Here is a 115343-nt window from a genome sequence, read left to right as displayed (position 1 = left end):
TAGTGAAGCAATACCGAGCACGGAATATGCCGCGAAGCTTTTTCCGATTTGCTTATACCCTAAATATACGAACGGTATATTCAGAACCGCAATGAGAAGTCCCAAAGGCAACCCGAATAGCTTCGACCCTACGATGCTAAGGCCCGTCACGCCGCCATCGGATACGTTGTTCGGAATTAATACTGCCTCAAGGCCATAGGCCGTAATAAAAGCGCCGATGACAACAATGAGTCCGCGCAACACCTTGTTCCATACTGCAGTCTGTTTATTCTCTGTCTTCATTCTAAACCTCATTTCCTAGTTTCGTTTCTTCACGCTCACTAAACGTAAATATTTTGCACATTAAAATTCTAGATATCTATTAGCCAAAAGTCAATTAATTCTTTCGTATAGTTCCCCTAAACGTTCATTAAATATAGATCAAAAAATATAGATCAAAAAAACCCTTGATTCCCAAGGGTTTAAAAGTTTGAGTATGGATAAGCACGCTATTTTAAACGAAAATTTACATCATTGATTATTTTGAGCTTACAACTATGTCACCGCTTCATATTATACGTACTTGACAATTTGTGATGTGCCTAGCTCTCGAGCTAAGTGAATGGCTTGTTGCATGTCTTCATGTTGGCTTGACCAATGCCAGCTTCCATACCTCCCGATACTATATACATCATGATCCTTGAGATAGTCTCGGATTATAGAAGTTACGTCGGGGTCCGGTAAACAATAATTTTGGTCCAAATAGATAGGGTTTAAGGTTATGATATCTTCCTTCCGACGTATAAAGCCCAGTTCAATTAGTTCATTTATGATCGTAGGAATCAGTGAAATAGCTTCATCCTTATTTGAGAAGAACAAAGGTGAGCATTCGACATACATAGCATCGTAACCTTCAGGAGCTAACAATGGCTGTACATTGCTGTAAAATCCTATTCGGTAAAAATGAAAGTCCAAGTTAGGAATATAAACCCAATCCACATCTTGATGAATAGCCGTTTTTTTGATTCCCAAATTAAGAATGAAACCTTTGCTGGCATGCAACTGATGAGATAACTTCAATATAGCTGGATCTACATCTGAAACCATTTTTACTAAAGCAGGCAATGGAATTGTTGATATAAGATTCTCCCAATGCATGGTTTTGTTAAGAATTCTCATGGTTCTATTTTTAAAATTAATCGATTGTACAGAAGCATCCAATGTTATAGAAAGATCTTTTGATAGATGCAATGGGATTCCTATGGCGCCTCTATTATCAGATGGATAATAAAATTCATTGTTATAACCGTACTTATTGTGTATCGGAACATTTCGAACCGCGTCATACTGCCCAACCCTTATCTTTGATAAATCAGTTAATCCGTACATTTTTTTATTATAATCGCGAAAAAAGGTCTCATATAATGTTTTACCGTAAGTACGAAGCAATAAATCCTCATAATTATGAACAATGCCTTTCCAACTTTGGTTTTGTAATAGCTCATAGTTAACGCGCTTGACAAATGCGAGGTCTGGTATAGCTTTGTAGCTTCTTTGAATCGGAAAGTCATAGAGGCAACCATTTATTAATACAAATGCCCTCCGCACATGTTTTTTCATAGGCAAGCCATTTAAAAGCTTAAGAACCTCAGGCGAATTCTGTTGATGAAACCAATGACCACCCGTATCAAACACAAATGGCCCGACATCAGTATCTACTGTAACGGATCCAGCTTTCCCCCCAACAGCTGATGCCGCTTCGAACACCTCAGTATCTCCAAAAACTTTGGCGAATGTTAATCCTGTAACACCAGCACCAATCACCAAAACACTCATATGTCATGTACCTCCTCTCGTTTTTCCCTATTAACACACAGAGATCATATTCCCATGGCTTCTTTAATCCTATGATTCACTTTCTCTACATCATATTTTTCCACAGCGATTTCCCGGCTCATTATCCCCATCTTCTTAGCAAGTCCCTTATTATAGATAAATGGTTCCATCGCATTCGCTAAAGAGGTTACATCTCGAGGCGGTACTAAAAAACCGTTCATCCCTTGTATAACAGTCTCTCGGCAACCAGGAGCATCTGTCGTAATAATAGGAAGGCCCATAGCCATTGCTTCTAAAACGCTTTTTGGCGTCCCTTCCCGATAGGACGGCAGCACAAAGACCGTCGCCTGCCTGAGATAAGGACGGACATCATCCGTCTCACCTAAATACTCAATGTAGCCACTATTCTCCCATCCCCTTATCGTATCTTCTGCTATCGCGGAAGGATTGCGGTCAAACGGGCCAAGAAGTTGAAAAACAGTCTCTGGATACTTTGCTTTGATCACTTTTGCTGCCTCAACAAATTCAACAATTCCTTTGTCTTTGAGCATTCGTGCTGTAAGAAGAAATACTATGGTCTGTTTTGTTGTTTGCCCGGGCTGGAAACGATGGAGGTTTACACCTGTTCCATTCACTAACACTGCTTTGTCCTTCAAAGGTTGGATTCGATTAAACAATTCAGCATCATCCTTATTTTCAAAAAACACTTTGGAGCTATGATGTAATGCAAATGAGTATAAGCATTTAATAAAAGGATAAAGGATCGTGCTTTTTATTGTTTTTGCTGTAAAGATATATCCTACTCCAGTAACGAAGAGATTTACTTGCTTCACACATGAAACCTTAGCGGCAATTGAGCCATACAGGTTAGGCTTCAAAGAATAACAACAAACAATATCAGGCCGTTCCTTCTTAAGCAAGGTAATTAACTTGTACAAACCATAAAGATCATAGAAAAGGTTTGTTCCCGTATTATTCATTAAAGTTCGTTTATAGGTAATACCTTCAATAAAAAGATTATCATGGCCGTCTGGTGCAACTGCAATTAGCTCATGGCCATCAGCCACTAATGCTTTCAGGAAATCAGCTTGAAAATGTTTATAATACTTCGAGTAAGGTACGATAAGCATAATTTTAGCCAAAGCAGTGCTCCTCCATTCAGTAAGCGCTCATATCAATTTGACTCAGTCTTAACGCTATTAGAAGAGCCCCAACGAACGATGCCCCAATGATGTATAACGCCATCGTATTGTAGAAAAGCATTAGACAAGCTAACAATCCAAGAACTAGAGCAAATAAATAAGTTAGTATTACAGTGAACTTGACGGAATAGCCTAGTTTCACTAATCGTAGCGCAAAATGGTCTTTGCTCCCCTTAAAAGGAGAACGTTTGGCCTTTAGTCTAAGTATCGAAACAAAGATCGTCTCAAACAGTGGAATGCCTAAAATGAGAATAGGAATGAATAAACGATGGTCGAAGTTTTCATTTATACTCCATTTCAATGCCGAGCAGGCTAAAAGATACCCGAGGAGTTGACTTCCCGCATCGCCAAGATAGATACGGGCTGGATTAAAATTAAAAAGCAAAAAGCCTAGACAAGCAGCTGCTACTCCTAATAGGATCGAGCTAAAGAAAAACTCACCCTTGGCGAGTAGTAAAATACATAAGAATACGGAAGAAATTGCTGCAACTCCCGCTGCCAACCCATCCATGATATCTATCAGATTAATAGCATTTATGACCCCGAGCAGCCAGATAAGCGTCAGCATACCATCCATAATGGACCATTCAAAAAAATTCGTATGAAACCCATAGCTAAATAAACTTATTCCAGCTGCTGCTTGAAATACTAGTTTCGTAACTGGCCGAAGTGCATATCTGTCATCGATTAATCCTCCTATAATAATAATCACCGCCCCTACTAAAAAAACGAAATTTTCGGAAGCATAGAGAGCTTGTCCTTGTAAAACCATTAGCGGGATTATCATAGAGATAAACATCACCAGGCCGCCCAGATTAGGAATTGGCTTTTGATGTGTTTTTAATAAGTGATTTGGATGATCGACGATATTAAATTTATTTGAGAGCTTTATAGCTGCGGGAGTTAATAGCGTAGTTAATAAGAACACAAAAATGATTACTATCAATAAATCCCCCCCTCACTTCATAATCCTTAATATAGCACAACAAATGTTCTTTATAAAGAATATTATGATGTTCTACTTAATCATTATAATCCGCAGCAAGTGCCGAAATAACCGTACCTACCGCTTGAGTCCAGCTCCCAATAGCATTCACACGTATTCCTTCTTCTGTATTAGGATTTGCATAGACCTGAAGTGTATTTCCAATGACTTGAATCACATTCCCAACATTGTCTAATGATTCGCTAAAGGTTAGGTTTTCTTGTATGTTTATAGATACGCCTGCACCTAATAATTGCAGTACATTACCTATTGTTTCTAAACGTTGACCCGATTGCTCATTTTTGTCCAATATCCCTATTACAACCGTTACATTACCGGAAGACTGTAGAATATCTCCTACTATATCCATAAATATCGGCTCATTATCAGTAGTTAAGGCACTCCCTACAGCTTGTAGAACATTTCCGACTAACCTCAAATCCGTTTTAATCGTTTCGGGCATGTTTTTAAAGGGGGTATCACCAATTGCTGCCACAATATTACCTACTGCCTCAACCCAACCGCCTATAATCGCAATGGTGTTTGAGTTACTTGATTCTGTTGAACGATTGGAATCATTGGAGACGCGTAAATGTGTAGTTCTATTTTCTTTTTTTTGCTTCTTTTTCCACTTGTGGCTAGGTCGTTTATTTTTACTTTTAGAACTACTCACTCTTTTCACCTACTGACGATTAGATCGACTTATTTCAGTATATGTTCATTAATCCAATAAGTTAGATAGTGTCTAATTATGAAAGCATTTTCGTCAATTTCACGAATAATTTCTTTCATTTTTTGTGCTTCCAATCGGTTAATGACCGAATGGATGAAGAACTCCCGGTTTAATGTAGACGGACAGATATTGGGACGTGGCTTACCGCCGCAACGATTCTACACCGCAAGTAAAATCGCTATCATCCTAATTCAGTAATATCCGTTTCCCAAACACTTCTAAAACAGCAAAGAGCGCCAACCTGATTAAGGTGGCGCTCCACGAGTCAAAGCGATAAAGACAAAAAAATATTTCTTAAAGCAACGGTGATTACAACAGGTGAAAAAAATGATGGGAAGCATCTTCAGACATGCTGAAGTATCCGTTTAGTTCGATTCCATACCAAACTGCTCCACATGATCGAATGTACAATTTTCAAACTTTGCATTTTTTGCGAAGGACAAGTTACAGTTTCTAAAAATACAATTAGTAAATATAACGTTTTCGAACAAAGTCTCTATCGCAAACATTCGACTAAATTCACAATTGGTAAATGTACAATTTTTAAGTGTTTTTGGAAATCTCACATCATAGTAGTTTGTTTTTATACTATTAACATTCTCAAAAGTTTTGCACGATAAGAAGTCTACTAAACGCCACTCACACTCATTCATCTCAACGTTCTTAATGGTATTAGGCAGTTTATTCTGCGCGAAAGCTACATGATGAAAGCTACCGATCAAAACATCGCCAGACAAATCAGTCATTATTAATGATGCATTATGAATTTCTTCCTGTTGTTGCAATTGTTTTCTAAAAACCATAAACGGATTGGCTTCAAGTCCTGTATAACGCTCACGCATCTCTTGTATATCTAACAATATCTTATTAGCTGACATGTTTAAGCTCCTTCCCGAAAACCTTTAAGTACAGCAATACTTATTTCTTTTTTTGACCTAAGATGCTCCAAGCTGCTTTTGTCTTATTTGAGCGTTCCAGCTGCTCCTTCGCTGTAGTAGCTATACGAGCATCTGCTGCCGCTAATGCTGATTTTTTTGCATCATCGCTTCTTTCTTGCCGTTTCATCTGTCCTTCACTTGATATATCGAATAATTCTTCAACCAATGCGTCCACTGAATACATATAAGGTACTGCAAAATTACAAACTCCATAAGATATACATTCAATCTCTCTATTCTGTACAAAATCCAACAACATGTTATATAACTCTTCGTTCGCATTCGCACAAATGTTAGCAGCTTTCTTCAAATCCTCTGATATTAATTCCTTTTCTTCCTCTTCGCGCAGCTTGCTTGCGGGTCCGTCCGGAATATCGCTGTTATAGGGCATCAAATGATCAAAGGCAGAAATCGTATTTCTAATCAGCTCATCATGCTCATCTCTCTCAGCCTCTTCTTCGTGATATCTATTTAGATATTCACGATAGTCGTTGCCCCAATCATCGAAATCTTTATGTAAAAGCCCAACTCTTTCATTATAGGATTCCTTGATTAAAATGGCCCAATCTTTGATAAACTGACCACCCTTTGTGGCCACCATTTCTTTTGATTTATCAATAAATTTATGGACGGCATCATTCGTTACAGTTATACTTTCTTCCAGTTTTTTAATTACTTGAATAACGTCCTCATCATAGAGGGCTCCGTCGCTGAAAACAGGACTATTTAATACGGTATAATCACGTTTAGATTCATGCATAGTATTATTATTCCCCCTGAAAGTATGTAATGTCTGCTGTCCAGTTAAACTAGAATCAATAACCGATGGTTGTACTACATTGGAATTCAATTGCTCAGGTATCTCTGAATGATTATTTACTTCGCTGCTAGATTCCACTGCAGTAGGTATTGAAGGTTCATTTTCTGACAATCCGTTATCTATGGTCGTGGTAGCACTATCTGTGTCGGCTGCTGCTGCTGCTTCCCTATTAAATAAAAGGTTTTCCAGCCTGTCAGTTAGAATCTCTTTTGTAAAAGCAGCCAATGGTTGGACAGATGGAATGATGACAGAATCACCATTAGTTAATGCGGAAAGATTAGCTTCTATTTCGTTCATCATTGGTTCCGTAATGGAACGTATTTGGTTGATCCCTGGTTCCATAATGGAACGTATCTGATTGATCGCTGGTTCCGTAATGGACTGTATCTGATTGATCGCTGGTTCCGTAATGGACCGTATCTGATTGATCGCTGGTTCCGTAATGGACCTCGCTCCAATCACAACGGGTTCGATAATAGTTGCCGCTCTGCTGATCAGAGGCTCCGAAATAGATTGAACTCCCTCTAGAACCGGATCAACAAAAGGTTCTATGCTGCTAACCAATGAATCAAATATAGTTTCTGCTATTAAGCCTTTTGCTCCCGCCCCTGCGTATCTCATTACGTTTTTTTTCCAGCCATCTTTATTCATTTCATTCCAAGCCTCTTTACTTGCATTGTTCACCCTTTTCAACCAACGATCACCCGATTGTTCAGATTGACTCATTGATACTAAGAAGGTTTGCGTCCCTTTCAACGTATCTTTCGCTATTTCACCAACTGGAATAACTGGTGGTATAGCGAGTCCTGTCGTCATAGAAAAGGCAACCTTGGATGCGGCAACGACAACACCAACCCGTCTCTCTACTTTGGGATCATCTAAATCACATTGTTCAAAACGCTTACGAAATTCATTTTTCTTATCTATTATTTTTTTATGCCAGCTATGATTTATACCAGTTTCATTATTTAATTGTACGTTCCCCAGCGTTGATGGTGGCAGCATTAATTCTCACCCGTGTTTTGTTCGTCAGAATCAGATGCTTGTTCGAGCGAACTATTCGATGGACCCTTAGTATCATTTCGCACTTCTTCTACTTTTAGCTTTAGCTGTTCATTCTCATCCAATAATTCCGAATACGACCGAACATGACGAATAGCTTCATCTATGTACAATAATCGTTCTCCTTCATTGATTAAGATCGGGACATTTTCCAACATATGCGACGCTAATTCAACTGCATCATAGCCTGTATCTCTAAGAATCCTCTCATAAACTTGATGAACCCTCAATAACGGATGAGCGTATGCCCAGTATAGATGCTCAATCGTATTTATTCGTATTTGCTCTCCTGCATGTTTCAACACCCAAATTTGATCTTCATCATGAACTTCTAAATAACCCTGTGGTACAAGAGTTACAGGCATTCGCGCAGTTTCCAATATTGATTTATCCCAAGAGTATAATAGACGGGAGTCAGCGAATTTGTGCAATGTTGCCTGGACACTTGGTTCGTTTTCAGTAATTATCAATAAATCGTTATACGAGCATAATTGCTGCCGTAGAATATACCAGAATTCAGCATACTCAGAAGCATTCTCTTGATCCAGAGCAAATAAATCACGATTGCCTAACATAATTTGTCTGCGTTCCATATCAATAGATCCGATGGTGAAATAACGACTAGACTCAATATCCTTAATTTCGGTTAACGCTTGTTCTTCAAATTTGCTATCCATAGTGGCCGGATCAACAATTCGATCAACTAAATCAGAAACATAATCAATGACAATGTAATGCTGCTGAACGGCACTTAACAAACGCCTCCACATTTCGATATGAAATCGTTTCTCTTGTTCTTCATTAACGATCGCTTCTTTTCGCAGCAAATCAAAAAGCGAGTCTACATCCATCCCAATTGAAACAGCAATAAACTGGCTTAACTCCTTATCACCAATGTGATCAAAATCAATGATCGAGCGAATAAAAAATAACTTTTCCTCGCCTCGCGTTTCCCATTTAGGTTCATAAATCAACTTTTTCGAGCTTAACTGCTGTGTAACTGGTAGTTTTACTATTGCATCGTTATCATCAATAAAAAAGGACTTCCACCCTTCATATTGATCTAGAGAAAGCTGCTCGTAATGAAAAGCAGATCCTACATAATAATAGTTGGCATCGTAAGAACCAAGCTGTCCAAATGGAACATTCATCCTTTACACCTCTTCCTTATATTCAACAAACTACAATAGATCCCAGTCGATTTCATGCATTTTCTCATGTTTTAATTCCGTATCAAACCGTTTAAATGAACGCTGTATGTTTGCGTTAACAACTTTAAAGTCAAACATCGGTGACTCATCGTTTTGTTGCTTTGAATAGTCCATTCCAACGACGTTGTACACTTTTTCGATAGATGACTTACAAAACCGCAAATTTGTATAATTTTTCAAAAGTGTATCAAACGTAGTAGTATCTTGACCTGCAGTAATTGAAGTCAAAATACAAATAATATCATCCCGTTTAGCAAACAAATTTTTCAACGCATCATCAATAACTTTAATCGCAGCCTTATCCGCACTTTCAATACCACGATACCAGATGATAATAGATGGTTCTATCGAAGAACGCGTATAAAATTCTAAATTGTCTTCACCAAGCTTTAATCCTTCAATTGTATCCTGCACGTCCTGGTCACATTGAACATGATCTGGGACCGCTCCTTGAAAGGCATACACGATGCCTTCTAGAAGTTTAGTTCTCTTTAATTCTTTTATTTCATCGTTCTCCCCAGTGAATATTTCTAAATCCAATACACTGTTTGCAAATGCTTTAGGAGTCATCCGCATGACCTCATTATCGAAGGCTTTCTCTTCACCGCATATTCTCAATAAAAGCTCGTATGCCCTTTTATAGTTAATTTTGTTTTCTAACCCCAACTTCCTCTCTATATCCTTCCAATCAGAAATGATCTGTTCTGAATATCCAATGGCATTGAGTTTTTCTGACAATTCACTATGCAGATCTGGTGAAGCAGCTACTAAAGATAAGTAAGTAAGACTATTCATCAGATCGTCAATTATGGTTTGAAACATGTCCCTATCTTTCATTTTAAAAAACTCATCTATTTCAAAAAGTTCTAATAATTTCGAGCCAAAAAAAACATCTGTAAAAATGCTGTCCTGTAATCGATTTAGCTCAAGCGCAGTCGGTTGACAATCATCAACTAAATATTTCTTGTCCACATCTTCTTTTAAATCATAAACGCCTGTCAAAATCGGATTAAAATCAACGACAATATGAAAGTATGTTTGATGTGAGTTAATCAAATTTTCCAACATTAGTTTTTCGATGTAAGCTGCATTGGTTGGTGATGTTGCTGCGATAGCAATATGGCGACGTGCACCTTTCGTCAAGAAACAGGTCTGCACATCGTTTTTCTTGCGCGTATAGAGAACAGGATCCCCTAGCACTAATGATTCGAGCAGTGTAGCATCTTTCTCTATGTATGTTTTTGTAAAAGTCTTATATTGTTCATTTCGGTACTCGGCGATAATACTCTTGCTAAAATCAGATTCTATATCATCCTTATTCTGTTTCCACTGACGTACAGCATCTTCATCGAAATATTTCATCGGTTTATTATGCGGAAAGTAATTTCCAGATTGATCCTCCATCAGCCAACCTTGTCCAAGATGCGCCAAACGCGACAATGCCTCGTCGAATTCAGACAGACTTTGCCATTCCGATAACGTATCATCAATTCGAACATCATCGTCTCGCACAAGAGGCACCTTATAATAGATATTGCTATTAGCATCTCCGCCATCAAGATTAGCAATGACAACCCCTTTTCCATTTAATGCACCAGCAGCTGTATTTCCAATCAAAGATGATGAGGTACCATTGTCGCAAGGCAACGCAAAGCGTGCTTTAAAATTACTAAGTACATTACCTGACAACGTACCGCTCATCTCTTGACTTGCAAACAACAAATGCACTCCTGTAGCACGACCTAACTTTGTAATGGCTGTCAACATTTCTTGAATTCTCATCGTTTGTTTCCCGGAAGATTCCAAAAACATTTGTTGGAATTCATCAACAACAAGCAATATGCGGGGTAACACCACATTAAACTCTTTACGGAAACTTTTAATGTGTGTAATGCTTAACTTTTGGAATAATTTCTCGCGTGCTTTCATGCTTTTCACGATATGATCAAGCAAAGATAAAACATAATCAATATTACTTGTAGCTGCACAAGCAACAATGTGTGGTGCGATATGGTTAACGTTCGAAGCATAACGACTTAGCTCAACCTTTTTGAAATCCGCTAAATATAACTCAAGCTCCCATGGAGCATATTCCGTCATCAAATTGAGAATCAAATTATTTAAAAATACCGACTTACCGGAACCCGTACGACCGCCAATCAAACCATGCACAGCGACATCATTTAACGGAACTGGCGAGTAAATCCCTTTCACTTCCTTATGAGGGATAATCGCATTATCTATACTTGTCCGCGGCCTATACGTTTCTCCCGGTCTTAGATTGATTCCATCCGCCGTTGATCCACTCCAATAGTAACTCAGTGGTTGTATGGTCTCTTTTTCCATTTGTTTGCTATCATATTTACATCGTTTGAATTTTTCTTTAATCAATTGTTTTTTCTCGGGACTGACAAGACTCTGTTCATTTCTAAAATCATCTATCCACTCAACCGGCTCAGGACAAATATCGAACTCAGTTTCTGATTCAAATGAACTCGTATCTTGCAGGTCTTCAAGATAGTTTGTCAAAAATGTTTCTTCATTATCTCTTTGTAAACGAAGGTACGATAGTATACTGCTCACCGCGATATCCTCACTTTCTATGCATGGATTAATTTATATTCTCTAAGTAGTTCTGAAAACTGAGGCTCAGTTCGATTATCCGAATCCGTATCACTTTCATTATTTTTTATAATGCTATAATCTGTATCAATATTAACCGTGATGCTCGTATCCTTCACTTGAATAAGATCAAGCTCCGTATAATTTGCTGCGTCCAGCTCATATACAACTTCAGCAAAATTTTGAAGGCTATTATCTTTTTTGAGGGTCTCATACAGTGAGACATCCATAAAGGTATATAAGGCAACAGAGTCGTAAACTGTCCCTGCAGTTTCTAAGTTACTGAAATACTTGTCATCCTTAGCTTTATCCCAAACTGCGTATATAATGGAACGTTTATTTGACGTTTCTTGCAAAGCTTTTCTAAGTTTTCTTACATCACCATCACTTTCTAGAATGGCTTCATTGCTCCATTTTTTATTTTCATTTTGCAGTTTATACGAATTTTCATAATTAAATAAATAATCTGCTTTAAGGTTCACATTTTCGCGATTATGAAATTTATAAGAATAGGTCAGCTTTTTATTGTATGCTTCATATCTATCGTGGTCTTCTGATTTTTCTGGTACAAATAACGTTTGATCGATTAAATAAGCAGGAATTTCCCGCGTAAAACTATCCGCTACCATCTTAATAAATTTTTCGATAACTTTTTGAGCACCATGCGGTCTCTCCGCCAATTTCTGATTTAGCTTTGTTTTATTATAGACAAATATAATTGGTCGTTCCTTTGGTACATCGATCAACCAAAAATCATCCTTACTGCGGGGAATATCCGATTTCCGATCCTTCTTCAAACCAAGTACAAGCTTACTTGGCATTTGTCCATCATTTTTAAATGGATTCACTTCTAAATCAAACAATATTTCCAATTCTTTGAAGCACAGCTCTCTATCCATCTCCAACTGCGATTTGGTATGATCCATGGTTTCTTTATTGGACTTATACTCCATATCCAACAAACCTTTGATCTTGGCCAGACGCTCGATAGAATCAGTAATTCCCTCTTTTATTCCAGATTTAATTTCTGATTGAGCTTCATGACTCCCCTTGGCTTTAACTAATAATTGCTGACCAATTTTTATATTCATAGATTGGTTAACCGTCCGTATGTCTTCTACCAACAAATTCGCTTCATTGCTCAAAGCTGTTATTTCTTCGTTGACTTTATCAAACTCTGGCTTAATTTGATATTTTCTCACTTTTATACAATTTGCATCGAATAAAATAGCAGTTGAATAACGTGCCATGAGAGTAGCCATCTTGTCATTCCATGTCTTTTGCCCAATTTCATCCATTGTCATTTGCTGTGCTGAATCAAGCATCGGGTGCTGCTCATAATAAAATTGGACAATTTGTTTGTTAACATCATTCATACGTTCACGCAGATCATAATCGACACGCATGGCACGCAAGAACAATTCATCTTGGCAAATAGATTCAAACTTTTCATCAGCCATTTTTTTTGCTTGATAATATAGACGCTTAGACTTTGTTTTTAATAAAATAAACCAGCTAACAATGAATAGGACGATAATGGCTATTGCGATCCAAAATATTGGTGATGAGAATACCGACCCAAAAGTTAAGAAGGCCTCTTGAGCTTTATACCATGTATGATCCGCCCAATTATCAATAAGACCTGTCAAAGGCCATGAAATGCATGCGGTAACAATTCCAGCAATAGCAGCTATTTTGAGGCCTCTTCCAAAGAGCAATACTATTACAAGGATGGGGGCAATATAGAGTGCAAGCATAAGCACGTACACCAATGCAGTAAGAACGGTCCAAAAGGCACCAAATGCAATTCCTAGTAAAGCCAACACTCCTCCAATAATTAAAAACGGCTTGCCTACTTTTTTGACATCAGACCACCCTTGAGAGCTCATTTTCGTATCAACTTTATTATCGCTCATCACATTTAAAAGCTCATCTAATTGATTGATTTGTTCACTTGCATGTTGAATTATTTCATCCGATTCTATGTAATATTTCGATTCAGTAGGTACATCAGCCAGCAAATTTGGGTTCCACAGCTCCGTTACACGTTCGCCAAACTCGCTTTTCATTGCATTACATAGGTTTTGAAAACGTTCAGATATATTTGTTTTCTTAATTTTCAAATCTAATGATGCAAGAATCTGTTCTTCATGTGCATTTGAAATAATAATAGCTTTTTGGGCCTCGAATTCAGAAGCATCACCTTTGATTTGATCGAGCTGCTCGTAATAACTCTCTCCAAATTCATTTCGTTCACGATGGTCCGCCTGTTCAGATAATATTTTACTCTCTTGCTCAGATAGTGCGGTTCGTTTATTTTCCAGCTCATCCCTTTTAACCATCAAAGACTTATGTACTATGATCTTATCATTCAGATCTGTATGATCCTCTAGTTGAATATTGGTTTCTCTTAATTTATTCTCATACTGAGCTGCAATTTCATTAACCATATATGTATTTCGACCATCTTTTGAACCATGCAATGCTTGTTTCAAAGTTTCTAAAGTCGAACTTATCGTATTGTTTTGTTCCTCCCTATGTTGCAAATCCTTATATTGCTTTTTTATGTCTACTTGCTTTTTAAAAATCTTATCTTCTCTTTCTTCAAATATTTTGATCTTTTCTAAATAATAATCTAATTTTTCCACAACTGTCCCTCCAATTTTTTTCTCTTCCTAATCAGAGCATTTTGTATATTAGAACAATCAAATATTTTAATATCCTTTCACCCTGCGGATATCCCTATCAACTTACAAATTTTTTTTGACGATATCACTCTTTTCAACAATTCCGAGATAGGAATTTAGTCTCATTAATATATTATCACATTTTATAATTTAAGCACTTCATTTGTCGTAATTTAGAGTATTATCCGAAAAACAAGTGATCTATTTGCACTACAAATCACAAATATTTACTTTCTAAATTAAAAAGGATCTTCGTTTTAGGTTCAAAGATGATGGAGAATTTATCCTTATGCACATTTTAAGCGACTTACTCGTTTGCTTGGCAATATGCGGCAAAAAAAAAGCCGATCCAACAGGATCAGCTTTCTCCTAAAACTTTATGGACATGCTTTTGTGTTACTCTAGTGCTTTCCGCTTACTGTACTCCTCATTGATTTCTTCAGTAATCTTTGAATAATTAGCATCTGTTTTCAAACTCTCCACGTATTGATCCCACTCTGCTAACGTTGTTTTACCAATAATCGTCTGCACTTTCATATCAGCAATTTTTTTCGAGTAGTCAGAGCCTAGCTTGATTTCAGTCTCTGATACTAGTCCAATTGCAGGGTCACCCGTTGAAAATTTAGATTTCTCTTCAGCGATTTCCATATTACGCTGATAAATCTCCTTTGGCATACCTGCTGCGTACTGCCATAGATCAAGCACTGTAGTACTGAACATTTTCCCCCATGCTCCAGTCCCTACACTGTCCGCCACAGCTTTATCAGTAGCCATTTTCAGTCCATCTTCCTCCGTATAGTGAACATCCTCAATACCATACAGCGTCAAATTCAGTCCTTCACCACCTGAGCCATAATCAATAAATTTCAAAACAGCTTTCATTTTTTGTTCGGATACCGTTTTTGGAATGGCAAGTATTCCATTATATCCTGTGCTTTGTGTAACGTATTGCTTACCGCCAGCTTTAGGTGCCAAGGAAAGCATAGGTGTCCAATCGACTTCGGGATCTTTCTTCCATTGATCCATCGTATAACGGAAAAGTGCTTCAGGTGTTTCCGAGGTTACCCCAGCTCTGCCGCTTGTAGCAAGCTCCCAATATTGATTTTCTTTCATAACTGGGAAGTCCTCTGGAATTAAACCTTCTTTATACAGCTTGTTCAAATAAACTAGCGCATCTCTCATCTCCGGCTCCAGCGTCATATTGACCAGCTTGCCGTCAATTTCTTTCCATCTGCCTGCTGTTCCTGTAAATATTTCTTCGATCACACGCGAATCCCGCATGTTGTAACCTACCGTATCCTTTTTGCCGTCTGGCGCATTATCCTTGAAGGCCTTCAATACAACATAAAGCTCATCCATATCGGTCGGCATCTGGAGTCCAAGCTTCTCTAACCAATCCTTTCGTATGGAGACGAATCCGCCGCCGTCCATCGGACGACCAGCTGGAACGCCATACGATTTCCCATCGATTTTCGTATTGTTCCAGATCTTCGCATCCATTGCCATTAAATTCGGATAATCTCCGATATAGGGTGTTAAATCCCAGAACGCTCCCTGCTTCACCATTTGACGAAATAACGGAGTAGTAACGTTCGGAATTTTAATTAAATCAGCCATGTCACCTGCAGCCAATGCGACATTGACACGGTCTGAATAATCTCCACCAGCCACCCAAGTAATCGTTAGTTTCGTATTCGTCCTTTTCTCGAACTCCTTATGAACCAGATTATCTGGTGCAGGAGGCTGAGCAATTGTATAATCTACCATAATTTTTATATCCGTAGCCGATGCTGTACCGGTTGGAGTAGACGCAGAGCATGCAGTTATAAGCAATGATAGTACCAGTAGTGTATAAACTAACAGATACAAGCGGTTTTTGGATAACCTAGCTTTATTAAATTTCATAATAATGTCATCTCCCATTCAAATGTTAGTTGCCATAACAGCAGATGTGCCTATCGATCTGCTATACCGACCAGCCATTGTCACGAACCTTGCGATCATAGTTGCTCTCATCTATGTGTAAACCAAAGCCCGGTGTATTCGGCACCAAAACCTTGCCATCCTTAATTGTATAGCCTGATGTATCGATGCCTGGAATTTGTGCTTCATCCCACTCAACAAACATAAAGCCTTCGATAGCTGGATATACCTGCGCTGAAGCAAAGTTGCCATAGAAGCCGCCATAGTTATGTGGTGCCGCTTTCACATTGCTGCTAGCGAGCCGCTTCGCCAGCTTGAGCCAGTTCACAATACCATAATCCTTCAAATCATACTGAATCGCATCAATCAAGCCTTGCTCCGCCCATTCTACAATCGGCTGCGCAGCCCAGCCTTCACCATCAGTAATGAGAACATTAATGTTTTCCTCAGCCATCCATATTTTTAATTGACGGTACAATTGATCATCTTCATGAAATGCTTCCTCAATCCACAACAAGTTAGAGTGCTTCGTTTCCTTCAATACATGCTTAGTCAAGTTCAGATTGTATCCGTTATTGGCATCAATCGAAATATTGCAATCAGGACCTACCGCCTCACGGATACCGTTAACGATAGCAATATCCCGCTTCGTTCCTTCCATCAGGTCCATATGCATGGCGCCCCGACCTACTTTTATTTTAAATCCACGAAATCCTTTATTATAGCCCTCCATCGCTTCTTCCTGCAGCAGCTTCACCGCATCGCCCTCAGAGCTCAAATGAAGATCATCAAAATATAAAGACGTATCATAGCAAGCTGCTTGAAGTGGTGTCTGCTGTCCGCTTAACAGCTCATATACCGGAATACCTCTAACAATCGCCAGCCATTCAAACAGCGGAAATTGAATAGCTTGAAAGCGATCCTTAATCCATTGCTCCTCACAAAAGATTTCGCCAACAGGTGTACCGATCAATGCTTCTGCTGCTTCGCGAGAGATGCGGGACCAGCTGTAGCCCGAAATTCCACCAATAGTTATGCGTACTAATGGAAAGCTGACCTCCTTGCCATGCACACCTAATCTGGCATTACAGCCCGCTTGTCTAGGACGTTCCCCTTTCATTTGCACTTGCTCGATCTTTTCAATACACCATGAACGGTTTAAATCAGTAAATGTTTTCATGTTTGGTTATCTCCTCTACATTTTATAAATGACCATTATCCTTTAACTGAGCCTAACAAAACACCTTTTGCAAAATGCTTTTGTAAAAACGGATACACCATCAAAATAGGCAATGTTGAAATGACAACCGCAGCCATTTTAATCGTTTGTGTCGGCAGCTGCTTGTCGGATGACATTTCCATAGCTGACGCGCCGCCTACTGCAGTATCGGAATCAATTAGCATATTGCGCAGTACAATCTGAAGGGGCACTTTCGTGAAATCAGTAATATATAGTACTGCGCTAAAAAATGTATTCCAGTACGCCACAGCGTAAAACAAACCAAAGGCTGCCAGCGAAGCAGACGACAAGGGTAAAATAATTTTGAAAAAAATACTTAAATCATTGCCGCCATCGATCATCGCCGCCTCTTCCAGCTCAACTGGAATGCTGTCAAAGAAGCTTTTCATTAAAATGACATACCAACCGCTTGTTAGTACTGGAATGATCAACGCCCACACACTGTTAATTAATCCGACATCACGCACCAGCAAGTACGATGGAATAATACCAGGATTGAACAGAATCGTGAACAAAACCATAATCATGATTATTCTGCGACCACGCAGCCGTTTGCGTGAAAGACCGAAAGAAAAAGCAGAGGTTACTATTAAGCTCAGCATAGTGCCAACCGTTGCCAGAAAAGCGCTGATACCAGTTGCACGTATAAAGGCCGAGGTCGACATTAAATATTCGTAGGAGCCAAGGCTCCATTTTTCTGGAAATAGCACGAAGCCATTTTTTTCGATATATTCACTAGGATCTGTGAACGAAACGACAAATACATAATAAAGTGGAAACAACGTAATAAGACCGATTATAACCAATAAAATGATATTGATTATATTAAATAAGCGATCGCCCAAGCTTTCTCTCATGAGAATGACTCCTTTACGAAGATAAGATTACAAATGAACTCCGTTTAATAAACTCCTTCCTCACCAAAGCGTTTGGCCAACCAGTTCGCACCGACAACCAATGTCAAGCCAATAACCGACTTAAACAATCCGACAGCTGTTGTATAACTGAATTGACCCTGCTGAATACCATTGCGATACACATACGTTTCAAAGACGTCTGCTGCGTTCGCAACCGCACCATTGGCCATTAGAAATACTTGCTCGAAGCCGACATCCATAATGTTTCCTAGACGGAGAATTAATAAAATAATAATGACATTGCGAATGCCCGGCAGCGTTACATGCCACATTTGACGAATCCGACTAGCTCCATCAATCTTCGCGGCTTCATACAGCTGTGAATCAATACCTGTAATAGCTGCCAGAAAAATAATAGTTCCCCAGCCCGTCTCTTTCCAAATATTTTGACCAGTCAACAACCCCCAAAATAAGTTTTCACTAGTTAAAAATGCGATTTTCGGAAATCCCATAAATTCCAGCATTAAATTAATGATGCCATTCGTTTGCGACAATAGAAGAAAGGTAATTCCAGCGATAATGACCCATGATAAAAAATGCGGTAAATAAACGACTGATTGGATTACTCTCTTAAATGCTTTGCTGCTAACCTCGTTCATGGATAACGATAATATAATGGGCAATGGAAAGAAAAAAATGAGATTTAACAAGCTGATCATCATTGTGTTGCGAAACAATAAGTAAAAGCTTGGGTTCGTAAAAAATCTTACGAAATGCTCCATGCCTACCCAGCTGCTTTTCCATACCCCTAAATAAGGAGAAAAATCTTGAAAAGCAATGATGATGCCCCACATAGGGTAGTATTTGAAAATAAGGAAGTACAGAACTCCCGGCAATACGAGAAGATATAAAAATCTATCTCGCTTAAGTTCAGCCCACACCGAGGTTTTACTTTTACTCTTTACCTGAACATCCATAAACGCTTGCTCCTTTCGTCATAGTTAATCGTTTGCTGCAGTTGCGGCTAACTCATACGCTAACTTTAGACAGAATGAAATAAGAGCACAATAATAACAAATTATTGCTATCTGTTTCTAAAATTTCCGGCACTAGTCTTTTTTTGATGAGGATCAAAAAACCTGCAGTGACAAGGCTTTAGAAGGTTTTCAGATCATTGAAACACAAAAAAACCGCGATCCGATAAGGTACGCGGGTCTTTCGGTTTATCGTTTTTATGCATGCTTCTCGCGATACTGTCTCGGTGTAATTCCTTCACTTTTCTTAAACATTCGAATTAAATAAGACGGCTGATAATTAAGCAGCTCAGCGATTTCATTTATTTTCATATCTGTAGTTAACAGCAGCTCCTTGCACTTCTCAATCCGCAAGCGAATAAGCGTATCGATAAAATTACTTCCATGTATCTGTCTGAACACTTTGCTTAGCTTGGATGAATTCATCTGCAATTGATCAGCATACTTCTCCAATGAAACGTCCATAAGTATTTCCTGTTTAATTTGTACAAGCAGCTTATCAATCACTTCCCGCAAATGACCGTCATAGCTTATCGACAACGTTCTAATGAATGGACTAATCAATTCTTTGCGAAACCATTCTATGATTTGCTCAGGCTCAGATAATAACATCAATTGCTCGTAAAGATGGGTTCCTTCGTATAGCACATATAAATTCACATCATGCTTAATAATCGTGTCGTGAATCGTACCGAGCAGCTTCATCATTCCTTGATGCACCATCAACTCCGTACCATTGTTGCTTTGCAGTTCAACCATAAACATCCTAATCAAGCTTATAGCCTCATCCTCAAGCCCAATACTTACAGCATGTACGATTTCCCTTTCCAATTCAGAAGGAAATTGCTTCGGAGATGTGTTTCCTATCATAAATTGATTCATGTCCAGCATCTGATTGGACGTATGCAAATCTCTGAAACGAAGCGCTTTACGTGTTTGCTCCAACACATTTGGCATATCTACCAGCGTATCGGATACTTTGCTGGTAACGATAGTTAGCTTCATTCGCAGCATATTATTCACTGCCGCAATATAATCGTGAGCAAGCTTATTAAGAACTGTTTTAATCTCCTCATTGGTGCTCGTTCTATCCAGAACAAAAAACACTCCTAAAGACAATTTTTGAAAATTAATAACATGTACCTTATCAAACTTCTCTGAGCTAAGCTCAAGAATGATATTGGAAGCGGCAAACGTAATAAGCTGTGAATCGCGCTCAGAATACTTGCTCCCTAGCTCGGATAAACCATGAAGCTGCGTGACCATAACTGCGAATTTTTTGTTTTCCACATCCCAGCCAAGCTGTTTTATTTTTTCAATAAGCTCCGCTTCCGTATGAGTATAAAGATGGCCTTGCAAAAATTGCAACAGCATACTTTCACGCAGCATCGGGATCGATTGTTCTAACTTCACTGACAAAGCCTTCTGCGTAATCAAATGCTGATTCCACTGATTCTCAATATAGATAATCTCATTTTTCTCATCAATTTTATGATTTTTAGAGGATTCAAACATTTTTTTCAATCGATAAATCGGATCATAAATTTTGTTGGATGCAAACCATGATAGCAATAGACCAATGCTCATGCCTATTATGCTAATCCATAAAATTAATCGCGATAAGGAAGTAACCGGTGCTACAATTTGTGACAGTGGGGTCGCAGATACGAATGTCCATTTCCCGCCAAACTTTGATATTTCACCATAAGATACAGCATAGTCTTGCTGCTGCCAATTGTATTTAAATGTATTGTCATTTAAGTTTTCTTTAGTAATTCTGCTTTTTAACGCATCCTCCAAACTAAGCTCATTCTCATTTGGGCTCATCCCATCACCGCTCGGTGTCGTTAAATATTCACCTTTTTCATTAATTAAAAAAGCAACCCCTTCTCCAGAGACGAGCTTTTGCACCATATTATTGAGCTTGATTTGATCTAAATAAATAATGAATGCACCATATGAATCAAATAGCTGTCCACCTGGAAGCTTGATTACAACACCCTTATACCATTTATTCGGCACACCTGCTTTTCTTAAAGAGTAATCCCAATAAATAGAACGCTCTTTGTCCAATAACTGACTCAACAGCTTCTGGTCCTCTTTACTCTCAATCGTCTGAAATCCGGATTCATCTCCTATCAGCTTGTTCGCATCACGTAAATATAAGTCAACGCTGCCAATCAGAAAATTGGATTCCTTCATTAACGTAAGCGATTTCATTATTTCATTCGTTTTTTGAAATTCCATTATAAAATCCATCTTCTTCAAGCTTTCATCCATACTACGATCAAATGCGAGGCGCACAACCGTATGCTCTAGATTAGTTAAATAATCCTCCATATGCTCAATTGATTGCGCAAGCTGATTCTGATGAGTTTTATTTACTTCCACTTCAATTTGATCCGTTCCCATATAATATAGGACGATACTAATTAGAGCGACAGGAACACAAGTAATCAACAGCACAAGGCTTAAGTTTTTCCAGTAAATCAATCCTTTGTTCTTATTTCTTGCTTTGCTCATTTGCCCAATTCACATCCTAGTCTTGATCAGTAGATAACAATCAGAATTGATCATGTTCGATCAGCTGCGCCCGAGGCTCAGCAATTGCGAAATCGTGAGACCCACCTCTTAGACGAAGCGCCATAGCCTGGGAAGATGACATCTTTGCGGGGAAGCCGCCCCAAACTATCTACACAACGAGCATATATTCGATGTATTCATCAATCCACTTATGATGAATTTACAGTTTCTAATTATTACTTTTCATGTGTAAATATTCGCCGAAAATGATACATGTCCTTCTTCCATAGCAGCAATATAGACCTATTAAAAAACCACAAAGAGCCCAGCAGAAACTGCTCGGCAAATAAAAGAACAAAATCACCCTTACGAGTGAATAGCGTCTCTGACCTCCATTAGCTTTCGTTATCAACAGGTTCGGAGAATACATAGTTTCCTATACAATTAAAAAACTCAAGTAGAGATATGCTTGAGTTTTTTAAATTAGATAAATGTGGCTCTAAATCACAGAGTTCTCACTGTATACATAAAATAACGTTTTGCTCGCGCTGAAATGGTGGGATATTCTTAGATTATGCCCGCGTGGCTATCCGTTTATTTTGCCGGACCGACCTTTACTTGCCCCCAAAATAAGATAGCTCTTCATACAGCATCCCTTTTCCATCTGAATCATTCAAATTTTAAAATCAAATTCAAATATACTAACGTTCAAATTATAATGCCTCCATCCACCTTCTTTACAGACAACGTATCCCATATGCTCATTAGCTGCGTTATGGCAGCATCAATTGCTTCGATCGGAACACCGTCTCTGGCTTGTGAAGAAATCCCTCGAAGAAAGGTGTCAAACATGGTAACCAGCATAGAGATATCCGTAGAATCGGGCAACTCACCATCTTTTATGGCTTGTTCTATACAATCTTTCTGCCAGCTGCGGACCTTATGGCGTTCCTTGGAGAGCAACTCTTGGATGTGCTTTAGCTCTAGAGAACAGGTTGCAGCAGATAAAACCAGCAGGCAGCCGAGAGGGTGGGAGCTTTCTGTCTGCATCCGTGCTGATCGCCGTAATCCCTGCTCGATGGCTGCTCTCGGTGTCAGACTGCTATCCCTGAAGCTTTCTGAAACCTGTCCATAAGTTGAGATATACAAATTCACTGCTTCTCGGAACAGGGCTTCCTTAGATTCGAACGCCGCGTAAAAGCTCGCTGCTGATATATTTCCCATCGCAGCGCGCAGTTGTGCAAGTGAAGTGGATTCAAAGCCGTGTTCCCAAAACAATAGCATCGCGGCAACAACTGCCTCATCACGATTAAAAGCGCGAGGGCGTCCTGTACGTGGCATGAGATAACCTCCTTTATCACTTATATACTAATCGATCCAAAAGTCCTTGACAAGGATTATCATTGAATATAACATATGGAATGATCGATCCATAAATATATTTACTTAAAGGAGGAATTACGTTGTCTCAATTATCATCATCAACGGGTATAGCTCAATCGGACAACATCCCTGCCAGATTACCCTGGCTTGCACTGCTCGCTCTTGCGATGACAGGTTTTATTTGTATCTTTACAGAAACCATACCGGCTGGTTTACTACCGCATATAGCCGAAGGACTGAACATTACTAAAGGAATGGCTGGTCAACTCGTAACCTCTTATGCAATTGGTTCTATCGTGGCGGCTATTCCATTTGCCATATCTACTGGCGGATTCAGGCGTCGTCCGCTTCTACTCGCCATCATAGTAGGATTTCTCATTTTCAATTCTGTGACCGCATTGTCAAGCAGCTATGTATTAACTCTGATCGCCCGGTTTTTCGCCGGTGTAGCTGCCGGTGCTGCATGGGGGATGGTTGCCGGTTATGCACGACGTATGGTACCAGAAAGCTTAAGAGGACGAGCCTTGGCTGTAGCGATGGTCGGAACTCCGATCGCACTTACATTCGGTGTGCCGATCGGAACCCTTCTCGGTGAATTGATCGGTTGGCGTCTCGTTTTCGGACTTATGTCTCTTCTGACTCTTGTATTAATTGCATGGGTACTGTGGAAGGTACCGGATTATCCAGGGCAGCCTGCCGGTCAAAGAATGACCGTCGGTCAGGTGTTTGTTTTACCCGGTATCCGTCCAATTCTCTTGGTAGTGCTGACATGGATGCTGGCACACAATATTTTATATACGTATATTGCTCCGTTTCTTGATCATTTGGGACTCGGAGGACATGTTGGCCTTATCTTGCTGGTCTTTGGTATAATGGCTCTTTTATCCATCTGGATCGTTGGTCTGCTGGTAGACCGTCACCTACGTCTGCTAGTATTGATTAGTTTGCTCGGCTTCCTACTCGTGTCCGCAGCACTATGGACGGGCGCCACATCGGCAGCCTTCATTTATACGGCGATAGCGTTTTGGGGACTTACCTTCGGTGGTGCTGCCACGCTATTGCAAACAGCGCTTGCCGAAGCAAGCGGTGAAGAAGGGGTGGATATCGTGATGCCGATTAATACCACTGTTTGGAATCTGGCTATCGCTGGTGGAGGTATTGCGGGTGGTACCTTACTAGAGCTTGTTGGAGTCCAGTCGTTCCCGGGCGTACTGTTGATTTTGCTGCTTATTGCGTTGATTATAACGTGGAGTGCGAAGATACATGGTTTTCCCAGAAAAAATTAGATTTCGCAACCCTTAGAGTTTCTCCTCCCTAGCCTATCCACCAAATAAAAAAAGTTCACAAAATCATTTGTAGACTTGAATGGGTTATTTGAGTGGAGACTAGGGGGGATACAACTCGTTAACTTGCTAATCCATCGTGGGATGTTCGAATCTCCTATTCAAGTAATGCTGTCTCTGCCTACATGTTTCACATTGGTAATCCGCTTTCTCAATCAACGCTTTTAACGATTTAACATGCGCCACATAGTCAGTAATGGCAGGAGTATATACAAAAGAACCTGCTTTTACTTCACTAATTGCTTCAAAATATTCTTCCTCTCTCTTACCAAAATTAATCCACTCTTCATAATTATCAAACATTCTGCCAATCTCATTAAAAGCCTCTACCTTCCCAGAGGAAAGAGAGTATTCTAGCTTATTTAAGCCTTCTAACAACTCTGACCATACTTCAACTGTCAGGATAGGTACTTAGAAAGTGAATAACCCCCTGCTTATAGAAAAGTCCTCAAACCTGCAAGCCACAATTCAGGCGGAAAAAGATGTCATGTTGAAGACACTTTATTACATCTTTAACCGTAGGATTTCGTTTAAAGACACTAAAATCCATATCTGAAAGACAGGAGAAGCCGCCCTCCAACTAATTGGAGAGCGGCTTCTTAAATACGATTTTATATTTATCATTCTATGCTTCTCTTAATGTCCTGACCGACTTCAACCTTAAACTATACTTGAATGAGAGCCTTCACAACAATTTTCACGGCAGCATTAGCCGCTTCCTCGATCGAAGAGCTGTTCACAGCAACATCGATTGGCAAAAAGGCTTGACCGATTATTTCTTGCGCAATGGCTTGGTCGTTGCCGTTCGTAGTACCAGCCAATACCAATGCAATAAGTCCCGCATTGTTTAGCAATGTCGCATAACCTGCGATTTGCCGCACAGATTCTCCTAAGCTGTTATCGATTAGCATCGTATGATAGCCTCTCACTACCAGCCGTTTCTCGATTTCCTTCGCAAGAGCCGAGTTGTCCACGACTGAACCAGTAAGCCAAAGCGTTAATGGCTGCTGTCCTTTTTGCTGGGCACGAACATCTCTTGTGATTTCCGTATCGATCCGGACAGCATTGTCAGAGCTTTGAAGAGCTTCGTTAATGACGCCACAAGCGGATGTCATATTCGTTACACGATCGATGAGAATAAATCCACCGATGCTTTTATTTTTTTCAAACGTATCAAAAACAATACCATCCGATAATGAAATTTCACATTTAGCCACTTCATTCTTAACCACATGATCGGCTGAAACCGTATTGCCTGTATTAATATCGATTTTGTGATTAATTGTCGTCACAGTACCAGGAAGGACCTTTGTGCCAACCTTTACCAGAACATCTTTTCCCGGCGTCAGGACAGAATCATCCATCCAAAGAATCGTGGCGCTAAAGCTGTCAGCCTCTTGGAGCTGATTGTCCTTCGTAAACACGCAGCCCCGTGAAACGTCGACTTCCCGATCCAATTGAATCGTGACAGGCTGTCCGGCATGAGCCGAATTCCTGTCTTGGTCTGTTACAAAGATGCGTTTAACCTTCGCCTTCTCACGGCTAGGCAGAGTTGTCAGTTCATCGCCAACTGCGATGCTGCCGGCTTCAATCTGGCCTTGAAATCCGCGGAATGTGTGGTCAGGTCGGCATACCCGCTGAATCGGCATCATAAACGGCTTAACGTCATCGTTCGCATGAACATCAACACTCTCCAGATAGGGCAGCAAAGCAAGACCCTCGTACCATGGCGTATTGGGCGATTTCTTCGTAATGTTATCCCCTTCTGTTGCAGAAACAGGGATTACCTGAATGCTTTCAAACTGGAACTCCGTGGTGAGGCGAGAGAATTCTTGTTTGATTTCATCAAATATCTTCGTATCAAAACCAACCAAATCCATCTTGTTTACCGCCAAGACCAGATGCTTAATTCCCATGAGGGCGCAAATCCTTGTATGGCGCTTCGTTTGAGTAATAATCCCTTTTTTGGCGTCCACCAGAATAACGGCAAGATCCGCAAAAGATGCGCCTACGGCCATGTTGCGTGTATATTCTTCGTGTCCTGGCGTGTCCGCTACAATGAACGAACGGTGATCCGTCGTAAAATACCGGAATGCCACATCAATCGTAATTCCCTGCTCACGTTCGGCTATCAGCCCGTCAAGAAGCAAGGAGTAGTCAATTTTGCCGCCACGGCTGCCCAGCCTGCTGTCCAGCTCCAATGCTCTCTCCTGGTCAGCGAACAAAAGCTTAGCCTCATAAAGCATATGCCCAATCAAAGTGGATTTTCCGTCATCCACACTTCCACAAGTAATAAATTTAAGCAGACTCTTCATCTTAGAAATAGCCCTCCCGTTTACGTCTTTCCATGCTGCCCGACTCTTCCTGGTCGATAACCCTTGTTGTCCGTTCGGATGATACCGCACCAAGTGTTTCTTCAATAATAGCATCCAGCGTGTTCGCATCTGACTCGGCGCCGCCAGTCAGCGGGTAGCAGCCTAATGTGCGAAATCTCATCTTTATCATTTCAATCTTCTCACCCGGCTCGAGCTTCATCCGCTCATCATCCGCCATGATCATCTGTCCATCGCGATTAACGACAGGCCTTTCTTTCGCAAAATAGAGAGGCACGATATCAATGTTCTCTCTGCGAATGTATTGCCAGATATCTTTTTCCGTCCAGTTGGAGATCGGGAATACGCGAATGCTTTCACCCTTATTAATTCTTGTGTTGAAAAGCTTCCACATTTCCGGCCGCTGATTTTTCGGATCCCAGGCATGATTTTTATTTCGGAATGAGAAAATCCGCTCCTTCGCACGTGACTTTTCCTCATCACGTCTTCCACCACCAAAGGCAGCTGTAAATCCGTACTTGTCCAAGCCTTGCTTCAGAGCTTGGGTTTTCATAATATCCGTATATGCGGAACCATGATCGAATGGATTGATCCCTTGCTCAATTCCTTCCTGATTGGAGTGAACAATCATGTTGATTCCGAATTCTTTCGCCTTGCGGTCGCGGAATTCAATCATCTCTTTGAACTTCCACGTTGTGTCAATATGCATGAAAGAAAACGGCGGCTTCTCCGGATAAAATGCTTTCAGCGCCAAATGCAGCATCACGGAGCTATCCTTACCGATCGAGTACAGCATCACGGGATTTTCACATTCCGCCGCAACTTCTCGAATAATATAAATCGCTTCAGCCTCGAGTTGATCTAGATGTGTCGTTTCATCTATGGAATCAAGCATCAATTTGTCCATGAAAAAAGTGCCTCCCTTTAATCCTTACTAAATCTATAGACTATACTTTATATCCTATCAGATTTTCACTTTAATGCAAAGTGGATTAAAGTTTTTTCTTTTATTTTTTGAGGCGTTGGTTTTCATTAAAAAGGATAATTAAAATACATACAATTCACCGACTATAAGGTTTCTGCCTCTGGCATGCTACAAAAAAAGCAGTTCTCCGTATCAGAAGAACTGCTCTCTCAGCCTTAATACTGCTTTGCTTAGATTTCATCATGCTGCTCGGAAGCAAATTGCTGAATGCTCACCTCGCGGTCATCGAGTATATCCAAATTTTTGTTTGTTTTAAACAAAAGAAAAATAGCCAATGATAAGAACGATTAATTAAACTCTCGTTCGCGTCAGTACTTTCAGGCATCACGCCGCTTATTGTTTAGTTTCAAGCTCACCTGATCGTAAGCCTCTTTCAATCATTTCTTGAAATATTGCCGCAAGGTACATCTGATGTTCCCTTGTAAGGATTTCAAATTTCTCATCTTGAGGTGCAAGTTCCACCATCAAGGAGCGTCACTATCCTGTCCACAGCTGCTTCGTTCAGTGCTCACATTGTTCGTGCAAGAACGAATTTTACGCATCCGCGCCGTACTCGCTCTACTGATTTTTACTGCGTTCAGCATATTGTGGACTTCGCTGGTGCTGCTTCTCAGTGCTCCACCGCGGGCTACATGATTTTCTATTCTATTGGCAGCGCCACCGGTTCAATCGCTACAACCATTATCTACGCTTACGCTGGCTGGAACGGAGTATGCCTGTTGGGTGCTGCTGTTAGTTCTTTGGCCCTCCTATTTTGGGCATTGTCCCACCGTCCGCAGGCTGTCATATCGAAATAGAGCTCGTACCTCGAAATTATGGTGGATCGTAATTTTGCCGTCCACCCCACTGTCACAGTCTCTTTCAATTTATTCTGGACTTATCGGTTCGGAATAGTGTATATTATTTTTACGGAGGTGAGATGCGAATGGTTCGTCCACGTAACTTTGATGAAATAGATGTATTAAAGAAAGCGATGACTTTATTCTGGACTAAAGGTTATGAAATGGCATCCCTAACTGATTTGCTAAATGTTACTGGACTTAGTAAAAGTAGTTTATATGAGACTTTTGGTAACAAACATGATTTATTTGTGAGAGCATTTGATTTATATCGCAAGGAGCGTCTATTAGTATTAAATAATTATTTGAGTAATGAGAATGTATACCAGGGTATCGAATTATTTTTTATGGACCTCCTTAATGTCGTAAGCAAAGGCTGCATGACGTCAAATGAAGCTATCGAATTGGCGCCACATGATAAAGAATTTCAAAAAATGATTGAAAAAGATTTCGAAGATATTGAACATGCATTTTTAAATGCAATTGAGATTGGTAAACGCAATGGTTCTATTCAGTCTAAAATCGATTCACTAAAGCTTGCTCGATTTTTAACGGTCTCCTTACAAGGGATAAATGTGATGGTGCGAGCTCAAACAAATCAAGACAGGATTGTGGATTTCGTGTCTGTAATTTTAGGGAATTTGAGATAGATAAAAGCATACTTTTATCTATGATGGTTATGGACCGAAAGGTCCTTAATATAAAATAATTCAAAGAAAAGAGGAACAAACATGAACAACAATTACAAATCCATATTCGAGCCGTTCGAGTTTCCATCTGGAGTGCAGTTAAAAAATAGGGTGATTATGGCACCAATGACCCTGGGGGCATCAAAGTCTAACGGAGCCGTTACTGAAGAAGAATTGGCTTACTATATTGAACGGGCTCAGGGTGTAGGCGCCGTGATTACCAGCAGTGCCCTTGTTTCGCAAAACGGAAAATTGATGGAAAACGGCTTCGGCGTTGATGATGACGTTCTGCTCCCAGGCCTAAAAACATTAGCAAACACGATTCATGAGCAAGGTTCCAAAGCTTTTGTCCAGATTTTTCATGGGGGGCGTAGCAGCAATCCGGCTTTGCTGTCTGGAGGGCAACCGTTAAGTGCAAGCACAGTTGCAGCAGAGCCTGAAGGATCTGCTACTCCAAAGGCAATGACAGAAGAGGAAATTGAGGATGCTATTGAAGAATTTGCCAATGCAACCCGAAGGGTGATTGAAGCCGGATTTGACGGAGTTGAGATTCATGGCGCCAACGGCTTCTTGATTCAACAATTTTTCTCTCCGCATTCCAACAGAAGAGAAGACCAATGGGGCGGAACATTAGAAAAGAGAATGAGATTCCCTCTTGAAATCATCAAACGCGTAAAAGAAGTGGTTGCAAAATATGCAAAATCACCGTTTGTTGTTGGGTACAGATTTTCTCCAGAGGAAAGAGAAACTCCCGGCATCACAATGGAAGATACGCTTCAATTCGTGGATGTTCTGGCCTTACAGAACTTGGACTACGTCCATCTTTCCGTGGATCATTTCTGGGGTGAACCAAGGAGAGAAGAATCCAACAGCACTACGTCGCGTGTAGTAATGGTTCAGGAGCGTGTAGGTAATCTAGTGCCTGTAATCGGTGTTGGCGGCCTTTCCACACCGGATGATGTCGTTAAAGCACTGGGCACTGGAATCCCACTAGTAGCAATGGGCCATGCCTTGATCATGGAGCCTAAATGGGTTGAAAAGGTACAAAGCGGACAGGAAAAAGAAATTAGAACAACACTTCCCCGAACTGCTCAAAAAGAATTGGTAGTTCTCGATGTGATGTGGGGAATGATAACCAATATACCAGGATGGTTCCCGGTCGTGGATTAAGGAAGAATAATAAACACCTTGATGCTTTCCGTACTATTAATCTTTTTGCGTTGAGACCGACAGCTTCTAACGCAGCCATTCCTATATGGTGAGGGACAAAACTATCCAGGTGGATATGGGATAGAAGTAACGGAACGGATGAGCAAAAGGATTTTAAACACGAAGTGACAACAAATATTATAGATGTTACCTTCTCAACTTTCGCAGAGTCAAAACCGAGTTGACTCCAATCCGGTGTTAAGGTAAAGCTGGTTTAAGTAACGATCTTGCCAACATAGAAAAACACCGCTTCATTTGGTAAAGTGAGATTGTCGAGATCCACTAAACCAAAGAAGAGGTGTCCCTTCCATGATAAAGCAAAAGTCGTCCCTAGATCAACTCCCACCTGAAATGAGGCCTGCTTTTCAGGAACTCGGTGTACTGAAGCACCTGAGAAATGCAGGATTCAAAAAGACTTTTGGCTATACCTGTTCCCATCTATTTATGCTCGTTTTTGTCCTTCTCTTTCATCAGAAGAACTGGTTTCGTCTGCTCGAAAGTTCCAAAAGTGAAGCCTTTCCTGGCAAAGATGCCGTCTACCGGTTTCTTAATCACAGCGGATTTGCTTGGCGGCGTTTCTTGACTTCTCTCAGCAGTGACACCGTTCAGCGAGTCGAAACCTTGACCTCCGTCACACGAACTTCCGTGTTTATTGTCGACGATTCCATGTTTGAACGAAATCGCAGCAAAGCGGTAGAACTTCTCGCTCGGTTCAAGGATCACGCCACCGGTGCTTATTATAAGGGGTTCCGTATGCTGACTTTAGGCTGGTCGGACGGCCATACATTTCTCCCTCTGGACTTCGCCCTGCTCAGTTCTGTGAAGGCTGGACTGACCGGTATTCATCCGGGAATCGATAAGCGATCCACTGGCTACAAACGCCGGAAAGAAGCTCTGCTTTCGGCCCCGCATCTGGTTTCTGAACTGCTGGATCGGGCCATCGCCTCGGGTGTTTCTGCGTCTTACGTACTCATGGACAGTTGGTTCACTCATGCGCCCTTAATCGAGCGAGTGGTGGAACGAGGTCTTCATGTCATTGGCATGGTGAAAAACGACAACAAGCGATATCTCGTTCAGGGCAAGCGGGTCGATCTCAAAGGTCTTTACCGATCTGCAACGCAAGTCCAAGGGAAGCAACGGAATATTTTGCGTCAGATTCATACGGAACTGGTTCCCGGTATTCCAGTCGTCGTGATCTTTGTTCGCCATCGCTCCAAGAAAAACGAGTGGCTCGCGATTCTATCGACGGATCTCACACTGACGGCACCGGAAATCATTCAAATCTACGCTCTTCGCTGGGACATCGAGGTCTTTTTCAAATGCGCTAAATCCTTGCTGCGCCTGCAAAAAGAGTTCCAAGGTCGCTCCTACGATCTGCTCATTAGCCATACTACGATTGTCTTTTCCCGTTATATTCTGCTGGCTTGGCAGCATCGGCAAAGTACCGATCAACGGACGCTCGGTGGACTGTTTTATTTGCTATGCGATGAAGTCGGTTCTTTGGACTGGGCAGTGGCTTTACAGCAACTGGTGGAATTGATGAACGAAATCGCTAATCAAGTCGGCAAAAAGCTATCCACTATGATAAAAAGTCAACTACAGCTCTGGATCTCCGCTTTGCCCAATTACATCAAGGCTTACTTGCCAATTTCAGGCTGCGAAAGTTGAGTTACCTTAATAAAAAAAAAGCGACATCACTATCGTTATGCAGGCGAAGTATGCTGTAAATTTAGGGGAGCGCGTAACTGCCAGTTATGCGCTCCCCCCATTAAGCTAAGTTGCCTCCACCGCTTCACCTTATAAAACTCATGATAAAGCTTCATAAAAGCCCGCTTCTCTATCCGCGACACATAGCTCCGGCTAATGCTCAGTTCCGTCACAATCTCCCGCTGCTTCCGCTCATTCCCGCCATGCTCCAGCCAACCAACATATTTTCACTTCCAGACTAGAATTCCTCGTCATCCGGCAAGGATAGGAAATGCTGAGCTGTTTTATCGCACTAACCTTTTGGATCTATCTTCCTTTATTTTTGGAATTAGGAACATAGCGAAAGCATTACCGTTTAATAGAAAAATTCCCAAGTAGAATGTCTAGGCTGCTTAAAGCCAAATCCAATGATGTAACGCGAACATTCGTCAGACTAACAGCTCCGCCACCCGCGTTTACAAAAAAACCGAAGCTGCTGAATATTGAATACCATCTTTAAACGGTACCAATGCGTCGTATCGTTATTAATTTGGCTAGCTTTTCAACAAATTGTTTTTGAGCACGTCATTTTTTTTGTTCAGCAGCTTTGCTGTATACAGCGTATTGTTCTCGATTATGTACGCTGGGGCTCCCGTACCCGCATACAAAGTAGCAATCCCGATGGCAGATAAATTCGTTGTAATCGTATTCCCTCTAATCACGGCTTTCAGCACATCATGCGCTTCATTCCGCTTCCAAATATCGTTAATGCGGATCAATTCCGTTTTTTCGGACGTCAGCTTAGCTGCTGTAATCGTATTGTTCTCCAGAAGCAGGTTTTTGGCTGCTTGTACGCTAATGGCCTGTGTATTGCCAAGCAGCTTGAAGTTGGAGTTTTTGATCGTCAGATCCAGCTTCGGATGCTCGCCGAGCAGCAGAGTACTGAGTGCTTCCGGCGATTCAAAGGAACAGCCGTCAAACACGTATTTTCCCGCCAATGCAACACTGATCGAACCGAATTTCCCTGTTCCCGCTGCTCCCACGAACTCGCAGTTGTTATAGGTACCTGGCGGCAGCGTAACACCATACGTGGTACTGTAGCCAATGACCTTTAATCGGTCAAAAATAGAGCCCTCCGCTGCGCCTCCCGTCACAACTCGAAGCGTGCCTTCACCGTTAATCGTAATGTCCTTCAAATGAACCGGCTTGCCCCAAATCGAAAGGCCGGAATCACTCTTTTTATTGTTGTTGATCGTAATATTAGATGCGCTGATGCCAAAAGGCGTCTTAGCGCTGAGGGCAAACGTAGAATCCGTAAACGTCATATCCTCGATTTTAATATTTGGCCCCTCTAAGGTCGTATACGAATCATTCATTCGATTACCGATAAAAGTTGCATCATGCGCCGCAAAAATACGCGAGCCATCAAAATGATTATTTTTGACCAACGCGCCTTTAAACGGCTCGGATATCGCCAGGCCGATTGCTCCCTTAGAAGCAAAATGATTATCCTCTACGATCGCATCCTTGCCATCATACAAAATTACATCATAAGAGGCATTGTTGTAAAACTGATTGCCTTTGATGGTAATATTGCTATTGCGATTGCCATTCTCGCCGAATCCGCCTTCCAGATCGATTCCGGCCTGAGGCATGGCCCCCTTCATATCGTGAAGCTTGTTATTCGTGATGAGCACCTGATCCGCCCCGCCCACTGTGATGCCCTGTCTTCGGTTATAGGCAAACTCAGAGTTTTGGACTAGCACATTCGTCGTAACTTTACGGTTCCAAAATTCGATATAAGCCTGTTTCTTCGTTGCTTGATCAAATACAAGATGGAACTGGGTCGCACCCTCCGGTATTTGAATAATGTCTCTTACTCTAGCATTCGCCAGTTTCTTTATAAACATGCCATTCGACTTGTAAAAAAAGATATCGAATACTCCAGGCAGCTTGATTGCATTCGAAAATTCGAACTCGCGTTCCGTCTTGAAAATCGCGTGCGAAAAGTTCAGCGGATCCTTCGTTCTAACCTTTTTGGAATTGGATACATTTTTCCCTTTATCGTCAATTGCCCCGGAAATAAATTGGTTCTCATATAAGTCCGTGACCATCGTCCCATGCCCGCCCAATATGAGCCCGTCGCCTGTAAAGTTAGTAGCTTGAACGCCATCAATCGTTAGATTCGCAGCACCCAGCGTGATGATGCCATACCCGCCTTCATGCGTGCCTGAGCTATGCTTATTATCTTTCTTGGAATAGTCATGTGTAGCTTTATCGCCCTTGTAGGTACCGCCTCTCAGCGTCACATTATGAATCCCATATCCCAAATACATCAAATGATAGCTCTCTTTCGCATTCGTCTCCTTCTGGAGAATGGCATCCATCGGCAATTCAAAGATCATATTGCTGACCATATTAATTTGGCTATTCTTATCAATCAAATAAGTGCCAGATGGCAGCGAAGTTTTCTTTATGCCGTTTTGGGCTGCCCACTTCAAAGCATTATTAATCCCTTGGGTTGTCTCAACCGGATGTGTACCATTCTTGTGAATGCCGAATCGGCTCAATTCAATCGCATATTCGTTTTGCGGTTCTTCGTTTGTATCTCCTGCACTCGCTATCGCAGGCTCCCCGGACAGCAGCGTAAGCTGCAAGCCAAGCAGCATCGTCAACACCAGCTTTAAAATATTCACCCTATGCCTCCTATTTTGTGCCGAAATCCATCCAGGCTTGTCCAGCCTATATGGGTTATCTTGTTAAATATACCATTGATATCATTCTTAATAAAGAACGAATGGACAAATAACGTTCTTTCGGGCGGAAATAGTTCCTGGTTCCTATGTATGTAGGACTGTGTATGATGACGAAAAAAAAGAACGAGGGGCACTTCACTTTGCCTCTCATTCTGATTTTGTTGTATTTCTCTAATAATCTACTTGTCTATCGCTTTTTATTATGTCAATTCATACAAACGAATAATAACGACCTCAGCCATTTCTTGTCTTGTGATTGGCTGGTTTGGAGCAAAGGATGTGTCAGAAAATGCCTGACATGAATCCTTTTTCTTTTACAACCGCTACATAACTGTAATACCAATCCTGCTTGGCTACATCCTTAAATCCAGTATCCTCTTGGATAGGCTCCGCTCTTGAGTATTTTACGACGAGTACAGCAAATTCAGCGCGTGTTACTGGTTGTTCCAGACGATGCACTTCACCGTTACGATACTATTTCATCCGCGTCTTTAACTGCATGGGGGCTGTCCCCTTCAACTTGTAGGTAAATTCGGCTCTTAAATGCTAATTTTTCGCCAGCGACACACAGCACTCAACATCCATCATATGCGGAAACATATCAAATACAGATTTCATACTCTCTTCATGCGGAACGTAATCAGCACGAAAATTGCTTATATATTTCTACATATACTCCGACAAATATTTGAAAGCCTGTGGAAATTTTTCTCTCCTCTCCTTTAAATCGTATGGAATAAACCCTCCATCTGCAAAGCACTTATCCAAAACTTCTTCAACATATTTATTTAATTTTTCAATTTTTTCCTTATCGTGTTTATTATGTTTTCTGAATTTTTTTGAGGCTATATATATTTCAATTAAGGTATCTACTTTTAACCCATCATCACTTTCAAAAAAAGAATCATCAATTGTTGCAGAAGGTGGATTATTCATGGTAATACTAATCATATTCCCAAACTCTTTTTCCATTTTCAGTTTATTCCATATGTCCTTACTCATTTTAATTTCTCCATTTAATAATGCTACTCCGAGCTGCTTTGGAAGATAAATTCTTTTTGAATTTATTCTGAAATCGTGTATAAAACTCAATTCATAAAGCGCACTTTTCAGCAATTCATTCGAATGCGATAACGGATGATTGCAGATCATTACATATTCTAAATAAGACCATATATTAAAAGATAGTTCCTGTGAAGTTTTAGTCCAAATTTGGACAAATTTATTTGTTTTAAGCTTTTTAATATTACGAGTATAAGGAAGACAATATCCTGCTTTTGACAACACAAGTGACCCTTCTCCTATTAAGTTATCTACTCTCTGACCATCTTCATCTACTATTTTATTAGCCATTAATAATGGATGTTTGAAATGCGTTGTATCGCTGACTAATTTAGAGCTATTCGTTTTTCGCGTGATGAGCTTTGCCAACATATCTAAAATCAAGCTTTGAGACAGTTCTTTTTCAAATGGAAGTTCACCATTTCCATCCAACTTATCCCTTTTTAATTCAAGCGGCATAGCTCCCTTATAATCATACACCGCAACAGAAGGCATTTGATTCATAGATGGGTAAGACCAGTAAAAGGGATATCGGCATCTATACCCATTAGGAATGATGATTCCATTACAAAGCAAAGTCGGATTATAGAACTGCTTTGAAATGCTATCTTCATATTTCCATAAGACTTCACCAAACCTTTGAACTTTAATAACTTTCCAATCATTAATGTCAGCGGCAGTATGATACTTATTGAATCCATCTCGTCCCCAGTCATCTGGGAAATTATATTGAATATCAGGTTTATTTAATACATACCATGCAAACCATGCTGGTTCACTTCTATTGGATTGATAATCACTTTCCACTTGATTCTTTAATTCTAGTAATGATTTTTCATTGAGTTTGATTCTTATTGTAGTCCCGACCGAACGATCAATAGTATTCCTAACTTCAATCTGCACATCATCCAAACTTGCTGTAAAAGAATATCCGCGTTCCGAGTTGATACTCTTCGTAGTGACCTCAAGTTGATCACCTAATAAGAAAGCTGCTAGTATTCCTACTCCAAATCGTCCGCTCCGAGTAATCTGAGTATCTCCATCCACAGTGAATTTCATTTTCCAATCCATGTTGTTTCTATAAGATGCTCCTGCTATAAAAAAGTAATGAACGATGACTTCTGCTGACATTCCGATACCATTATCTTCAATTTGGAAAAAATAATCAGATTCAGCCTGGTAGACACCTATTTTAATTTCCGATTTGTATTCGCCTATCTCTGCCCCAGTTTTATAGAGGTATTCAAGCTCCCTACATGCATCAACTGAATTTTGGATAAGTTCTCTCACTCCGTAACTAGGTTGCCCACCGTACAAGGGCGATACCAGTAACTTGATAACCTCTGAATCACTATCGAATATTGCCTTCTTAGGTAGATATGCCAGAGAATCTATATACGATTTATTTTCAAGATTCGACCGTACTCTTCTTATAGAAATTTTCAATTTATTTAATTCTTTATACCTTCCGTATACTTCCCCAAGTATGGCCCAACTTAAATCAAATTCATTTTGAATATTATTAAACAAAGATTTTAATTTAAGAAATTCCACACTGTTACTGGGCCTTGCATTTACAAAAAGAGTCTCAGGATCTTCATGGTTCTGATTCATATCTTTAATTGTCTGATGAAGCTTCCATTCTAATATAGAAACAGGGCTGGAAAACGATGATATCTGTAAAATTCTAGCTGGGGCACGGTCGGGAGTAATATGAAGATAGTCAGAAATTCTTATAACCACCATTAGATAGATAACTTTAATATTATATGGAGTTCGACAATCATGATGCTTTTCTAATAAATAAGAGAATGTAGAACGCAAGTCCATTCCATGACTTCGGCTAATAAAGCCTATAATATCCATTATTTCAAACTCTAAATCAATCGTAAAAGGTAAATCGTTCTCATTTGCCTACCTATAATTACACCATACCTCACTAGCGTTGCATAAAATCTCTATGTCTCAGAGAAGGGAGTATCCAATAAAATAATTTTAGGGGTAAAATGAAATAGGTCATTCATACCGGTTTTGCATGGCATTGATTCCTGACTTTGCTTAGCATCGCTACTTTACAAAAAGTTATCGCTCCTACGTCTGCGGACCGGGACGCCGTCTTTATCGTTGACGATCCCATGTTCTAACGTAATCGCAGCAAAGCCGTTGAACTGCTCGGCAAGTTCATAGACCAGCTACTGTTGCTTGTTTTTTTAATAAGTATTTAGGAATTTGTATTACAATCATTCCTATAGTAAAAAAGCCATTAAAGTGGTTTGTAGAATACTACTTATAGAAGTTCAAGATGAACCTACAAACTCAAACAAAATTTAAATGAACTTTGCAAATTTATAAGCCGAACAGGTTAACTAGACCCGTTCGACTTCTTAGTTTTCATATACTATCTTCAAATATTTGACCCTTGTTACTGATAAATTCAACTACATTGCAATCTAACCTAACGCTTCGCCTTCTAAAACTCATGACAAAGCTTCATGAGCGCCCTTTTCTCAATCCGCGACACATGAGCCGCGAAGGTCGCGAGTTTCGTGGCTTTACCCGTCTGAAAGTTCTTGATCGCCTTAATGAAGCCAATTGTCCCAATGCTAATTAAGTCCTCGAGACCTTCCAGTACGGTGAGCAGGAAATCGCTGTCCCACGTGACCGTCAAGGCTAGTTCAAACCACTCGTCATTAAGAAGCACCTATCCAACGTAACGGGCATTGAGGACCAGAGTGTAGCGCTATATGCCAAGGGTGCAAGTACGCGGGATATTCACGATCATTTGGCCAATCTTTATGGCATTGGCGTCTCACCTACGCTCGTGAACAAAGCAGCGTACATGGTTATTGGCATCGATCTGGATGGAAACAAAGTCGTGCTGGGTATGTGAATCGGGGACAAATGCTGATTCAACTTTTCGTTTCTCCCGGATCGGGTGGGTCAGCACTTATGCTAAGAGACGACTTCCCCCTTGGGGAAGTCCTTATAAATGAGTTTACACAAGATTATTGACAGACCCTTTAGACTTACAGTTGTAATGAGGCTTTCTTACTGTCTACTTCATTAAGGCAAGGTCATATCAAGATGTCTTGAAAGATAGGAATATTCTTAAATCCCAAAGAACCACAACCTCCTCACGAGATTGTGGTTTTGTTTGTCTGTATTATTTATTTGCAACAATGGCAAACATGGGACGATATTTATTCAATATTTGCTCCGTTCTTGAATGTAGACCTACGTCGAAACCGTGCAGAGTATTCACTTCTCGAAAGCCGATATACGAGAGCAGTCCGATATCCCAAGCCGGCCGTTTCACATATGTAAGCGGGAGCGTCAACGCAATTTGATCACCCTCCGAGATTTCTTCCTCCGTACGATAAGGAACATAACCTGCAGCGATCGCTTCTTGCTTGGCTAACTGAAACAAGGCGGCTTCTTTGGGATCTGTAAGAAACAGGTTCCAGTTCCCGTCGAAAATGATAACTTGTCCGCTATCTTCCAGCCATGAGTGCCAACGTTCATATACCGTTACTGGGTTTGGCAAAAACCACGTTACGTTTCTGGAAATAATTAAATCAAACGAATGCATAGGAGTAAATCCCAAAATATCTGACTGAATGATTGTAATGTCACATTCGTATTTGATTGCGTTTTTATTTGCCTTGGCAATCATTTCTGGCGATGAGTCGATTGCGGTAACTTGGTGTCCCATACGCGAGAGAAGAATGCTGAAAAAGCCTGGGCCTGTACCGACATCGAGAATCTTCAACGGTGGTTTATCCTTCAGTAGTTTGCTAAGTATTGCTTCCCATTTGCCATAGGAATCGTTCATGATCTCATTGTCTATAATTCCATCATAGATGTCGGCTCCTTTATCCCAGTAATCTTGATGCTCTTTTAGCTGCTGTTTATTGATGGTCATATACACTCTCCTTGTTTAGCGATTACTTTTATAAAAGACTTGCTATTAGTAACTATTACGATTAATATTAAAACTCAGTTAGCTGCTTAAGTCAAGCTAGCCGAATATAATTATTATTTTTACATCAGGAGGATGAATCATGTTTAAACGATTTACTGGTTTACTGTTTGTGGCAATGAGCGTAGTGCTTGTTCTTTCCTCATGCTCTGCGGGGACAGAGACAGCGTCTGTGGAAAAGGAACAACCGGTGACACGGATTACTGTAGCGATTACTCAGGATCTAAAAGGGGATAAGCTAGACGCTACTACCTATAATGGAGCAAGAGCTGTTCAAACCGCAATTTATGATGCTTTGGTAGAATTCGGCGAAGGGGAAATTAAACCAAGTCTTGCCGAGAAGTGGGAAGTTTCTGATGATGGCAAGACATATACGTTTCACTTGCGAGAAGGCGTGTTATTCTCCGATGGCAGTCCTCTCACCTCGGAAGCGGTGAAGTTCTCTATTCAGCGTACGGTTGCCAACGAGGAAACGGCTTCACTTGAAATCAGCAGGAAGCTAGACAAAGTAGAAACGCCGGATGCGAGAACAGTGGTGCTTACGTTTAAAGAAATTGCGTCACAAACCCTGCTTGAGCTTAGCCAAGCAAGACCACTACGGATTATGAGCCCGAATGCTGTAACGCCAGCAGGAGATATTAATGGTGAATTTGTGAAGCCTATTGGTACAGGGCCATGGCAACTAGAAAGCTACAAGGAAGCCGCGGAGACAATACTTGCAGCTAATGTACACTATTGGAAAGAGCCGGCATCGAAGTATCAACTTGTATTCAAAGTGATAACGGATCCGCAGGCTCGTGTACTAGCGCTTCAGAACGGTGAAATTGATATCGCAGGTGGTGAGACAGGCAGCATTCCTTATGAAAACCTGTCCTTATTCGAGAACAACAATAAATTCCAAATTGAAAATCATGCTAGTACGATGTCATATTTTATGATTATTAATCAGAAAAACGAGTTTTTAGCGGATAAAAACATTAGGAAAGCGCTGAACTACGGCACCGATACGAGTAAGATGATGAGTGGTAAAGGCGCTAGTGTTGCAGGTTTGTTCCAAAGCACGGTTTCTTTCGTTACAAAGGACAACCAACCCGCTTATGTTTATAGCGTTGATCAGGCAAAGCAAGCTATAGAAACATCAGGCTTTCGTTGGAATGATAGTAGCAAGTTATACGAAAAAGATGGCAAACCAATTTCACTGAGACTCGTTATTCAAACGGAGGAATACCCGGAGTGGAAGGAAATGGCGGAGATCTTCCAGAACCAAATGAAGAACATTGGCGTACAGGTTGATATTTTAAACCAAGAGCGTGCTTCATACTATGACGCGCTATGGACGAACAAGGAGTATGATCTTCTGTTATATCGTACCTACACGGATGCTCAACTTCCTTATCGTTTCTTGACATCCTTGTTCTATCATACACAAGAGACTCCTGGAGTTGCATATCAGGATGAGATTTTAACTGATTATTTGGATACGATAGCCGGATATACCAAATCAACGGAGCAACAACCGATTTTTGACTTCATTTTCAATAGGCTTAGTGAAGAAGCAATGACCGTACCTATCTATTATACAAAACAGACCTTCATCCATAGTAGCAAAATTAAAGGGTTCACATTTGGTTCGATCGAGGATAATCCTGTTAAATGGCATCTATTGTCCATTGAGGACTAGAAATGTTTTATTATCTTATAGGACGACTGGGGATGCTAGCCTTTACTCTGTTCTTGTTAACCATGTTTGTATTTACACTTATGCATATGGCACCGGGTGATCCTGCAGCATTAATGCTGCAGGGTTTCGGCGCAACACCTGACGAAAATATGATTGCATTCTATCAGCACAAATGGGGTTTGGATCAGTCTTTTTTCATGCAGTATGTTTCATGGTTAATGGAACTCGCTAAGGGAAATTTGGGTAACTCTTATATAACAAACAAACCAGTAGTAGAAGAAATTGGTTCGCGTATAAGCATGACACTATTGCTTCTGATCAGTTCTTTCACATTGACCTTTCTCATATCGGTACCATTGGGATTGTTGGCTGGTTTACGGGAGAAAAGCTTGATCGATCGTATTTTATATGGAGTTACGGTACTGGGTTTGTCAGTCCCACTTTACTGGCTTGCCATATTACTTATGCTCTCATTTGGAGTAATATGGCCATTATTCCCGATTATCGGCGGTGGCTCCGTAAGTCATTACGTGTTGCCCGTAGCAGCGATCAGTATGGTTCAAAGCGTCTACTTTATTCGAATGATTCGCTCTTTTACAGTGGAATACAAAAAAGCACCCTACCTGGAGGCAGCCATCTCACGTGGTATCAAGCGGAGAATTCTATATCCTTCTTATTTGTTTCGCTCGATGCTAGTCCCTGTGCTAACAATTGTAGGGACGAGCTTTCCCAGTTTTTTTGGCGCAACTATTATTATTGAGAGTGTCTTCAGTTTTCCTGGGATTGGTAAGTATATGCTGGATACGATATATAATCGTGATTACCCAGTTATTCAAGGATGTAGTCTGTTATTAGCTGCTACTATATTTATTCTGAATTTCGTCACGGATATTAGTTATTATATGGCTGATCCACGTATTCATCTTGAAAAGCAGAGGTGGGAAAATTGATAGCCTTCGCATGGAATAATAAGCTTTTTACTGTGGCTTTGGCTGTCATTGTTTTGTTGGTTGCGGCTGGGATTCTTGCGCCATGGCTGCAGCCTTATGATCCCTTTCAACCGGACTATGAGTCCAAGCTACAAACACCGAGCCTTCAGCATTTGTTCGGAACAGATTATTTAGGTCGTGATATATATAGCAGAGTGTTGGCGGGTATCAAGCACTCTGTGTTTCCGGCATTTATTGTCCTCATACTAGTCGTGCTCATTAGCCTCATACTAGGTACATTAAGCGGCCATTACGGTGGGCGTTTAGATATGCTTTTGATGAGTGTAACCGATATATTTGTTGCAGTACCCAATATCCTTTTGACCATTGTTATTATTGGATTTCTCGGTTTTGGGATGGAGAACGTATATCTGGCCATATTGCTCTCATGGTGGGCGAGATACGTACGAATTATACGGGGACTCGTTCATGATGTGAAGAAAGAACCTTATATGCTCGCAAGTCGAGTGAGCGGTTCTTTTGGGATGCCTCATATGGTTCGTCATATTTTACCCAATATTATGCCGCAGGTGCTTACACTTTCTATCCTCGATGTCAGTAGAGTCATTCTAACATTGTCAGGCTTGTCCTTTCTCGGAATTGGAGCGCAGCCTCCATCGCCAGAATGGGGAGTTATGCTGCTCGATGGTAAACGCTATTTGCAAATTGCCCCATGGATGGGTTTTTTTCCAGGTTTAATGGTATTTATGACGGCTTGTGCATTCCAAATTTGCGGGGAGAAGCTGCGCAGCCGATACAAGCTAAAATAGGTGATGAGCATATGAACATAACTGCCCAAATTAAGAAACTTACCATAAAAAAAAGTAACGGCCAGTACTTGGTCAAAGATAGTTCCTTTATACTGCATGAAGGTAAGACACTTTGTTTAATAGGAGAAAGCGGGAGCGGGAAAACTTTGACAAGCAAAGCGATGCTCGGTATGTTGCCGAGTTCGATGACAATAACGGGAGAAATGATTTTTCAAGGTTTGGATTTAATGAGTATCAGCCGCCGTGGTTGGCAGAGGGTGAGGGGTAAACGAATAGGGGTAATTAACCAACATCCGGAGCAATCACTTCATCCTGCTATTCCAATTGGCAGGCAACTGATTGATTTGGTGAGAAGTCATTTGCCTTTGACGAGAGCTGAGGCAGAGCACAAGGCTAAAGCAATGCTTGCCAGAGTATCACTTCCACGTATCGATGCCATGATGTGCAGTTATCCATCTGAGTTGAGCGGCGGTATGAGTCAGCGCGTAATGATTGCAATGGCATTGTTACTTGAGCCGGAGCTCCTCATAGCAGATGAACCAACGAGTGCGCTGGATGTGATGACGCAGGCGGAAATTTTAGCGCTATTGAATGAAATTGTGAAAGAACGGAAGATGAGTATGCTGTTCATCACGCACGACTTGAATATTGCGAATTATTTGGCGGATTCAATCGCTATTATGCATCAGGGAGAGATCGTTGAATATGGCACTGTGAGTGACGTGCTAAAGCAGCCGAAGCATCCATACACAAGAGAACTCTGGTATTATCGTGATAAATTTAATATTGATTAGGGGAAGAGGTTGGCTACTATGCTCGAGATTAATCAACTATCCAAATCAGTCGGTGAAAAAATCATATTGGATAAATTGGAGATTCGCCTACCAATTGGTCGTTCGCTGGCAGTCGTTGGAGAGAGTGGAAGCGGGAAGTCTACGCTTGCTAAGATGATCATGGCGCTTGCACGTCCGACTTCGGGTTCGATTTCCTTTGATGGGGTAGTTGCACCTCAGCACAAAACCTCAGATTTCAAGGCCTGGTACAGGCAAATTCAGCTTGTATTTCAGAATACAGCTGCTTCGCTGGATCCGCGTATGACGATAATGCAAAGCATAGAGGAGCCGCTTCGATATTTCACAAAACTAGGGAAGTCAGATAGGAAGCAACTGGCAGCAGAATATGCCGATTTGGTAGGTTTGCCCTCACTGCTGCTTACCTCACTGCCGAACCAGCTCAGCGGTGGCCAGTACCAGCGGGCTTGCATTGCCAAAGCTCTTATACTAAAGCCTAAGCTTCTCGTTTGCGATGAAATTGTTTCCAATCTGGATGTTATTCATCAGCATAAAATCATTAAGTTACTTCAGAAGCTCCGAGAGGAGCAGAAACTCTCGCTGGTGTTTATCACACATGACCTTTCCTTAGTAACCAGTTTGTGTGATCAGATTATGGTTATGAAGAATGGGAGAATGGTTGAGCTGTTTAACTCAGAGACTTTACATTCCAAAGATCGTCATCCATATACACGTTCTTTACTGGAGACAGCAAGGCTGATCAGCAGGCGTAACGACGATTGATGATCTTAGATTTGCGGCAGTCTTGCAATTGCTCGGTGGAAAATATGTTTCATCCGATGATATAGGATATTATGCTTCGTGAAACATGGAGAGCCTGGAACATCTTTGCAACCCGAAATTCGAAGTGCTGTTCATAGATTAACTTGAACATGTTTACTTCAGATTTTTCGCAAAGTAGGCTGCCGCCTTATTTAGAATGTCGTTTTCTTCCTTAAGATCTGCGAGTTGCTTACGAAGCTTTGTCGAATTTCTTCCGTTGTCCCATATGAACCTCTCCATGATTTATTATAGAGGTTTTCTTCGTGTCCATCTGTTCGGGCCAACGTCATGTGGCTCTTAAATGCTAATTTCCCACCAGCGACACGTAGCTCCGGCTAATCCCAAGCTCCTTCGCAATCTCCCGCTGCGTCCGCTCATCCCCGCCATGCTCCAGCCCGAAGCGGCCAATGACAACTTCCTTCTCCTGGTCATCAAGTATATCCAAATTCTTATATATTTTCGACTTCTCAATCTTCAGCTGCACCTTATTCACGATATCATCAGCCTCAATACCGAGGATATCGATCAACGTAATCTCATTGCCTTCCTTATCCGTGCCAATCGGATCATGTAGAAAAACATCCTTCCGCGTCTTCTTCAAAGAGCGCAGATGTATAAGTATTTCATTCTCAATACAACGAGCCGACACAACCTAATGTTATTTCAACCATTATTCATTATATTAAAAATGAACCAACCTTTGTGATATCACATCGATTGGTTCATTCATCATTATCTATTTCATTATGTAATTGCTGCTCTATTGTTTTCACCCAATTAGGAATAGTCTCAGCCATATATTTTATTACACTATGGTTGAAATCAGCTTCCAATACAATCACACCTGCTAAAGTCGTTTCTATTGAAAAATCTCGTTTGTTTTTTATACACTCCCTAACCAACTTGATAGCTTCTTTACCTGCCGACACCCTATGTCTTTCAGGATTTTCGTTATCAATACGGCGTGTCAATGAATCAGGATCAATATTGACACTAATTCCAAGCCTATCGATAATTAGATTGCGAATTGTACTCTTCCCGCTACCATTATTACCAGCAAATACGAACATTTCTGCAGTTGGTTCACTCATGATCATTTTCCTGTTTCTCAATCTGTTCAATATTTCCATTGCTGTGTTCTTTCATAAACTGCCCATCTTTTGTTTTGTAGATAACGTAGGTACCATTAGCCTTAGCATCTAACTTAGCACGATCTCCCGTTAACTTTATGAGTTTTTGTAGATCCTGTATGCGCTTCACAACTTCCCTCCGGCTATTCAAAATTTATGATTAGCAATCTTATAATTGCAGTATATCACAGATCGTGTCTTAAAAAGACACAACCAGTATTAGCGTTCAAACACAAAACAGACTGCTCTAAAAGAACAGCCTGTAAAGCAATCTATTCACCGCTTCGCCTTATAAAACTCATGATAAAGCTTCATAAGCGCCCTCTTCTCAATCCGCGAAACATAGCTCCGTGAGATCCCAAGCTCCTTCGCAATCTCCCGCTGCGTCCGCTCATCCCCACCATGCTCCAGCCCGAAGCGACCAATGACAACTTCCTTCTCGCGGTCATCGAGTATATCCAAATTTTTGTATATTTTGCTCTTCTCAATCTTCAGCTGCACCTTATCCACGATATCATCAGCCTCAGTACCGAGGATATCGATCAACGTAATCTCATTGCCTTCCTTATCCGTACCAATCGGATCATGCAGCGATACATCCTTGCGCGTCTTCTTCAAAGAGCGCAGATGCATAAGTATTTCATTCTCAATACAGCGAGCCGCGAACGTCGCGAGCTTCGTGCCTTTCCCCGTTTGGAAGCTCTCGATTGCCTTAATCAAGCCAATTGTCCCAATGCTAATTAAGTCCTCGAGATCTTCCCCTGTATTGTCGAATTTTTTCACTATGTGGGCCACCAAACGCAGATTGTGCTCAATGAGCAGGTTACGGGAACGCTGATTACCTTCTGCCATTAATTGCAGATGCTTTGCTTCTTCCTCCTCCTGAAGCGGTTGAGGAAAAGCATTATTTTTGACATAAGAGACAAGAAGTGAAAGCTGTTTAATAAAAAGCGCTATCGCTGAGAATAATCCAGGCATTTACCGTACACCCCCGCGTTGTATTGCCTCAGATCGTAATTCCTCGCAAGGCTTATCGATCTGGGCGAACATTGAAGTCTGTTCTTAAGTGTATGTAGGTAAAGGCCTAGAAGTGCACGTACACATTCAAAAGAGCCTCCACAAGCGCATTTTTTCGCTTTAAAGAGGCTCTTATCTTATGATACGGTATTCTAATTCTTATCTATATGAAGCACTCTAACCGCCTTAGTCGCAAAGGAAAGGTGTCCTTTAATTTATCCCCTGTATAACGGAGCCATCCAGCAGCTTCATATAGAGCAGCTTGCCTTCACCCGGATAGTAGTAATCAGGCAAATGGCACATGAACTTAAAGCCGTTGCGATCGAACATTTTCCGTGCACTTTCATATTCAGGCAAATCACAGGTGAACGTCTCTAGATATCTGCCGCTTCTCGATTCACAGAACTGGATCAACGCATCCATTAGCTTCCATCCCAGCTTGCGGTGGCGGTAGGAACGATGTACACCGAAGTATTCAAGCCGATAACCGCCGCTCCGATGCTCATTTTCTACAAAAATAATGGCAGAAATAATCTGCCCTTCATCTTCCTCGTACCAGCAAAACACATGCTGCTCCTGCATACTCCTTATCGGCAGCCATCTAAGCTGCTCCGTCTCCCCAGGCGTAAAACGCTGATCATCGAAACAATGCTCACTAAGTAAGAAATCCGACACCCTGCCAGCTTCAGTGCCGCTCGTTACAGGCTTAATTTCAGCATAAGCATGTCCTACATGTTCCTTCCCAACTTGAAGCATAGGCTCCCCCTCTTTCACTGAAAACTAGGAAATGCGAAGTGAATGGTTCCATTCTGACGTGACACCTTTTTGAAAATAATGATCACATTCAAAAAAGTAAAGCTTAGCAGCAAGATCATAACGATTTTTCTTCACTACAGCAACAAAGCCTTCTCTCGCATCATAAAATCTTCCCGCTCGATAAGCTTCTACAGCTGCTTCAAATTGCTTCTTTGTCTCATGCTTAAGCCTGCGGATATGCTCAGGATCAGCCTCGTACCAATCGTACAGCTCAATAGGGTCATGCTCCTCATCAATTTGAAGGACGCCTAGTCTACGGTATTGCCCTAACTTGTCAGGGTTAAGTGCCTGCATCGTATCCTCTGTCAATAGAACCGTCACACCTAATTTAGCTGAAGTCTTCTCCAGATCCAGTGTTAACTCTACATGATTCGATACTACACTGCCCTCCATCCTCTGTTCTTCACCTATAATACCAAGCATCACATCACCGGAATGAATGGCTATGCCAATATCGATCGGTTCTTCCTGGTTCCTTACTCGCTCTGCATTATAGGATTCCAACGTCAAGCGCAGTTGAAGCGCCGCTTTGAGTGCCGCACTGGTCTCATTCGGGAACATGGTCAGCATTCCTGGGCCTAGGTATCGACTAGTAAAACCGGCATGTTCACGTATGATCGGACCAAACTGCTTAAGGAAGGAATTGATAAACTTAAAATTCTGCTCTGTACTTAATTTTGCAGAAAATTCATTGAACTGACGCATATTACATACCATGATCGTCATTCTGCGATTCTGCTGCTCACCAAGCTTAATTTGTGTCATATTCGTTTTCCCCAACACCTTAAGAAATTGCTGTGGGACGAAGCGGAAGTAGGAGTTGCTTAGCTTTGTCACTTCATTAATATATTGTTTAATCGAGCTTGCCATCATATTGAAGCGTTCGCCTAGCTCCTCAACCTCATCACGTGTTCGAATCTCTACCTTGACATCCCATTCACCGCTTGCAATGAGATTCACATTGGAACGAAGCGTACGTATGGAGGACAAGAGATATGCCGTCATGATTGTAATAACCATTAAAAGCACGATACCAATAAATGCGAATATTTGGAGAACCTCATATAAAATTTTCATCGTGCTTTGGTTTAATCCAATCATATCTTTACCAGTCTCGTAGATCCCGATAATATCGCCGTTCGAATTATAGAGCGGACCTAGCGCATACATCCATTCTCCACCAGAATCTTCCCATTCTCCCATTATGATTTCACCTTGCTCAAGCACTAGACGGTTCTCGTCATTGATCTCAAAAGGCTGAAACATCGTTACACTATCGTCATCATCCATGACAATATAGAGCCCACCGTCAATATAGCGATAAATGGTATTATACAAGCCATCACGATCAGCACCTGCACGAGAGAATACCTCATTTACTCGCTGTTTAATCGTGTTGTAATCCTCGCTATTATAATCCAGCGGAGAGTTTAGTTTTTCCAGGTAATCGCCATCTACCAAATATTTTCCGTTTCCAGCAAGCAGTCTCAGCTGTTTATAGGTATCATCCTTCATTTCTATGGCGAATGAGGAGTATACGGAATAGGATAATCCCACCATTGAAATAAGAACAACAGGCAGTATAACTGCTAATTGCTTCAATAATAAGAACACCTTGCGCTTCATTACATTCACATAGACAAAACGTATCGTATAAACAACCACCACTGCGAGGAGCAGCAAAAGAAGCCAATAACCGATTCGTTGTCCGATGACTAGATAGGAATAACGATAGGAATCTTGTACATCCACAATGGCACCATTACTGTTAAGCTGAATCACCCGATCAGAGCTCGAAACCATGATATGACCATTGCCGATTGAAATATGGGTAAAATCAGACCATTCCACTTCAGGTGAGAATTCATTAAGCGCATCAAGCGTCAATACCGCTTCAACCGGATTCCCTACAGCAGCGGTATTCAATCTCTTAATCGCGCTATCATGATAATCAATAAAATAAAGATTAACATCATCCGAGGTGACAATTCCTACTGGAAAATTAAACTGACCATCCCTCGAAAGAGGATACAGCTTAACGATCTCACCACTTGTTACCGCGGACAAAGTCCCTCTCTTCGAAGTGAAATAAAATTGTGATTCCCGATTTCCGGTTAATTCATTTAAATAGCGGTCCTTTGGCAGTTCAACTGTTGTTATCGTTTCAGGCGTCGCAGTTACGCTCTCATCAAGCATAAGCTTTAATAAAGTAGCTGAACCCTCTTCTTTCCGAAAAAAATACAGCTCATTGTCTTCAATGGATAATGATTGCAATTTACCAACACGAAGCAATTGATCCTGTTCTTCATAGTCTACATAATAAAGAATTCGAGACTTCGAACCATCGGCAGAAATTCGCACAATTTGCTCTCCCGATACTTTTAAACCATAGGAATCTAGGACTGTAATCAAAGCGTATGCATTACCCTGCGTATCCGCTGCGATGGAATTGAATAGCTGAACCGTATCAGATTGGGTATTGTTGCTGCTGGAGTAGGAATAAACCATCTTCCCATCTTTATTCACTTTATGGATAACCTTCTTGGAATCTGTAATGGTATATAGTGACCCGTCACTATCTGTCGTTATGCGAGAGATATTGGAGTAAGGTTCTTCTATCTTAAAAGGCTGTAATGTCCATGAATCTCTCATGGCGACCAATAGAATTACAGCAACCAGGATCAAGCTAAACAACATAATAAGCTTCGTTCTCAACATAATCTCTCCATTCGACTCACGGGTTTCATTCCTATTAAGAAATATATGGATTTTCTATATCATCATATATTTTACTATAAAAATGTCGTCTTGTGTCTTAACGCGAGATATTTATTGCCGTATTTTAGCAAGAATAGTAGAATTAAATCAAATCGTGAACGAAGGGTGATTAAAATCGGACAAATTGTCTGTGCAGGCGCGAATCTACAATGCAGCTTCGGGGCTGCACCGAGTGTATTAATGGTGCTGCCTGTGAACCGAGTAATGACCGCTATGCCCATTGCTAATATTATGGATAACAAGCCTCTTGCAAATATTCTTCCATTTGGCATGTGTAATTCAATGGCTAACCCTATGGTTGCAGCAGCTACAGCAGCTGCATTTGGTGCATTGACCCCTATGCCTTGCATACCAGTTACGTCTGCTCCATGGGTTCCTGGCTCTCCTACTGTTATGGTTGCGAATATGCCCGCCCTGAATAATGCTTCCAAATGCTTATGCAATTGGGGCGGCGTTATTCAAGTTGCTAATCCAGGTCAGATGACCATACAGGTCCCATAGTCTGCTGCTAATAGTTCTATATTTTGGGAGCTGCAGCCAGAATCAATGATCCTACAAAGGAGTCGTGTTTCTTGATAGAGAAAATCGTCAAACCTTTTATTGCACCAATTCAACGTAAAATATTAATGCCTCTCAAAAAGGCAAAAAACTGGCCAAAGCTCCTTGCAAAGTGGTTGAAGAAAAAGTTCAAAGATATTTTAGGCCAAAAAGAAATCACTAAAGCGAGCTATATTCCAATCGGAAATTATTATGTTTCGAAAAAACTCATTGTGATCATCATCTTAGTCCTGCTCATTTGTTATTTCTTTATATTCATTCGCCCTCCTAAATTCATAAATAAGCTATTTAACCGCAAACCTGCTATTTCCGTTAGTACAAATGGAACTGCTCCAAGCTACTCTGGGGCGGCAAAGCTGCTTGATGAAAATAAGGTTTTGCTCTATGAAGGGGATTTAGTGGGCGGCGTGTATGAGGGGAAAGGAAAGCTCTATCAAGCAGTTGGAGTTTTATTGTATGAAGGCGACTTTGTCGGTGGGCAATACGCGGGTAACGGCAAACTGTTCAGCAAGGAAGGAACACTGCTGTATGAAGGCGCCTTTGTCGATGGCAAATACGATGGAGCTGGCAAGCTATACACTGAGGATGGCACACTGCTTGAGCAAGGTACTTTTTTGCAAGGCGTACTCATTCAAGGAAGTCAATATCAATCGGATGGCACGCTGAAGTACACCGGTGCTTTAGCTGGTAAAGTTTACGAAGGAGAAGGCAATCTTTATTATCCGAATGGCAAAATACAATATCAAGGCGGCTTCAAAACTGGTGTTTCTCATGGACAAGGACGCTTATTTTCTGACAATGAGGAGCTCATCTATGAAGGTGGCTTTGCCAATGGCGTTTATGCCGGAGAAGGCACGCTATATAATGGTACCAATATTATTATCTATCAAGGACAATTTCTTGCCGGAAACTACAACGGTATGGGCAAGAAGCTATTTAAAAATAACTTTATCGAATACGAAGGTGAATACAGTAACGGCAAGCGTTCGGGAGCAGGAACTGAATATTTTGAATCTGGCAGCGTGAAGTATAAAGGCGAGTTCTTATCGGATCGTTATCATGGGACAGGCATTCTGTTTGACGTAAACGGCAATATGATTTACAGTGGCGGCTTTTTAAGCAGTGAATACCACGGAAATGGCGAGCGTTACAATGCTGAGGGATTACTTGAATACAAAGGCTTCTTCGTTCGTGGATTATTAAATGGTCTTGGCACCTGGTTTAAGGATGGCACTCAGCCAATTTATATTGGTTATTTCAAGTCGGGCAAGCTCGATTTCGCCTCTTATATGGAATTATCCTCAATAGGACGTGAGGAGCTCCTAGGCAAACCATCCGGTACGGAGCTAATTTTAGACCCTTTACCAGAAGTCTTTTTTGATATGGCAGATAGCGAAGCCGAAGCATTGGAAGAGGCTAGTTTAGAAGATAGCAGTACAGGAGATAGTTCCTTGAATGAAGCAACTGTAGAGGATACTGCGCCTGATTTAGAAGCCATTCCACGAAGCGGCACATTAAAGCTGCGTTATCAGGAACTAGGATTGATGTTTGTTGCCAGAATGGAAGACACCAGCTCTGAGGACGCCGAGCTAACAGAAATTCATATGAATAGCGGTAAAGTTTTAGATACACTATTCCTGCAGCTAGAAGAACAACTCTCAACTGAACCTGCAAGCATTAAAAAATTAAACAGTGGGTTAGATCGCATCTACACATGGAATAATTATGTTTATACCCTTACTGTGAATCAGAATAACGAGGTACAATCAGCAATAATTACAAGGACGGGATAGCTCCCGTCCTTGTTTTTTTATACCCTATGCTATAGTGGATGCCGCACTGTTTACTCCCGTTTCAAGCTCATCTAACGCATGCTGACCAGCTGCGCTGTCGCCAAGTGCCTTCACTGCCCACCAGCGTATGCGAATACGTATACGCTCTGTTTTTTGATTAACTCGTATACCGATCCGGAAGGTGCCCTTCTTCGAATACTGTATGAAGCCAATTGAAATATTAGGATAATTCGAAGTAAACTCACTGCCAGCGAAAACATCCTGCGCTCCTGAATAAATAGCATTGCTGCGTTTCCACATCTCTGGAACCGGAATATCGGAAGATTCCTGCTCATCGGAAATGCCTGCGGTTAAGAAAACGGCTGCGTCGCTGCCTAAACCATGCTCAATTTCTTCAGAGTAGAAGTTTTTCTGACGACGTTGATACCACTTCTTCGGCTGCTGCGGGACAATCGAAATTTCCGTAATTCCCGCTGTTACCTGCTGCTCTGGCGTTAGCGGAGCCTCGTGATCAAGTAATGATCTAAACTCCTGCTTAATATCCGGAAATGGAGAAACAGGGACGAGAACGGGTTCTTTCACTTCTGTATTTTTCGCATCAATCTTACGGCTCATATCTTCTTTCTCTGTAGCCGATAGCAGCTTATACAGCATAGTAGGATTTATGACGTAATCGTTGAAAGGCAGCGATTCTACACTATCAATGACATAGCTTGCACCCATTTGCAGCAGATTGATCTTTGCAAGATACAAGCATGGTTCAACAGGAGTTTCAATCGCACGATCCAGGGAGCGTGAATAAAAGGTGTCTAAAATCCGTTCCTGTGCAGGCTCTTCACTTACTTCAACCGTTTGCTTAATATGTGATAGTTCATAGATCAACTTATCGCCAATAACAAGTCTCGCCGTTCCCGCTTTAGCTGCAATAGAGGCATTTTGTTTAGATTCTCCCGCAGCTAGCGGCAGCGCCCGCAACCGGATTCGTTTCGTATAGCTCGTAGCTCCACCGTCCGTAGGCTCAGAGAAAATGAGCTTTTCGTCTTCCTCTACCGATTCTGCATGCAGCAATTCCAGTTCATATTCAAACGAAATATGAGGAGTCTGAAGCGTCTTCTCAATGCTAAGCTTCAGCTCGAAGCTTTGGCCCGGTTCAATATAGCGCGGCACGCTCTGCAGCACGCGTACTTGGCCATCATCGTACCAAATTGATGTATCCTCGATTAAATAATCATATTCCTGCATTGCAGGTGCGGGGGGGTGCTCACGAACGAACAAGCGATAGCTTTCCAAAATACGATTATGCTCACTAACATCCTCACTGCCGCCTAAGGCTCCAGCTACTGTATGTACCGGCTCTTTGCCTTTTTCATTATACTCCAGACATAGGTATACATTTTTGGCATAATCATTGTTCATAAAGCCATCAACGTTGGAGAGCTTAACGGTAAGTGGTGAAGGCACGATGATCTCACGACCCATTTGGTCAAGTGCCGCTCCCGTTTCGATCGAAATGGATTTATCATCAACCGCAACGACTTGCAAACCGGCAATAACACCGCTTCCGAACAACAAACGATTCGTTAACCGGCGTTTATCAGAGAAATAAGTCTGCTCTGACATAAAATCTCTAACCGTTAATAGCTTCCCATAAAAGTACCGATTGCGTTCAAATGGGATATACCTCGATCTATTCATCCAAATTTCCTCCCTTTACTCACTATTCCAAACGAGAATCCAAGCCTAGTCTCGTATGCTGGTCAATCCGATTATCTTGTCCTACATCGATGGTAATCGTATGATGCGGCATCGATGATCGACCGTCCAAATTAAGCAAGGTTGGCTCAGACAATACCGTATTCATACCGAGATAGGAGTGCAGGTCCATGTATACCCAAGGCTGTAAAATAATCAACTTACACGTAGCAAAAACGGGTTTATAAGCTTCAATCAGCTGCTGCAGCGTCACTCGTCTCATTTCTGTATCCGCATGCTCGGCCTTCACAAGTACATTAAATACATGAGGATCTGCTGCATACAGGCGATCGGCTACTTCACCGAGTTCAGGGTTTTCCTTGAGCGGCTTTACCTGCTCATACTCCAGAATGATTGGCTTCTCACCTGTATAAATCGAAATCAGCGTCTCCATCGCATATTTCGTACCACGTAAATTGTATAAGGTTGGCGCTGCCTTCAGCAGCTGTCTTAATTGCTCCTCAGACCAATAATCCTCTGCGTTAATGCCAAGCCAGCCGAGCAGCCAACGCAACGATGACCCTGAAGCATTATTGGCTTCAAGTGTACGTGTTACCTGCCCAATCTTATGATCGGTATCCTCAAGCATGGTCTGGAAGATACTCAAATACCGAGCTAAGAAATCCTTCGAGCGCTCATCCCGCTGATAAATAGACGGAAGGTATTCTAGATACGAGCTTCTTGGAAAATGGAGCTCCAAGCTTTGAATGACCGGGGCATGCTGTGCTGAACCAATTAATTCGATAAATAACCATAAAAACCGACCTTTTGCTTGAATCAACAGTGCATCCTGTGGATCCTTGAGCGGCTTAGACCATAAATGAGATAAGGCCGTAAGCTTCGTCTCTGTAGGAATTTCTTCGCTCGCAACGTACTCGTCGAGATCGACATGATCCTGATCAACAAAAATCTCGCGTTGATCCGAGGCATAATATCGGATATTGATCTGAGTATCATTCTGCTGCTCGGCTGCAAGCACCAGCTTATGCCATTCCATCTCATATACACCGCTATCCAAGCCATCGCTAAGCCATACACCCATTCGTGAACCAAATGTTTTCCATATGGCAGTTTCAGAAATAGGCTCGATCTTGAATACGCTGCGCTGTTCCGAATTCCAGATGTAAAGACACTGCTTGCCAGGAAACAATACATTCCCGCTTGCGCCGCTTGCGAAGCCGCGTTTCACAATCTCGCCGCTTGGCAGCACTGCAATTAGTGAATACCCCTCACGGATACGAAGCAAGCCCCAGAACGTATCCGAACCGCTGTAGCATAAGGAAACCAGTTCCTCCACTAATGGGTCTATTTGCAACGAGAATGGTGTGACCGTGTTCGTCAACAAATGTAAAATCATGATTCGCTGAGTCTTTTTATCGAGCAGCCAGCACTGCTGCTGGCTCCCAAGTGTCAATTGGTAGCGATGATGATCATCCACATTCTCTTCATCAGCTAGTTCCATTCCATCCCCTAATAAGGGCAGCGGTATACGTACCGTCGGAAGTCCTGCGTGGTCAAACCTGAGCAGCTGCAGCTCATGCTCTTGCCCAATTGTACCTATAACAAGCAATCCATTATCGTTATCTGCAATGACTGCTTTCGCATGGAAGCTCTCACCGTACCAATCCTTTGTTGACCACCTGATTTGCGCTCGATCTAGTGACATCGCCTGAATAACACTGCTAAGTCCTTCATGAATGACAACTACTGCATCGCCAGTAATAGTTATTAATGAAGGGTGATTCTCATCACTGCTTTCAAGCTGTATAATATCCTCCACATGCGTACTAGCTAAGTCCGTTCGCCAAATCATCCCTGCGTTATCCAGCATAAACCATCTTCCATTAGAATCGACCACAGTGTCGATAAGCTCACCAGTCATTTGTGGATGAGTGAGCTCGAAACGATTCAAATGACGATATACTTTTTCTCGTACAATGGTTAATCCATCCTTCATGCCTTCAAGCTGATAGGAAGTGCCTCGTCTCCAGTCGGGAGGCTTGCGAAATGAGAAAAATTTAGGATCACTCATATCTCATTAACCTCCTATCCATTCGAAATGATGAATTCAATATCGTGGTCGCCCGAGATGGCAAGTCCATTTGGCGGAATTCGAATATCTCCACCTTCTTCGTGATTCACATTTCTACCTTCTGCCCTAAGCCATACATCTTGTATATATTGCACACCCGGAACACGGTGGACGATATCATAAACATCACTTTTGTAAATCGATTTGCCAAACTCCCATCCCGTGCTTGCATCATCGCCATAAGGCTGCAGCCACTTGCTCAGCATCTGCCTAACATCATCCTCTCTTCCCTCATAGCGAGGGTGGACGACAATGATCGCTCTCACTGTTACTCGAATATATTCTGGCGGAATAACGTGAAGAGTGGTTGTGAGCAGGCGATAAGGCTCAAGATGTGTCCGTATGGTTTGGATCATGCCTATACTTGGGCGCGGCAAGGGCTTTCGGCTATAAGGCACAATCACTAATGAAATATGTCCAAAGGCTCGTTCCTTGGGATAGTTCTTGGTTGTAGTGTTATATCCAGGTATCGCTTTGACCCTTACAATACGAAGTCCTGGTATTTCCTTTACTCGCTTCTCGATATCCTCAGCTGTGATCCCGCACTTCGGATCTATGATGCTGAGCTTCGCTCGATGCATCGCTTCATTCAGTGTTTCTGCCTCCGCGCCGCCATATGCTGGATACAGGTTCGTCACATGAAGAGGATAATTGAAAAAGTCAAACTCATGAATCGTATTCTCTTTAACATTGCCTGCAACGCCTGTTCCAGTACGGTAACTAATAATCCTAATATTGGGACAGGGGGAAGACGGCGGGGCCACACCATGAACACCATCTGAGAAGCGAACAACGCCCTCTGCCTCATCAATGACATAATGATGGCTATCTGCGGTCGACTCATCGAAATCCCAGACTCGTTCCCAGTCATACCAGACCATAGCACTCTGATCCTCTGCCAGCCAGCCCACCTGTATTCGCAGCATGTCAGGAAGCAGCTGTTGAATAGGAAGTAGAAGCTCCTGACCAGAAATCCCTGTCCCTGTGCCCAGATAGATATGTTCTTCAAAGCCCGGTGATAAAGCAATCACCCGTATGCTTTGCTTACCGCTTGGCAGCTTAACATGAGCTGGAAACGTTAATAGCACTCGATCAGCAGCAAGCTCTACCTTATAATCAGACTCCTGCACATCGCTCCAACCACCCGCAGGGCCCGCTTGCTTGAACTGAACTGCAAGACTTCCTTGTTGAAACAACGCATGTTCAAGCTCAATATGTGGAGTTGCAGCTGCTTCAGCTTGACTGGCAGATGATACTTCCTCTATTCCATCAAAGCATTCCGTCATGCATAAGCTCTGTCCTTGTTTGGCAAATACCTCATTCCACACGAGTCGCCGAATCCGAGGTGGATCATTATATTCTCCTGCTGTAAGAACCGCTCTGATTTGGCGTACCGGCACTGCTCCTTGCGGAATGGTGAACAGGATAGGACCACTCTGATGCATACCATAGGTCTCATCACGCTCAAGCATAACTGGAATCCAGCTTCCTACCGGGCTTTCTTCTCCTCCCTGCTCCTGCCAATAGCTCCATTCTACCTTGCCCGAAGGAGTAAAATGCTTATATCTAGCAGGTATTCGATGCTCTGGATTTTGCTCTTCTAATTCAATCCATAGCGATAAGGGCATCGAATGCGGCAACCCATTCCATAAAGTAATGACTATACTCGCCCCGACATCGCCATTCTCGCCAAATGGAAAGATCGTAACGCGACCCGAGGTCATATCATCATCAATAACAACGATATCCCCTGCAGATGTAGATAATGAAACCTGCTGCTCCGAATCCGGCAGCACAGATACAGCGCGTACCGTTTCGAAAGGAAGCTCACCCACCCGCAATAAGGTGCCAAATGGGATGAGAATAGGCTCCGATGCTCCCGAAAAACTTAATGAAGTTGTAGCAGGCACACGGTCCTTTGGTGTTTCACCCAACAGCTTCAGAAATTTGCGATCATGATTCAACGTTAAACGATCCAATTGAAACTGCTGCATTTCAATATGCCAAGCCAGCATCTCTAGTAGAGTAATCCCTGGATCATGCGCATTTTCATCGGTCCATTCAGGAAATATTCCGGGAATAAGATCACGCGCTTCACGAACAAGCTGTTCGAAGTTACGGTCGTCTAGGTTCGGTAAAGGTAACATGGCTCTTCATCTCCCTTCTATTTGTGTAACTCTACTAGCAATCGATGCTCTCCAGGCACGACAACACTATGTGGTAAATCTACTATCTTCTCTGGATTCCACTCGACCCGTTCTCCATTCTCAACCTTGTAGACATCTAATGATAATTGCGGAATATGTACGACTGGGCCTACTGATTTCAAAAGAGCGTAGAACATGGAATGATGAACAATCTGACCAATATTCCAGCCTTTTCCATCCGTATTTCCGGTTAATGTATCCAAAAATCGATTTAACTTGCGTGTTAGCTCACGTTCAACAGGTACAACATCATCCATGTTTCTAACCCATACCGTGGCCTGTATACCAATTTCAAGCAGTGCGGGCTCCATAACCTGCAAATTACCAAAGAAGGCGATATTAGAGGCCGTTTTCTCCAGCAGACTTGCTTCGACTTGGCGCTTAAGCTCTTGAAAATGAGCTCCATTCCCTATCCCTGATTTTGGTAGCACGACTATAGAAAGTGTGCCTATTTCCTTCTCAAGCTTCACATTCAGATTAGGCAAGCATTTGACCTTGGCCACATTAGGATGTGCTTCACGTGTCAGCCATTCAAAATCCTCTGCAATGACAGCACGATTGCGATGAGTAAAACGTTTCGGACCACGGACAATGGCTTCTTCCATCGTGCCTGCATCACAGCCACCTGCAGCAGCATATAAATTGGTAACCCCTTCAATAAATGCGATGGAGCTTTGCAGCGTGCTGATCGCTCCTGCAGGCACATTCCCACGTTTTCCGCCGCCGCTAGTATAGGTCACACGTACAAGATCCACACCTGTCCGAGGCAGCGATTTGCCTGATTTACCATTGCCGAAGCTTAATCTACCTGTAGCATGATCGATCATATAATGACGGTCTGAAGGCCCTGAGCGCAAAAATTGCTCTACAGCGCTATAACAAACCCATACTCGAAGAATTTCTTGCTCTGAATCTTGCATAATATTCAATTTGATCCCTGTTTCTTGTAATATTCCAATTTCATTTAGTGTTAGATGCTCGGTCTCATCGACCCACACTTCCACTTCAAGCACGGGAGTAGACGCAAGTACATAATATTCTGAGGTTTCTTCTTGTGCTGTATCATAAAACTCCATTTTTCTAGGAAGCTCGTGGACAATCGTCTGCTGTTGAACAGCTAACGTCGTATTCAATGCCATATGCAGCACCCTTGGCATAATCATGGATCCAGTATCCAGATTATAGCGGCCATCGCGATTAACCGCACGAATCCAATATCTTTTTTTGCCAAAGTAATGGTCATGTGCAAAATCCTGCGGACCAACAAACTGTATATCGCCGCTTCGAGTAAAGCCATTCGTATCATCAGCCACTGCTAACGGTGCCCAGATGGATGAACCCCCAACACTCTTTAAATACTCCCACTCGATAAAAGGAACATCCTTTGCCGTCACCTGACGCTGCTTCAATAATACGTATAAATTAATCGGTCCACGCTGAGGCGGAATATCAAATCCGAGCCATACCGCAGGCGCATTGCCTCCAAGGGATAGGAACGGCCGAAAAGGCATGCCGCCTGATTTGATTTCGTTCGTACGATCCTTCACATCCAAATTATTTATTGTTAATAGCTTCTGAGGCGAAAATAAAGGTTTCTCATAGCCGTATCGGATGCGCAGCCGATGTATCGCTGGCGCGTAGTAGATGGCATTTGGAGAATACGCATTATTAATTTGTACGATTCGTCCTCGAATCCAGTAATTCTCCTCTGCATTGACGACAATTTCCTCGATATCCTCAGGACATACAAACGTTATCTCCCGTTTAGCCATTCCATCCCATGGTTTATCGAACAGTTTTCTTGCTTCTGAATCGACGGGAAGCATTGCCCATGAACGACCATTCCAATATTCCCATTGAATGCTTGATATCGTGACTACATCAGGGATTTCAACCCTATCCACTATCTCACGCTTCATCACAGGCTTCCAATTAATTGCTCTGGGCATATCCGGATACAGACGATGCTGTAGAAACTCGGCATCAAAGCTCAGCTTAAGCTGAGCGCCTCGTTTCGAGAAGGCCTCTTTATTAGATACATAGAACAAGCCGTATTGAGCGAAAAAATCACCGAACGGCTCGCAGCCATTTACCGCATTCAATTGAATATCATTAAAATACAATCGATCGGGTATAATCCCATCTTCGTCTGTTGCTGCTGCAAATTCACTCTTAATTAGCATACGCTCGAATTGCATCTTGCCAAGCTCCGAAGCACTCGACTGCTCAGCTAACGTAAACGCAAGGCAACGTATCCAATACCCCAGTGAATCGTGATATTCAAACGGGTCCATGCGCTTATGGTTAAGCTTTATCAGACGAATGACTGAACCATGCCCATACACACGATCGAACGCATGCCAGGATCCGTCGCTATAATACTCCCATTGCACCTTTTCAATGTCTGATAGCCATTTCACAGTCTCTATGGCCGCCCCTTCATGCTGTGCATGAAAAAAGGTGAATTCGAGAAAAGCAGGACGCTCAATTAAAAACAGAAAATCATGCTGGATATAAAAGGTATGCTCCTGCAAATTTTGTCCTTCATCTCCAAACAGTGCATAGCCCTGTCCATCGCCTGTAAGCGAAGATCCATCCTCACTAAGGATGACAATTCGATCTCGCTTCGGACTAATCGCTAATACTTCCAGCAAATTTGCAGTCGTTAATAAAATCGTACGAGCCGTCTCGAACCGAATTGGCTCCGTCTCTCCCACTATTTCGGCCGCTAGCTGAATTCCTTTTTCCACTAGGACAGGCTCGGGTGTACCTTCGACTAGCTTAAACGTAATCTGGGCTAGTGCAGGTCTTGCTGGAGCAAGCTCAACATTGAAATGGTTCAAGAAAGCTAAAAAACTCTTGTAAGGCACTTGATTTAGACGCTTAATATTCCCCTCAAGCAAATGAGTGAACATCAAAGAAAGGGCTGTACCCGGATCTGGCTCCTCGGGCCGAAACCGCCACTCCGAGGTATAATAGGGTGCCATCTTCTTAATCTCTTCAATTAATTGTGCTTGGGATCTATCATCAATTATTGGGGATTGGTTTCTTGGTTCCATTCCTGAGCTCTGGTTAATCATTGATCTCTCTCCGATGGTTTAATTTGATCCTTCGTATAAATAGAAGGGATAAACCTGATTGAATAGGTTATTCGTTGTTCTAACCTCATACTGTACATGAATCAGCAGCTTCTGTTCATTGGTCTGATCACGTTCAACTATAACCTCTACCTCATGCACGCGAGATTCCCACATGCGAATGGATTCTTCAACTTCTGATTCGATCAAACGTAATGTTGTATCATCATTACCTTCGAACAAATAACGATCAATTCCACAGCCATACTCTGGACGCATAATTCGTTCTCCCTTAGCCGTCCAAATGATGATTTTGATGGCTTCTGCAATATCTTCCTCGTATTGCGCATGCTTAATGCGACCTGTAAGCTCATCCACTTCGATTGGAAACTTCCAGCCACGGCCCAAAAATTCCTTAGACATAGCAAGCCCTCCGAATCTACTTCATTAATTAATTTTAACGATGGAGCCCTTTATCGTAATTAGCCCATCGGATTTAAGGTTTAATGCTGCTGATGCCTTAAGATCAAGTGTTGCGGATGCTTCAATTGCGATTTGAGTAGATTTCAGCTTAATCGCTTTGCTGCTTTCAATTGTGGCGTCTCCCTTGTTGTTGATTACAATTTTGGTCGTACCACTTTTCACTTCTATTTCATTGCTGGAGCCGCCCTTTATCGTAATGATCGTTTGTCCATTTTGCTCCTGCAGCTTTATCGTATCGTCCTTCTCCGAGATCTCCAGCTGTTGCCCCTTTTTGGTCTTCATCGTAATCTTGCCGTTCCCATCGGTATCATCAAACATCATTTCATGTCCAGCTCTTGACGTGATTTTACGAATATTATTTTTTTCATCTTTGCCAGAGGGAGGTGGTCCTTGCTTGTTCCACAAGCTGCCTATCACGATCGGTTCACCAATATCCCCCATCTGAAAAGCAACCAGCACTTCATCGCCTACCTCAGGCAAAAATAAAGTACCGCGTCCACCACCAGCCATTAAGGTTGTCATTCGTGCCCAATCGAGAGCGTTCTTATCGTCAAGGATCGGTATTTTCACCTTTACGCGTCCCAAATTTTCCGGGTCCTTATTGTCCGTAACAATCCCGATATATACTCCATTAACCAGCCCTAGCAATCGGTCATTCATCGAATTAAGTGAATCGAACATTTCATTCATGTCTACACCGCATTTCCCTGCACCCTGAATCTGGTTGTATAACCAGATTCGTCAATCGTATGAGTGGCGCTTTTTATATAATAAGGCTGGTTTAAACGTTTACCGAGTCCATCTAGCTTGATATATCTTCCAGCACGAACTTCAGGAAGTCCCAGACATTCCGCATCGCCAGAAAGTAGTCTCATTGCCCGTTCGTCCATCGCTGCTTCAGCCTTTTCTTTTGCATCTTGAGTATCTTCTGCATTCAAATATAAAAATTCTTCGAAATCGCCTAATGGTTTAAGCAAATCGGGGCCTGTCTTTGAATTCGAACCAATTTTACTAACAGAAGTAGAGGATGCCTCGATAATCTGTTGATTTTTTGCATCCCAGCTTTTCACTGTAACTTTAGTCACCTGATCTGCTATGTTCTGTTCTAAATTAAAATGCATTAAATGCTTGCCCCATGAAAGTGTCATCAGCGGGGTCTTATTTACGTTTTTCTTTCGAAAATACAATGTTTTGCCTACAATATAAAACTCATAATTTAAGCTTTGCGCTAAATCTTGCAGAAATTGATAGTCATTTCCCGGTTTTTTTGGAAAGCTTGGAATGACCTTTGTCGTTGCATCGATTACGAAGCTATTCGCTCCATATTTTTGTCCAATCTCTTTTACAACATCGGATATTTTTTTGTTAGACCATGTTTTCGCATTGCGGCCTCTCATCATTTTAAAAGATAAATCCATTCCTGTTACTTTTAATTTTGGTGCTTCTCCCCTTAGAAACTCTACATTAACAGAAGTGATATAGCCAAAAAACATAGGAGTCATCCGATCGGTATAGCCCATATGAACCTCTATCGAAGTTCCAAGCACCAATAACTGATCCAGCCATTGAAAGTCTCTGCTAATCAAGTTATAAGCATTAACAATCGTAAAGGTGATCGTATCCGATTCTTGTGAGGTTGTGGTTTCAACCGATAGCGAAGTGATCGCCATTCCTTCACGTACTGCATCCTTATCATTAATAAGCAGCTTAAAGCCCGGAGCAATAAAGTTTCGATATTTGGTCTCAAGCTCATCGAATGTATGTTTTTCAGTTCCTAATTTCAAATTGCTCATAGTCCATATCACTCACCTTATCCATACAAACGTGGAATCTTAATCACTGTTCCCGATTCAAGCCGTTTTGGATTCTCGATGCCGTTGGCACGAGCTATTTCCCTCCACATTCCCGGGTCCTCGTATTCCTCCGCAGCGATATGCCATAATTGATCTCCTTGCTTGATCATTCGCTGCTTGGTGCGGTCGGCAGATTGACGAGGAATATGCTTGAATTGCTCTGTGATGCTCTGAACTGCTTTGAATGTAACATTCAATGTGGCTCGTACCGGAATTCCTGAATCAAGAAACATCGTATACTTCTGAGACACCTTCTCAACAACGCCCTTAAACTGCAAGGTCCCCCATACAAATTTACATAGTGGCGGCGCATGCAAATCCTTATCCACATCCAGTAATCCTGCTATTTGAATAGTGTGCTTTCTTACATCTGTTCTTTTCTCATAGGAATCAAAAAACAAATCCATAGTCAGCGTCGTAGCTTCACCGCTAATAAACTGTGCGATAGGCTGAGATAATCCTGGAATCGTCTGCCAGGAATATTGATTCGAGGATTCCATGACATACTCATTCGGATTAAACAATACATCAATACGGTCTGTAGTAGGTCCATGATGGACCAAGATCATTGCTTTCTTAAGTGCCAACTTCAATCTCACCTCTATCTATTTTAAAATAGGACTAGTGCCCTCTTCGCTGCTGTTCCAATCGAATCCGGCTCGAAAACTCCCGATACATTTGATCCGTTAATCGTTTCATATCCATGCTGGGCTTGGACCATTGCACCTTCGCCTGATTCAGATCGCTTTCAACTGTTTTAATAGCAGACTCCAAGCTTTTAATGATTTCCTTCTCCGGAGCCTCTTTGGGTGATGGCTTTATCACTACTTCGAGAGGAACAGCCTTCATAGGCTGCAGCTCCTTGGTGACAAGAGTTGATTTAACCGTTAACCGATCCATCTCACGCTTTGCCTTGGGAGAATCTTTCATGTGTGCAGATGCCTTACTTGCTTGGCGAAATAATGTACTAGCTTGCTGACCCCTCTCAACTAGCTGATATCGCTCCAAATTAACCAATGCGTTACGATTTATATTTATCTGGGTAAGGACTCGTGTATGATTCGTTGAACTCGATTCATTCTTTGTAATCCGCTCATTCGTTTGGTTCGTCAAAAACATTTCATTTGACACGCTATTCGTACGATTCATAACATTGTCTACTCGATTTATCTCATTGCGTTGTATACGCATTACATTCGCTACCTGGCGCTTCTCATTCGTTTGATTCGTTGTTCGTGTTTGAATAATCGTACGATTACGGTTCGTTATTTGAATTTGATTCGTCAGACGTGCTTCATTCGTTACGTTATTCGTCCGGTTCAGGATATTGCTGATCTGGTTCGTCTCCTTCCGTAGTCGACGCACCACATTCGCCACCTGTCTCATCTCATTCGTTCGATTAAGTTCAATAGACTGATTAGATTCATTCTTTTGATTCGTTGTTTCTGTTTGATTCGTCTTAACCATTCGGTTCGTTATACGTACACGATTCACCAACCGCGCTTCATTCGTTACGTTATTCGTCCGGTTCAGGATATTGCTACTTTGGTTCGTTTCATTTCTTAGTCGACGCACCACATTCGCTACCTGTCTCGTCTCATTCGTTCGATTAAGCTCAACAGACTGATTAGAGTCATTCGTTTGATTCGTTATACGCTGTTGGTTCATCACTCGCGCTTTGTTCGTCACGGTATACGTCACGTTATTCGTCCGATTCATAATATGGCTCACTTGGTTCGTCTCGTTACGCTGTCGACGCACCACATTCGCTACCGGTCTCGTCTCATTCGTTGGATTCAGCTCGTTATTCTGAATCTGGTCATTCCTTTGATTCGTTGGATATGTATGATGCGACTTAAGCGTTCGGTTCGTTATACGTACATGATTCGTCAAACGAGCTTCATTCATCACGCTATTCGTCCGATTCAAGACATTACTAATTTGGTTCGTCTCATTGCGTAATCGACGCACCACATTCGCTACTTGTCTCATCTCATTCGTTCGATTAAGCTCAATAGACCGTTTAGAGTCATTCTTTTGATTTGTTGGTTCTGTTTGATTTGTTGGTCCTGTTGGATTCGTCTGACGAGTTTGATTCGTTATACGCTGTTGGTTCATCACTCGCGCTTTGTTCGTCACGGTATACGTCACGTTATTCGTCCGATTCACAACATGGCTCACTTGATTCGTCTCGTTACGCTGTCGACGCACCACATTCGCTACCTGTATCGACTCATTTGTTCGATTCAGCTCGTTAGTTTGAATTTGGTCATTCCTTTGATTCGTTGTTTCTGTTTGATTCGTCTTAACCGTTCGGTTCGTTATACGTACATGATTCGTCAAACGCGCTTCATTCGTTACGTTATTCGTCCGATTCACAACATTGCTCATCTGGTTCGTCTCGTTGCGTTGTCGACGCACCACATTCGCTATTTGTCTCGTCTCATTCATTCGATTCAGCTCAATAGACCGATTAGAGTCATTCTTTTGATTTGTTTGTTCTGTTTGATTTGTTTGTTCTGTTTGATTTGTTTGTTCTGTTTGATTTGTTTGTTCTGTTTGATTTGTTGGTCCTGTTAGATTCGTCTGACGAAATTGATTCGTTATACGCTGTTGGTTCATCACTCGCGCTTTGTTCGTCACGGTATATGTCACGTTATTCGTCCGATTCACAACATGGCTCACTTGGTTCGTCTCGTTACGTTGTCGACGCACCACATTCGCGACCTGTATCAACTCATTTGTTCGATTCAGCTCGTTAGTCTGAATCTGGTCATTCCTTTGATTCGTTGTTTCTGTTTGATTCGTCTTAACCGTTCGGTTCGTTATACGTACATGATTCGTCAAACGCGCTTCATTCGTCACGTTGTTCGTCCGATTCACAACATTGCTCATCTGGTTCGTCTCATTACGCTGACGACGCACCACATTCGCTACCTGACGCTTTTCGCTGCTCTCATTCAACTCACTCGATTGATTCGTCGTACGGATTTGATTCGTCAAACGTGTCTCATTCGTCACGTTGTTCGTACGATTCACAACATTGCTCATCTGGTTCGTCTCATTGCGCTGACGACGTACCACATTCGCTACCTGACGCTTCTCGCTGCTCTCATTTAACTCACTCGATTGATTCGTCGTACGGATTTGATTCGTCAAACGCGCTTCATTCGTCACGTTGTTCGTCCGATTCACAACATTGCTCATCTGGTTCGTCTCATTACGCTGACGACGCACCACATTCGCTACCTGACGCTTCTCGCTGCTCTCATTCAACTCACTCGTTTGATTCGTCGTACGAATATGATTCGTCAAAATTGTCTCATTCGTCACGACCTCATGCCGAGGCTTCAAATTCCGATTTTCTACAAGCCTGCTCGGGTGACTAGAATGCTGAATCCTCTCCAGCGTTCTTGCACTTTCTACGAAATCGGCATGTTGCCTGATGCTTAGAGGAACGGTTACAGCCTTCTGTACCTTCTGCCTTTGTAGCATTCGGGAGGGGGATTGTGATCGGATGAGAATAGGTAATGCGATTGCTAATGGCATCCCTTGCACCGTATCAAGTTGTTGTTTTACGGTCTGAAGCGTATCTACAATTGCTTGCAGATGTAAGGGTAGACGAATTCGATTGATCGGAATAACAATTTCTTGCTTCGCCGATATCAGATCCACCTGCGAAACCGCAGGTATTCTCACAGGAGCGCCCGATTGCAACGCATTCTCTACCTGCAATTTCCCCCTTGGTGACAGCTGATCTACCTGCTTGCTTCCCTCTTTCAACTGCACGGTTACCTGTTTGTACTGACGGATTATCGAAGCTGGAATCGTCCCATTAATCCGATGAAAATCCGAATTTTGATGAATGATTCGATTTAGTTGGGTATGGATATAGGTCAATTTGACGTGCAACGGCATCACTGGATACGTTCGTGAGATCGATATTTGAATGGGCCGCGCTCTGAACGCAGCTTTCCGAGCACCAGACGGCTCCACATGCACCATACCGCTCCGATTAGTGGCTTGCCCAACAACCCATCCATATTTCATCGATAAACGATCAGCAAATTTACCGTCTGTCAAACGTATCGATTTTAATGGATTAGATGATTTCATCTCGTTGGCAACCCCCTTACCTGTTTATCAAGTATGCTATTACAACATTTTAAAACCATTATGCGTTAACTCTATTTGCTCCACAGCAACTTCACTGGCAGTTGCATTCATCTCAGGGCCTGTCCACTTGGTTGGATACGCATCATAGAAATTCCAACGTCTGAATTCCTGATCGCGCTCATTATACAAAATAATGGAACCGCTTTTACGCACTATTTTGCCTTCAATGACATCGAAATACCAATTCCACAGCTCATTCGATAGGGTCATGCCGCGCTTTAACGTAAGAGGCAGCAGCTTAGTTCGAGAAGGTAACCGATGAACATATTGATTCAATCCGCCCTCTGCTACTTCTTCCACCTCTGTCTCAACACTAAGACCACTTACTTCCGAGAATCCTGCGACCAGCATGCCATCGAGCTCAACCATAAAGCGGTACGCCCCAACAACATATGGCCGTACTTGATCTGTTCGTTGATTCACGTGAGATCCCCCTACTTAAATACATCGAAAGGATTATGTCGATTTGGCTCGTCACTCATCTTTCTATTAATCTTTGAGATTTCCTCGCACCATTTGCGACGTTCCCGGTGCTCCATATCCATTATTACATCATGTGACCAGTGGAAGTAGTAAGCTATAAATCCGGTTTCTTCATACAGACGACTCTCCGGATATAGACTTAAGCCCCTTCCATCTCGGATAAAAAAGAGATATCCACCTCGTGTTCATGCTCACACTTTGGACAAATTGCTTTTACTGACAGCTTTTCTGTCTCATTGATCTCACGATATAGGTTTTGCAAAAAAGCTAAATCTGCTGTAAAAAGCTTTTCAATGGTCTTCGTATCTACAGCGCGCAGATCCCCCAGCTTAGTAAGAACACGAGCTAATAAAATAATAGTTAGATACCCTGGGTTTTGTTGTACACGCTGATCTCTCATTGGTAAAATCTCATCAGCAGCTGTTGCCAGTCTCATCGTGCCTCTACGATGCAAATTCCCATTTTCATCGACATATCCTCTAGGCAATTCAAACTCATATTCTGTTTTGAAAGACATGATGTCACTCCTCTTTACTTTAATCGTTCCAAAAAAAGATAAGAAACGGACGAAGGAACAACGATAAATAACGTTGTTCCCACGTCCTATTTATTATTGTGTACGAAGCATGCCTTCATGAGCCAGCTCTAATAGCTCAATGGCTACTTCAGATGCAGTAGCATTAAAGTCTGGTGCCGTATATTTGGCTGGCCATGCTTCAATAACCTGCCAAGTAGCTACATCTTCGCCCTCTTCATCAATGGCAATAATGGTTACTGTTTTTCTCTCTACATTGCCTTCTACAACACAATCCTGGATCCACTCGAATAGATCCATCGTTTCAGTAGCGCCCCATTTCAATGAAATGTTGCCATACTTTGCAAGTCCAGGTAGTTTCCTTGGGGTAATGACATCTGTACCCTCTCTGTACTCAATAACATCAAGCGACGCATCAAAACCAGATACTTCGCTAAAGCCTGCTTGTTCAATGCCTTCCACCTCTACACGAAATCGAAACTTGCGGTATGGATCATTACGTTCGCCTGCCATAATCTATACTTCCTCTCCTATCAAATGGATTTAATTATTATTGTTCATTCGTTTTTTGAGTAATGCGGAAGACAACGAACTCAGCCGGCTTCACAGGTGCGATACCGATCATACAAATCAAACGACCATTATCAATGTCATCCTGAGTCATGGTGTTGCTGCTGATATCGATATAAAACGCTTCACTTGGGGATGACCCTTGCAACGCGCCGCCTCGCCATACACGAGTAAGGAATGCATCAATTGTACGATGCACGCGAGCCCATAGACGTTCATCATTCGGCTCAAATACAACCCAGTTCGTGCCAGCCTTGATCGATTCCTCTACAAAAATAAAGAGACGACGAATATTAATATATTTCCATAGTGTGTTAGATGAGGTTGTTCTTGCTCCCCAGATCCGAATCCCTTGTCCAGAGAAGCTGCGGATCAAATTCACGCCTTTGGGATTCAATATATCCTGCTCGCCCTTATTATATTGAACATCAAGACCAGTTACGCCGCGCACTACCTCATTGGCTGGTGCTTTCTCCACGCCGCGTGTACTGTCACTGCGTGCATATACACCAGCTACAGAGCCAGATGGAGGAATAAAAATATTGCGTTTCTCTAGCGGATCAAAAACTTGAAGCCATGGATTGTACATCGCTGCATAGCTGGAATCAAAAATATCACGATGAGTAAGTACATCCTGCACCTTTGTTTTCTCTCTAGGAATATCAAGAATTGCAAATCGACTGCCTAGATTCTCACAATGTGCAACGAGTGCCAGTTGAACGGCAGGCTCTGTAACCCCTGGAACAGAGATGATGCTCACTTGGTCATTATCAACAAAGGCTTGAATACCCGTACGTTTACCAGGCCCGTTATCCTCACCTACATAATTAGAGACACTAATGCCTTCCAGAGTTCCATCTGAACCGCCAGCAAGCAAAACCGTATATTTAGCAATATCATCAAATAGCGCAGCTACACTGCTTTCATCAGCAGCCAAAACCGTAATCAATGAGGAGCGCGAAGTTGCTTTTTCAACATAATTAGCGGACAGTGGATTGAACGAGCAGTTTTCGAAGCTTTCCGCCTCATCTCCATAGGAAACATGGAGCGTAAATTCCGAAGTAGCAAGCACTTTTACTGGCAGCAATCCATTGTCAACTACTTTACCCTCAAGCGGGCTTTCAAGCTCAATCACTTGGTCTCGAGATTGAACTACTTTTCCTGTTACTTTATCGCTACCATTAAAAAAAGTAACCTCATCACCTTCATTAAAGCCGTTACTATTTTTAACACGATATTTGCCTTCGCCAAGATCCTCAAAAATTTGTGTTTTTGCTTTGCTAGACGGCAAACAAGCAATTCTCATTTGATTAGCCCAAGCACCTGAATTTTTAGCAGAGATGTTGAAGAAATCGCCTTCATTTGTGGCAACAGCAGCATCAGAAGGGGCAACCCTCATAATAAAAGCCTGTGAGCCGCCATTCACAAAAAATTGTTCAACAGCGTAAGCCAAAAAGCGATAAGAGCCAAATTGATTATCTGATAAATAGCTGCCATAATTGCGTTTAAAATCATTCATGCTTGTGATAAGATTTGGCAACCCTTCTACAGGACCACGCTCAGCAAGACCGATGAAGCCTGCCACGCTTGTACTTACACCGGATAGCGGTTGACCTGCACTATCAAATTCCTCCACATACACACCTGGTGAAAAATATTCAGCCATTTTGTTTTCCCGACGTTCTTACAGGAAAGATGCCAGAAGCATCACTCCAGAAAATCGGTTCCTCCTTTCAGAATTTAAAATTATGCAAGATCGACTCATAGCTTATGATTCGACCGCAGCAATAAAGATAACTAGCTTTGTTCTACCTTCAGATGACGTTCGCGAACACGTGAGACACTCTTCGTTCTCGTTGAATCCAAATAAACAGGACCTAGCTTATAGCTAAGCGATAACTTATAGGGGAGGTTTGGAAACAAGCTTATAGCTGTTTCCAGCGGAATTTCTTCCTTCACAATTCGGTAAGCGCCATTCGTACCGGCCAGCGACCCTACCAAATCCTCTCCTCTAAGAATGTTATGATCATGAAGCACCTGCATCATCTTCCCCATGATTCTCTGCTCATCAATTGCACGAGTCAGTACATCAGAGGCAGAGTGTGCCGTAATTAGATAGGATAGATCTAGTGCGATGGAAGGATATCTCATCTTGTCGCCTTGATCAATCAAATCACTGCTTCTAAAATCTGTATTCTCTTTAATTTCATATAAATAAAGGCTCAGATTCATATCACCCTTGTCACCGGGGTGAGCAAGCCCTACCCCATCAGCATGAGCGATTAGTTCAGGAACCAGTTCCTCTCGAAGCACCTTAACCAGAGACAATCCGATATCAGTAACAATAGAATAGTCTGCCACTCTTCTTACCCCTTCCAATACTCGGCGTAAGGACCTAAGCGGTCCTTGAGCAGCAATTTACCGGTCTTCTTATACTCCTGTATAACACTTTCGATCATATGCTTCATAGCTACCGACGTTCCTTCACTTACAGCAAGATAAGCTGCAGTCAAGATAACGTTCTTTATCGATCCGCCAGCAAGCTCGAAGGTTTGCGACAAGAAGGCATAATCAATTTCCTCAGTCGGCACTTGCGATGGAATCGCTGAACGCCATAGTTGCTCCCTCTGCTCCGCACTTGGAAATGGGTACTTGATAATAAATTGAATCCTTCTCGTAAAAGCATCATCCATATTTTGCGCGAAGTTAGTCGCTAGTATCGTTAGACCGTCGTATTCCTCCATCTTCTGAAGCAGAAACGAGGTTTCCATATTGGCATATTTATCATGAGCATCCTTAACCTCTGATCGTTTGCCAAAAAGGGCGTCAGCCTCATCGAAGAACAAGATGGCACCGCTTAACCTCGCTTGATCAAAAATTTCACTCAAGTTTTTCTCAGTCTCACCAATGTACTTGCTTACAACTCTGGACAGATCTACACGATACAGCTCAGCTTCCATTTCCTTCGCCATAACTAATGCGGACATCGTCTTTCCTGTTCCCGGTGGTCCAGTAAACATCATGCTGATGCCCCTGCCGTAAGGCAGCACTCGATCGAAACCCCAATGATGCATGACCGTATGGCGATGCTTAATCCGGTTGCATGCTTGCCGCAATAATTGCAGCGTATCATTCGGAAGGATCAGATCCTCCCACCTAAATTTCGACTCTACCTTTGTGGCTTTATTTTGCAGCTGATGATTTGTTAATTGATAAGCCGATTGATGCAGCAGCTTAGAAGGAGAAGCAGCTGATTGATGAATGAATGCCGCTGAATCTTCCCATTTTTCCAGCTTACGGGCCTCTTCAACGGTAGTGATCATTTGGCCTGGAGTAAATCTAAACTTCCCCGCCAGCTGACTAACCTCATTTGCAGTTACTAACCATTGCTTCTGGGTTAACTGCTCCCATAACTTCTGGCTTTGTTCAAGATCTGGCAATGGGATAACGATATTCAACCATGTCGTATCTGGCATTCTAATCGTCGACTTAACAGGCTCCTCGCTAAATAGAAATACGATACCTGTCCAATCTAGCAGCTTCTCGAACAACCATTGCTTTCGCTTATCATGCCCCGTAGTAATGCCCTGAGTAGATTGCAGTGTATGTATTCGGTCAAAGGCAGGAATCGCATCGGTGAGTGAAGCTTCCAGAAGTACCTGGTCGATGACCTGTCCAAAAGCATATTGTTCCTCCGGTGCATTTGATAGATCAAATTCCAATAGAGAGCGATTCAATAGTTTTGAAATATGTCTCGCATGAAAGGTTTTACCGCTTCCTGTTGGTCCTTGAAGTACCCATATTAAAGACGACATACGTGAATCTTTATCGGTCATATACGTTAGCATATGCGTATGGATATCTTCATTAACAAGCAACGGAGGCAGCTCCTTATGATCAGCGCTCGAATAATGCTTAAGGGAAGCTAACGCTCCATCATAACGCCATTCAATGCCTAAAAAGAAGTAAATCAACCTCGCTTCGAGACGAATCGGTTCAGTTAACAGTGAAAAGTGTTTCAAATCATTTATATTGGGGTAAGAAGTGAAGAAGCCCTTCATATAGCTATTGGGACTCGTCATGATCTCATAGGCATATTTACGTTCATCGAGAGTCGTGCAGCATAATCGAAGCATAAGATCCAGCGTCAAATGCTGACTGGTCATATCATCCTGCAAATAGGCATAAAGCTTCAAATACTTACGATTTACATGTGGAGCAATCGCAACGATCAGCAGCCGAATATCCAGCTCATTCAACCGAAAACCAATTTTCAGCGACTCAATTGGCAATTGAATAGGCTCTTGTTTGCTCTTCTGCAATCTTGCATCAATGCGTGTCCTGAGCTGATGCAGCAGCAGTTCCTGCTCAGATGTAAGCTGTAAGATTGGTTCATCCCTATCCAGTAAAGCTTTAGCTTCCGATACACTGAAGTACATACCACGAAATGTATCTGCCGATGCTGCTTCTTCCTCTGTGTAAAGCATGCGCTGAATCTCATATTCCAGTATGACATCAAGAATAATAAGCTCGTCTAGTAAATAGTCTTTGGGATGCTCATATGCATCAACCATTGAGGTCAAATGAAGTATATTGTCCATCTTATTAAATCCCACTTATCCTCATTTGATTCTTCGGGATCATCACACCCCACTTCTTAATTCGCAATTTAGTACTATCATCTTCCATTTTTACACGATGCCTTAACTTTCGCAACCTTTTTTGTATAACTTTAGCTAATATTGTCGTTACATGCGGTGTATTTTAATACCATCATAGCAATGTCGTCAGATTGTACGTATTGATTCGAAAATGAAAGCACTTCTTGACGTAATGTCTGCGTAATTATCGCAGGGGATTTCTCCGTTACGTGCTGCAAGGTCTGGCGCAATCGTTCGGTACCAAACCATTCCCCATTAGCATTTTCTGCTTCCGTAATTCCATCGGTATACAACACAATTGAATCGCCTGAACTCAGTTGAATCTCACAATCTTCATACCCAGTATCTACGAAAATACCAATTGGCAGGCTCTTCACACCATGCAATTCACTAATCTTATCCCCAGACAATACATAAGGCGTACAATGCCCGCCGTCACAATAGGTCAGTTTTCCTGTTTTTGTATTCAGTATAGCAAGAAAAATGGTAGCAAACATCGTTGAATCCTCGGTGCTGATCTCTCGATTTATCTGCCCAATAATGGCCGCAGGAGAACGATCAGAGCTTGCTTTGGCCTTAATCCAGATCATTAGTCCGGACATAAACAATGCAGCAGGCATTCCCTTATCCGATACATCACCTAAGCAAACGAGCAAACGATCCTCATCCAGCTGAATAAAATGATAGAAATCCCCGCCGACCTCGCGTGCCGGAATGAGACAGGCATATAAATCGATGTCCGCAGTTCTAAGCACTTCACCAGGGAGAAAGCTGTGCTGAATATCCTTCGCAATTTTCATTTCGCTTTCCATACGCTCTTTCTCAGCGGTCGTTATACGTAAATTTTCCATCGATTCAAGCAGTGCTTCATACAGAAGCATATTTTCAAGCGCAATCGCCGCTGGAGAAGATATCATCTCTAGCAAACGAAGATCCTGCCCGTTAAATGCCAGGTTCCCCTTTTTATTGATCACCTGCAGCACACCTAACGTTTTACCATTGGAGCGTACGGGTACACAGATCATATTGCGAGTTGGGACTTTTACTTTGGCAGATACTCGATTCGACCAACGCTGATCCTTGCTCACATCGGCAATGAGGACGGATTCACCACTGGAAGCCACCAATCCAGCAATGCCTTCACCAGCTTTCAGTCGAATCTGCTTAATCTCGTCATTCTTCTCTCCCGTTGCCACCTCAAAATATAATTCTCCCGTTTTTTCATCGACTAAAATAATAGATGAGCCTTCGGCATGGAGTGTGCGAGCCGTTGTTTCCATAATAATCTCCAGCAGCTCCTTGCGCTTAATGGTCGAACTGAGACGCAAGCCAATATCCAATAAGGCAGCTGTTCGGCTTCGTTCCAAGTTCAATTTCCAAATTAAAGCCAAAGCAAAACATAATGCAGCACCTAGCAAGCCGATCGCTATTTTGATGAACACTGTACCACTCCTCTTACAACCTATGCTCGTATGAATTGCAATGCATCATCTCGCGCAGGGAAGATCTCGAAGATTGTGGAAAATCCGGAAATTTGAAATACTTCCTGTACATTGGCATTCAACCTGCATAGCGCAATTTTCCCGGCAATCGCTCTCGTTTTTTTCACAGAAAGCAGCATCACTCTAAGACCTGCACTGCTGATATACTCCAACTCGATCAAATCAAATACGAATTGCTTATACCCTTGTCCTAGCAGCTCTAGAAAACGCTGTTCCACTTCCCCCATCGTCGTTCCATCCAGTCTGCCTATCAGGTTAATGATACAGATTTCACCTTCTTGCTCTACATTCATCATCATTTAGGCTACACACCTTTCATTTGGATTCTATCGACTCCAATTTTATTTTCTTATAAAGCTTCAAATGATTACATTCATCAACTCTTTGATAGGTGCAGCAATCCATGATCTGCTTGATTAAATAGATCCCCAGACCGCCAATCTCTCGTTCCTCAGCAGATAGAGCGACATCAGGCGTTTCCTGCTGTAATGGATCAAAGGCTGGAGCAGAATCAATAAAATAGATCAAAATCTCATCATCAGCGCTGTTATAAGAGATCTGAAAGAGAATTTCTGACAAAGACAACTCCTCTTTAGAGTTCTTCTGATAACCATGGGTAATTATATTTATGAACCATTCTTCACACACAAGCTGCAGCTGCAGCATTAACTCTTGTGAAATCTGTTGCTTCTCGCAAAAAAAAGCGATATGCTGCCTCAATTGATCCCAATTCAGCAAGTCCGATGAGACGGTGACAAAATGACTCCTCATGATCATCACAACTCCTATCCGAGCTTAAGCAGCATATGCTCGAGTGTCCTTAATCGCTGACTGATAGAGCGCAGTAAACCTATTCCAATATCTGGATACAAGCGCACTAATCGTGCCGCCTCGGCTCCTTCAATCTCTAGTACTCTTGCATGATCGAACAGCACCTCTGCCGATACGAGTGATGGACGATCATCGAAGAGTCCCGCTTCGCCAATCGTTTGCTTAGAGCCTAAAACCCCAATCGTGCCTTCTGTACCGTCATCATTCTTGCCGCTGACTTCCACATGGCCTTCAATAATAATGACGATCGCTTGACTCGCTTCGCCCTGCTTCATTAAAAATTCGCCATTATGATATGTCTTTTCATGTGCAATACTTGCAATTCTTCCTAATTCTTCAATAGAGATGTCTTGGAATAATGAAACCTGCTTCAAGAACACGATCTTATCCAGAGCACTTAAATACTCCCAATTATTCATTAACAGCGCTCCTCCTTCCACCGCTCCTGATTTGACAGCTAATGCTTGCAGCCATGGATCCGTCACCTCGCCCTCAAAGCTATCCATGCTTTGCTTTCGGGAACTTTTCCCTTCTGCAAATGATCGCCCACGATAAAACGCAAGCAGGGTCGAATCCAGCTTTGAGCTTCCCAAGCCCTCAGACAGAATTTCCAGTCCATGATCGCGGATCTCTTCATCCTGATCCTCCACAGCACGTCGCAGCTGCGGAATCGAACGCTCATCACCAAAGCGAATCATAATGTTCCATATCGTATCCAGTATATACCCGGTCATTTCTTCAACCCTTGATTTTGCGAGGCTTGTCCATTCTTGCTTGTTCATCGCCTCAATTCGTGCCACTACCGCATGACTTGCGGACAACGCTTGAAGCCTCTGTATACAAGACGGCACGACGATTTCCCTAATCTCTTGATCGGAGCCAATGGCACTCGCTACCGAAACCGCCGTACGCCAAATCTCGTCATTAGGAGAGGATATAAACCGAACCAGCTCAGGCATGCCGGCAGCTCCACCCTCGATTAGCGCTTCCTCAATGGCAAGCCGAAGCTCCTTGTCTGCGCCAACGAGCAGCTCCATTAAGCTAGAAACGACCTCACTACCGCCCATTTTGCCCATCGCGCTTACCGCATTAAGCTTAACGATCGTCGTCTGAGACAGCAGGCACATCATGACATCAAAATACAAGCTCTGCATCTTGCGCTCCCCGATAATCTGAGAAGCAAGAACCGCCGATCCCATACCCTCTCCCAGCATTCTCCGCAAATCATCAAGCAATACTGTGTTTTCCTCCATGACCCTCCATGCTTCCGCTTGAACGAGCATACTTTCATCTGTGCGTGCTGCTTCAATTGACTTCTCTAAGCTTGACGCTGCGGCGCCCCTGTTACTTGCAAATAACTGACGGTAAGCAATCGCTCTTACTTGCTCATCACGATCCTTCAGCAGCTCTTCCATCGTTTCCGAGGGCAATTGTCGCCACCCATCAGGATGAATGGCAGCGATCCCAAGCGCTCGCCGCTCACCTGTATGCATCTTTACATAATCCCATAATGCCTTGCTAAAGGCATGATCAAGCTGGCTCGACAATAGCTCTAGCGTAAACCGCTGTACAGCCTCATCTGAATGCTTCAGTTGTTCCACAAGAGTACGCCGTACCCGATCGTGCTTCATCGTTTCTAAAAATTCACTTAAAAAATCCTTTGCGGCATCCGTACTGACTTCCAGAAAACGAACGAGCTCCTTAATATACAAGTGACGGGCACCCCAAGCTAACAGAACTAACGCTGCAGCTAAACAGGTTCCGATCACAGCTTGCCATGTCAAGGAAATGCCGAGTTCTGAATGCAGCATGGATACTAGCGATCCAAGCAAAATCCCCGCTGAAGCAGCAATACCTTGAGCGGTATAACGAAAGCCATCACGATGCTGAATCGGCAGCATTTTGAAAAAGAATTGATAGCTTGGTTCAGCAAAATAATAGAGCAGCAAATAAATCAGACTATAACCAACTGAAACAACAGCAAGAGCCATCTCACTGCTTACCAGTAAACTAACGAACAGAAAACAGCCCAGAAAAATAATGGTAATCGCAAAAATGGTATTGCTCGCGCCCAGCCAGTCCATTAGCCTCGTCGCAAATAGCTGCAAGAAAAATGCCGCACAGAATAAAATAATAACCATTAATCCATAGAAGGACGTTAATTCTGCCTCAGAGGCAAATACCTCCTGTGCTGATGTGAAATATTGATATTCGATCAGAAAGTATACCGCTGGCATTAAGGTCATAATCCCAATAACGGTTAACAAAAATGGCGAGCGAAGCGTTTGCTTCAAGTAATACATGGAGGAGACCGCCATCTTCACTTCACTATCACCGTTTTTATTAAACGTCAACGGCAGCAAATATTGCTTAATCGAGCGCCAAAAATTAGGCAAGCCTAGCAACAATAAAACTACTGCAAGCATATAAAGTAGTTCTGGTCCTAGCAGTGGCGCTAACGTGCTCGATATCACACCCGCAATAATGCCACCCACAATGGCCGACAACACGAAGATCGGCATGACCCGCTTCGCCTGCTGTGTAGGGCATAAATCAAAGGCTGTGCTCCACATCAGCAAGGTTTGCTGCCGAACAACAAAATTCGAGGCTAGAAACAATAGGATATAAAATCCGATCCATTGAATTCCTGCATAACGAAAAATGAGCAGAACAATCCCATTGAGCAGCCCTATTGAAATAAAAAAGCTATAAAGCCCCACCATAAATCTGGGCTTAGAAATACGCTGTGAAAAAAACGAAAGAAGCCATCCCTCCAAAGGGAGAAGAATCGCTTCTATTAAGTACATCATGGGCAAATACTGCGTACCTACACGACTATTAAAGATAGCCATAAATGACGTGTAGTTGATCATCTCGGAAATACCCGCAAGAAAAAACACGGTTCCCATGACCCATACCTTCCGCCTGTCTTCGTATCTTAATTGAAATAATGTTTGTATTCCTGTCAGCACTCGCAGTTCCACCTTGTAGTCAATTATTGAGAGGAGCGTAATTGATGTGCAATCATATCCTTAGTCGGTGTAGGTTTCTTGGCTGATAAGCCCAGCATCTCCATTAATTGAATAAATGTTTTCTCTTTCTTTATAACTCCTCTTTCAAAAATATGAGAGACTATAATTGTAAGTAAGTAGACGTAGCATTGTCGTGACGAATAATAGCCATACGCCTTAAGCTGTCGTGTGCGAGCTTCCTCACGAGCCTTTGGAGGAAGGTTCACATCTATTTTCAAAAAACGATCCACAATGAGCTCGGGGGTTCCAACGGCTGAAAGTGAGCTCTCTTTGAGCTTATCGTTCGGTTTAGCTTTGATTCCGAACAATAGCCAATTTAACTGTTCGTGATCATCCAGCATTTTTCTAATATCATTTTCGGCATTTACTTGGTTTTCCTCTCCACGGCCCTGCATAAGTCCAAAAGCAAAGAAATCTTCATCTTCCTCAAGCTCATGCTCTTCTTCCGGCTCAAAGCCAGTCTCTTCCTGATCAAGATAACGCTCCACAGACGACTCATCAGTGGTATCCAGCTTCACCAGCTCCGCTTCGTTCAGCGCAGAGAGCATCTTTCCCCAATCGACCCATTTTTTTAATAGTATCGTGATAGACATTGCTTCAGTAAAACCAGCAAATACAAGCTTGCGGCGATTCAACATTTTGTGTAATGCAATCTTCTTCTGCGGAATAGACAACATCTCAAATCTTCGCATCAGCTCTGCCTTACCCTGCTTATTCGCTTTATAATTAAGCCACAACACAATATCTTTATAAGGATTGAGCAAGCCCGTCACATCTACGGTTCCTGCAGTTGCCTGTGCACCTGATTCATTCGCATTTCCTTCGAGTTCAGGTTCATCTGGCTGGAGTCTAACGCCTTCAACACTCGCTATACTAGCAACCAGCCGTTCCCAATTCATTGGAGCATTCATTAACAGCTTTAATCGTTCAATAGAGCCTGCCATCTCTAGCAATACAGCTTGCCTCTGGGCTGGAGATAACCTTTCAAACTGCATCCAAAGGACTTGCTGATGATCTTGACTTGCTTCTGCCTCCAGCCATTTGACTAGCTCCTCATATGGTGTTTTCACTCCCTTAGAGGCCTCTGATGAATGCTGCTTCCCCTGAATATCCTGCCACATTTTTCCTGTCGCTTGATTGCCGTAGCTTTGCTGCATGGACATCGCTCTGGTCCATAATCCTTGCTTCTCTTCATCTGCGCGCTGCACTTCTGCTGATGACTGTTGCCTTGGTGTTCCTCGATATTGATTTGCTTGTGCTGGAAATTTCAACCTGCGTCCCAGTGCCATAACATTCTCCTATACGCCAGTCCGTAGTCCTACATCATACAATAATTCTACCAAAATCGACCTTTTCCTTCTTATCTAGTCATAAAAGCCTAAGATCCTACTATTTGTAACAAAAAAACTTACAAGTATTTCCGCCTCATGTATAATAGAAAAGACTGTTATATCGATAAATGATGAATATTATTCCTGCCGGGAGGATCAGATATGTTTTTTTCCAAATCCAAAGCGAATAATGAACAAGGAAAAGATAATGCGGCTGCACCAAAGGCTAATCAACAGCAAGCCCCCGCGACTGCCGAATCAACTAGCAAAAGTACTACAGCTTTGCTGCAGCAATCCATTGGCAACCAAGCTATAGCCCAGCGTGCACAGCAGACTGCCCCTACCGATAAAGCAAATACTTCAACCCCTGAAGAACAAGAGTCAGCTTATGTTGATCAGCAACAGATAGATAACCTTTATTCCGCAAAGCTCTACGAGCCTATTAAGCTAGCTGTACTTTTGAAATTCGGCGTAGGCCGGGGGGAATGGAGACGCTCCGATGAATTAAATGCGTTTCGACAAAAACTCAAGGATGCGGCTAGAGCACAAGCCAATGATGATATTACCAATGAAATCTCAAACCATCAGGAGCTGCAAAATAAAAGCAAGATCAGCCAAGCCTTTACTGGCATGATTGCGAATAAAGAAGCCTATTCCTTAGCTAAGAGCTCCGTTGATTCCATTATGGAAAAAGAAGCTTTGAAAATTGTAAATTCGACGCTTCCTGCCGATCCAACAAAGCAAAAATTAAAACAAGCCGCTCACAGTGCTGCAAAGCAGCTCTCAAGTGCCAAACAAGTAAAACCGGACAATGTACGCAAAGCCGCACTAACCGGTGCTCAGACCAAAGCGATTGAAATATTAAAGCAAACAGAGAGCTTAGCTGTAAATGAAGCACGGACCATTGTAAAGGGTGGTAAGTTGCTCGGAAAACCTGCCCCTACAAAGGATCTCAGTACAGATGTCCGAACGCAGGTAACTACTGATAAAATAGCAAATAAAGCGATCAGGCTGGCGATAGATAGCGATTCACTTAATAGTGGTCTCGTGAAAATTGGCAGCTTCGTTGATCTAGCTGTTCCCAATGATGGAGATTCCGGAGAATTTGAATTCGAGCTGAAAATCCCACTTGGACAATCGGGCGGTTACGCCATTATTAGCTTTGGCGCTGAAGCAGAGCGTGATGATGGCAATTTGACCTTTAGTGCACAGATTGGCTTCGGCGTTGGTGTTAAGGCTCTGGGCTTGGATGCTAATTTTCAGTTGGGTCTATACCTTGAGGCACAGGCCGGCAATTCTACCTCTGTCATGAATCTAATTTCCTATGGTATGTATCGTCATATGAATGGTGTTGTACCGAGTGCAGCTGAAAGCATTTGGGGCCAAGGAGGAAAATCAGGGAAAACTCATTCAGAAGAAGCTGAGCTATGGGCATCAGCCATTGAAGCGCAGGATATGGAGGGCGAGAACTATGTTGACGTCGGTACATTCAAGCAGCTTAGTGCTGAATTTGAGGCTGGGATTGTTGGGGTTTCTCTCAGTGCCGGCAAGAAAAGCCTGACCCATTATGACAAAGAGACCATCATTGAGAAGACCTTAGACAGCTTTGGGGACAATACGAAACTCGATCAATTAAAACATAAAGCATCGATCCTAGCTAACCTAGAACAACGGAAAGTTTATGAGGCTGAAGCTGAGGTTGAGCTGGATTTGGGCTTTGGAAGTCTTAGCCTTTCGGCAGAAGGCTCTCATACCCGCTTTGAAGGAAAACCATTAGATCTTGAGATATCAATAGAAGCATCTATTCCATTCGAATACGGTGAAGAAGCAGCTAAATGGGTATCCTATATGAGTAAAATAGCAACACCAGCTCTCGGATTGCTTACAAACATTAGTAATGCTCTCACACGTGATAAGAATGATAGTGCACCTGGAGGTGCCACTAAGGATCACAATACAGATGTTCGAGATACGGGGACTAAGGTGGATATAGGCAGCGACGCTATGATACTGCTTCCTCAATTTGATGGAATCGGTAATTCACTGGCTAAGCAAATTCAAGAGGTCGATGTTGATACTGGAGAAATTGAGAACAAGATTGTTAGCTCCTCCACTACAAATCTCACGTTGAATTTTGAAAAAGAATGGAATAGCGCAGGCGTAGCAGGTGACTGGAAACTAGCAGTGGAGCTTGGTCAAACCAAAAGTTTCGAGGTTGATGCAGGAATCGTTAAATTTTCTGTTGAGAAGACGAAAAGATTGGCCGAATTCGGAAGAGAAAAGAAAGATGGCGTGAAACAATTCACCGGCGGATTGCTAGGACGCTAGTAACAGACGTTGAAAGGAGCTAATGAATCCATGAGTATACATAAAACAGATGATCATTCTAGTATCAAAACCAATATCCCTATCACCTTCTCCTCCTGGAATGGGGAATCGGTGACCGTTACGATTACACGTTTAAGATATCAGCAAGCACAAGCAGCAGCGACCTGCATCGCTACCTTTACTGTCCTTGCCGATCTCATGAAACAGCTGGTTGAACAGCATTGGTTTAATCTGCTGCCTCATACTATAACTTCACAAGTACGATTCAATTCCAAAGACGTCATCGAAGTTCGCGCGCTGCTTTCTCCAGCGATTTCGAGTCAAATTTCTGCTAGAAACGGTGATGTGGAAACCGTACTTGCTGCTCTGCTGCCTGATGTGATATCCGGAACCCAATTGACTCACCTTGCCAAGTCTGAATACTGGTATGTGCTTGATGCCAAGCAGACAGCAAGTCTCCCCCAAGTGTTACAACAATCCGGTACACTTCGCCAAGGTTTCAAGACCATGTGGACCGAGAAGCTAATAAACAAGGAGCAGTCTTCGGATGAAGTGGTGAGCGCTGTCGTGCTTGACCTGGCCTCACAAGTCGAAGCTTTCTTGCAAGCAAACAACTTAAAATATGAATATTTTAGCGATCGAATTATTCGTCTTCGATTCAGCAGCACAACCGGCGGGACATGGATCGGCTTAATACGAATCGAGCCTGAGGAGGATCTTCTCGTACTCTACTCCGTCTTTCCAGAACAAATCCCTGCTCCACTACGTCAAGGCATTTCCCTTCAGCTTATGGGAGAGAATTACGATTTACTGAATGGAGCTTTCGAGTTGGATCAAGAAGATGGCGAACTTCGCTTCCGTTCTTCCTTGATCTGCACGGTGGGCTGGAATGAATCCAACTTCACCCTGCTGCTAAACGACCAAATACAAAAGATGGAGCACTACCTGCCTCTCGTTCATCAAATCATTCATGAAAACTAGCGAATGATCATTTGTGCATAGCAAGTCCTCCTCTATATAAGTTGAACTAAACATTTACGTTTTGGTCGCTGCCAAAGGACGGCGATAGCCCTTTCACCTTGGTTCAAGGTATATCGTTTAACGAGAAGCAACCTAGCCTGCACTTATTACAATTGAAACCTCACATGAGAGCTGTTACGGATGGCTACATTGTAATTATGCAGGAGAAAGAGCTCCAAACCAACGAATATCGCCTTAGAAAAGGCAATCTATTGCACAAACTACAGTGTACGTATCGAGTCAGACAAGTAACGTCGATTACGTTGTACAAACTGCAGCGTAGCCTCGTCCTATCGCGCTATTTCCTAAACGAACTAACCCAACTATATCAGTTGAACCAAAGAAATTTCATCCCTGCCTGTTCGAACTATTTTCTTTCTTATTCGACATGCAGGTCGTTATTTCTTTACCATAGGTTCTAAAACTTAAGTTCAACTTATATAGAATCGAAACAAGATAAAGCCTTGCGATGGTATTCTAGAGGGGATGAATCACAGAATTATTTATTTGTATCTTCCATATTGCTTCGCATAGGAAACGATTCGTCGATATAGCGCCTTATTTTTCATGTTCTTCAACGGATAAAATTGTGGTCTCGTATTAACTTCAAGAATCCATGGCTTGCGCTCTGAATCCAAAGCTACATCGAGGCCGATCTCCCTCATTCCTTTTAAATGACGCTCAAAATTCCTCCCAACGGAGACACCTAGCTTCAATAGCTTTTGCTCCATTTGCCCAATCGAGGCCTGACCATATCCTGCACCTGAAAGCGTTCCATGAAGAAAACCTATTTTACCGCCTTGATTATAATTTGTGGCTACCTTGCCCGGACTGCCTATTTTCGCGAAAATAGCAGTGCTTTTCCAATTTCCGTTATTCGTTTTTTGGACCATCACACGAAGATCGAACGGATTTCCGTTTGTTCTCGCTAAGTGAATCCCCTTTTGCAGCAAAAATGATCTTTGATTGGAAAATCGTTTCAGCTTCTGATATAAGCCATCCATGGTGGAGTAATACGTTTTGACCGTATTGTACTGAATTTGGTAACCACCTGTTTTTTTCTTAATTCGAATGATATTTGCCCCGCCTGTACCTCCCGTTGGCTTGAAGAATACAGTGGAAAACATAGAGAGCATCGTTGCTAGATTTTTCCGATTGAAAAGCATCGTTTTTGGAACATATCTGCGCAAATCCGGCTGCTTCAACAACCAACTGTTTTTTATCCATTTGCTTTTCAGTGTACTGCTTTTATATTTCATCACTGTGCCTCCTTCCCCACACTATATGTAGGTAAAGGAACGCCTGTCGCCATTCCTGCCTATACACTGTATTTTACTGCCGAATAATTCGCTTCTCCGTTGCCTCTTTTATCCATTTCGGGAACTCATTCAATAGCTGATCATAAAGCATTTCATCGGAGATCGCCCTGATATCGTTCAGATGGAAGAAATTCGCGTTATCAACAACTCTTCCTTCCATCGTGTCCAGCTGCCTTAACACCTCGAAATCAGAGCTTCCGATACCTATGAACTGCCAGAAGATAGGCTGAACAGCCGCATTCACAATGACTTTCTTAATTGGTTTAACCACACCGCCATCATTGATAAAAATAATAAATACAGGTGTCGGCGAATTTTCTTCCACGGTATATTTATGAATAACGTCTTCCATAACAGGAGGCTCATTGTTGCGACCAAACTTATGGATCGTGGTATTATTCATAATATGCTTCTCAACATACTGGTCAAAATCCTTCTCCGTCACCGAGGGCAACCGGCTAAAATGGGTATCATACACCCACACATCCAAGGCTGCATTATCATCAAATTTACAAGCAACGGCTAATATCCGCTCCACAACTTCTTGTACGGTTCCATTCTTATACAAATTTTGCATCGAACCGGTGATATCCAGCACGATGCCTACTCTGGCCACTACATTCGTCAGCTTTTTCTTCTCCAACGTGATTTGCACTAGCTTCTTGCGCAGATCTATTTTCGAGAGAACCAGCTCTTCAACAGCTGCCGCGACCTCGGGAGCAGCCTCTTCAACGACTAGCCCAAAGTTGGTACAGAGCGCCTCTAATCCACCAAAAAATCCGCTTCCAATCGCATTGAATTTCCATTCCCCATGATTACGATACAGCTCGCCGACAACAACAGCTGTCTCCTTGGAAAATTCAGAGCCGTAATCGAAGCGGAACAGCTCCTCGCCCGTATCTGCATTTAGAAGCCGTATATATAAACCGGATACATCCTTCATGTAATGCCCCTGCTTCTCGCCCTCATGAATCGTCACCGTGAATGCTATTTTTTGGGCATGGGCTGGAAGTCTTGAGAGTGAGATTCGTATACTTTCTTTATCAGAAAGCTGCTCCGTTGAGTGAGCTAGACCACCGCTTCTAGCAGCAGGATTACCATAAAATATAAAGTCCTCATCTTTTTCACAGCGATTTTTATCCGACAATATAAAAGCTGCACCGTCCACACTCATTGCCGAGCGGTTCAATGTCCACCCAAATTGCAAGCTTAGATTCTTCATGCTGCGTCCTTTGGTAATATCGATCTTCTGCCCTTTAATTAGCTGCACGAGCTCAACTCCTTAGGTTTGATATCTATATGCCTATTTTGTCGTAATGAGCTCATTATAGCAAGGCAGCCGCTGCATTTAAAAGAGCCTCCAAAAACGGACTAATCCGTTTTTGGAGGCTCTTTTCCTAGAGTACGCTACTATTTCTTGTCTACCTGAAGCACCCTAACTGTCTTAGTTGCGAAGGTATCCTTCAGTTTATCCTCTGTAATGACATTTAGCTTGAGCAGGCTGGCAATTTTGGACGTGTCGGGCTTCGATAGCATCCGCCACAGCTCAGGATCGGGCAGCGCTTCATACAGCCTCGTATCATCATATTCTTTGCGCTCCTGTATTACGACCTTCACTTTATGACTGCCAATCTCCAGCTCATTTGTCCCTTGCTCCGTCAAATACGTTAAGATTTCATTGCGCAGCTCAGAGAGCTCCTGCTCTATTTCTTTTTGCTTTTGTTTTTGCAGATAATATCTGCGTACCGCCTTGTCCATCCCTATCACGCTCCTCTTCTACTACATGCATATGAGAAGGGGAACTATTTTAGGACAAGTCAGACTCATGCCATTTAATAAATGTCCTTCCTCATGAACACCGTAAAGGAGACGATCAACGACCCAACCATCCAGACCGTAAGCACCACAAGCGAGAAACCTAATGTCATGCCCGCAATTGGAGGTGCCGAACCGCTCACGTAATTCATGAGCCCGAGGTTGACCATAAATAAATATTTAGCTGATTCCCATGAGGAGACCATATTGCTAAGAATCGCACCAGCAATTAAGCAGGCCAGCATCGTTCCCATACCTGCCGCGCTGCTTCGCATCAGAATCGACAGCATGAAGGACAATGTCCCAACGACGATGGAAATAAACCATGCCAGTCCAAACTGCTGAACAATGTATTGCCACTGCGTCACGAGCCGCACAGCAGATATATCAAGCTCATCTCCCTGCGTAGAGAAGCCCGTTAAGATCGGTGCAGACCATCCCTCATTGCCAAATACGATGACCGAGATCAAATAGGACAATATGCCGAACAGGAACATGACAAGCGATACCGACAAGATCAGAGCGATATATTTGCTGAGCAAAATCCGAAAGCGACTCACCGGCCGCGTCAGGAGCAGCTTAATCGTTCCCATGCTTCGCTCTGACGAGACGAGATCTACCGCAATGATCATAACGAGCAGCGGCAGAAACAGTTCTGCGGAGTTTTGAACAAAGCCTCTAATAAAGGTTGGAGCACCGGGCTTTGATGGGTTAACATCATGATCCAAATAATATTGGGACTGTTTAATTTGAATTTGGATTTGCTCGCGCCATTGTCCCGCGCTGCTTAGCCTGTTTTGCATATCGACGATTTGCTGCTGCAGCTCCGTTCGCCAATCGACTGTCCCTATACGCTCCCTGATCGACTCGGACTGCTTCACCTGCGCATACGAGAACATCGAGAGCAGAACGATGATAATGATCGAAATAATTGTGAAGCGGCGCTTGGCGAGCAGCTTCGTCATTTCATTTTGGACGAGATTAATCAATAGATTCGCCTCCTGTCAGCTCAAGAAATAAATCCTCAAGCGCCGGAAGCTTCCGGTTCATTTCCAGTACGGTCACTCCCGCTTCTACCAGCCTGCGATTCCACTCTCCAACCACCGGCTCCAAATAAGCGGTTGTGACCGTCTCATCTGTCTCATCAAGAACTGCCGTTAACTCGCTAATTACTGTGCGTCCCAGCATATGCGGGAGTAACCGCCATACTAACCTTTCTTCGCTGGAAAGCAATTGCTGCACTGAATCTACACGAATGATTTCACCCTTCGAAATAATGGCTACGCGGTCGCACATCAATTGAATTTCGTGCAGCAGATGACTGGATACGAGTACTGTGAGCCCTTCCTCCTCCGCCAAAAACCGAATAAACGCGCGCATTTCCCGAATGCCCGACGGGTCCAGTCCATTTGTCGGCTCATCCAAAATAAGCACATCCGGCTTGCCGAGCAGCGCCTGCGCAATGCCCAACCGCTGCCGCATGCCGAGTGAATAGGTGCTCACTTTATCGTTCATCCGCTCGCGCATGCCGACCAAGGCGACGACCTCGTCAATTCGCTCCTGCGTAATGCCGCTGATCATAACGGCAAAGTGACGCAGATTTTCCATGCCGGTTAAGAACGGATACAGCTCTGGATTTTCTACGATACAGCCCATATGCCCCATTGCACGCGTGAAATGCTTGGAAATATCCAGTCCGCAAATCTCAATGGACCCTGAGGTCGGCTTAATTAAACCCACGAGCATTCGAATCGTTGTCGTTTTCCCAGCACCGTTCGGTCCTAAGAAGCCAAACACCTCACCGCGCTTCAGCTCAAAGCTTAAATCCTTTATAATGGTCCGCTTGCCAATGACCTTGCGAAGTCCTCGAACCGATAAGGTGATGTCGCTCATGATTGTCCTCCCGCTCCGATAATCAAGTCCGCCACTCGTTTGGCCATTAACCGGTATCCCTCTTCATTCGGGTGAAAATGGTCCGTAAACAAATAGTCGTTCACATTCCTCTGAAAAATATCAAAGGTGGGTACGAACACCGTATTGGTGTCCTGCGCCAGCAGCTCTGCTGCCTTGTAATTCCACTGCCTGACGACCCCGGACAAGAGCTCCCCATCTTCAAATTCACTGAACGGATTGTATAGCCCTAATAAATAAACAGCAGCTTCCGTATTAACCGCACGTATATTCGTGATAACAGCCTCAAGATTACTCAGAAAAGCATCCTCCAGCCCCGTAATGCTCGCTTCCGAAATATCCGACAGCGTTTGTCCGCCAAGGAATAGATCATTGCCTCCAATTGTCATCAGAACAACATCAGCTTGTCCGATTTGGCGGCTAATTTCCTTCTCCTTCATTTGTTCCGCTAGATCCGGAGAGACTAAACCCTTGATGCCGAGATTAATTAAAGAAATATCCATTCCTGACTGCTTCAATTGATCACTGACATACCCAACATAACCTTTGCCTTCTATATCGCCAGTGCCTCTCGTCAGCGAGTCGCCCAAAGCGACAATTTTCAGCTTATCGGAAGGTGCAGCTGGGTGCTCCGCTGCAGATGGCGATAATGCTGGGCTTTGCGATCCAATCAAATAATCCTTTACCGCCCAGCCTAATCCGAATAACCATAAGAGACAGGTAAGGACGGCAAAGCCCGTAATCAATCGTACCTTCTTACTATGCATCGACTATCACTCCTTGCTCTATTGCCATTAGGATCGGCTAAACCAATTCAAAACCTGCTGCTGCATGCTTGCTTTATGCTGCTCGAACTGCCTTTGCCGATGACCGTTCGCTCCTGAAGGATGCGGCATCTCAAATAAGCATCTTTCCGCATTCAGCCAGCCTTTCTCCACAAGCGCTTGCACAACCTCCGAGACGGACTTGCCCAGTGGGATGACGAGGGCGTCTTTGACCGCAATTAATTCGGGTAGAAGGATCGTCTCTACATAGCGGCTAAGTATGCTGGACTTCAATATAGCGGGACTGTGGCCGGTATAGTTTTTGCCATTGATAAACACGGGATATCGAATGGCAGAGGTCGTATGAAGCAGCTCTCTGCGCTCCTCGAATAAGGATTTGCTGCTGCTAATGCCAATTCGAGCTGGCAAGTCAATTTGATCAAGCATCTCGATCAAATTTGTCCGTATTGTACCCGCGAAGCTGGCCAGCTTCTTCGCTCGCTTGTCGATCAGCTCCAGCGGCACACCCAGCAGCAAATCCTCACGCGCGCTTCGAATAGCTACCTCCATTTGGGTAAAGCCCGGCGTTATCCCAATAATCATTAGCTTTGCCTGCGTGTTCACATATTCATAAGGCACATAATAAATCGACATAGCCTCCTGCTCTTCCAGCAGCAATTCCTTCGTAAATAACTGCTCCCTGGACAGCCCACCTGAAGGGAGCGACATAATAAAGCTTTTGTACTTATTTATTTGAGTCATGCTGCATGCTCCCTTCCCTAGCGCCAGTTACAAATTCAGCTCCACCATATTATTGACCCGTGACGGGTAATCGGTAATGATGCCATCGATCTCAAATTTGAGCACCTCTTTCAAATTCCGATCCGTATTGACAGTCCACACCCACACCTCACGGCCTTTTCTGTGCGCGCGATCGACAAGCTGCTTGGTCAGCATCACCTGCTCAATCGTATAGAAATCAACATCGAGCAGAGACAAATCACCTACCGCAAAATAAAGAATTTGTCCGATCTTTATGTCTGGGTTGAGCTGCCTGATTTGCTGCAGTGTCTGCCTGTCAAACGACTGAATATAACAATCATTTGCCATTTCGAATTGTTCAACCAAATTGACAACCTCTTTAGCAAGCTCCTCGCCTGGACCATAAGGCTTTAGATCAATGATCACCTTCGTCTGACCCTGCAATGCAGCAAGCACCTCAGACAGCATCGGAATTCGGTCTATTTCATCGATATCTCCTTCGCCTTCGTACGTGCCAATACTCAGCATCGCTATCTCATCGTAAGTCAGCTCATCCACTCGTTTCGAGACACCCGTCATTCTCTTTAAATTATAGTCATGATGAAGTACAACTACACCATCCTGCGTCAGCTGAACGTCGATTTCGACAGCGCTGGCGCCTTGCTCCACAGAGCCTAGAACAGCGCGAAGCGAGTTTTCCGGTGCTGTCAGCGTATCACCGCGATGTGCAGCAATAAGCACGCTCCATTTGGCATAAACCAAATTATCATTAGCAGCATAGCTGACAATGAGCGCTAGCGCTAGGTATGCTGCGATAATCGCTGTGTACAAAATCCGCTTGCGGGTTCTTCTCTTGATGAATGCAATGAAACGCTTCTCCAAGGGTCCCAAAAAACGGCTATGACTAATAACAACGCCATCCTTAGGCCTAATGCCTTTTTTTCCATTGTAATAGTAAAACTGGCGGGTCAAAAATATAATGTTCACGGGTACGAGCATTAAAGTAAACATGTAGGTAAGCACCGTGGATAAAGTTAATGAATAGTGATCCGTCATCGCCTTGAGCACATTAATATTCAGCCATGAAGGCAAATAAGCGACTGAGGAGATGACCATAAAACCAAGTGAAAATACAAGGGCATTAACCAAAAACAAATGAATCAAAAGCGATAAGCGCTTCCCCTTCGTGAGCACAAGACTGCTTCTAATTGCCTTCCTTATCGATTTGCCTTCAATCATAATAAAATGCAAAACGAAAATCCAACGCAAGAATGTATATATACCGGCTAGAAACAAAACCGCGTACAGGGCCAGCATGGTGTAAGATGAGCTCAAAACCTGATTGTTAAAAAATATCGGAACGTTAAACTGTGCAAAAAAGGAAGACGATAGCGGCGAATCAATAAACGGCACTAGAAAAAGCAGAAAAAACAACAGTTGAATAATCCCAAAACCAAATAGCTTCGATGTATGTCTAAGCGTCGTCAGCAGTGCATCAGCAATTAATACATCCTTCCCAAAATAATGCTGCTGCGCAATCGTGATGACGACACCGAATTCAATAAACAGTACAAACATAGCTACCAAGCAAATCGCTATTAATCCGAGTATCCCTGTATAGCTGAGCCCGATCTTATAGACCTCGCCATTCAGCACCGAGCCCGAGCCAATGACCCGGAGCACACGGTTGAAAATAAAAGAAATAATCGGGATAATGACAAAGCTTGTCATTAGCATAAATAAATACTCAAATAGAAGATGCTTCTTATAGGTTGCTCGAAAATCACGAATACTTCTTTCAAAAAGCTGAAGCATAACCCTTCATCCTATTCCTTATGTAATTAATCGATCATGAGGCAAAATGGTGCTCCTCCTTATATTATAACGCATCTTCCCACCTTCGCGTCGAATCAGCAAAAAACAAAAGGCGTACGCTTTCCTCCAAGTGGAGGGAGCGTACGCCTTTCTGTTGTATGAGTTCTCGATCAGAACGAAATTATTTCAATTCATAGAGACGAATAATGGCGACAGCAGCCATTTCTCTCGTTACAAATGATTGTGGATTAAATCGTCCATTATCACCTGTCATTAAGCCTGTTTGGTAGGCAACATTTACATAAGGCACTGCCCATGCGGATACCGCATCACGGTCTTTAAGTGCAGCTTGCGGGGCGTTAGAGTCCGACAGCCCTTTAAATCTAACAAGAACCGCAGCCACTTCCTCTCTGGAAATGGACGCATTAGGTGCGAAGCTAGTGTCTGATTTACCTGACATTAAGCCTTTTTCCTTAGCTGCTGCTACATAACCATAGAACCAGTCTTTACTGCTAACATCAGTAAAGCCAGCGTCCTCATTTATTGGGTCTATTCCAGAATATTTAACCATCAAAGCAGCAAATTCAGCACGGGTTAGAAGACGTTTCGGCTCGAATTTAGGATCTGTCGTGCTTGTACCCTGCATGAAGCCTAGTGCACTTGCTTTGGTTACAGCTTCCTTAGCCCAGCTGGAAATTTGGGCTGCGTCTTTGTAATTAATGGTTGATGATCCGTTATCTCCACCAGGGACCTGTTCACCAGTTTCTGTGTTTCCGCCTAAACCTGTATCCCCGCCTATATCATTGCCTAAGTCTTTCGTATATTGCCAGCGCAGCACATCACCGTTTTTCAGCGTGTATGCTCCAGCACTAATCTGAGGAAAAATGCCGTTAACCGAATACATCCAGCCGCTGCCCGCTCCCTTATCCAACTCAGCAAGACCGTCAATCGATTGAACATAAACGCTTGCTTCTGAACCGGTATATTGCAAAGCTACTCCTTTATCATCAAGCGCACGTTTAAGTGCGGTGAAAGCCGTATCCCCTGCTTGAATCGTAATCGTAACAGGAGCTACAATATCGCCTTCACCCAATGAACGTTTTTCAACGGAGAGCTTAACGGTTTGAGCTACCGGTACCGTACCGCCACCGCCAGATGTCGTTAGTGCTGAAGTCGAATACGCTAAGAAAGAAGTAAAATGCTTCGTTTTGATGATCAGATCGCCATTGTCATTATAGGCGTATACTTCATCTGCTCGAATAGCCGAATCTGCATATTTCTTAATCGGAGTGAAGCTTCCCGTTTGATCAACAAATCCTGCTTCCTTAGCACCTTGTCCCTTTAAAGTAAGAGTAACATGCTGACTAAATTGGATTTTTTCGTCGCCGCCAACGTTAATACGTACCGCAACAGCATCTACTTTTTTATTGTCGCCTAACAAAGCCGTATTCATCTTGGATACTACATTGCTATCGTCCAGGCTTAGATTTGTTGGAAGCTGAAGCTCCTTGTTCCAAGTCGATGTTACTTTTGTATTGGCTGGAATCTCAAGCGTCGTATTGCCGCGCTCTGCCGTTACCTTAGGCAGATCAGTTGATGCAAACGTCAATACTACATTGTTAGTAGCTGCAGCTTCGCTTGAAGAGCCAATTACGACAGCTGTTTCATTCTCATCAATTGCGAAAGACTGATCCACTGAATCGCTAATGATGCGAGGGACAATAACTGATATTGGATCACTCGCTTGATTTCCAACTAAAGCTCCTTCTAACGCTTTAATTGTAATCGCACCGCCGTTTGCTGTTCCCTCGAAAGAGATTGTAACTTTGTTATTGTCTTTAATTATTGAACTTACCTGCAGCTCTGTGCTTCCTACATGGATGGACCAATTGCTGATATCATCAGCTGCATTTGTGAACTCATCACCAGCTAGCAAAACTTCTACAGCAGGATTTGAAGCGCCATTTGCAATTTTTGTAGTCGTAGAAAGAGCAGGCCATCTGCTGTAATAGAAACGAACCTCATCATTTTCTTTAAGCTCATAAGCAGCCGCTCCAACGGATGGCGCAGCTCCATTGACTTCAAACATCCAGCCATCCCAGCCGCCAAGGCTGCCCGCTGCCTGACCGTCAATCGCATTCACATAAGGACCGAAGCTGCTATTTACGATCTCATAGCTAATCTTTGGAACTGCTTGATCAAGAGCTTTCTTCAACAAATCTAGCGCTGTTGTCGGATTTTCAGTGTTTTTAATTTTAACTTCTTGTGCTGCAAAAATTGCCCCTGATATCCCGTCAACCTGCAGACTAGCTTTTACCGGAATTCTCAGAGTAATCGTATTACTCTTTTGCTTACTAATTAATGCCGCTGATAATGCTTGAATCGTAATCGGCTCACTCGTTACTTGACCATGAAGCTGAATTCTAACGGTTTGGTTATTTACACTCGTTATAGATTGAACCGTTAGGTCTGCTGAGTTTGTATTAATAATCCAATTCTCAGCGGAAATGGCCTCACTGCTGAAATCATCTCCTACAAGTGTAACATCAACATAGGGATCAGTTGTGCCGCCTGCCAGCTCTGCCGCGGTCGCAATAGCTGGGTAACGACTATAATAGAATCGAACCTTATCATTTTCTTTGAGCTGGTATTCTCCTGCACCTACATCTGGTGCAGCTCCATTAACCTCGTACATCCAGCCATCCCAGCCGCCAAGGGAGCCCGCTTCTTGCTCGTCTATTCCTTGTACATATGGACCATAGCTGCTATTTACAATGTTGTAAAGGATAGCAGGTGTTGCTTTGTCTAGTGCGTACTTAAGCGCATCTAAAGCCGTTGCCGAGTTCGTACTTTGCGGAACAGAAACGATATTTTTCTCGTAAATACGATCAGAAATGCCGTCTACTTCTACCGAAACCCGAACTGGCAGTTTAATATCAGCGAAGCGATGCCATACCGTCTTCTGATATTTGGTATCTAGTAATGCGATAAGTGACTGATTAGTCGCCATAGCATCTGCATTTGACTGACTTTCTAAATATTTGAAAGCCCCATTCTGCACTTGGAAAAGTGCATAGGAATCCAGAATACTGTTGCCATTATCAGTCCACGCATCTGATAAAACATCCTCTCCAATTGCTGTCAAGCCCGTTACGACTGCTGACATGCTGTTGGAGTTGTTGCCAAACATTACATGTTCTCCGTTTAATTGCTTTGTTTTTAAAAATGCTTTTAATTTTACAATTGCACTTTGAACAGCACTATCATTCTGATAATTTCCTAGCGCAAGTAACCCCATACCTGTCATATCAGCGTCAGAAGTCGTTCCGAAGAAAGCAAAGCCCCCGTCTGAAAGCTGTTTACTCAACAAATAATCTACAGCCTTCTGCTTAGCCGCTGCATCCCACGTACCGACAGAGCTTCCCAGCTTCGCTCCTGTATCAAGTGCAAGCATTGCCCACATATGCCTGTTTGTCAATCCATTTCCAATTGCCCCTGTAGTTGCATTTTGCTGAGCAGCAAGCTCTGCATACAGATTACGATTGGTTTCCCAGGCATGTGCAGGATCTTCCCCCATAGCTAGCAAACCAAAGATGTAATTGATATGCTCGGTTCCTGATGCGGTCGGCAGCAATCCTTGATCAGTTTTATACCAAGGCGGAAGCTGCCAGCTGCCGTCACTTAAATTTTGACCCGCACCCCAAAGTGCAACGAGATCCCACCAAGAGGTCAGTTCTGTATTTCTATTTTTATAATAATCAACAGTCTTCTCAATCATCGTATTTAATGAAGTGTTGTCTGTATGATCTGCCGCTTTACTTACCTGTGGTGCAAATAACCCAAAAATTAGAACAAAAACCAACATAGCAGGAAGCATCTTTTTCATAAATCTATTAAATGTAATCAAAGCTTTCTCTCCTTTTTCATCATATGTAAACAAAAAAAAAACACCTTTCCGTATTGGCAAGATGTTTGGTCATACCTGTGTATTCACGCATAGGCCTACTTATACCTATTGCAAAACACAAATAAACATCTCCCTCCCATCCTCGTGAGAAATATAGAGCGCTTCTATGGCAGGTCTCCTGGCTTCGCTTCATTGCCAAACTATCTCCTTCCCGTCTTAAATAGACAGTGGATTAACTGATAGTCAGCTCTGCGATACAGTGGCGGGACCGCGTCGGACTTTGACCGAACTTCCCTATTAAGCTGCATACGAATATTTACGGCAGCACCATACAAGCTATTCTATTAAATTGTAAGTAGTTGATTTGTGAATTGTATCAGATATAGCTGATTAAACAAAGGGCTTATTGCAAAAAAAGTTTATTCAATCCTAAACCGCTCAATAGATCTCCGCAGCTCCTCGGAGAGCTCATTCACTGACGAGGCTAGCGCTAGCGTCTCTTCGGCAAGCTGATTTTGATGCTCCGTGTCAGCCGCTGATTGGGCAGCATGGACCGAAGTATCCTTTGCTACTTGAGCCATTGTATCAACAGAGGCACTGACCTGTTCACTGCCTGCCGCCATTTCCTGAGTCGAAGCAGATACGTCCTGAATTTGCAGCGTAACCTGACGGGACTCCTTCCAGATCGTATCGAAGGAATCCTTCAGCTCGTGTACGATCCTCATTCCTTGCTCCATCTCCTGCTCCCCCGTATTTACTGCGCCGACCGCGTCTGCGGTTAAGGCAAGCACTTCATTGATCGTTTCTGCAATATGACCGGCATGATTCGATGCCTGCTCCGCAAGCTTCCTCACCTCGCCTGATACGACTGCGAACCCTCGGCCATACTCGCCAGCATGAGCTGCTTCAATAGCCGCATTCAGCGCCAGTAAATTCGTCTGATTCGCAATAGCCGCAATGGTGCCTGCCATTTCTTGAATTTCAGATGAGCGCTCATTAAGCTGTCCGATGACACGCGAGATAGCAGCAGTTGCCGTGCCTAATCTCTCCATCTGCCCAACAGCGTTATTCGCTTTTTCATGGCCCTCCTCGGCAGCAGCCAGCATATCGCTTGATGCTTCCGCCATTATGTTTGAGGAAAAAGCAATTCTTCCAACACTTGTAGCCATATCCTCCATCGACCTCGCAACCTCAACAGCACCATCTGCTTGATTCTCCGCGCCAATCGCCATTTCGTTAACCGTAGAGGCAAGCTGGGACGAGAGCTCTCTGCTCTGATGCGAGCCTACGCTCAGCTTGCCAGCATAATCTGACACCGAGACTGCATTGTAGCGAATCGTACGCATCAAATCTTGCATATGCTCAATAAAACGGTTGATTTCCACTCCCAGCAGCGTAATTTCATCATTGCCTTTATTCTCTATTCGATAGGTAAGATCCGCTTCGCTAGAGTTCAAATTAACAGCAGCGCGAACGATAGTACGCAGCTTGCGACCTACCATAAACTGAGTTAACAAAAATAAGATGACTAAAACGACCAGCATCAAGCCTCCAAATTGCAGCAGAGACTTTCCTCTTTCCGAGGCGATAAGCGCGTCTGCATTTTGTTTGGATAACGCGACGCGGACGCTTCCCCAATGCTTCCCATCAATGGTTAGCGGATACGAAACATCCCAAGTCTCTACGATTTCTCCATCTATTAAACGATCATACTTCTGCAAATATACATCGTCTGTATTCATATTCGTAACGGCGTTATAGCCGGTTTGATCGTTAAATATCCGATTGGAGCGATAGTCTTGGCTGAGAAAGCCAGTATCCCCCCATGTATCAGTAGATTGATCATTCATAGCGCTGTATACCGAATTATGCGTTGCGATATAACCCGCAAATTCTGGATTCTCGGAATAAGCAGCTGCCATCGCGTAAATGACATTTTCTTCAGTTAGAAAGCTATCAATAATCCCTTGCCACCGATAATCGGTATACCGATCGTACGCGCTGTCATATTTCAACTCATATTGAGAGAGCGGAATGGTCTTCCCATTGTATAAAACCGCATTTTTTTCCGCATAGGAAGCGTCCTGCCGCCTTTTCTCAGCGACTTGTTCACTTTCCGAATTCACCGTCAGTCGATCATTAAACAAATCAGTCTTTAGCTGACTTCCCTCCCATTTGGTCCCATCCTGAAGGAAGACACCTGTAATCAAATCCTGCTCAGTAATATGCTCTAGAGTGTGGGCTAAAGATAATGCAAGTTCGCGACCTTTAGCAAGCAGCTGATCTTCAACAGTAATTCGCGTGACTCTCCATTCATAAATTAAAATCACACTAATGACAACCATCAGTGCAGCCGCCATAACCAGCATAAATTTATTCGTTAACGAGCGAAGTCCTATTTTCATCAGTTCTATCCCCCATCGTTATTTCATCCATACTAACTCATTTTCATGTGGGGGCTCTGTGACTTATGTCACAGAAAGGCGACTATTTTTGACAAAATGAGACAAACAAGGTGAAACGGCTGTCGCCGTCCTTTGGCGGCGCCAGCGCGTCTTATTCTCAGAAATATAGAGAAAGTATGGCGAATGATATCCTTTCCTATAGTTGAACAAAAACACCCTTACAGGTGATTGCACATCGCAGACGCGTCAGCTCGGACCTCTAACGGAAACCAGAGACGCTAACCAAAAATCGCACTTTAGCGTCTCTGGTTTCCGTTAGCTTTCGTTATCCCCTCTCCGGCTGCTGGAGCAGCATCGTTATTAACAGGTTCGGAGAATCCATAGTTTCCTATACAATAAAAAAACACCCTGTTCTGCAAAATGCAAATCAGGATGTTTTTCCAATCGTTAAATATAGTCTTGATTGCCTTATTTGAGCGACTCTCGAACCTCTAGTGTACGTTTGTTCCACTGTTCAGTTTCCGGAATTAGTCTGTTAATGTCTGCGCCGTCAAATATAATTTCGTTCAAAATATTGTTCCAGTTGTATTCAGACCATGCAGGAACCGTTACGCCTGGTTGAATTTTCGCATTTTCCTTAGCAATTTTAACTGCTTCTTTGTTTTTGCCTTCCCACATTGGGGTTTCATCATAATAAGCTGTCAGTTCTGGATCAATAACCGAAGCGTTTGCACCTTGATCGATTTTCCACTTTTGAGCCTCTTTCGAGAATTGGAAGCTAATCCATAGGAAAGCCTCTTCCTTATGCTTCGAACCGCTAAGCAAGGAAAGCGGACCATATATACTATAACCCGGCTGGCTTACTTTGCCTCTTGGGAAAGGCAATACATCCCATTCAAACTTTGCATCCTTTTTAAGTCCTGGAAGCACCCAATCCCCGCCAATCGCGAAGCCGGTTTTTCCATTGATGAACTCTCGCGTCACGTCGCCCTGCTCGGCTGCCTTTGCATTGCTTTGCATAGATCCGTCTTTCCAAACAAAATCGGCCAGCCATCTTACATCATTCATAACATCTGGTGTATTCAACAAGCTTTGTGTCAAATCCTCATTCAAATAATGAATATTTGCCGCGTGTCCATCAGCAATCGCCTTCGTGCTAAGTACGCGCATTTGAAATTCAGGCTGAGTCGTCAAACCATACTCGCCCGCCTCTGGATCTGTAATCTTTTTCGCTACATCACGGAAATCGTCATATGTCCAATCGTTTGCTGGCATTTCAACACCATGCTTAGCTAGCAAATCTTTGTTAACCAAAATCCACATGGGTACATCTACGAATGGTGCTGCAAGCTTCTTATCCTTATACGTCATCGTATCAAAGAAGCCTTCCGGAAGCTGAACATCTTGGAGCGTCGGGTCCTTCTCAATATAAGGAGTCAGGTCCTCCACTAAGCCAGCTTGATCATATGTGATCAAATCACTATCGATCCAAGTCAAATCAGCTGGTGTTCCTGCTGCTTCTAATGAAGCGATAATTTCCATGATGGACTGACCATTAACCGGTATCTGTTCAATCGTGATCCACGGATACTTTTCATTAAATTTTTTGTATAATTCCGTATACGAATCAGACCATGAAATAAGCTTGAGAGTAACTGGATCTTTTTTCTCAATTTCAGCAGTAGGCTTGTCTTCCTTTGTCTCAGGAGCCTCAGTAGCCTTGCCTTGATTATTCGGAGCATTGCTGCCCCCGTTATTGCTGGAGCAAGCGGAAAGTACCATAGCGAACATCAAAACGATACATAACATCCAAGTAAAACTGCGTTTGTTTTTCATTGATTGAACCTCCTAAAGTTTTGTGAAGCAAAACTTACTTCGTAAGCGTCGGCTTAGTTTTGTGAAGCAAAACTACTTCGTAAATCTTCCCCTCAGTGTTTACTGCTGCTTCATCATCGTTACCTCTCGCCAAGCATCCCCCCTTAAATTGCTGTTATTAGAAGATGCGTACAGGCTACTCGACGATTCCGGTTCTCTCGATACCGCTGACGAACCAGCGCTGCAACAGCATAAATACGAGAATCGGCGGAAGAATGATTAGGAATGCCGCGGCCATTTTGGTGCTTTCCGTAATTGGATTAACGATTGTGCGAGTGTTCCCTAGCAAGGACGGATTCAGCACCTCTTCCAGCATATCTAGACGTATGGAAAGCGGCGTGAAGCCTTTTGTCAGAAACATCGATGGCTCGTAGTACATGTTCCAGTACCAAATAAAGGAAAATAGAAACACGACTAGACAGGCAGAACGGGCAAGCGGCAGCATAATTCCGAAAAACAGTCTTGCCGTGCTTGCTCCATCCAGCTTCGCGGCCTCCTCCAGACTTGGCGGCTGCGCTTTGAAAAACTGACGGAAAATGAGAATAAACAGTGCTCCCTTAAGTCCCTGTCCGAATACCGCGGGAATGAGGAAGACAAAAATGGTGTTCAACAAACCGAGCTTGCTGAAAATAACGTAGAGCGGAATAATAATGACCTGCGGCGGAATCAAAAAGGTCAAAATGATCAATGCCGTAAATAGTCCCTTAAACGGCAGTGCCAGCCGCGCCAGCGCATAGCCAGTCATTGCGCAAATGATTACCTGTGCGATAGAACAGGTAACCGATATTAGGGCAGTGTTCCTCAGCGCTTCTGGATATTGCAGACCTTTTAGCGCTTTAGTAACGTTCTCCCAAGTGATTTCCCGAGGAATCCATTTTACGGTTGGATCGAGCAGATCACTCATGTTCTTAAACATTGTGCTCACCATATACAAAATTGGCTGCAAGTATAGATAGGCAACAATCGAGAGCAGCAGATAGATGATAAGCTTAGCCAGCATGCCGTCTGACAAGCTCCTTCCCATCACCAGCACTTTCACTTTCTGAGCTTTGCGGCTCCAAAGCACACCTCTAATGCTGCGGCTCGCCTTCGCAAGCTCCGTCTTCATCGCGGTAATCATGAATGCATCCTCCTTGTCTTCAGGCTTCGGTTGAACAGCCACAATACGAGGGCAATCAGCGCAAAGATGAGCCCAAAATACGTCCAAGCAAGCGCGCTCGCATAGCCATACCCGGTATCCACCTTAAACATATTGTCCTTAATATGCTTTAACACCGGATTAAGCGGGAATGTAAACAGATCAATGATCGTATAGAGCATATTCAAGCTAATGAACGGTACGCAGGCTGGCAGCGTAATTTTCCAGAAGCTGTCCCAAGGAGAAGCCCCGTCGATTCGCACAGCTTCATAAATCGTTGGTGAGATCGTCTGGAAGCCAGCAATAAAGATCAAAATTTGAACGCCGGAGTACCACAGAATAAGAATAGCTTTACCGAGAACAGCCATGACCGTCTCTGCAAATTGCTTGCCTACATACTCCTCAACGAGCGGCAGCAAATTGTATTGTTCAAGGAAAGGAATATCCCCTGCCCCTTGAAGGAACAGCTCAGAGAGCACCTGCCCAGTAGCAAAAATAACGGGAAGAAAGAACAACGCCCTGTAAATGAACCTTCCCGGAAACTTTTGATTTAGCATTAAGGAAATGAGTAAGGCGAAAATAACAATAATAGGTACCATTAGCAGCATTTCTTGAATATACGTAATCAGCTCAATCGGAAAAACATTATCCTTCAAGAATGCATCCCGGTAATTGCGAAAGCCGATCCATTCATATTTGAAGCCTCCAACCGCTACCTGAACCTTGTTAAAGGACATAAATAACGACCAGCTGATCGGAATGAGCACGAACATCGCAAATCCGATGATCCATGGCAGCATAAAAAGCAATCCCATTCCGTAGCGCTTCCAGAGGTATAGGCGCGCCGCGCGTCCTCTTGCCTTCGCTTGCATTATGCGCCATCCCCCTTCTCTACTACGAAGCTTTTGCTGCCATAATCGACGATCACTCGAGTCCCATCCTCATACACCGTCGCAAATCGATCCTCCGACAGCTTTTCATGGTTCATAATTCTCTGAGCATATACAGAAGACAAAGAATCAAAATCCTTGTATTCCTTCAAAATGCGCTCTATCCACTTCTCGTATTGACTGCTGAATAGGAAGCTCGCCGCAGTGTACTTCAGCACTCGGGAATCCTCATGCGTCAAGAAAAAGGAAGGAACGGCCCCATATTCAATTGCTTTTAGAAATTCAGTTTCAACGTCATTGCGCAGATTGCCGTCCCCGAAGGAGTAAGAGACATAACCATGCAGCGCAATGGGATAAAACGGAACCGTCTCGTCAACCATGAAGTCATAGCTGGACTCCGACGGCAGACCTGCGATATAGTCGGATTGTATGGCCGCGTAATCGTTGCCGCGGTAAACAGCTGCCGAGCCAAGCGTTTCCCTTGCGTAAGCGAGCAAGCCTTCATATACCGCAATCGTATCTGAGCGGGTGGCTATGCCCGACGGATCATAATCATGGAACACCATCTCGCCAATCCAGTTGAATAAAATACCGGAAACGCCTATTTCCTTCAGCTTAGCCATCGTTTCATAGGCCATCGCTACCGTCCGTCCCGGCTTGCTGATAAACCAGCCTTCCTCCACGAATACCGTTTCATCGATGCCCCTAATTCCGTTGGTTTTGCCTGATAAATCGGAATTCTCCGAATCGATCCATACAAAATCATCCTCGAACATCACATCGATCTGCTGCTTGCTCATTTCAGAGATGAAGTCCTTTGCCGCTGCTTCGCCGCCTAATGCTTTTTCAATCGGGAAGCGGTCATACAGATCATAATCACCTTGATTTTGCCAGCCGTAGTAAATAACCTTGAGGTTGGCAACACCCTGCTCCACCAGTCCATTGACGATATTCGTCGCCTGCGGAAACGTCGTAGCCGTAATGTACTTAATTTTGTTAAAAGCCTCCGTGTAGTTGCCGCCCATAATTTTCAGATAGAGCGGTGTATGCTCCACTGGCTTCAATTGCTCCTTCAGCTTGCCGGTCTCCGTCATGTAATCGCGGTATGCCTTCGCCATACCGACATAATCTGCGTCCTCTCCACTTAGGAAACGGTATTCCACCTCTCTATCCGTATCCAATCGTTGCTTCTGAATCGCCTTGATCGGTGCCGCAAGACGGCTAATACGATACAAATATTCTTCTCTGTAAATCTGATTCGTGTATACGTTGTACAATCCTGATTTTAGACCTGGCGGCATTGCTGAAATGTTGGCAGAGCCTCCGCCCTCTGTAATGACAGCCATAAAGGCGTTGCTGCCATGCTTCATTCCAAATACGGGATACCCAATACTTTCCCGATTTTCCCCGGAACGGCTCCAATTGCCTGTATTGGTCAATTCAAGACCATAGACCTGGTGGATATAGCCTCTCGATACGTCAACCCCTTCAGTGTCAAAGCGAATCAAGCCGCCAGGTCCATCAGGCACGAAGATATACCCGTCCTCATCTGAGGACGCTGCTCCAAAATAAGGAAGAAGATCGATCGTGAAGACGGCAAATTCTCCGTCCTCCTTAATTCCGGTTGTCGGAATACGAGCCTTAAGCCCCTTCTCCGTAAGCTCGTATTGAATCGAGAAGCTCAGCTGCCGCTCAGGAAATTCATACGAGATCTGCAGCCCTTCAGCAGACTTGATCAAGGATGTCTCCATATTTGGGTCACTTGCGTTTAGAACCTCGCGGATCGTCTGATCCTTTCCTTGTGTCCGCACATAGGTCAAGACAAAGGGAGATTTTAAATTGGCGAGCAATACCCCCTTCACCGTCTCGCTGCCAAGCTCGGCCTCAGTCGGATTGCTTTTCCACTTATAGCCTGTAGTTTTATCGACCAAAACGATCTGCGTACTGCCGGGATGAATGAAGAGTGCAAACTGATCGTTTGCAAGCGCCTCAGCGAAGCCATCCTCTCCAGCTTGCGGCTTCCATGCTTCCCCCTCATAAAGAGATGCCCGGCTCATTGTCGGCTTCTCGATGCCAGCTAGCTCCAGCGCCTTGGCTGGCGCCAGCTCATTACTTTGCAGCACAATGCTAAGCGTAGAAATGATCAGCACGAGAAAAACGATTGCTGCGAGCTTTACTCGAAGGGAAGTTCGCTTGATGAGCTCAACCATAGAAGGTTACCTCCTTGTAAAGCTGATAGAAAAAATCATACAAATTGTAGGACAAACCGAATACTAGAAAAGCAAACAACCAAATTGTTCCGATCGTAAACACGGTGATTGCAATATTTTTGAGCGTCTCCATAAAATCAAAATTGTGAATCACCTGCGTCATGACGATCAACATGACACCCATCCACAGAAACATGACTGCGTTGAGCGTATCGACAATAATTCGCTCGTCCAGCGTCACCATATTGCTTAAAATTAACGTCGGGATTGAGAAAAACAGATACGGAGCAAGCGCATAGGTGCTGCCTTGAATGACCTCCCTGAATTTTCCTTCTCCGTCCTTGATGCTGCATACGAGATAATTCGCAATGATCCAGGTTATCCATGGCACTACGAACAAGCCCAGACTGCCGATAAGATTGATTTGCGAGAGCTCCACCGGATGGAATAAAAAGCCTGTGTAATAGATCGTCGCGATTTTCACCGCTACTGCACAGATAAGGATCAAAATAATAATCCACGGAGCAACCTTTGCTTCCTTCAGCTTGTAAAAGCCCTCATAAGGATGAAACATGATATACCACAAATTTCGCAAATCACCCAGTGGCCGCTGCCACGACTCAGGTAATGGCCGGCGCTTAATCTGCTTCCTGATGGCACGCGGTACATAACGTACGAGCAGCAGAAGCACTGCGATAGCAGCCACCATCCATAGGAAGTACTGCTGCAAAAAATCCAGTCTAATTTGCCAATAGGCTTTGGAATACCCTTTCGTATCGAAGGCAGTCTTCAGAAAGGACAACGCATCCTCATGATTATTTTCGTGCAAATATACTTTGCCCAGCCCTTGAAAGGTCCCATTGTACATATCATTGCGGGCATAAACCCGGTCCCAATAAGGCTTGCTTTGCTCATATTTGCCGTCCAGGTAAAGACCCAGTGCATTCATGACATCGCTTCCAAATTCGGTACGGACAAATTTGTGGATCGTTCCCGTACGGCTATCGGATACCCAGACACCGAATTTGGAATCCACACCGATACTTGTTGGAAAGCCCAAAACACCATATTGCTGCGTTGCGTTGTCCATGAATCCGAAGGCAAACAGCGCTTCACCATTTTTGTCATAAATATTAATGCGGCCAGAGCCCATATCAATGTTGTAAAGGAACCCGTTTGCATCGCTTGTAACGTCCACGATCCCATGGCCATTCACGAGTGTTTTGTTTTTGAAGGCATCTACACCTCCGGCATTGAGCTTCCGAATAGCTCCCTGTCCGAACCCCGCTGCTGTCGCTGTAAAAATAAAGCCGTCATGATCGATCGCAACATTCGTGATGGGTCGCGGCAAGCTTGCCAGCTCCTTCGAGAGCTGCTCCTTATTGAGAATGAGCTTCTTCAGCCAATTAAGTACCGTTTGCTGCGCTTTATTGGCACCGAAGTACCCCATAAACTCCCCAGCCCCATTAACGCGAAGCAGTCCTTGGTAGGAGGAGTTCAAACTGATGTACATAACACCGCGCCGGTCGACGACAAGCTTGACGGGCACAAAATGTGATTGCTCCAAAACACTCGATGCCGGCTTCTTGTATTCTCGAATAAACTTGCCGTCTGGTCCAAATACCGCAATTCGTTGATTGCCTGAATCCGCGACATAGATGACTCCCTCGGGTGTAATGAACAAGCCTTCGGGAGCACTCAGCATGCTGTCTCCCTCCTCCTCACCAATCGTGAGAAGAAGCTCGCCATCATTATCGAGCACGATAATTTTATTGGCTCCCTTGTCAGCGACGTACACCTTGTCGTCCGAGCCTATCTGAAGATCAATCGGCTCGACGAAGCGTATCCTCTTCGTTTCTGCCGGCGTATATATCGGTTGGATGCGCAGCCAAGCAGCCTGATTGCTGTCGTAATAGCTGGTCCGATAGGGAAGCTCTGCGTATATCGCTTCTGGTACGACAAGCATGGAGGTCGCCGCAAGAAGCAGGAATAATAGAAATTTCTTCATCGTTACGACTTCCTTTGCTGGTTGGAATTACTTGATTCCGGAATGAACCATCGTCTCAAGCACTCTTCGCTGGAAGAGCAAAAAGATAATCAGGTTTGGTATGAACATGAGCAAGCCCGCGGCGGCAGCTACATTTTGACCCGATACGCTGTTTTGAAGTCCGCTTAATAAGCTGTTGACATAGAAGGCCAGCGTCCTCATCGTTTCCTCTTGCATGAATAAAGTCGACGTCTCTACGTCACCCCATACACCCTGAAAGGTGAAGATAGAAATGGTTGCAATAGCCGGAACCGACAGCGGAAGGACGATTTTCGTAAATATCCCAACATGGCTCGCCCCGTCTATTTTTGCCGCTTCAATTAGATCGTTTGGAATTTGTGAAATAAAGCCGATCAGCATGAATACAGCTATTGGAGATGCTAAAGCCGGCAAAATATGTCCAAAGTACGTATTATTGATCCCAAGTCCGCTTATGATCAAATATCTTGGTATGCCCACTGTCTCCGGCGCAAACATCAAGGATAAAGTAATCATCCCCAAAATAAGCTGCTTGAAGTGAAATTGATATTTCGCGAGCGCGTAGCCCGCCATTGTGCTGACGATGATGACAGCGCCTAAAGTAAATCCCGCTACAATCAAGCTGTTGAACAGATAACGCGTGAATGGCACTGTAGCATTTGAAGCATGCAGCATAAGCGACTCAAAATTACGCAGCGTCGGATTTTGCACAAGAAACCTCGGCGGGAAAAGAAAGAGCTCATTTTGCGGCTTGAATGCATGGTTCAAAATAAATACGATCGGCAGCGACATGAATACGGCAAGCGCTGAAAAAACGGTAACCAGCGTAATTTGAAACGGCGTTGCTTGACGAAGTTTTCGAATCATGGCTTTACAGCTCCTCCTTTGATCCGAACAGCCGGTAAGCAAATCTCATCGCAAAGTAGCTAATGAGCAGCAGCATAACCGAAACAGCGGAAGCGTAACCGAGCTCGAAACGAATAAAAGCGTAGTCATCAATATGATTGATAATCAAATGCCCCGAATAGGAAGGGGTGATGGGCATTCCTGTCAGTTGGGTCGAAATGCCCCCCGCCTTCAGCGTCCCGACGATGGACATGACTGCGCTGAACAGCATTTGCGGCTTCATAGACGGAACCGTAATATAGAAAACCTCTTGAAGCCGGCTCGAAATCCCATCAATTCGCCCCGCCTCGTAAAGCTCTCGGTTAACCGTCTGCAGCCCCGCCAGCATGGCAAGAAAGCCGACGCTAAAGCTGACCCAAAGGGAAACAATGATCATAATATTGAGCAAGTGCTTAGGGTCCTGCAGCCAAATGACTGGACTGTTGATCCAACCCATTTCCAGCAGGAAGTTGTTGAAATACCCGACGCGATCACCGCTGAACGTTGCAATCCAGACGACCGACAACGCCACGCCGCCAGCCATCGACGGCGCGTAGAACGCCAGTGTGTAATAATCGCGAATTCGCAGCGGCAGCTGATGAATCAGCCATGCGAATAGAAAAGAAAGAATATAACCGCCTGGCCCAACGATAAGCGCGAATAAAAAAGTGTTCGGAATGGCCTTGGTTAGAAAGATAATATCCTGTGTAAATAAGCTGATATAGTTGTCTATCCCTATGAAATGCAATGAACCAAAGCCATCATAGGATGTAAAACCAAGCGTCGCTGCCATAATGACCGGGATGACGATAAACAATAGGAAGCAAATGAGGAACGGAGCAAGAAACAGATACAAGAAGCTATCGCGTCTAATTTCCCGCCAAAACTGATTCCATTTCAAGCGAAGCTGTGACTTTGCCTTCACTTTAGCTATATTGGGAGAAAGCTGCGTATTCATCTCTGCGGTTCCTCCCATTCGTAAGGTCTTATAATTTGCGGAACCTGAAGATCATCATCCGCTTTAATGCCAAAGTTTTTCTGTCTTCTATTCATCTCCCGCTGCAAGGAGAGCTGCGCTTGCTCGAGTGATTCCTGCGCTGGAATCGCCTCAAGCACTGTACGGTTCCACGCAAACTCCATTTCTCTGTTGAGAAAATAATAACCAGGCACATACGGCATATTTTTCGCCCAGCGCGCTTGCTCCTGAAGCGCCTTCAAGTCATCGCTTGGCCATGTGAGCGACTTCATCGCTTCTACATTTGCTGTATTCCACCTAAACTCGATGCCATAGAAGGATTCGATATCCTCCGCATATTGCGACTGCACCGCCTCAGAGGTCCACCACTCCAGAAACGTCCAAGCGTCATCCTTCCGCTCGCTTTTCTTCATAATCATCGCAGCCGAAATACCCTGCGCCGACCACCGCTCCACCTCGCCGTTCTCCTTCTGAATGCCCGGCAAGGGCGCAATTTTCCAATGTCCCGTTATTTCCGGTGCGGCAACAAGAAGCTGCACATACGTATTGAAATCCGCTACACCAATTGGAATATCACCATCGCGGAAATGCTGAAAAAACGCAGGTACATCGATCGGAAGATTATATTTTCGGTAGAGCTCGGTCCAGCGATTGAAAGCGAGCTGTCCAGCATCACTCGAAAGTGTGCCTTTCAAGCCATCAGGCGAATAAGCCTCTGCTCCGTTTTGGAAAAAAAGCGTGGCGAAATCACTCTTTGGATAGTTCATGGTCATGCCGTTCTCTTGAAGGGTTGGCAAAATATCGAATACATCTTCCCATGTGTCTGGAGCCTTTAGATTCAAGGATTCCAAAATATCCGTTCGATAGAAGAGCATTTGGAAATTTTGTACCTCCGGCAAGCCGTAGAAGCCGCCATCATAGCTTAAAGATCTGCGGACCCCGGGAATAAACCGATCAAATACTTCTTCAAAACCAGGGAAGCCAGACAGCTCCTCGACAGCATCCCTCATCGCAAAATCAGCTGGTGTAGACTCTCCTACTCCAAGTGCAATGTCCGGTACGTCACCCGCTGCATTTCCGAGAATGAGCATATTCGGATTTGTCATAATATTGATATTGACTTCAATTCCCGTTCTTGGCGTAAAATCCTGATCCACCATCTCGCGCAGCAGCTCCACGTAGTCGCGGCCTCGCTGCACCCAGATCGTTAATGCTTCCTTGCGATTATGCTTGCGAGTGTCATAGTCCATATAGAAGGTTCTGCCGAAATCCGTAATAGAGTAGGGAATTCTCGACAGCGTGCTTGCCACCTTCAAATTCGGTTCGGCCTCCGGCGTTCGTACAACGATATAATCCAAGAGCAGCTGCTGCTGTGTCAGCGTCGCCATCCATGTTCCGATATTGTTCTGAATCGTGGAAAAATCGTTGATTTTATTCGGAATTTCGTTGACGTCCTCCAGCAGCTTCTCCAATATGGCTACGGAGCTCTTAATCGCTTCCGACAAATCGGAATCCTTCTTGTTAAGTCCATTGATGTAATTGCGTATATTCGTTAAATCAGTAATGAAGCCTGCCATCTTCTGCTCCACATCCGGCTCAAGCTTTACCATATCCCATGTCCGCGTCGAATCAATATTGGCATCAAAGCCTGATTTGCTGTAGTTGCCCGTCAGCAGCCTGATATGGCGGTCGAAAGCAGCGAGCTGATCAAGCGATTCCTTCAATGCCAGATAGACGGGCTGAGCCATCGAAGAATCCGAGGTCATGCGCAGCGTATGTGCTCCCTTCTCCAAATAAAAGAGGAAGGACTCGCCCTCATCATTCGCGAGTGCTTCAAGCTGGAATTCCTTCTCTGTCGGAATTCCATAATGAAGCAGCTCTTGGAACGGCGTCTTGCCGTCAATCGAAATCGTACGGTAAGCTTCAAAGCCATTCCGATAATTTTGGAATGTTTTTAAGTCGATTTCATACCAGCCGTTAGCCGGCACATTCAGCTCCCATTCCACCCATTCACCTGGCAGTCTCCAGCGCTGCCCTCCCAGTACGTTGTAAGTAATTCTCCCCTTCGGATCAGGTGAAATATGAGGCTCTGACCAGAAGTCAGTCTGGATCGCAAGGCTTGATTTTTGCTTAAACTGCTCGGCTTCGATTACACTGTACCAATCAGGCTGCGAATCAACAGGCGGATGTAAGCGCTTATAATTTTCGTAATCCGGAACCTCTTCTCTCGGCTTAAAGGCTATTTCCCTTAGAGCGACAGTTTCTCTTACCCCGACGAGCCGAAGGGTATGCCTGCCCTCCTCCAAGCGGTAAAGCAGCGGCTCTGATGATGCTGAGAAACTGCCAGCTGCTTTGGCAATCCATTCTTCAAGCTCCATTTGTGCCGGCCTAATCTGCTGTCCAATTTCGTTGCGATCGTAGGGGAACTTAGAGTCCTTCCACAGTCGTTCCAGCTCAATTCGCTCGGATTCAACAAACGGATAGGCTCCGTCTAGCTGTACGCCGCGAATAACGGAAGCATTGCCTCCTTCAAGAGCCTTATAATCAAAATGAAGCTCATACCAGCCTCCCTTGGGCGCATCGAACGTCCATTCCACCCAGCCCAGCTCATTTTCCCAGTACAATAGCTCATCGCCTTGCTCGTTAGCCTGCTTTAAAGCAGCTTCCTCATCGGCAGCGCTATAAGCTGGAGGTGAGATCGTAATCACTTGCAAACTCTCATCTCGCAAATAAGCTTCTGGGTATTGAAGCATTAGCTTTGCGTAAGGCAGCTCTCCAGCCTTGCTCTCGAAGGAGAGCAGCTGCTTTGTTGTCACAGAAGTCGCATATAGGATCGGTTCGCTAGCTGTAATCCAGCGGATGCCTCCGAGCACCAGCGCCACAGCCAATAGGAGACGAAGTCCGATGCCCAGCATCTTCATCCTTCTCATCCTTCCACTCCTCCAGCTGCCAAGGATACACCCGTTTGCTCGTCAAAAAAATGCACCTTGTTCATGTTGAAGCCGATAAGCAGCTTCTCTTCTTTGTGATAGAACTTCTCGGGGTCCGTTCTGCCGATAACTGTTTTCTCGCCTAGCTTTACGTAGACGTAAGAGTCAGCTCCTGTTACCTCAGTCATATCAACAACACAGGAAATGAAATCATCCTCCACCTCATTTACTTCGCCTTGCTTCAGCCAGACATGCTCAGGACGCACACCGAGTATACAATTGCGCAGCGACCCTTCCTTTATGGCAAAGTCGCGATAATGACGTTCAGGAACCAGCAGCTTCATTCGTTTATTAGAGAAATAATACTTCCCATCCTCTAAGACCAAGCTGCCTTCGAGAAAATTCATCTGAGGCGAACCAATGAATCCGGCGACAAAAAGATTAGCAGGCTCATCGTATAGCTGACGCGGCGGCGCAACCTGCTGGATGACACCGTCCTTCATAACAACAATCCTCGTCCCCATCGTCATGGCTTCTACCTGATCATGCGTAACGTATACCATCGTCCGCTTCAAGTCGCTTTGCAGCTTGATAATCTCCGCTCTCGTCTGAGCGCGCAGCTTCGCGTCAAGATTCGAAAGCGGCTCATCCATAAGGAATACTTGCGGCTCTCTCGCTATGGCTCTACCAAGCGCAACGCGCTGCTTCTGACCGCCCGACAGCTGGCTCGGCTTGCGTTCCAAAAGATGCGAAATTTCGAGTATTTTAGCCACTCGGTTTACTCTGAGCGCAATATCATGCTTTGCTGTTTTGCGGAGCTTCAGACCTAATGCGATATTTTCATAGACCGATAAATTCGGGTACAACGCATAATTCTGAAACACCATCGCAATATCCCGATCCTTCGGCGAGACGTAATTCACGAACTTTTCATCGATGTACAGGTCCCCTTCGGTAATATCCTCCAGCCCAGCCAGCATTCTCAGCGTTGTTGATTTGCCGCAGCCGGAAGGACCTACGAGTACCAGGAATTCCCCCTCCTCAATGGAAAGGTGGAAATCGTTGACCGCCGGACGCGACTCCCCTTTATAATGCTTGTATACATGGCTAAACGTAATGCTTCCCACCCTTGCTCACCTCTCATCACATTTTGACTTTTTCTAATGAAATAAGTAGAACTAGAAACTTGCGTTTTGGACGCTGTGCGACTAGATCATTCTTACGCTCGCGGTTGCAGCCAGAATGATCTTCTCGCTTCGCTTAAACTTCATTTTTAAGTTCAACTTATATAAATTAATGTTAACGCATACAAGCAGCATCAAATATGAGTCAATATTTTCTTTTACAGTCAAATGTTAGCCTATAATTTCTTAAAATTGTCAATCTAACGAATAGAATAGTAAGCGCTTACTAAAGTCTCCGCTAGATTAGGGAGAGACGCCTACACTGCACTAAGTACAATGAAAACCTCACATGAGAGCTGTTTCAGACGGCTACATTGTATTATTGCAGTAGAATTAGCTCCAAACCAGCGAATATCGCCCTAGAATAGACATTCTATTGCACAAACTACAGTGTACGTGCCCTAGTTAGGCGAGTAACGTCGATTACATTGTACAAACTGCAACGTAGCCTCTTCCTATAGCGCTGAACCCATCGAGCTAGCACACCCATTCTAAGAACCGGAGAAAGAAAGCTAAAGCAACCCAACGAAATAAGTTGAACGAGAGATTTACGTTTTGGGCGCTGCGTGAGCAGATCATTCTGAAGGGTCGCGAGTACAGCCAGATTCTTTGATTTCCTAAGACAGTCAAAGGTAAGAATATGGGCTGCAAAGGCGAACAGTTCGTTTCTTCAGAACGATCTTCTCGCTTTGCTATAACTTTTTTTAGTTCAACTTATATATTTCCCAGTCTTATCATTCCGAATCATGCTGCTTTAATAGAAATAAAACTGATTGTTAGGCTATTTTCAATTCACTTAAGAGGTAGACGCTTCATTGTCAGCCCATGAATATTGCGGGCTCCAGCCAAGTACATCCTTAGCCAATTGATTGCTAACCACCGCAGTTCGGCCATGCAATTCCGTACGCACGTCGACGACATCTGGATAGAAATGATCCAACAGCCGTTTCGACTCCCAATCGCTCAGCGTATCGCTGCTCGTTATGTTAAGACAAATCGCCCCTCGGTCCTCCACATGAAGTGAGGCAATGCACGCGCTGACCGCATCGCGAATATCAACATAGCTCCACAAAATATGCTTGAATGCTTCCGGTTTACTGATCGCCAAATGCTTATAGTCCTCGGGATTCGTAATCATAGAGAAACGAAGTGAAATAACCTGCATCCCGTTTCTACGATCAAACATCGCTGCGGTTAACTCATTGACCACCTTAGATAAGCCATAACATTCCTGCGGCTGCTGCGGGTGTTCCTCATCGAGCGGCAAATAATCAGGCGAGAAGCGCGTAGGCGCCCATGCAAAACCATAGGAGGACTCACTTGAGCCCATGACCACCTTGCGAATGCCCAAAATCGAGGCAGCCTCCAAAATATGATAGCCAGCTACCGTATTATTCGTGAAAATATAAGGGTAAGTATGGACAAGCGGTGCAGGAATTGCCGCCAAATGAATAATGGCATCAGCACCGTGCAGCGCGGACACGACCTGCCCGAAATCCTTCAGGTCTACCATTACTTGTCTGCATCGGAGCTGAGC

General features: G+C 43.3%; 81 protein-coding genes, 8 pseudogenes and 1 riboswitch (2 of these 90 only partly in view). Of the genes and pseudogenes, 15 read left to right on the top strand and 74 right to left on the bottom strand.

All coding sequences use genetic code 11. The features are described 5' to 3' along the window. The 17 genes from MHI37_RS10230 to MHI37_RS10150 form a co-directional block, all read right to left on the bottom strand. On the bottom strand, nt 1-282 hold the start of the coding sequence (locus MHI37_RS10230) for a YitT family protein (protein WP_076334876.1). The gene continues 588 nt to the left of window position 1, outside the view; only the first 282 of its 870 coding nucleotides appear in the window; its start codon is at nt 280-282; the stop codon falls past the left edge of the window. Between the two features lie 270 nt (nt 283-552). Beyond that, entirely contained in the window at nt 553-1815 is a 1263-nt protein-coding gene (locus tag MHI37_RS10225; protein ID WP_076334875.1) for an NAD(P)-binding protein, read from the bottom strand. 44 nt (nt 1816-1859) lie between these two features. Next, on the bottom strand, nt 1860-2957 hold the full coding sequence (locus tag MHI37_RS10220; RefSeq protein ID WP_083676040.1) for a glycosyltransferase family 4 protein: 1098 nt from the start codon (nt 2955-2957) through the stop codon (nt 1860-1862). Nucleotides 2958-2973: 16 nt separating this feature from the next. Continuing rightward, nucleotides 2974-3963, bottom strand: coding sequence for an MraY family glycosyltransferase (locus MHI37_RS10215; protein WP_076334874.1), 990 nt, complete (start codon nt 3961-3963; stop codon nt 2974-2976). A gap of 76 nt (nt 3964-4039) precedes the next feature. Further along, complete coding sequence (locus MHI37_RS10210) at nt 4040-4675, bottom strand: hypothetical protein (protein ID WP_076334873.1); 636 nt, start codon at nt 4673-4675, stop codon at nt 4040-4042. A 29-nt stretch (nt 4676-4704) separates the two neighbouring features. Further along, complete coding sequence (locus MHI37_RS10205; protein ID WP_256709704.1) at nt 4705-4818, bottom strand: DUF2179 domain-containing protein; 114 nt, start codon at nt 4816-4818, stop codon at nt 4705-4707. Nucleotides 4819-5100: 282 nt separating this feature from the next. Further along, a complete protein-coding gene (locus MHI37_RS10200) occupies nt 5101-5613 on the bottom strand; it encodes a pentapeptide repeat-containing protein (RefSeq protein WP_076334872.1) in 513 nt (170 codons plus the stop codon). 40 nt (nt 5614-5653) lie between these two features. Continuing rightward, entirely contained in the window at nt 5654-7498 is a 1845-nt protein-coding gene (locus MHI37_RS10195) for a hypothetical protein (protein ID WP_076334871.1), read from the bottom strand. Continuing rightward, nucleotides 7498-8706, bottom strand: a complete 1209-nt coding sequence (locus MHI37_RS10190; protein ID WP_076334870.1) for a hypothetical protein — start codon at nt 8704-8706, stop codon at nt 7498-7500. The genes MHI37_RS10195 and MHI37_RS10190 overlap by 1 nt, the downstream gene beginning before the upstream one ends. A gap of 30 nt (nt 8707-8736) precedes the next feature. Then, on the bottom strand, nt 8737-11349 hold the full coding sequence (locus MHI37_RS10185; RefSeq protein WP_144023586.1) for an FtsK/SpoIIIE domain-containing protein: 2613 nt from the start codon (nt 11347-11349) through the stop codon (nt 8737-8739). A gap of 17 nt (nt 11350-11366) precedes the next feature. After that, nucleotides 11367-14036, bottom strand: a complete 2670-nt coding sequence (locus MHI37_RS10180) for a hypothetical protein (protein ID WP_076334868.1) — start codon at nt 14034-14036, stop codon at nt 11367-11369. A 435-nt stretch (nt 14037-14471) separates the two neighbouring features. Then, a complete protein-coding gene (locus MHI37_RS10175) occupies nt 14472-15980 on the bottom strand; it encodes an extracellular solute-binding protein (RefSeq protein WP_076334867.1) in 1509 nt (502 codons plus the stop codon). 61 nt (nt 15981-16041) lie between these two features. Further along, the gene (locus MHI37_RS10170; RefSeq protein ID WP_076334866.1) at nt 16042-17178 is read right to left on the bottom strand and encodes an enolase C-terminal domain-like protein; all 1137 of its coding nucleotides are present in this window, start codon (nt 17176-17178) and stop codon (nt 16042-16044) included. A 35-nt stretch (nt 17179-17213) separates the two neighbouring features. Further along, nucleotides 17214-18095 (bottom strand): carbohydrate ABC transporter permease, encoded by an 882-nt coding sequence (locus MHI37_RS10165; protein ID WP_076334865.1) that lies wholly within the window; start codon nt 18093-18095, stop codon nt 17214-17216. Nucleotides 18096-18139: 44 nt separating this feature from the next. Then, nucleotides 18140-19072 carry an ABC transporter permease subunit gene (locus MHI37_RS10160; protein ID WP_076334864.1) on the bottom strand — a complete coding sequence of 311 codons (933 nt, stop codon included), beginning with the start codon at nt 19070-19072 and terminating at the stop codon, nt 18140-18142. A 255-nt stretch (nt 19073-19327) separates the two neighbouring features. Then, nucleotides 19328-21652 (bottom strand): helix-turn-helix domain-containing protein, encoded by a 2325-nt coding sequence (locus MHI37_RS10155; RefSeq protein WP_076334863.1) that lies wholly within the window; start codon nt 21650-21652, stop codon nt 19328-19330. 708 nt (nt 21653-22360) lie between these two features. Next, complete coding sequence (locus tag MHI37_RS10150; protein ID WP_076334862.1) at nt 22361-22993, bottom strand: TetR/AcrR family transcriptional regulator; 633 nt, start codon at nt 22991-22993, stop codon at nt 22361-22363. Nucleotides 22994-23115: 122 nt separating this feature from the next. Between MHI37_RS10150 and MHI37_RS10145 the strand changes: the two genes are divergently transcribed. After that, nucleotides 23116-24321, top strand: a complete 1206-nt coding sequence (locus tag MHI37_RS10145) for an MFS transporter (protein ID WP_076334861.1) — start codon at nt 23116-23118, stop codon at nt 24319-24321. Between the two features lie 126 nt (nt 24322-24447). Here MHI37_RS10145 and MHI37_RS10140 read toward each other — a convergent pair whose 3' ends face one another. The 4 genes and pseudogenes from MHI37_RS10140 to MHI37_RS10125 all read right to left on the bottom strand — a co-directional run. Then, complete coding sequence (locus MHI37_RS10140; protein ID WP_076334860.1) at nt 24448-24756, bottom strand: hypothetical protein; 309 nt, start codon at nt 24754-24756, stop codon at nt 24448-24450. 287 nt (nt 24757-25043) lie between these two features. After that, nucleotides 25044-26693, bottom strand: coding sequence for a GTP-binding protein (locus tag MHI37_RS10135; RefSeq protein ID WP_076334859.1), 1650 nt, complete (start codon nt 26691-26693; stop codon nt 25044-25046). A 1-nt stretch (nt 26694) separates the two neighbouring features. Further along, nucleotides 26695-27618: a sulfate adenylyltransferase subunit CysD gene (gene cysD, locus MHI37_RS10130; RefSeq protein WP_256709605.1), complete on the bottom strand. Its 924-nt coding sequence runs from the start codon at nt 27616-27618 to the stop codon at nt 26695-26697. A 423-nt stretch (nt 27619-28041) separates the two neighbouring features. Further along, a pseudogene (locus tag MHI37_RS10125) lies at nt 28042-28167 on the bottom strand (TetR/AcrR family transcriptional regulator); the annotation flags it as partial. A 3-nt stretch (nt 28168-28170) separates the two neighbouring features. Between MHI37_RS10125 and MHI37_RS10120 the strand changes: the two are divergent. From MHI37_RS10120 to MHI37_RS10105, 4 genes and pseudogenes are all read left to right on the top strand, one after another. Further along, a pseudogene (locus tag MHI37_RS10120) lies at nt 28171-28493 on the top strand (MFS transporter); the annotation flags it as partial. A 128-nt stretch (nt 28494-28621) separates the two neighbouring features. Continuing rightward, complete coding sequence (locus MHI37_RS10115) at nt 28622-29185, top strand: TetR/AcrR family transcriptional regulator (RefSeq protein ID WP_076334858.1); 564 nt, start codon at nt 28622-28624, stop codon at nt 29183-29185. Between the two features lie 81 nt (nt 29186-29266). Continuing rightward, nucleotides 29267-30394 (top strand): NADH-dependent flavin oxidoreductase, encoded by a 1128-nt coding sequence (locus MHI37_RS10110; RefSeq protein WP_076334857.1) that lies wholly within the window; start codon nt 29267-29269, stop codon nt 30392-30394. Between the two features lie 348 nt (nt 30395-30742). After that, nucleotides 30743-32101 (top strand): transposase, encoded by a 1359-nt coding sequence (locus MHI37_RS10105; protein WP_342556500.1) that lies wholly within the window; start codon nt 30743-30745, stop codon nt 32099-32101. 119 nt (nt 32102-32220) lie between these two features. Here the strand turns inward: MHI37_RS10105 and MHI37_RS10100 are convergent. The 4 genes and pseudogenes from MHI37_RS10100 to MHI37_RS10085 form a co-directional block, all read right to left on the bottom strand. Continuing rightward, nucleotides 32221-32352: pseudogene (locus MHI37_RS10100) on the bottom strand (sigma factor-like helix-turn-helix DNA-binding protein); the annotation flags it as partial. Nucleotides 32353-32673: 321 nt separating this feature from the next. Beyond that, on the bottom strand, nt 32674-34815 hold the full coding sequence (locus MHI37_RS10095) for a right-handed parallel beta-helix repeat-containing protein (RefSeq protein WP_076339588.1): 2142 nt from the start codon (nt 34813-34815) through the stop codon (nt 32674-32676). A 726-nt stretch (nt 34816-35541) separates the two neighbouring features. Further along, nucleotides 35542-37803, bottom strand: coding sequence for an ATP-binding protein (locus MHI37_RS10090; protein WP_076339589.1), 2262 nt, complete (start codon nt 37801-37803; stop codon nt 35542-35544). Between the two features lie 658 nt (nt 37804-38461). Next, nucleotides 38462-38563, bottom strand: a pseudogene (locus MHI37_RS10085) (sigma factor); the annotation flags it as partial. On the opposite strand from MHI37_RS10085, the pseudogene MHI37_RS10080 reads away from it, so the two are divergent. Further along, nucleotides 38564-38824 (top strand): annotated as a pseudogene (locus MHI37_RS10080) (transposase); the annotation flags it as partial. 276 nt (nt 38825-39100) lie between these two features. Here the strand turns inward: MHI37_RS10080 and MHI37_RS10075 are convergent. Beyond that, nucleotides 39101-39859, bottom strand: a complete 759-nt coding sequence (locus MHI37_RS10075; protein WP_076339590.1) for a class I SAM-dependent methyltransferase — start codon at nt 39857-39859, stop codon at nt 39101-39103. Between the two features lie 139 nt (nt 39860-39998). On the opposite strand from MHI37_RS10075, the gene MHI37_RS10070 reads away from it, so the two are divergent. The 5 genes from MHI37_RS10070 to MHI37_RS10050 are packed head-to-tail and all read left to right on the top strand — an operon-like array spanning nt 39999 to nt 44930. Beyond that, complete coding sequence (locus MHI37_RS10070) at nt 39999-41597, top strand: ABC transporter substrate-binding protein (protein WP_076339591.1); 1599 nt, start codon at nt 39999-40001, stop codon at nt 41595-41597. A gap of 2 nt (nt 41598-41599) precedes the next feature. Then, complete coding sequence (locus MHI37_RS10065) at nt 41600-42547, top strand: ABC transporter permease (protein ID WP_076339592.1); 948 nt, start codon at nt 41600-41602, stop codon at nt 42545-42547. After that, the gene (locus tag MHI37_RS10060) at nt 42544-43356 is read left to right on the top strand and encodes an ABC transporter permease subunit (protein WP_179090321.1); all 813 of its coding nucleotides are present in this window, start codon (nt 42544-42546) and stop codon (nt 43354-43356) included. Before MHI37_RS10065 ends, MHI37_RS10060 begins: the two co-directional genes overlap by 4 nt. Nucleotides 43357-43367: 11 nt before the next feature. Continuing rightward, a complete protein-coding gene (locus MHI37_RS10055; protein WP_076339594.1) occupies nt 43368-44150 on the top strand; it encodes an ABC transporter ATP-binding protein in 783 nt (260 codons plus the stop codon). An 18-nt stretch (nt 44151-44168) separates the two neighbouring features. Further along, nucleotides 44169-44930, top strand: coding sequence for an ATP-binding cassette domain-containing protein (locus MHI37_RS10050; RefSeq protein ID WP_076339595.1), 762 nt, complete (start codon nt 44169-44171; stop codon nt 44928-44930). Between the two features lie 343 nt (nt 44931-45273). On the opposite strand, the pseudogene MHI37_RS10045 reads toward MHI37_RS10050, so the two are convergent. The 6 genes and pseudogenes from MHI37_RS10045 to MHI37_RS10020 form a co-directional block, all read right to left on the bottom strand. Continuing rightward, nucleotides 45274-45615: pseudogene (locus MHI37_RS10045) on the bottom strand (sigma factor-like helix-turn-helix DNA-binding protein); the annotation flags it as partial. Nucleotides 45616-45811: 196 nt separating this feature from the next. Further along, a pseudogene (locus MHI37_RS10040) lies at nt 45812-46060 on the bottom strand (zeta toxin family protein); the annotation flags it as partial. Continuing rightward, complete coding sequence (locus tag MHI37_RS10035) at nt 46053-46229, bottom strand: hypothetical protein (protein WP_179090322.1); 177 nt, start codon at nt 46227-46229, stop codon at nt 46053-46055. The gene MHI37_RS10035 and the pseudogene MHI37_RS10040, both read right to left, overlap by 8 nt. 146 nt (nt 46230-46375) lie before the next feature. Further along, nucleotides 46376-47077 carry an RNA polymerase sporulation sigma factor SigK gene (sigK, locus tag MHI37_RS10030; RefSeq protein ID WP_076339597.1) on the bottom strand — a complete coding sequence of 234 codons (702 nt, stop codon included), beginning with the start codon at nt 47075-47077 and terminating at the stop codon, nt 46376-46378. Nucleotides 47078-47326: 249 nt separating this feature from the next. Continuing rightward, nucleotides 47327-47872: a GNAT family N-acetyltransferase gene (locus MHI37_RS10025; protein ID WP_076339598.1), complete on the bottom strand. Its 546-nt coding sequence runs from the start codon at nt 47870-47872 to the stop codon at nt 47327-47329. 24 nt (nt 47873-47896) lie between these two features. Further along, the gene (locus MHI37_RS10020; protein WP_076339599.1) at nt 47897-50650 is read right to left on the bottom strand and encodes an adenylate/guanylate cyclase domain-containing protein; all 2754 of its coding nucleotides are present in this window, start codon (nt 50648-50650) and stop codon (nt 47897-47899) included. A 165-nt stretch (nt 50651-50815) separates the two neighbouring features. Here MHI37_RS10020 and MHI37_RS10015 point away from each other — a divergent pair, with 165 nt between their 5' ends. Together MHI37_RS10015 and MHI37_RS10010 are read left to right on the top strand one after the other, a co-directional pair. Beyond that, a complete protein-coding gene (locus MHI37_RS10015) occupies nt 50816-51211 on the top strand; it encodes a DUF4280 domain-containing protein (protein ID WP_256710702.1) in 396 nt (131 codons plus the stop codon). Nucleotides 51212-51282: 71 nt separating this feature from the next. After that, nucleotides 51283-53061, top strand: a complete 1779-nt coding sequence (locus MHI37_RS10010) for a hypothetical protein (protein WP_076339600.1) — start codon at nt 51283-51285, stop codon at nt 53059-53061. A gap of 24 nt (nt 53062-53085) precedes the next feature. Here the strand turns inward: MHI37_RS10010 and MHI37_RS10005 are convergent, their stop codons facing one another. The 21 genes from MHI37_RS10005 to MHI37_RS09905 form a co-directional block, all read right to left on the bottom strand. Further along, nucleotides 53086-54756, bottom strand: coding sequence for a hypothetical protein (locus MHI37_RS10005; RefSeq protein ID WP_076339601.1), 1671 nt, complete (start codon nt 54754-54756; stop codon nt 53086-53088). A 22-nt stretch (nt 54757-54778) separates the two neighbouring features. After that, complete coding sequence (locus MHI37_RS10000) at nt 54779-56845, bottom strand: phage tail protein (RefSeq protein ID WP_076339602.1); 2067 nt, start codon at nt 56843-56845, stop codon at nt 54779-54781. A gap of 14 nt (nt 56846-56859) precedes the next feature. Further along, complete coding sequence (locus MHI37_RS09995; RefSeq protein WP_076339603.1) at nt 56860-59052, bottom strand: putative baseplate assembly protein; 2193 nt, start codon at nt 59050-59052, stop codon at nt 56860-56862. Nucleotides 59053-59069: 17 nt separating this feature from the next. Further along, on the bottom strand, nt 59070-62192 hold the full coding sequence (locus MHI37_RS09990; RefSeq protein ID WP_076339604.1) for a baseplate J/gp47 family protein: 3123 nt from the start codon (nt 62190-62192) through the stop codon (nt 59070-59072). 18 nt (nt 62193-62210) lie between these two features. Beyond that, on the bottom strand, nt 62211-62612 hold the full coding sequence (locus tag MHI37_RS09985) for a GPW/gp25 family protein (RefSeq protein WP_076339605.1): 402 nt from the start codon (nt 62610-62612) through the stop codon (nt 62211-62213). A gap of 24 nt (nt 62613-62636) precedes the next feature. Continuing rightward, nucleotides 62637-63362: a phage baseplate assembly protein V gene (locus MHI37_RS09980; RefSeq protein ID WP_076339606.1), complete on the bottom strand. Its 726-nt coding sequence runs from the start codon at nt 63360-63362 to the stop codon at nt 62637-62639. A gap of 2 nt (nt 63363-63364) precedes the next feature. Next, entirely contained in the window at nt 63365-64465 is a 1101-nt protein-coding gene (locus tag MHI37_RS09975; RefSeq protein ID WP_076339607.1) for a contractile injection system protein, VgrG/Pvc8 family, read from the bottom strand. 17 nt (nt 64466-64482) lie between these two features. Then, nucleotides 64483-65112 carry a LysM peptidoglycan-binding domain-containing protein gene (locus MHI37_RS09970; RefSeq protein WP_076339608.1) on the bottom strand — a complete coding sequence of 210 codons (630 nt, stop codon included), beginning with the start codon at nt 65110-65112 and terminating at the stop codon, nt 64483-64485. Nucleotides 65113-65146: 34 nt separating this feature from the next. Further along, entirely contained in the window at nt 65147-68641 is a 3495-nt protein-coding gene (locus tag MHI37_RS09965) for a hypothetical protein (protein WP_342556545.1), read from the bottom strand. Nucleotides 68642-68680: 39 nt separating this feature from the next. After that, nucleotides 68681-69124 carry a phage tail protein gene (locus tag MHI37_RS09960; RefSeq protein ID WP_076337747.1) on the bottom strand — a complete coding sequence of 148 codons (444 nt, stop codon included), beginning with the start codon at nt 69122-69124 and terminating at the stop codon, nt 68681-68683. An 11-nt stretch (nt 69125-69135) separates the two neighbouring features. After that, nucleotides 69136-69345 (bottom strand): DUF6760 family protein, encoded by a 210-nt coding sequence (locus MHI37_RS09955; protein WP_076337748.1) that lies wholly within the window; start codon nt 69343-69345, stop codon nt 69136-69138. Beyond that, entirely contained in the window at nt 69324-69701 is a 378-nt protein-coding gene (locus MHI37_RS09950; protein ID WP_076337749.1) for a hypothetical protein, read from the bottom strand. The genes MHI37_RS09955 and MHI37_RS09950 overlap by 22 nt, the downstream gene beginning before the upstream one ends. Nucleotides 69702-69794: 93 nt before the next feature. Further along, on the bottom strand, nt 69795-70232 hold the full coding sequence (locus MHI37_RS09945; RefSeq protein WP_076337750.1) for a phage tail protein: 438 nt from the start codon (nt 70230-70232) through the stop codon (nt 69795-69797). Nucleotides 70233-70269: 37 nt separating this feature from the next. After that, nucleotides 70270-71955, bottom strand: coding sequence for a phage tail sheath family protein (locus MHI37_RS09940; RefSeq protein WP_076337751.1), 1686 nt, complete (start codon nt 71953-71955; stop codon nt 70270-70272). 131 nt (nt 71956-72086) lie between these two features. Continuing rightward, nucleotides 72087-72650: a DUF4255 domain-containing protein gene (locus tag MHI37_RS09935; protein ID WP_076337752.1), complete on the bottom strand. Its 564-nt coding sequence runs from the start codon at nt 72648-72650 to the stop codon at nt 72087-72089. Between the two features lie 5 nt (nt 72651-72655). After that, nucleotides 72656-74890, bottom strand: coding sequence for an ATP-binding protein (locus MHI37_RS09930; RefSeq protein WP_076337753.1), 2235 nt, complete (start codon nt 74888-74890; stop codon nt 72656-72658). A gap of 131 nt (nt 74891-75021) precedes the next feature. Beyond that, the gene (locus tag MHI37_RS09925) at nt 75022-76392 is read right to left on the bottom strand and encodes a GAF domain-containing SpoIIE family protein phosphatase (RefSeq protein WP_076337754.1); all 1371 of its coding nucleotides are present in this window, start codon (nt 76390-76392) and stop codon (nt 75022-75024) included. A 20-nt stretch (nt 76393-76412) separates the two neighbouring features. After that, nucleotides 76413-76751, bottom strand: a complete 339-nt coding sequence (locus tag MHI37_RS09920; protein WP_083676348.1) for an STAS domain-containing protein — start codon at nt 76749-76751, stop codon at nt 76413-76415. Nucleotides 76752-76767: 16 nt separating this feature from the next. After that, nucleotides 76768-77223, bottom strand: a complete 456-nt coding sequence (locus MHI37_RS09915) for an ATP-binding protein (RefSeq protein WP_076337755.1) — start codon at nt 77221-77223, stop codon at nt 76768-76770. Nucleotides 77224-77237: 14 nt separating this feature from the next. Next, complete coding sequence (locus MHI37_RS09910) at nt 77238-80255, bottom strand: cyclic nucleotide-binding domain-containing protein (protein ID WP_144023716.1); 3018 nt, start codon at nt 80253-80255, stop codon at nt 77238-77240. A 23-nt stretch (nt 80256-80278) separates the two neighbouring features. After that, nucleotides 80279-81604 (bottom strand): hypothetical protein, encoded by a 1326-nt coding sequence (locus tag MHI37_RS09905; protein ID WP_076337757.1) that lies wholly within the window; start codon nt 81602-81604, stop codon nt 80279-80281. A gap of 204 nt (nt 81605-81808) precedes the next feature. Between MHI37_RS09905 and MHI37_RS09900 the strand changes: the two genes are divergently transcribed. Together MHI37_RS09900 and MHI37_RS09895 are read left to right on the top strand one after the other, a co-directional pair. Further along, nucleotides 81809-83974: a hypothetical protein gene (locus tag MHI37_RS09900; protein WP_076337758.1), complete on the top strand. Its 2166-nt coding sequence runs from the start codon at nt 81809-81811 to the stop codon at nt 83972-83974. A gap of 30 nt (nt 83975-84004) precedes the next feature. Next, nucleotides 84005-84955, top strand: coding sequence for a YbjN domain-containing protein (locus tag MHI37_RS09895; RefSeq protein ID WP_076337759.1), 951 nt, complete (start codon nt 84005-84007; stop codon nt 84953-84955). Between the two features lie 542 nt (nt 84956-85497). Here the strand turns inward: MHI37_RS09895 and MHI37_RS09890 are convergent. The 21 genes and pseudogenes from MHI37_RS09890 to MHI37_RS09790 form a co-directional block, all read right to left on the bottom strand. Further along, nucleotides 85498-86253 (bottom strand): YheC/YheD family protein, encoded by a 756-nt coding sequence (locus MHI37_RS09890; protein ID WP_076337760.1) that lies wholly within the window; start codon nt 86251-86253, stop codon nt 85498-85500. Between the two features lie 73 nt (nt 86254-86326). Continuing rightward, on the bottom strand, nt 86327-87004 hold the full coding sequence (locus tag MHI37_RS09885) for a VWA domain-containing protein (RefSeq protein WP_256710583.1): 678 nt from the start codon (nt 87002-87004) through the stop codon (nt 86327-86329). Between the two features lie 63 nt (nt 87005-87067). Next, a pseudogene (locus tag MHI37_RS09880) lies at nt 87068-87583 on the bottom strand (TerD family protein); the annotation flags it as partial. Between the two features lie 140 nt (nt 87584-87723). Next, nucleotides 87724-88071, bottom strand: coding sequence for a hypothetical protein (locus MHI37_RS09875; protein ID WP_179090247.1), 348 nt, complete (start codon nt 88069-88071; stop codon nt 87724-87726). Between the two features lie 74 nt (nt 88072-88145). Continuing rightward, complete coding sequence (locus tag MHI37_RS09870; protein ID WP_076337762.1) at nt 88146-89117, bottom strand: ABC transporter permease; 972 nt, start codon at nt 89115-89117, stop codon at nt 88146-88148. Continuing rightward, nucleotides 89110-90021, bottom strand: coding sequence for an ABC transporter ATP-binding protein (locus MHI37_RS09865; RefSeq protein WP_076337763.1), 912 nt, complete (start codon nt 90019-90021; stop codon nt 89110-89112). The genes MHI37_RS09870 and MHI37_RS09865 overlap by 8 nt, the downstream gene beginning before the upstream one ends. After that, complete coding sequence (locus MHI37_RS09860; RefSeq protein ID WP_076337764.1) at nt 90018-90806, bottom strand: SGNH/GDSL hydrolase family protein; 789 nt, start codon at nt 90804-90806, stop codon at nt 90018-90020. The genes MHI37_RS09865 and MHI37_RS09860 overlap by 4 nt, the downstream gene beginning before the upstream one ends. A 27-nt stretch (nt 90807-90833) precedes the next feature. Continuing rightward, on the bottom strand, nt 90834-91565 hold the full coding sequence (locus MHI37_RS09855; protein ID WP_076337765.1) for a uracil-DNA glycosylase family protein: 732 nt from the start codon (nt 91563-91565) through the stop codon (nt 90834-90836). A gap of 27 nt (nt 91566-91592) precedes the next feature. After that, a complete protein-coding gene (locus MHI37_RS09850) occupies nt 91593-93380 on the bottom strand; it encodes a glycerophosphoryl diester phosphodiesterase membrane domain-containing protein (protein WP_076337766.1) in 1788 nt (595 codons plus the stop codon). Nucleotides 93381-93561: 181 nt separating this feature from the next. Beyond that, a complete protein-coding gene (locus MHI37_RS09845) occupies nt 93562-97287 on the bottom strand; it encodes a DUF4430 domain-containing protein (RefSeq protein ID WP_144023717.1) in 3726 nt (1241 codons plus the stop codon). A gap of 150 nt (nt 97288-97437) precedes the next feature. Further along, a riboswitch (cobalamin riboswitch) is annotated at nt 97438-97634 on the bottom strand. A 72-nt stretch (nt 97635-97706) separates the two neighbouring features. Then, the gene (locus MHI37_RS09840) at nt 97707-99692 is read right to left on the bottom strand and encodes a methyl-accepting chemotaxis protein (protein WP_076337768.1); all 1986 of its coding nucleotides are present in this window, start codon (nt 99690-99692) and stop codon (nt 97707-97709) included. Between the two features lie 468 nt (nt 99693-100160). Continuing rightward, a complete protein-coding gene (locus tag MHI37_RS09835) occupies nt 100161-101528 on the bottom strand; it encodes an extracellular solute-binding protein (protein ID WP_076337769.1) in 1368 nt (455 codons plus the stop codon). Nucleotides 101529-101703: 175 nt separating this feature from the next. After that, nucleotides 101704-102687 (bottom strand): carbohydrate ABC transporter permease, encoded by a 984-nt coding sequence (locus tag MHI37_RS09830; RefSeq protein WP_083676350.1) that lies wholly within the window; start codon nt 102685-102687, stop codon nt 101704-101706. Continuing rightward, the gene (locus tag MHI37_RS09825) at nt 102684-103577 is read right to left on the bottom strand and encodes a sugar ABC transporter permease (protein ID WP_076337770.1); all 894 of its coding nucleotides are present in this window, start codon (nt 103575-103577) and stop codon (nt 102684-102686) included. Before MHI37_RS09825 ends, MHI37_RS09830 begins: the two co-directional genes overlap by 4 nt. Then, a complete protein-coding gene (locus tag MHI37_RS09820) occupies nt 103577-105805 on the bottom strand; it encodes a DUF5696 domain-containing protein (protein ID WP_076337771.1) in 2229 nt (742 codons plus the stop codon). The genes MHI37_RS09825 and MHI37_RS09820 overlap by 1 nt, the downstream gene beginning before the upstream one ends. Then, nucleotides 105798-107813 carry a YIP1 family protein gene (locus tag MHI37_RS09815; RefSeq protein ID WP_076337772.1) on the bottom strand — a complete coding sequence of 672 codons (2016 nt, stop codon included), beginning with the start codon at nt 107811-107813 and terminating at the stop codon, nt 105798-105800. The genes MHI37_RS09820 and MHI37_RS09815 overlap by 8 nt, the downstream gene beginning before the upstream one ends. A 27-nt stretch (nt 107814-107840) precedes the next feature. Beyond that, on the bottom strand, nt 107841-108698 hold the full coding sequence (locus tag MHI37_RS09810) for a carbohydrate ABC transporter permease (protein WP_076337773.1): 858 nt from the start codon (nt 108696-108698) through the stop codon (nt 107841-107843). 4 nt (nt 108699-108702) lie between these two features. After that, the gene (locus tag MHI37_RS09805) at nt 108703-109674 is read right to left on the bottom strand and encodes a sugar ABC transporter permease (RefSeq protein ID WP_076337774.1); all 972 of its coding nucleotides are present in this window, start codon (nt 109672-109674) and stop codon (nt 108703-108705) included. Next, a complete protein-coding gene (locus MHI37_RS09800) occupies nt 109671-112622 on the bottom strand; it encodes an extracellular solute-binding protein (RefSeq protein WP_076337775.1) in 2952 nt (983 codons plus the stop codon). Before MHI37_RS09800 ends, MHI37_RS09805 begins: the two co-directional genes overlap by 4 nt. After that, nucleotides 112619-113749 (bottom strand): sn-glycerol-3-phosphate ABC transporter ATP-binding protein UgpC, encoded by a 1131-nt coding sequence (gene ugpC / locus MHI37_RS09795; RefSeq protein WP_076337776.1) that lies wholly within the window; start codon nt 113747-113749, stop codon nt 112619-112621. The genes MHI37_RS09800 and ugpC overlap by 4 nt, the downstream gene beginning before the upstream one ends. A gap of 853 nt (nt 113750-114602) precedes the next feature. Next, on the bottom strand, nt 114603-115343 hold the 3' portion of the coding sequence (locus tag MHI37_RS09790) for an NAD(P)-dependent oxidoreductase (RefSeq protein ID WP_076337777.1). It continues 108 nt past the right edge of the window; only the last 741 of its 849 coding nucleotides appear in the window; its start codon lies off the right edge, out of view; its stop codon occupies nt 114603-114605.

It is taken from the genome of Paenibacillus sp. FSL H8-0548 (assembly GCF_038630985.1).
GTDB lineage: Bacteria > Bacillota > Bacilli > Paenibacillales > Paenibacillaceae > Pristimantibacillus.
Note: the sequence above shows the minus strand (reverse complement) of the source record. Positions and strands in the feature narration are given on the sequence as shown.

Coding starts and splice junctions, on each gene's coding strand:
- MHI37_RS10225 (WP_076334875.1), bottom strand. CDS start 1,815: ATGAGTGTTTTGGTGATTGGTGCTGGTGTTACAGGATTAACATTCGCC.
- MHI37_RS10200 (WP_076334872.1), bottom strand. CDS start 5,613: ATGTCAGCTAATAAGATATTGTTAGATATACAAGAGATGCGTGAGCGT.
- MHI37_RS10195 (WP_076334871.1), bottom strand. CDS start 7,498: ATGCTGCCACCATCAACGCTGGGGAACGTACAATTAAATAATGAAACT.
- MHI37_RS10190 (WP_076334870.1), bottom strand. CDS start 8,706: ATGAATGTTCCATTTGGACAGCTTGGTTCTTACGATGCCAACTATTAT.
- MHI37_RS10175 (WP_076334867.1), bottom strand. CDS start 15,980: ATGAAATTTAATAAAGCTAGGTTATCCAAAAACCGCTTGTATCTGTTA.
- MHI37_RS10170 (WP_076334866.1), bottom strand. CDS start 17,178: ATGAAAACATTTACTGATTTAAACCGTTCATGGTGTATTGAAAAGATC.
- MHI37_RS10165 (WP_076334865.1), bottom strand. CDS start 18,095: ATGAGAGAAAGCTTGGGCGATCGCTTATTTAATATAATCAATATCATT.
- MHI37_RS10160 (WP_076334864.1), bottom strand. CDS start 19,072: ATGGATGTTCAGGTAAAGAGTAAAAGTAAAACCTCGGTGTGGGCTGAA.
- MHI37_RS10155 (WP_076334863.1), bottom strand. CDS start 21,652: ATGAGCAAAGCAAGAAATAAGAACAAAGGATTGATTTACTGGAAAAAC.
- MHI37_RS10150 (WP_076334862.1), bottom strand. CDS start 22,993: ATGCCACGTACAGGACGCCCTCGCGCTTTTAATCGTGATGAGGCAGTT.
- MHI37_RS10135 (WP_076334859.1), bottom strand. CDS start 26,693: ATGAAGAGTCTGCTTAAATTTATTACTTGTGGAAGTGTGGATGACGGA.
- cysD (WP_256709605.1), bottom strand. CDS start 27,618: ATGGACAAATTGATGCTTGATTCCATAGATGAAACGACACATCTAGAT.
- MHI37_RS10115 (WP_076334858.1), top strand. CDS start 28,622: ATGGTTCGTCCACGTAACTTTGATGAAATAGATGTATTAAAGAAAGCG.
- MHI37_RS10110 (WP_076334857.1), top strand. CDS start 29,267: ATGAACAACAATTACAAATCCATATTCGAGCCGTTCGAGTTTCCATCT.
- MHI37_RS10105 (WP_342556500.1), top strand. CDS start 30,743: ATGATAAAGCAAAAGTCGTCCCTAGATCAACTCCCACCTGAAATGAGG.
- MHI37_RS10090 (WP_076339589.1), bottom strand. CDS start 37,803: ATGGATATTATAGGCTTTATTAGCCGAAGTCATGGAATGGACTTGCGT.
- MHI37_RS10075 (WP_076339590.1), bottom strand. CDS start 39,859: ATGACCATCAATAAACAGCAGCTAAAAGAGCATCAAGATTACTGGGAT.
- MHI37_RS10070 (WP_076339591.1), top strand. CDS start 39,999: ATGTTTAAACGATTTACTGGTTTACTGTTTGTGGCAATGAGCGTAGTG.
- MHI37_RS10065 (WP_076339592.1), top strand. CDS start 41,600: ATGTTTTATTATCTTATAGGACGACTGGGGATGCTAGCCTTTACTCTG.
- MHI37_RS10055 (WP_076339594.1), top strand. CDS start 43,368: ATGAACATAACTGCCCAAATTAAGAAACTTACCATAAAAAAAAGTAAC.
- MHI37_RS10050 (WP_076339595.1), top strand. CDS start 44,169: ATGCTCGAGATTAATCAACTATCCAAATCAGTCGGTGAAAAAATCATA.
- sigK (WP_076339597.1), bottom strand. CDS start 47,077: ATGCCTGGATTATTCTCAGCGATAGCGCTTTTTATTAAACAGCTTTCA.
- MHI37_RS10025 (WP_076339598.1), bottom strand. CDS start 47,872: ATGCTTCAAGTTGGGAAGGAACATGTAGGACATGCTTATGCTGAAATT.
- MHI37_RS10020 (WP_076339599.1), bottom strand. CDS start 50,650: ATGTTGAGAACGAAGCTTATTATGTTGTTTAGCTTGATCCTGGTTGCT.
- MHI37_RS10005 (WP_076339601.1), bottom strand. CDS start 54,756: ATGAATAGATCGAGGTATATCCCATTTGAACGCAATCGGTACTTTTAT.
- MHI37_RS10000 (WP_076339602.1), bottom strand. CDS start 56,845: ATGAGTGATCCTAAATTTTTCTCATTTCGCAAGCCTCCCGACTGGAGA.
- MHI37_RS09995 (WP_076339603.1), bottom strand. CDS start 59,052: ATGTTACCTTTACCGAACCTAGACGACCGTAACTTCGAACAGCTTGTT.
- MHI37_RS09990 (WP_076339604.1), bottom strand. CDS start 62,192: ATGATTAACCAGAGCTCAGGAATGGAACCAAGAAACCAATCCCCAATA.
- MHI37_RS09985 (WP_076339605.1), bottom strand. CDS start 62,612: ATGTCTAAGGAATTTTTGGGCCGTGGCTGGAAGTTTCCAATCGAAGTG.
- MHI37_RS09980 (WP_076339606.1), bottom strand. CDS start 63,362: ATGAATGAAATGTTCGATTCACTTAATTCGATGAATGACCGATTGCTA.
- MHI37_RS09975 (WP_076339607.1), bottom strand. CDS start 64,465: ATGAGCAATTTGAAATTAGGAACTGAAAAACATACATTCGATGAGCTT.
- MHI37_RS09965 (WP_342556545.1), bottom strand. CDS start 68,641: ATGAAATCATCTAATCCATTAAAATCGATACGTTTGACAGACGGTAAA.
- MHI37_RS09950 (WP_076337749.1), bottom strand. CDS start 69,701: ATGTCTTTCAAAACAGAATATGAGTTTGAATTGCCTAGAGGATATGTC.
- MHI37_RS09945 (WP_076337750.1), bottom strand. CDS start 70,232: ATGGCAGGCGAACGTAATGATCCATACCGCAAGTTTCGATTTCGTGTA.
- MHI37_RS09940 (WP_076337751.1), bottom strand. CDS start 71,955: ATGGCTGAATATTTTTCACCAGGTGTGTATGTGGAGGAATTTGATAGT.
- MHI37_RS09930 (WP_076337753.1), bottom strand. CDS start 74,890: ATGGACAATATACTTCATTTGACCTCAATGGTTGATGCATATGAGCAT.
- MHI37_RS09920 (WP_083676348.1), bottom strand. CDS start 76,751: ATGATGATGAATGTAGAGCAAGAAGGTGAAATCTGTATCATTAACCTG.
- MHI37_RS09915 (WP_076337755.1), bottom strand. CDS start 77,223: ATGAGGAGTCATTTTGTCACCGTCTCATCGGACTTGCTGAATTGGGAT.
- MHI37_RS09905 (WP_076337757.1), bottom strand. CDS start 81,604: ATGGCACTGGGACGCAGGTTGAAATTTCCAGCACAAGCAAATCAATAT.
- MHI37_RS09900 (WP_076337758.1), top strand. CDS start 81,809: ATGTTTTTTTCCAAATCCAAAGCGAATAATGAACAAGGAAAAGATAAT.
- MHI37_RS09895 (WP_076337759.1), top strand. CDS start 84,005: ATGAGTATACATAAAACAGATGATCATTCTAGTATCAAAACCAATATC.
- MHI37_RS09890 (WP_076337760.1), bottom strand. CDS start 86,253: ATGAAATATAAAAGCAGTACACTGAAAAGCAAATGGATAAAAAACAGT.
- MHI37_RS09875 (WP_179090247.1), bottom strand. CDS start 88,071: ATGGACAAGGCGGTACGCAGATATTATCTGCAAAAACAAAAGCAAAAA.
- MHI37_RS09865 (WP_076337763.1), bottom strand. CDS start 90,021: ATGAGCGACATCACCTTATCGGTTCGAGGACTTCGCAAGGTCATTGGC.
- MHI37_RS09860 (WP_076337764.1), bottom strand. CDS start 90,806: ATGCATAGTAAGAAGGTACGATTGATTACGGGCTTTGCCGTCCTTACC.
- MHI37_RS09855 (WP_076337765.1), bottom strand. CDS start 91,565: ATGACTCAAATAAATAAGTACAAAAGCTTTATTATGTCGCTCCCTTCA.
- MHI37_RS09850 (WP_076337766.1), bottom strand. CDS start 93,380: ATGCTTCAGCTTTTTGAAAGAAGTATTCGTGATTTTCGAGCAACCTAT.
- MHI37_RS09840 (WP_076337768.1), bottom strand. CDS start 99,692: ATGAAAATAGGACTTCGCTCGTTAACGAATAAATTTATGCTGGTTATG.
- MHI37_RS09835 (WP_076337769.1), bottom strand. CDS start 101,528: ATGAAAAACAAACGCAGTTTTACTTGGATGTTATGTATCGTTTTGATG.
- MHI37_RS09830 (WP_083676350.1), bottom strand. CDS start 102,687: ATGATTACCGCGATGAAGACGGAGCTTGCGAAGGCGAGCCGCAGCATT.
- MHI37_RS09825 (WP_076337770.1), bottom strand. CDS start 103,577: ATGCAAGCGAAGGCAAGAGGACGCGCGGCGCGCCTATACCTCTGGAAG.
- MHI37_RS09820 (WP_076337771.1), bottom strand. CDS start 105,805: ATGGTTGAGCTCATCAAGCGAACTTCCCTTCGAGTAAAGCTCGCAGCA.
- MHI37_RS09815 (WP_076337772.1), bottom strand. CDS start 107,813: ATGAAGAAATTTCTATTATTCCTGCTTCTTGCGGCGACCTCCATGCTT.
- MHI37_RS09810 (WP_076337773.1), bottom strand. CDS start 108,698: ATGATTCGAAAACTTCGTCAAGCAACGCCGTTTCAAATTACGCTGGTT.
- MHI37_RS09805 (WP_076337774.1), bottom strand. CDS start 109,674: ATGAATACGCAGCTTTCTCCCAATATAGCTAAAGTGAAGGCAAAGTCA.
- MHI37_RS09800 (WP_076337775.1), bottom strand. CDS start 112,622: ATGAGAAGGATGAAGATGCTGGGCATCGGACTTCGTCTCCTATTGGCT.